Here is a 114,218-nt window from a genome sequence, read left to right as displayed (position 1 = left end):
GCTAACGTATTGAGATCGAGGGGCTCAGACATGATGGACCATACAATGACAAAAAACCCTGTCAGTATACCACACTTCATTTGGCCTGCAGATGCGCTGCGACGCGCAGAAAAAGCGGCGGCGGACAGCCTCGGCCTGACGCTGTTTGAACTGATGCAGCGCGCCGGCGAGGCTGCCTATCAACATGCCCGAGCCCACTATCCTGCCAGCCAGCATTGGCTGATTCTCTGTGGCCACGGTAATAACGGCGGTGACGGCTATGTGGTGGCGCGTCTGGCGCAGGCCGACGGCATCCGTGTGACGCTGCTGGCGCTGGAAAACGACAAGCCGTTGCCGGAAGAGGCCGCTACCGCCCGTGAAGCGTGGCTGGATGCCGGCGGGACCATTCATGCGGCGGAGATCCCCTGGCCGCAGGATATTGCTCTGATTATCGACGGGCTTCTCGGCACCGGGTTACAGAGTGCGCCACGGGAAAACGTCGCCACGCTGATCCAGCGTGCGAACGCCCATCCTGCCCCGATAGTGGCGCTGGATATCCCCTCCGGACTCCACGCGCAAACGGGGACGACTCCCGGAGCGGTGATAGACGCAGCCTGTACGATCACGTTCATTGGTCTCAAGCCCGGACTACTGACCGGGAAAGCCCGGGATGTGGTTGGCCGGCTTTATTATCACGCCCTGGGGCTGGAAACCTGGTTGGCGGAGCAGACGGTGCCGCTACGGCGTTTCGATGCGTCACAACTGGCCCACTGGCTCCCGCCAAGACGCCCGACATCGCACAAAGGCGATCACGGTAAGTTGGTCATTATCGGCGGTGATTGTGGCACCGGGGGCGCGATTCGCATGGCCGGTGAAGCGGCGCTACGGGCTGGTGCCGGTCTGGTGCGAGTGCTTACTCACAAAGACAATATTATTCCCATTGTTGCGGCCCGGCCTGAACTGATGGTCCATGAACTAACAACTCAGAGTCTCGATGAGAGCCTGCAATGGGCCGATGTGGTAGCAATAGGCCCCGGGCTTGGGCAGCGCGAATGGGGGGCCCAGGCGCTGCGTCAGGTGGCGCACTTTAGTAAACCGATGGTCTGGGATGCGGATGCGTTGAACCTGCTGGCAATCACTCCCGATAAACGTCACAATCGTGTGCTGACGCCGCACCCCGGTGAAGCCGCCCGTTTGTTGAACTGCAGCGTGGCAGAAATTGAAAGCGATCGCTTACTTTCTGCACAGCGTCTGGTAAAACAGTACGGGGGCGTGGTCGTGCTGAAAGGCGCGGGTACGGTGGTGGCCAGCGAAGCAGGCGAGATGGGTATTATCGATGCGGGCAACGCAGGCATGGCCAGCGGCGGCATGGGCGATGTGCTGACCGGCATTATCGCCGCGCTATCAGGACAACGACTGACGCCGTATGATGCTGCCTGCGCCGGATGTGTCGCGCATGGCGAAGCCGCTGACCGACTGGCTGCCCGTGATGGCAGCCGCGGGATGCTGGCGACCGATCTCTTTTCCACGCTCAGGCGTGTTGTTAACCCGGATGTGATTGACCTGGACCATGATGAACCGAGTGATTCCTTTAGCTGACGAGCAGGCAACTTTAGACTTGGGTGACCGTATTGCGCAGGCTTGTTCCGGCGCCACGGTCATCTACCTGTATGGTGATTTAGGCGCCGGTAAAACGACCTTTAGTCGCGGTTTTCTCCACGCCCTCGGCCATCGCGGCAATGTTAAAAGCCCAACGTATACGCTGGTCGAGCCCTACACCCTCGAAAATCTGATGGTGTACCACTTTGACCTCTATCGTCTGGCGGATCCCGAAGAGCTCGAATTTATGGGGATCCGCGATTATTTTGCAAATGATGCCATCTGCCTGGTGGAATGGCCTCAACAAGGTGCGGGTGTTCTGCCTGAGCCGGATGTCGAAATCCATCTTGAGTATCAGGCACAAGGGCGTGAGGCGCGCGTGAAGGCGGTCTCCTCATTAGGTGAGTCTGTATTGACGCGTTTAGCCTGAGGGATAGCGGGATGATTCATCGTATAACCAGTTGGCTGGCCGCTGCGCTGATGCTGTTAAGCATTCAGGCCACTGCGGCAAGTCTGTCCGATATCCAGGTCTCCAATGGCGATCAACAGGCCCGTATTACTATCAGCTTTATTGGCGATCCCGAATACTCGTTTAGCGCACAGGGTAAGCGTACCGTGGCGCTGGATATTAAGCAGAGCGGCGCGCTTCAGGGGTTACCACTGCTGTTTAGCGGTAACAATCTGGTGAAGAGCATTCGTTCGGGGACGGCGACGGATCCCCAGACGCTGCGCCTGTTGGTCGATCTGACCGAAAATGGCAAAACACGTGCCGTGAAACAGCAAAATGGTTCGAACTACACCGTCGTCTTCACCATTAACGCCGACGCACCGCCACCACCACCGCCGGTAGTCGCTAAGCGGGTGGAAACCCCGATAGTGCCTGCACGTCCTGCTGCGCCGGCACGCAACCCATTCAGTGCATCGGGGAGCGATCGCCCCACCGCGATGACCAACAACCAAAGCACGACGCGCCCGGTAACACGCGCTGTGGCTACGGATGAAAAAGTCATTATTGCGATAGATGCCGGCCACGGTGGCCAGGATCCTGGCGCCATCGGACCTAATGGCACCAAAGAGAAGAATGTCACCATCGCGATTGCCCGCAAACTGCGCACGCTGCTCAATGCCGACCCGCTGTTTAAGCCGGTGCTGACCCGCGATGGCGACTATTTTATTTCGGTGATGGGCCGTTCAGACGTAGCGCGTAAGCAGAATGCGAACTTCCTGGTGTCGATTCACGCCGATGCGGCGCCGAATCGCGATGCCACCGGTGCATCGGTGTGGGTGCTGTCCAACCGCCGTGCGAACAGCGAAATGGCGGGCTGGCTTGAACAGCACGAGAAGCAGTCGGAGCTGCTCGGTGGGGCGGGTGATGTGCTGGCAAACAGCCAGTCAGATCCTTACCTCAGCCAGGCGGTACTGGATTTACAGTTCGGCCATTCTCAGCGCGTCGGGTATGATGTCGCGACAAACGTATTAAGCCAGCTGCAGCGGGTGGGCGATTTGCATAAACGTCGTCCGGAACACGCCAGCCTGGGCGTACTGCGCTCGCCGGATATCCCGTCGATCCTCGTGGAAACCGGCTTTATCAGTAACAACGGGGAAGAGCGTCTGTTGGGCAGCGATAATTATCAGCAGCAGATTGCCGAAGCCATTTATAACGGTCTGCGTAACTACTTTATGCAGCACCCGCTACAATCGGCACCCCACGGTGAGCCAGCGCAAACCGCCAGCGCCACGTCGCCTGGCAGGACGTTGATCAATTAAGGAGTCAGTCATGCCGATTCAGGTTCTACCGCCGCAGCTCGCCAACCAGATTGCCGCAGGTGAGGTGGTGGAACGTCCGGCGTCGGTAGTGAAGGAGCTGGTAGAAAACAGTCTCGATGCTGGCGCTACGCGGATTGATATTGATATCGAACGCGGCGGCGCAAAACTTATCCGCATTCGTGATAACGGCTGCGGTATCAAAAAGGATGAGCTGGCGTTGGCGCTGGCTCGTCACGCCACCAGTAAAATTACCACCCTTGACGATCTGGAAGCCATTATCAGCCTCGGTTTCCGCGGTGAAGCGCTGGCCAGTATCAGCTCGGTTGCCCGGCTGACGCTCACCTCCCGTACCGCGGAGCAGCAGGAAGCGTGGCAGGCGTATGCTGAAGGTCGCGATCAGGAGGTGACGGTCAAACCGGCGGCACACCCGGTTGGCACCACTCTCGAAGTGCTGGATCTGTTCTATAACACCCCGGCGCGACGTAAGTTTATGCGCACCGAAAAGACCGAGTTTGGCCATATTGATGAGATCGTCAGACGCATCGCGCTGGCGCGCTTCGACGTCACGATTAATCTCAGCCACAACGGCAAAGCGGTACGTCAGTATCGTGCTGTGCCCGAAGGTGGGCAGCGCGAGCGGCGGCTAGGTGCGATCTGCGGCATGCCGTTTCTGGAGCATGCTCTGGCGATTGAGTGGCAGCATGGCGATCTGACGCTGCGCGGCTGGGTGGCCGATCCGCTGCATACCAACCCGGCACTGGCGGAAATTCAGTACTGTTATGTGAATGGCCGCATGATGCGCGATCGGTTAATTAATCACGCGATTCGCCAGGCCTGCGAAGATAAGCTTGGGGCGGATCAGCAACCGGCGTTTGTCCTCTATCTCGAGATCGACCCACACCAGGTGGATGTGAACGTCCATCCGGCGAAGCATGAAGTCCGCTTTCATCAGTCGCGCCTGGTCCATGATTTTATCTACCAGGGCGTATTGAGCGTGCTCCAGCAGCAGCTTCAGGCGCCGCTGGTGGAGGACGATGACGAGATGGCACCGTCGCGGCCATCGATTCCGGAAAACCGGGTGGCGGCGGGAGGCAACCACTTTGCACAACCCGCGGTGGCTCGTGAGCCTGCCGCGCCTCGTTTTTCCAGCGATACGCCACGCGCGCCTACCAGCCCTGCCGCCGCGGGGGCTGCCAGCTGGCCGCATGCGCAGCCGGGCTACCAGAAACAGCAGGGCGCGCTCTATCGCCAGTTGCTGGATACTCCGGCTGCTGAGCGTAAAAACACTGTACCGACGCCGGCGGCGGAAGGGCTATCTGGCCACAGCCAGAGCTTTGGCCGTGTGCTGACTATTGTCGGGGGCGACTGTGCCTTGCTGGAGCGCGACGGTAAGCTGGCGCTGTTGTCGTTGCCGGTTGCGGAACGCTGGTTACGGCAGGCGCAGCTGACGCCAGCGGTCGAGCCGGTTTGCGCGCAGCCTCTGTTGATCCCCCTGCGTCTGAAAGCTTCCGCAGCGGAAAAAGAGGCGCTGGGTAAAGCCCAATCGGCATTGGCAGTGCTGGGTATCGATGTGCAATCGGACGCGCAACATTTAACGGTGCGCGCCGTGCCTTTACCCTTAAGACAACAAAATTTACAAATCTTGATTCCTGAACTGATAGGCTACCTGGCGCAGCAAAAGGCATTCGACGTCGGCAACATCGCGCAGTGGATCGCGCGTAATCTGGCGAGCGAACATGCGCAGTGGAATATGGCGCAGGCGATTACCGTTCTGGCAGACGTTGAACGTTTGTGCCCGCAACTGGTAAAAGCGCCGCCGGGTGGTCTGTTACAACCTGTTGATTTACATTCGGCGATGAATGCCCTGAAAGATGAGTGATGTCACGACGGCGAGCCTGCCTAAGGCAATATTTTTAATGGGCCCAACGGCCTCCGGTAAAACCGCATTAGCGATTGCATTGCGTAAAATTTTACCGATAGAGTTGATTAGTGTTGATTCCGCCCTTATCTATCGAGGAATGGATATCGGCACTGCGAAGCCGGATGCCATGGAGCAGAGTGCAGCACCGCATCGGTTGCTGGACATTCGCGATCCGGCAGAGGCTTATTCCGCGGCTGATTTTCGCCGTGATGCGCTGGCAGAAATGGCGGATATCGTCGCTGCCGGGCGCATTCCGCTACTGGTTGGCGGAACCATGTTGTATTTCAAAGCGTTGTTGGAAGGTTTATCGCCGCTACCGTCGGCGGACCCTCAGGTCAGGGCCAACATTGAGCAGCAGGCAGCAGAGCAGGGGTGGCACGCATTGCATCGGCAGCTACAGGAGATCGATCCCGTTGCGGCCGCGCGTATTCATCCAAATGATCCGCAAAGACTTTCCCGAGCACTGGAAGTTTTTTTCATTTCGGGTAAAACTTTAACGGAACTGACGCAAACGTCAGGAGACGCTCTGCCTTACCAGGTGCATCAGTTCGCCATCGCCCCGGCGAGCCGTGAACTGCTCCATCAGCGCATTGAACAGCGTTTTCATCAGATGTTGGCTTCGGGTTTTGAAGCAGAAGTACGGGCGCTTTTTGCCCGCGGAGATTTGCATACGGACATGCCTTCCATTCGTTGTGTCGGATACCGCCAGATGTGGTCATACCTTGAAGGCGAGATCTCGTATGATGAAATGGTTTATCGAGGTGTTTGCGCGACGAGACAGTTAGCTAAACGTCAGATCACCTGGTTGCGTGGCTGGGAAGATATTCACTGGTTAGATAGTGAACACCCTGAACAGGCGCTCAACAAAGTATTACAGGTAGTTGGTGCGAGCCAGGACTGAACGTGTACAATTAAACGGTATCGTGCGTAATTTTTTTTAAGAATCGTAAGGTTCTGAGTACAAAACAAGCATACATATAAGGAAAAGAGAGAATGGCTAAGGGGCAATCTTTACAAGATCCGTTCCTGAACGCTTTGCGTCGGGAACGTGTTCCGGTTTCTATTTATTTGGTGAATGGTATTAAGCTGCAAGGGCAAATTGAGTCTTTCGATCAGTTCGTGATCCTGTTGAAAAACACGGTCAGCCAGATGGTCTACAAGCACGCAATTTCTACTGTTGTCCCGTCTCGCCCGGTGTCTCACCACAGCAATAATGCTGGCGGCGGTACAAGCAACTATCACCATGGTGGTAGCGCGCAGGGTTCTTCTGCGCCGCAGCAAGACAGCGAAGACACCGAGTAAGGTTTAGCTGTTTTTCCATGCCGGGGAGCCAGGTTTTACCGATGCATTTCAGGTTTCAGGAAAGCGGCATGTAGTGACTCCCCAGTCATTTACGTTAGTGAATGACTGGGTACAACACATTTGTCAGACGCATATTGAAAGAGGTGTTTGGTGACCCGCATGGGTCAGAGCACCAACGCATGCGACCTGAAAGACGACGGGTAACTGGGTTCTCCGCTGGTATTTGATAAGGGGTTTATGCTTGTTTGACCGTTATGATGCCGGTGAGCAGGCGGTGCTGGTACACATCTATTTTTCGCAAGACAAAGATATGGAAGACCTTCAGGAGTTTGAATCCCTGGTCTCCTCTGCCGGTGTCGAAGCAATGCAGGTGATTACCGGTAGCCGTAAAGCACCGCACCCAAAATATTTTGTTGGTGAAGGTAAGGCTGTCGAAATTGCGGAAGCCGTAAAAGCGACCGGCGCGTCAGTCGTGCTGTTCGATCATGCTCTGAGCCCGGCTCAGGAACGAAACCTGGAACGCTTATGCGAATGCCGGGTTATCGATCGCACAGGTCTTATTTTAGATATTTTTGCCCAGCGCGCACGTACCCATGAAGGGAAACTGCAGGTTGAGCTGGCACAGTTACGCCATATGGCCACGCGCCTGGTTCGTGGCTGGACCCACCTTGAAAGACAAAAAGGCGGGATTGGTTTGCGCGGCCCGGGTGAAACCCAGCTCGAAACTGACCGTCGACTGCTGCGTAACCGGATCATGCAGATCCTGGGGCGGCTGGAAAAGGTGTCAAAACAGCGTGAACAAGGACGGCGGTCGCGAGCCAAAGCCGATATTCCAACCGTCTCGCTGGTGGGTTACACCAACGCCGGAAAATCAACGCTGTTCAATCAGATAACCGAAGCCGAGGTCTATGCTGCGAACCAGTTGTTCGCAACGCTGGATCCGACGCTACGTCGCATTGATGTCGCCGATGTTGGCGAGACTGTGCTGGCGGACACCGTCGGCTTTATTCGCCATCTGCCACACGATCTGGTTGCCGCGTTTAAAGCCACCCTGCAGGAGACGCGTCAGGCGACCCTGTTGCTGCATGTGATTGATGCAGCCGATGTCCGTGTACAGGAAAACATTGATGCAGTTAATACGGTACTCGCTGAAATCGAGGCCGATGAGATCCCGATGCTGCTGGTGATGAACAAAATCGACATGCTGGATGATTTTGAACCGCGTATCGATCGGGATGAAGAGAATAAACCAATTCGGGTCTGGCTCTCCGCCCAGACCGGGGTTGGCGTACCACTGCTTTTTCAGGCTTTGACGGAACGGCTTTCCGGTGAAGTGGCACAGCACACGCTGCGCCTACCGCCACAGGAAGGGCGGCTGAGAAGTCGGTTCTATCAGCTTCAGGCGATAGAAAAAGAGTGGATGGAGGATGACGGCAGCGTGAGTCTGCAGGTGCGCATGCCGATCGTTGACTGGCGTCGCCTCTGTAAACAAGAGCCAGCGCTGGTTGATTACGTGATTTGACCTTGCAGCTTGCCTGAAGATATTAACCCCTGTGGGGATATCAAAAACAAATATGGAGCATATACATGGCGTGGAATCAGCCCGGTAATAACGGACAGGACCGCGACCCGTGGGGGAGCAGCAATAACCAAGGCGGCAACTCCGGGGGAAATGGCAATAAAGGTGGTCGCGAGCAGGGGCCGCCCGATCTGGATGATATCTTCCGCAAGTTAAGTAAAAAACTTGGCGGTCTCGGTGGCGGCAAAGGGGGCCAGGGGGGCGGTAGCAGCTCTCAAGGACCACGCGGCCCGATGGGCGGACGCATTGTCGGCATCGTTGCCGCCGCTGCGGTAATTATCTGGGCAGCCAGCGGTTTCTATACCATCAAGGAAGCGGAACGTGGTGTGGTAACACGCTTTGGTAAATTCAGTCATCTGGTTGAGCCTGGTCTTAACTGGAAACCGACCTTTATCGATAACGTGCAGGCCGTTAACGTTGAATCGGTACGTGAACTGGCGGCTTCTGGCGTCATGTTGACGTCTGATGAAAACGTCGTACGCGTTGAGATGAACGTGCAGTATCGTGTGACCGATCCTGAGCGCTACCTGTTTAGCGTAGCCAGCGCAGACGACAGCCTGCGTCAGGCGACCGACAGCGCCCTGCGCGGTGTTATTGGTAAGTACACGATGGACCGCATTCTGACCGAAGGTCGTACCGTTATTCGTAGCGATACCCAGCGTGAACTGGAAGAGACAATTCGTCCGTACAACATGGGTATTACTCTGCTGGACGTCAACTTCCAGACGGCTCGTCCGCCTGAAGAAGTGAAAGCCGCGTTTGATGATGCTATTGCCGCTCGTGAGAACGAACAGCAGTACATCCGTGAAGCTGAAGCGTACACCAACGAAGTGCAGCCGCGAGCCAATGGTCAGGCACAGCGTATCCTCGAAGAGGCGCGTGCGTATAAGACTCAGACCGTCCTCGAAGCTCAGGGTGAAGTGGCTCGCTTTGCGAAAATCCTGCCAGAGTATAAAGCTGCGCCGGAAATTACCCGTGAACGTCTGTATATCGAAAGCATGGAAAAAGTGCTGAGCCACACTCGCAAAGTGCTGGTTAACGATAAAGGCGGCAACCTGATGGTTCTGCCTCTGGACCAGATGCTGAAAGGCGCTGGTACCCCAGCGGCAAAGAACAGTAGCAGTGGTGCCAGCGATCTGCTGCGCCTGCCGCCTGCATCAAGCTCAAGCAGTGCCAGTACGACGTCGACTACTACGGACGGCAATATCATGGACCAGCGCCGCGCTAACGCGCAGCGTAACGACTACCAGCGTCAGGGGGAATAACGATGCGTAAACCTGTTATTGCGATAGTGGTTATCGTGCTGGTAGTGCTTTACATGTCTGTCTTTGTTGTCAAAGAAGGCGAGCGTGGCATTACGCTGCGCTTTGGTAAAGTCCTGCGCGATAGTGAAAACAAACCGCTGGTCTATGCGCCGGGTCTGCACTTCAAGATCCCGTTCATTGAATCAGTGAAAACGCTGGATGCGCGTATTCAGACCATGGACAACCAGGCCGATCGCTTTGTCACCAAAGAGAAGAAAGACCTGATCGTTGACTCCTACATTAAATGGCGTATCAGCGACTTCAGCCGCTATTACCTGGCAACCGGCGGCGGCGACGTCTCCCAGGCCGAGGTTCTGCTGAAGCGTAAGTTCTCTGACCGTCTGCGCTCTGAAATTGGTCGCCTGGACGTGAAAGATATCGTGACCGATTCCCGTGGTCGTCTGACCCTGGAAGTCCGCGATGCACTGAACTCCGGTTCTGCGGGGACTGAAGATGAAGTCAGCACTCCGGCTGCCGACGATGCTATCGCCAAAGCGGCGGAGCGCGTGGCGACAGAAACCAACGGTAAAGTCCCGGTGATTAACCCGAACAGTATGGCGGCACTGGGTATTGAAGTCGTTGACGTTCGTATCAAGCAGATCAACCTGCCGGCGGAAGTGTCGGAAGCGATTTACAACCGTATGCGCGCCGAGCGTGAAGCGGTTGCTCGTCGCCACCGTTCACAGGGTCAGGAAGAGGCTGAGAAGCTGCGCGCTACCGCGGACTATGAAGTCACCAAGACGCTGGCTGAGTCAGAACGTCAGGGCCGTATTATGCGTGGTGAAGGCGATGCAGAGGCCGCCAAGCTGTTTGCGGATGCATTCAGCCAGGATCCGGGCTTCTATGCCTTTATCCGTAGCCTGCGGGCCTATGAGAACAGCTTCCAGAGCAATCAGGACGTGATGGTTCTTAGCCCGGATAGCGATTTCTTCCGCTATATGAAATCACCTGCGGCGACCACTCGCTAATAAGATGATGTCAGCAAAAAGGCGCCCTAACAGGCGCCTTTTTTATAACGCGACAACGGGGTTTAGTTACCGAGTAGTTTATTCAGCAGACCGCCGATAACCGGCACACCTGCCAGTGTGCTTTCAATCGCGCCACCAACTACCGATCCTGCAGTGTGGCCGACGTTTTTCCCAAGATCAGGTGCAATATCTGCAATATTTATTGAGCCAATAATCGGCAGGTCAACGGTCAGTACGTTGCCGCCGAGCGACCATAATGCCGCCCCTGCTTGCTCGCCCAGAGCGGCAAGTCCATCTTGCAGCCAGCCAGCGCCGCTGACGGCATCGAATTCAATTGTGGTTAATTCTCTCATGCTAATCATCCTAATTAGTTATGTTGTCCGCGTACCCCCATGGATACGTGATGGCATAGTTACAATTTTGAAAATAACCTTCAATACAACGAGTTATGAATTTTGTTTCATAAAAGCGGTTCATAAAACAGAGGAAATACCAGACAATATGAAATGAGGGTGAACACAACATGGGTATGCAGCGGGGCTTCTTCATCGCAGCGGGTTTGTTTTACAAATAAGGGTCAATAATGAATTCAACAATCTGGCTGGCACTGGCGCTGGTTTTAGTTCTGGAAGGGCTCGGGCCACTGCTTTATCCACGTGCCTGGCGGCGAATGATTGCGACGATGAGCCAGCTTCCGGATAATTTATTACGCCGTTTTGGCGGTGGTCTTGTGGTCGCCGGGTTTGTCATCTACTACATGTTGACGAAATCGTTAAACTGATCAAAAAGTGGTCAGACTTGCCTGATATTGACTGCAAAAAGTGCTGTAACTCTGAAAAAGCGATGGTAGAATCCATTTTTAAGCAAACGGTGATTTTGAAAAATGGGTAACAACGTCGTCGTACTGGGCACCCAATGGGGTGACGAAGGTAAAGGGAAGATCGTCGATCTCCTGACTGAACGGGCTAAATATGTTGTGCGCTACCAGGGTGGTCACAACGCTGGCCATACTCTCGTAATCAACGGTGAAAAAACCGTCCTCCATCTTATTCCATCAGGTATTCTCCGCGAAAACGTTACCAGCATCATCGGTAATGGCGTTGTGCTGTCTCCAGCTGCGCTGATGAAAGAGATGAAAGGTCTGGAAGACCGTGGTATCCCTGTTCGTGAGCGTCTGCTGCTGTCTGAAGCTTGCCCGCTTATCCTCGATTATCACGTCGCACTCGATGTTGCTCGTGAGAAAGCACGTGGTTCGAAAGCAATTGGTACCACCGGTCGCGGTATCGGCCCAGCCTACGAAGATAAAGTCGCACGCCGCGGTCTGCGCGTGGGCGATCTGTTTGATAAAGCCACCTTTGCTGACAAACTGAAAGAAGTGATGGAATATCACAACTTCCAGCTGGTGAATTTCTACAAAGCAGAAGCGGTTGACTATCAGAAAGTGCTGGATGATGTGATGGCGATTGCCGACATCCTGACTGCGATGGTTGTTGATGTGTCCGATCTGCTGGACCAGGCGCGCAAGCGTGGCGACTTCGTGATGTTCGAAGGCGCACAGGGTACTCTGCTGGATATCGACCACGGTACCTATCCGTACGTAACCTCGTCCAACACCACTGCAGGTGGCGTGGCAACAGGTTCCGGTCTGGGTCCGCGTTATGTTGATTATGTTCTGGGGATCATCAAAGCGTACTCAACTCGCGTTGGTGCAGGTCCGTTCCCGACAGAGCTGTTTGATGAAACCGGCGAGTTCCTGTGCAAGCAGGGTAACGAGTTCGGTGCCACCACTGGCCGTCGTCGTCGTACCGGCTGGCTGGATATCGTAGCGATCCGTCGCGCGGTGCAGATCAACTCCCTGTCTGGCTTCTGTCTGACCAAGCTGGACGTGCTGGACGGCCTGAAAGAAGTGAAAATCTGCGTCGGTTACCGTATGCCAGATGGCCGCGAAGTGACCACCACGCCGCTGGCTGCTGATAACTGGGAAGGCATTGAGCCGATCTATGAAATCATGCCGGGCTGGTCTGAAACCACCTTCGGTGTGAAAACACGTAGCGGTCTGCCGCAGACGGCGCTGAACTATATCGCTCGTATTGAAGAGCTGACCGGTGTACCGGTTGATATCATCTCTACCGGTCCTGACCGTACTGAGACGATGATTCTGCGCGATCCGTTCGACGCATAATTAATGACCTGGGGCGCCGTTCAGGCGCCCTTGTTTTTGCTGTTCACCCGCCCCATTTCAAATAAATTAGCGGCCTGAGCGCTGGCTGGTTTATCATCAATACAGTATCAATATCGTTTTTACCCGAGGATCAATGCTCTAAAGCATTCAGGATGCGCCTGTTCGCGCAGCAACCTGAAGCCCGAGTGCTGACCGTTCCCCCTTACCCTGAGGTTGATGTGCAGTTAACGAGTTTTACGGATTACGGATTACGTGCGCTGATCTACATGGCGTCGTTGCCGGATGGAAGAATGACGAGTATCTCCGAAGTGACGGAGGTTTACGGCGTTTCCCGTAATCATATGGTTAAAATAATCAATCAGTTAAGCCGTGCTGGTTACGTCATGGCCGTGCGGGGAAAAAACGGGGGGATTCGCCTGGGTAAACCAGCGCAAGCTATTCGTGTTGGTGATGTTGTCCGCGATCTGGAGCCGCTATCGCTGGTCAATTGCAGCAGCGAATTTTGCCACATTACTCCCGCCTGCCGCCTGAAAAAGGCGCTTGCTGAAGCTGCGCAAAGTTTTCTTAAGGAACTAGATAACTACACGCTGGCTGATTTGGTTGAAGAAAATCAACCGCTTTATAAATTATTACTGGTGGAGTGACGTAAACTCACATCAGAGATGACAACGGAGGAACCGACATGTCACAAGATCCTTTCCAGGACCGCGAAGCTGAAAAGTATGCGAATCCAATCCCAAGCCGGGAATTTATCCTCGATCATTTAACAAAACGTGAAAAACCGGCCAGCCGTGAAGAGCTGGCGATAGAACTGAATATCGAAGGAGAAGAGCAGCTCGAAGGGCTGCGTCGTCGTTTGCGCGCGATGGAGCGTGACGGACAGCTGGTCTTTACCCGCCGCCAGTGCTACGCGCTGCCGGAGCGTCTTGACCTGCTTAAAGGCACCGTTATCGGCCATCGCGATGGCTATGGCTTCCTGCGCGTCGAAGGACGCAAAGACGACCTTTATCTCTCTTCTGAGCAGATGAAAATGTGTATTCATGGCGATCAGATCCTGGCGCAGCCGCTGGGTGCCGATCGTAAAGGCCGCCGCGAAGCGCGCGTGGTGCGCATTCTGGTACCGAAAACCAGCCAGATTGTCGGCCGCTACTTCACTGACGCCGGCGTCGGTTTCGTCGTGCCGGACGACAGCCGTCTGAGCTTTGATATCTTAATTCCGCCGGAAGAGGTCATGGGCGCGCGGATGGGCTTTGTGGTGGTGGTTGAACTGACCCAACGCCCGACCCGTCGTACCAAAGCCATCGGCAAAATTGTTGAAGTGCTGGGCGATAACATGGGCACCGGCATGGCGGTCGATATGGCGCTGCGCACCCACGAAATCCCTTACACCTGGCCGCCGGCGGTGGAAAAACAGGTTTCGGTGCTGAAAGAGCAGGTACCGGAAGAGGCGAAAGTGGGTCGCGTGGACTTACGTGACCTGCCGCTGGTAACGATCGACGGCGAAGATGCCCGCGATTTCGATGATGCAGTCTACTGCGAGAAAAAACGCGGTGGCGGCTGGCGCCTGTGGGTTGCCATTGCCGATGTCAGCTACTATGTTCGCCCCGGCACGCCGCTGGATGCGGAAGCTCGTAGCCGCGGAACATCGGTCTACTTCCCGTCTCAGGTTGTCCCGATGCTGCCGGAAGTGCTTTCCAACGGCCTTTGCTCTCTGAACCCGCAGGTCGATCGCCTGTGCATGGTGTGTGAGATGACTATCTCCTCCAAAGGGCGCCTGACCGGATATAAATTCTATGAAGCGGTGATGAGTTCACACGCGCGCCTGACCTATACCAAAGTGTGGCATATGCTACAGGGCGATCAGGAACTGCGTGAGCACTATGCGCCGCTGGTGAAGCATATTGAAGAGCTTCACACTCTCTATAAAGTGCTGGATAGCGCCCGTGAAGAACGCGGTGGGATCTCATTTGAGAGTGAAGAAGCGAAGTTCATCTTCAACGCTGAACGTCGTATCGAACGCATTGAGCAGACGCAGCGTAACGATGCGCACAAGCTGATTGAAGAGTGCATGATTCTGGCGAACATCTCCGCCGCGCGCTTCGTTGAGAAGGCGCTGGAGCCTGCGCTGTTCCGTATTCACGATAAGCCGAGCACCGAAGCGATTACCGCGTTCCGCTCCGTGCTGGCGGAACTGGGGCTGGAGCTGCCTGGTGGGAATAAGCCAGAGCCGCGAGACTATGCTGAGCTGCTGATTTCGATTGCTGACCGTCCGGATCATGAAATGCTGCAGACGATGCTGCTGCGTTCCATGAAGCAGGCGGTGTACGATCCGGAAAACCGCGGTCACTTTGGCCTGGCGCTGCAATCCTATGCGCACTTCACTTCACCGATTCGTCGTTACCCGGATCTGTCGCTGCACCGGGCGATCAAGTATCTGCTGGCGAAAGAGCAGGGTCATAAAGGCAACAGCACTGAAACCGGCGGCTGGCACTACAGCATGGACGAAATGCTGCAGCTTGGCGCGCACTGCTCGATGACCGAGCGCCGTGCCGACGAGGCCACCCGTGAAGTGTCTGACTGGCTGAAGTGTGATTTCATGCTGGATCAGGTGGGCAACGTCTTTAAAGGCGTTATTGCCAGCGTAACCGGTTTTGGTTTCTTCGTGCGCCTTGATGAACTGTTTATCGATGGTCTGGTTCATGTTTCTTCCCTCGATAATGACTACTATCGTTTCGACCAGGTCGGGCAACGCTTGATCGGCGAATCCGGTGGCCAGACTTACCGTCTGGGCGATCGCGTGGAAGTCCGCGTGGAAGCGGTCAATATGGATGAGCGCAAGATCGACTTCTCGCTGATCTCCAGCGAGCGCGGTCCGCGCAACGTTGGCAAGACCGCGCGGGAGAAGACCAAGAAGGCGAACACCGCGGGTAAACCTTCCGGCCGTCGTCGTCAGGCGGGCAAGCAGGTGAACTTCGAGCCAGACAGCGCTTTCCGTGGTGATAAGGGTAAACCGAAGCCGGCGAAAGCGAAGAAAGACAAGGCCGCTAAAAAGCCGTCAGCCAAGACGCAGAAAATCGCGGCGGCGACCAAGGCGAAACGCGCGGCAAAGAAAAAAGTCGCTGAATAAGCATCGATCAATGTTGCAGACCGGGGCGCCCGGTCTGCAAAGCCGCAACGGCAATACCAACACGTAACGAGTACATCAATGAGTGAAATGATTTACGGCATCCACGCGGTGCAGGCCCTGCTTGAACGCGCTCCAGAGCGTTTTCAGGAAGTTTATATTCTGAAAGGCCGTGAAGATAAACGTCTGCTGCCGTTGATTCACGCCCTGGAAGCGCAGGGTGTGGTGATTCAGGTCGCTAACCGTCAGTTCCTTGACGAGAAAAGCGAAGGTGCAGTACATCAGGGGATCATCGCCCGCGTGAAACCGGGACGGCAGTATCAGGAGAACGATCTGCCTGACCTGCTGGCCTCCCTCGATCAGCCGTTCCTGCTGATTCTGGATGGCGTCACCGACCCGCACAACCTGGGCGCCTGCCTGCGTAGCGCGGATGCCGCCGGCGTTCATGCGGTGATTGTGCCGAGAGACCGCTCTGCACAGCTCAACGCGACGGCGAAAAAAGTTGCCTGTGGCGCGGCAGAGAATGTTCCGCTTATCCGTGTGACAAACCTGGCACGTACCATGCGTTTGTTGCAGGAAGAGAACGTCTGGATCGTCGGGACCGCCGGTGAAGCTGACCACACGCTGTTCCAGAGCAAAATGACCGGCCCAATGGCGTTGGTGATGGGTGCGGAAGGCGAAGGCATGCGTCGTCTGACTCGCGAACATTGCGATGAGCTGATCAGCATCCCGATGGCGGGCAGCGTTTCTTCATTGAACGTCTCGGTAGCGACCGGTATTTGCCTGTTTGAAGCGGTGCGTCAACGTAGCTAAACACATTGATCTGCTAACAGCAAAACGCAAAGCCATCCCTCGGGATGGCTTTTTTGTGACTGCTTTCGCGGGCGAGGTTGGTCCAGGGTGACCATACTTAATGGCAACGCCATTGAGGGAGGGATACACCATGCACTGGCAGACACATACCGTCTTTAACCAACCCACGCCGCTGTGCAATAGCAACCTGTTTCTGTCGGATACCGCCCTGCGCGAAGCGGTAGGACGCGAAGGGGCGGGATGGGATAGCGATTTACTGGCCAGCATCGGTCAGCAACTTGGAACTGCGGAATCGCTGGAGCTGGGGAGGCTGGCGAACAGCAACCCGCCGGAGTTGCTCCGCTACGATGCCTGCGGCAACCGGCTGGATGATGTCCGCTTTCACCCCGCCTGGCACCTGCTGATGCAGGGGCTGTGTGCCAACCAGGTACATAACCTTGCCTGGCAGGACGAGGCCCGTACCGGGGCGTTTGTCGCGCGTGCCGCCCGCTTTTTGCTCCACGCTCAGGTGGAAGCGGGAACGCTGTGCCCGATAACCATGACGTTCGCCGCCACGCCGCTGTTGCAGAGGGCCGTGCCCGAACCGTTCAGCGACTGGTTGTCACCACTGTTAAGCGATCGCTACGATCCGCATCTTGCCCCAGGCCCGCAGAAACGTGGGGTGTTGATTGGCATGGGAATGACGGAAAAGCAGGGGGGATCTGATGTTCTGGTTAACACCACCCGGGCAGAAAAAACGGCGGAAGGTTTTTATCTTCTGACCGGACATAAGTGGTTTTTCTCGGTTCCGCAAAGCGATGCGCATCTGGTGCTGGCTCAGGCGCCGGAAGGCCTCTCCTGCTTTTTCGTGCCCCGCCTGCTTCCCGATGGGCAGCGTAATGCGCTACACCTTGAACGGCTAAAAGATAAGTTGGGAAATCGTTCTAATGCCAGCAGCGAAGTGGAGCTTTTTGAGGCTCATGGCTGGCTGGTTGGCGACGAAGGCGATGGTGTGCGGCAGATCCTGAAAATGGGCGGTCTGACCCGTTTTGACTGTGCGCTGGGTAGCCATGCCTTAATGCGCCGGGCGTACTCGGTGGCGCTGTATCATGCGCTGCAACGTCAGGCCTTCGGGAAACATCTGGTCGATCAGCCGATGATGCGTCAGGTGCTGGGTCAAATGGCGCTGCGTCTGGAGGGGCAAACCGCCTTTCTGTTCCGTCTGGCACGGGCGTGGGATCGTCGTGATGACGCTAATGAGGTGCTGTGGGCCCGGTTATGGACGCCGGCGGCGAAGTTTGCCATCTGTAAAGCCGGGATGCCGTTCGTTGCGGAGGCGATGGAAGTGCTGGGCGGTATTGGCTATTGCGAAGAGAGTGAGCTACCGCGTCTGTATCGTGAGATGCCGGTCAACAGCATCTGGGAAGGCTCCGGCAATATTATGTGCCTGGACGTGATGCGGGTGTTGAGTAAGCACCCCGCGGCGCAGGAGCTGCTGGCGGCAGAGTGTGCGGAAGTGAAAGGGCGGAATCGTCATTTTGACCGCGCCTGGCGGCAGCTGCAACAGCTGTTACGGCGGCCCGCCGAAGAGCAAGGCAGAGAAATTACCCGTCTGGTTTATATGCTCGGTGTCGGGGCGCAGATGCTGCGTTACGCCTCACCGCCGCTGGCGGAAGCCTGGTGCCGTATGATGCTCGACACGCGCGGCGGTATGCGTCTGGATGCGCCGACGCTGGACGATTTATTGCTCCGTGCGATGGGACGAGGGCGCCAGGCACCTCAGGCGTAGAGAATCGCCTGTACCCGCCAGTTATCCGGCTGCTGCTCTTCGTACATCTGCACGATGCGGTACCACGACGCGCCTTGTTCATCGGCCTTCACGGCGATGGCGTGTTCAACGTCCTGCTGGCTGCCGGCAATGTTGTTCACGGAAATCAGGCCAATTTCATTTAGGCCAGTGACGCAATCCGCACTGGCGAATTCCGCTGATTGTGCCGTGGTATTGGCAGTTGCTGCGCTCAGCAGCAGACTGGGTAGGGTAAAAGATCGTTTCATCGTCAGCTCCATTTCACGTAGTCCTGAGGGCAGTCCGTTGCTAACGTTCTGCCAGGGTATGGCTGGCTGAACGTTATTATGCACAGGAGAACGTGAATGGATGCAAAGCAGTGTAAATCAGGGTTAAATTTCAACCGTTACTTACGGTATAAAATCGCCTGCGAATACCACTGGCCGGGAACCATGGTGTCATCAATCATAATGATGACATAGTAATCCGCTTTCGCTGTCTCTGCTTTGACTTTTAGCGCAGCTTCTACATCCATCGGTGAGCCATACAGTAATACGCTCACTGTCCCTATCTTCTGTAGACCCTGCGTCTGATTACGCTGGATCTCTTGCGGATGGTCGGTTGCGGGTGGCGGCGCTTCTGGCGTTCCCTGTAGGGCACTACAGCCAGTTAAGGCGAGAACCAGCAACCACGGTGTAAACCTACGCATAACCATATCTCGTTTCCTGATATTCATAGTGTAGTGGTAGCCTGAATGTCATTTCCGGGGAATGTTCCCGAAGTGTTATCTCGGACGCGAATTTCGAATGAAAATATCGTGAAAGCGTAATCTGGTTCTCAACATTATGAATCATCGTGAACCTGGTTTCCTGGTGAATATACCTGTCCTGGGTATATCGCCCCTTAGTGAAAGGAGATGGTCAATGATTGCTCTCGAAATACGCCACCTCGCGGGGGGAGAAGTGCTGCACGCCTGCCCGCAGGACGCACTGGATAAACCGTTGCCCTGCATCATATTTTATCATGGTTTTACCTCCTCGAAGTGGGTATATAGCTACTTTGCCGTAGCGCTGGCGGAAGCTGGTTTTCGGGTTATCATGCCCGATGCCGCAGATCATGGTGCGCGTTACGACGGGGATGAACGCGGGCGGATGCAGCGTTTCTGGCCGATTCTGCTGCAAAGCTTTAGCGAGTTTCCGGCGCTGCGCGAGGCGGTTTTCGAACAAGGCTGGGTCGAGGGCGAGCGGCTGGGAGTGGGTGGGGCGTCGATGGGGGGCATGGCCGCACTGGGGATCATGACTCATCATCGGGAGCTGAAAAGCGTGGCCTGCCTGATGGGCTCTGGCTATTTTACGTCTCTCTCGCAAAGCCTGTTTCCATCTCCGGAATTTGATGTTGGGCAGTTAGGGGAATGGGACGTTGACCACGATCTTAGCGCGGTGGCTGACAGGCCGCTGCTGCTGTGGCACGGTGAGGAGGATGAAATTGTGCCCCCAGACGGGACGTTCCGTTTGCAGCAGGCGCTGCAGCACAGTGCGGATCTGACCTGCGTCTGGCAGAAAGGCGTGGGCCACAGAATCACACCGGAGGCGTTAACGGCAACGGTGGCGTTTTTCCAGCGTCATCTGTAAACGCCAATCAGCTGAAAGCCGATCCTCAAACCGCTTGAGGATCGCTTTCTGTCCTGGCTTCCGGCTTAATGTTGCTGGTAAGCGGATGGCATACAGCGCATGCCAATCAGCGTCAGGACACAGATTATCGCGCCGGCGTAAAACGTCGAGGCGGCGCCAAAAACTTCCCACAGCACCCCGGCCCCGGCGCTCGCCAGCAGCAGCGCGATGCCGCTCATCAGGTTGAACATTCCGAAGGCGGTGCCGCGCAGCGCCGGCGGAGCAGTATGTGCCACCATCGCCGCCAGCAGACCCTGCGTCATCCCCATATGAATGCCCCACAGCGCGACGCCCGCAAGAAGCGTGCTCCAGTGGCCGCTGAGCGCCAGGACGATATCGGCGGCGATCAGCACCAGCAGGCCCCATTGCAGCATTTTACTGTGGCTCATGCTGTCCGATAACTTACCGAATGGATAGGCGGTCAGGCTGTAAACCAGATTCATCGCGACCATCACCAACGGGATGGCGAACAACGGGATTTCCATCTGCTGGGCGCGCAGAACCAGAAAGGCTTCGCTGAAGCGGGCGAGGGTAAAGATTGAGCCTATCGCTACCACCCACCAGTAGGCGGCAGACAACTTTTTTAGATTCTCGCGGCGCAGGGGATTCGTGCGTTTTTGGGCGACCGGCGTTTTTGGCTCTTTTAACCCAAAGCCCAGTAATGCGATAGAGAGCGCGGCGGGGATCACCGCGACCCAGAAAACAGACTGGAAATCGTTATCCCACAGGAACATCAGCGCGACGGCAAGCAGCGGCCCCAGAAACGCGCCAATGGTATCCAGCGCCTGACGCAGTCCGTAGGCGGCGCCGCGGATTTCCGGCGGCGTGACGTCGGCGACCAGCGCATCCCTTGGCGCTCCACGGATGCCTTTGCCGACACGGTCGATCATCCTGGCGCTAAACACCACGCCGGAGGTGGGAGCGATGGCGAAAAGTGGCTTGCTCAGGGCCCCCAGGCCGTAGCCGAGTAGCGCCAGCCCTTTGCGTTTACCTACATAATCGCTGATGACGCCGGAAAAGACTTTCAGCATCAGCGCGGTGGCTTCGGCAACGCCTTCGATAATCCCGATAATAATGACGCTGGCTCCCAGCGTGGTGGCCATAAACAGCGGGAGCAGGCTGTGGATCATCTCTGATGACACATCCATCAGCAGGCTAACGCCACCAAGAACCCACACGCCTTTGGGGATACGACTTAGCGTGGCAAAACGCGAAACCATGAATGACTCCGGATAATCATGCGATTAAAAGGGGATTAAATCAGGTTACGGTGATGCTGATAAGTCATAAATAAAATAATTATCAATCGCATTAAGACTTCGCCCCTGTGGCGAGGCGAAGCCAAAGATTCAGAGGGTTAGCGGTAAATTGCCGCTTCTGCATGTATCAGACCGTTGCTTTCCGGTTCGTGAATCAGGATTGGCTGGAAGTATTTTGCGCCTCGCGCATCGCTCAACTGATTCAGTGCCTGATCGGCCTCTTGTTCAGTCGCCATGTTATGGTTGATATAGATAACGCCAAGGCTCTGCACATCGTCCATATTCCGTGCCTGGCGCCCATCGATCTTGATGGCTGCCTGCGCGCTCGCGCTCAGTAATACGGCAGCCAATGCAGCAATGATGATGTTTTTCATACTCTACGCTCCTGACGTTCTGTCGGCCATGCTGGCGCTAATCTGGGGTCCTCTTGGGTTATCGATGGCTTTGACTTAAGTGTAATCTCTGGCTGTCGGGGCATCGCGACCATTTCTGATGGAGTTGTTCAAAAAAACGCCGCTACCGTTGTTGATTAATTTTAAATCACTGACTTAATACGGCTTTGCGGATAGTGCGAATTATTTGCGCAATTTGCTTGTCTTAATTGGCTTTCGTACGTATTATGACGCGTCAATTTTTCAGCCGCCCTTTAACCACGTTCCTTGCCTCCATGGGCCGCGGCTGACCCAGACAGGAGGCTGAATAATCCGTAAGGAGCAATTCGATGCGTCATTACGAAATCGTTTTTATGGTCCATCCTGACCAGAGCGAACAGGTTCCGGGTATGATCGAACGTTACACTGGTGCAATCACTGCAGCAGAAGGTACGATCCACCGTCTGGAAGACTGGGGCCGCCGTCAGCTGGCTTACCCGATCAACAAACTGCACAAAGCTCACTACGTTCTGCTGAACGTTGAAGCCCCGCAGGAAGCGATCGATGAGCTGGAAACAAACTTCCGCTTCAACGACGCCGTTATCCGCAGCATGGTAATGCGTACTAAGCACGCTGTTACCGAAGCATCTCCGATGGTTAAAGCGAAAGACGAGCGCCGTGAGCGTCGCGAAGATTTCGCAAACGAAACCGCAGATGATTCCGAAGCTGGGGATTCTGAAGAGTAATCCTGATGACCAATCGTCTGGAGCTGTCTGGCATAATATGCAGGACGCCAATTCGTAAGGTCAGCCCGTCAGGAATTCCACACTGCCAGTTCGTGCTTGAGCATCGTTCAGTGCAGGAGGAAGCCGGTTTTCACCGGCAGGCATGGTGCCAAATGCCCGTTATTATTAGCGGACACCAAAACCAGGCCATTACTCACAGTATAACGGTCGGTAGTGCAGTCATCGTTCGGGGGTTCATTTCTTGCCACAAGGCAAAGAACGGCCTGAGCAAAATGGTTCTGCATGCCGAGCAGATTGAATTGATAGATTCTGGAGACTAGCCAAATGGCACGTTATTTCCGTCGTCGCAAGTTCTGCCGTTTCACCGCGGAAGGCGTTGTAGAGATTGATTACAAAGACATCGCTACGCTGAAAAACTACATTACCGAAAGCGGTAAAATTGTCCCGAGCCGTATCACCGGTACTCGTGCAAAATACCAGCGTCAGCTGGCTCGCTGCATCAAGCGCGCTCGCTACTTGTCCCTGCTGCCATACACTGATCGTCATCAGTAATCGGCCGCTGTCTATTAACGACTTTAAGAGGATAAGGTAATGCAAGTTATTCTGCTTGATAAAGTAGCAAACCTGGGTAGCCTGGGTGATCAGGTTAACGTTAAAGCGGGTTATGCTCGTAACTTCCTGGTACCGCAGGGTAAAGCTGTTCCTGCTACCAAGAAAAACGTTGAATTCTTCGAAGCGCGCCGCGCAGAACTGGAAGCCAAACTGGCTGACGTTCTGGCAGCTGCTAACGCACGTGCTGAAGCAATCAATGCACTGGGCAACGTTACCATCGCGTCTAAATCAGGCGACGAAGGTAAACTGTTCGGTTCCATCGGTACCCGCGACATCGCTGACGCTGTAACTGCAGCTGGCGTTGCCGTCGCTAAGAGCGAAGTTCGTCTGCCGAACGGCGTTCTGCGCACCACCGGTGAGCACGAAGTGGACTTCCAGGTTCACAGCGAAGTATTCGCGAAACTGGTTGTTAACGTTGTAGCTGAGTAATTTATTACTGAGTTCGCGTCGAGACGCCGGCCTTGTGCCGGCGTTTTGCTTTTCTACATCACGACTTTGAACAATCTTTTCCTTGTATGGTAGCTATTCTGCGCGCTTTCTGGATAATAAAATAAAACGCTATTTTATTATTGGTGATGCGAATGGATGCCCCCTCAGTTTTTTCCCGTAAAAAAGTGGCTTACGCCTGTGCAACCTTATGTTGCTTATTGTGGGGAAGCTCTTATCCGGCAATAAAAAGCGGCTATGAACTTTTTCATATCGCCACCGATGATGTGCCGTCAAAACTCGTCTTTGCGGGCTACCGTTTCCTGTTTGCCGGGCTACTGTTATTGCTCTTTGCCATGGCACAACGAAAACCGGTTGCGCGCCTGAATCCCCGGCAATGCGCACAGCTGGCGATACTTGGCGTAACGCAAACCTCCGTGCAGTACATTTTCTTCTACATCGGGCTGGCGTTTACCACCGGCGTGAAGGGTTCGATTATGAACGCCACCGGGACCTTCTTTAGCGTCTTGCTGGCGCACTTTATTTATCAGAACGACAAACTGAGCTACAACAAGGCCATCGGCTGTATTCTCGGCTTTACCGGCGTGATGCTGGTGAACTTTAGCCATTCGCTGAGCGATTTTAGCTTTGTCTGGCAGGGTGATGGCTTTGTGGTGCTGGCGGCGTTTATTCTGTCGGCGGCGACGCTGTACGGGAAGCGTATTTCGCAAACGGTCGATCCTACGGTGATGACCGGCTGGCAGCTGGCATTTGGCGGTCTGGTGTTGCTGGCAGGGGGTTACTTTACCGGTGGTGAGCTGGTGATTCACAGCACCACGGCACTGCTGGTGCTCGCCTATCTGACGCTACTCTCTTCCGTGGCTTTTGCGGTGTGGAGCGTATTACTCAAGCACAATCGCGTCAGTATGATTGCACCGTTTAACTTTGTGATCCCGGTTGCCGGAACCGTGCTGTCAGCGATATTTCTCGGTGAGAACATTTTTGAGATGAAATATGTGATTGCTCTGGTGCTGGTTTGTGTCGGGATTCGGTGGGTGAACAGAGAAGGGACGCCACGCGCCAAAAAATCACAGCAGGCCGGGTGACACACCCGGCTATACCACGTGCTTTATCTCGCGTTATCGTGCGCGGATAAAGCTGCCATTCGCCTGGCGGGTGAATAGCACCTGCTGCCCGCTGCCGGTATCAATCGTCAGACCCGTCACTACGCCGTTCGCATTCTGGCGAATCTGTACCGTCTGCCCGGTTTGCAGCGAACTTAATGGTTTACCAGCGCCTTCGACCTGGGCCATCGCGTAGACGTCAGTCGGCGGAAGGTTATGGTCGCGGAACAGCTGAGCCAGCGTTTTACCCGCTTCGATGCGGTAGGTGCGCCACTGTTGCTCAATCCCCGGAGCGGATTGTTGTTGTTGTTGTTGTTGTTGTTGTTGCTGCTGTTGTGGCTGAGAGTAGGCCTGGCTTTGGCTTTGGCTTTGGCTTTGGTCCATCGGCTCATCCTGAACAGGCTCAGGCGCCACCGGGGCCATTTGGTCGGCATCACTGACCGTCGGCGTATTGGTTATCGGCGGCAGCGGCATGCCCTGCTGGGTCGACTGCGGTTGGGACTGTGATTGCAGGTCGATGCTGGCTTCACGGCCGTTTTGCATTGGGCTGCTGTTATCCTCTGAAGGCAGCAGTATGCCGATAATCACCAGCAACGCGCCGGCAATAATCCCCCGACGATGCATTGGCGGCAGCGGATCCATGATGCGAATATGATCCGGGGCGTGCCAGATCTTCGCCAGGGTAGGTGTGATATCAAAGCGCCCGGGCATGGCTTTCCTCCTGCTCCGCATATTTTTATCCTGCTCCGTAGAGTATAGATGGCTAACTTCCTGAAGGCCGAGACAAAGATATGTTTCGTGAGGTTAACCTGATATCTCCTATTGTTTCTGTTTCCCTTAGATTTGTCATCATCTCCGCGACAAAGTTTTACCCGTCGTGCTATGGCTGATATGCTTCCCACCACTTTATACCCGTCATACTTCAGGTTGCAGGCGCGTTGGCTGCATTCGAATTATCCAGGGTATCCATTCCGGCTTTTTCCGCTGCTGTCGCATGAAGCCGTGGAGTATGAAACTCTCACCCAACAAAGGAACAAAGATGGCAACCCCGACTTTTGACACGATTGAAGCGCAGGCAAGTTATGGTATCGGCTTGCAGGTTGGACAACAGCTGAGCGAATCTGGCCTGCAGGGGCTGCTGCCGGAAGCACTGGTTGCCGGCATTGCTGATGCGCTGGAAGGCAATCAGCCGCAGGTGCCGGTGGAAGCCGTTCACCGCGCGCTGCGTGAAATCCACGAACGTGCCGATGCCGTGCGTCGCGAACGTTTCCAGGAAATGGCGGCTGATGGCCAGAAATACCTGGACGAAAACCGCGAGCGTGAAGGTGTGAACAGCACCGAATCTGGCCTGCAGTTCCGCGTTCTGACCCAGGGCGAAGGCGCGATCCCGGCACGTACCGACCGCGTACGCGTGCATTACACCGGTAAACTGATCGACGGTACCGTGTTTGACAGTTCTGTCGCGCGCGGCGAGCCGGCTGAATTCCCGGTAACCGGCGTTATCGGTGGCTGGATTGAAGCGCTGACCCTGATGCCGGTCGGTTCCAAGTGGGAACTGACTATTCCGCACAACCTGGCCTATGGAGAGCGCGGTGCTGGTGCTTCTATTCCTCCGTTCAGCACCCTGATTTTTGAAGTTGAACTGCTGGATATTATCTAAACAGCAGGGGCTTCCTCTCCCGACAGGGGGAGGAAGCGACTAAAAATAGCGTAAAAAACTTAAGTTGAGAGTTTGTTGGTGTTTTATATCGCTTAGTCGTGCTTTGGTCGCGTTTTTGTGAGCTGTTTCGCGCGACAGGAGTGATATAACACTCACTTTAAACATATATTTAACATTATATCTAAATCATAGTATTCATCCCTCCGATTCTTACCTAATATCGATAAGCCCATTTTCAGGGCAATAGCGAATGACGGGCCATCAGAGCCTGAACAACACAGACAGGTACAACAGGAAGAAAATCACATGGTAGATCAGGTTAAAGTCGCTGCCGCAGAGCAGGCTCCGACTGAACAATCGCTACGGCGAAATCTTACGAATCGACATATTCAGCTTATTGCTATCGGTGGTGCCATTGGTACCGGGCTGTTTATGGGCTCCGGCAAAACCATCAGTCTTGCCGGTCCATCCATCATTTTTGTTTATATGATCATCGGCTTTATGCTGTTTTTCGTCATGCGCGCCATGGGCGAATTGCTGCTGTCGAACCTCGAATATAAATCGTTCAGCGATTTCGCCGCCGACCTTCTGGGACCGTGGGCAGGGTATTTTACCGGCTGGACCTATTGGTTCTGTTGGGTCGTAACCGGGATGGCCGACGTGGTGGCCATTACCGCCTACGCCCAGTTCTGGTTCCCTGGTCTGTCCGATTGGGTGGCTTCGCTGGCGGTTATCCTGCTGCTGCTGAGCCTTAACCTGGCCACCGTGAAAATGTTCGGTGAAATGGAGTTCTGGTTCGCGATGATCAAAATCGTCGCTATCGTGGGGCTGATTGTTGTCGGCCTGGTGATGGTGATGATGCATTTCAAATCGCCGACCGGTGTCGAAGCCTCGTTTGCCCATCTGTGGAATGACGGCGGCTGGTTCCCGAAAGGCCTCAGCGGGTTCTTTGCCGGCTTCCAGATCGCGGTCTTTGCGTTCGTGGGTATTGAGCTGGTGGGCACCACCGCTGCGGAAACCAAAGATCCGGAGAAATCCCTGCCGCGCGCGATTAACTCTATCCCGCTGCGTATCATTATGTTCTACGTCTTCGCGCTGATTGTGATTATGTCGGTGACGCCGTGGAGCTCCGTGGTACCGAGCAAGAGCCCGTTCGTTGAGCTGTTTGTGCTGGTGGGCCTGCCGGCTGCTGCCAGCCTGATTAACTTTGTGGTACTGACATCTGCCGCCTCTTCTGCCAACAGCGGCGTGTTCTCGACCAGCCGTATGTTGTTCGGTCTGGCGCAGGATGGTCAGGCGCCGTCGATGTTTGCCAAACTGTCGAAGCGTGCAGTACCGGCGAAAGGGTTGACCTTCTCCTGCATGTGCCTGCTGGGCGGTGTGGTGATGCTGATGGTTAACCCGAGCGTGATTGCGGCGTTCACCATGATTACCACGGTGTCGGCGATCCTGTTTATGTTTGTCTGGACCATTATCCTGTGCTCTTACCTGGTCTATCGCAAAAAGCGTCCGCAGCTGCATGAGCAGTCGAAATACAAGATGCCGCTGGGCAAACTGATGTGCTGGGTTTGTATGGCCTTCTTCGTCTTCGTTCTGGTGTTGCTGACGCTGGAAACTGACACTCGCGAAGCGCTGATTGTGACGCCGCTGTGGTTCATTCTGCTGGCGGTGGGTTGGTTCTTTGCCGGTAAGAAGCGCCTGGCGAAATAAAAAATCGTCGGGAGAGATTTTTAACGTTGCTTGCAACGGTCCGTCATAAAAAAAGGCCACTGCGGTGGCCAATAAGACTGACACTGTCGAGGGCGCCTGCGGGCGCCTTTTTTGTTAGTTTCCGGCAAGGGCGCGCGGGAACAACACATTGTTCTCCAGGCTGATGTGCTCCATCAGATCGTCGATCAGTTCATTGATGCCGTTGTACATCGCTTTCCAGGTAGTGCAGGCTTCCGGCGGCGGCGTCACATTGTTGGTGACGTGCTTAATCACCTCCAGCAGTTCGCCTGCCTCGTCGTGTTCGCTTTCCATGACGCTGACAGGCCCGGCGGCTTGCGTCCCCATGCCCTGTTTAATCATCGGAAACAGGATTTGCTCCTCTTTCATCATGTGGCTGGAGAGCTCCTGGTGCAGCATGGTCAGATATTTTGTCAGGCCGACGGGCACGTTGGGCTTGTCAGCATGCACGCGCTCAACTTTGGTGGCCTGCAGGATCAGCTCCGGCAGTTGCTCGCGGTGGCGGTCGTGGTAACGCACGATAATATGGTCGATGATTTCCGCGTACGGCACGACACGCCAGTCGCGCTCTACCGGCGTTTCCGCCAGTTGCGCCAGCTCGGCTTCAATCACCGCGACGTCCAGCTCTTTGCGCGTTGCCGCGCGATCCAGCGTCTGCTTGCCGCCGCAGCAATAGTCCATGTCATATTTACGGAATAACGCGGAGGCGCGTGGGATAGTCAGCGCCAGTTCGCCTAAAGGTTGGTCACGAAAAGCCATAGCGGATACCTCGTCTTTAAAAATATAAGATGCATATTAAATGCATCTTATAGATAAAGGAATACCCCTTTGGGATACCAGACTATTTTTTATGTCCGCAGACCGGCTCCAGCACCTGCAATTTTTGTGGTCGGGAGCGCACCGCGTAGACCACGCCGATCACCAGCAGCAGAATGCCGCTCAGGGTCAGCAGCGGTGGCATGCTTTGCCGCAGCAGGAAGGTATACAGCAGGCCGGCCAGCGTTTCGAAGACGATCAGCGGCCCGAGGATCACCGTGGGGAGCTTCTGGCTGGCGATGTTCCAGCACAAGGCGCCCACCCACGAGCAGAGTACGGCAATGGCCAGCATCAGCGTCACGAAAAGCACCGGTCGCGGGCCGAAGGGCAGCGGGAAGTCAGCCTGTTGAGCCTGCAGCCACCCGCAGGCAACCAGATAGCCCGCCAGTGACACAGGTAAGGTCACCAACGCCTGCGCCGTTGCCCACATCATCGGGTGCTTGTCCGGGTTTTCCCGCAGCCAGCGGGCGTTGCGTAAGGCGTACCACGCCCAGCAGGCTACGGAGATCAACGCCAGACCAATGCCGGAGCCATAGCGCCAGATGCTGAAATTGGGCAGGCCCTGGCGAAGTTCGGCGATGTTGACGCACACCAGGCCAATGGCAATGCAGGAGAGCGCCGGGAACAGGCGTCGCCACGGCAGTTTGCCATCACGCTGGCTGTAGAGCAGGTTTGCCATCACCGGCAGTACCACCGGCAGCGTGCCGATAATCATGGTCGATACCGGCGCGCCGGTGCGCTGGATGGCGCTGGCAAGGCAGACGTAATAGATAAGATTGCCCATCATGGTCAGGCCCAACGCCGTCCACCAGTCTCGTCCTGACAGCTGACGCAGTCGTGCACGACCCAGCCAGGCCAGCGGCAGCGCAATCAGCCCCAGCGCCAGATAACGTCCCATTGATTGAAGGACTGCCGGATATTCCGGTATCAGCACCGGGCCAACAAAGATCAGTCCCCACATCAGCCCTGCCAACAGGGCATACAACACACCGCTAATCATCACATCATCCGCACTCGTTTCAGTTGGCGTAAAGTGTAGAAGAGGGCGGGGCGGAAATATTGTATGAGGTTGCGCATTAGCGCCGGGCGACCTGCTTTTGATAGCGAACCGGGGTGATGCCGTAGCGACGGGTAAAGGCGCGGGTCAGATGCGACTGATCGGTCAGGCCAGCGGCGGCGGCGACTTCGGCGGCGGGCATACCGTGAGTGAGGAATGCTTTGGCTCGCCACAGGCGGATGGCCATCAGCATCTGATGCGGTGTGACGTGGAAGTGGGCTTTAAACTGGCGCTGAAAATGGTACGGGCTCAGGGCGGCAACCTGTGCCAGCTCATCCAGCGAGACGGCGTGCATATAGTTGTCGTGCAGATAGTCGCGCACCCGCTCGAAGCGGTGAGCTGCTTCAGCCAGCACCGGCGCATGATGGGCCAGCGGGCGGAAGGTATCGATCAGGTCCAGCAACAGTCCCTGCTGGGCCAGCGGGTCATCGGTGTGCCATAAGCCATAAATCAGCTGGCACAGCTGCTGCGAGCGCCGGGGATCCTGGCGTACCACCTCGCTAAACCACCAGTGGCGTACCCCGGTTATCTCTTCCAGCTTTTCAGGCTCCAGATAGACCATTCTGTAGCGCCAGCCGTCGGCGGTCGCCGCTTCACCGGTGTGCAGCTCATCGGGGTTCATGGTGACGATGGAGTTTACCGGGGCGACGTACTGGCTGCCGCGATAGCGAAAGCGTTCGGCACCCAGCTCTATCGCGCCAATACCGAAGGCTTCGTGGGTATGCGGTTCGAAGGCGTAGCGGGAAATATGGGCATGATACAGCTCAACGCCGGGCACCTGCGCCAGATGGCGAAAGCGCGCGCTGTCTCTCTCATCGTTGAACTGTTCCGGTACGCCCTGCATTGAGTCACTCCCGACGGATCTCCAGTTATTATTGGGGATGACCCGCCGGGATGCTACAAAAATTAACCTTTTTGCAACGGTTACAGAATGCCGCTGATGCTTTCTGCCAGCGATGTGGTCGGGCGGCCGATCAGCCTGCTCAGGGTACGGCTGTCGTCAAACAGGCCGCCTTTTTCGGCGCCGCTGTCTGAATCGGCGAGCATCTCTGCCAGTCCAGCCGGCAGGCCAACACCCTTAAGCGCCGCTGCAAAATCGGCTTCACTCAGGTTCTGATAGACCACGTTTTTACCGCTTTGCTTGCTTAGCTCTGCGGCCAGCTCGCTCAGGGTCCAGGCGCTATCACCGGCCAGCTCATACACTTTCCCGGCGTGGCCCTCTTCGGCGATCACGCGCGCTGCCGCTAAGGCATAATCGGCGCGGGTTGCTGCGGCGATTTTTCCTTCACCAGCGGCACCGATAAAGACGCCGTGCTCCAGTGCCGGCGGGGCGCTGGCAAGATAGTTCTCGGTGTACCAGCCGTTGCGCAGCAGTGCGTAAGGGATGCCGGAGTCGGCGAGTAATTTCTCGGTCTCCACATGCTCTACGTGCAGGCCCAGCGGAGAGGTATCCGCGTGCAGCAGGCTGGTATAGGCGATGAATTTCACGCCGGCCGCTTTCGCGGCGTTAATGACGTTACGGTGCTGCGGCGTACGCTGGCCGATTTCATTGGAAGAGATCAGCAGCAGCTTCTCCACGCCCTGCAGGGCAGCGGTAAATGCGGCTTCGTCGGTGTAGTCGGCCTGGCGAACCACCACGCCCTGCTGGCTCAGGGAATCGGCTTTCGCCGGGTTACGCACAATGGCCACAATCTGGCTGGCCGCGGTGGTCTGTAACAGATTCTGTAGTACCAGGTGGCCAAGCTGGCCGGTAGCGCCGGTAATTGCGATCATGGGTCTTCTCCTTCGTGTTCAGTGGCAGTTGTGGTAAGCTAACACCTTAGCTAACTTTTAGTAAGTACGTACAAAAAGGTAAGTATGAAGAACGTGAATCCCACCCTGAGCGAACAGATGCGCGACGGTAACCTGTTTGCCGAGCAGTGTCCGTCACGCGATGTGCTCAAACATGTGACCAGCCGCTGGGGAGTACTCATTCTGGTGGCGTTACGCGGCGGCACCCATCGTTTCAGCGAGCTGCGTCGCAAGATGGGCGGCGTGAGTGAAAAAATGCTGGCGCAGTCGCTGCAGGCGCTGGAGCAGGATGGCTTTATCAATCGGCTCTCCAGACCGGTGGTGCCGCCACACGTCGAGTATAGCCTGACACCGCTTGGTGAGCAGGTGAGCGAGAAAGTGGCGGCGCTGGCCGACTGGATCGAGCTGAACCTGCCCGCGGTTCTGGCAAACCACGAGCAGGTGGCTGAGGCTTAAGGTTTCGGCTGACCCAGATCCAGCTGGTAAATGGCAAAGCCGATATCGTCGGTGGCAACCTGGTGCATCGGATACTGCGCCTTCTCTTTGATAAACGCCGCCGCTTTCTCACCCGGCGAGGTCTCAAAGCGAATATCCAACGGCACCGTGCCGTGAAGCGGCGCCAGGCGCCAGTTGTTATCGGCAGACGGGTGAATGGCACCGGCTTTTTTCGATTCGGCGCCGATCCAGGCCGCCAGTACCGCGCGGTTTTCGTCAGGGGAAGCAAACGCAATATGGCTATCGCCGGTGCCGGCAAACTTGCCGCCGTAGGCGCGGTAGTTATTGGTAGCCACGAGGAAGGTGGCGGCCGGGTCAATCGGTTTACCGTTAAAGGTCAGATCCTTAATGCGTTCCGCCTGCGGGTTAACCATCTGGCATTCGCCGTCGTAGCGTGCCGGCTGGCTGACATCAATCTGGTAGTTCACGCCATCAATCACATCAAAATTGTAGGTGCGGAAACCGTCCCAGTTGATTAATGACTGCGGTTTGCTGCTGCTCAGGTCGATGCGATTGAACTGTCCGGCAGAACATTCCAGCCACTCTTTGACCTCTTTGCCGCTGACTTTCATCACCACCAGCGTATTGGGGTAGAGGTACAGGTCGGCGGCGTTACGGAAGGTGAGCTGGCCCTTTTCGACTTCGACGAAGCTGGCCGGGTCGTTCTTACGGCCGCCGACTTTAAACGGTGCGGCAGCGGAGAGCACCGGCAGTTTCGCCAGATCCGGATCGCCCTGAATATAGTGTTCGACATAGGCTTTCTGCGCCATGTTCACCACCTGCACGGTGGGGTCGTCCTGTACCAGCGCCAGGTAGCTGTACATGTTATCGGCAGACTGGCCGATGGGTTTGCTGACGAACTCGCGGGTCGCATCGTGATCGGCTTTGAGTACCTGCACCAGCTTCGCATCTTCTGCCGCCAGCGATTTCTTCGCCACCGCGTCATAGATCGGCCGCGCTTCGGCTTTGGCCTGCGCGACCCGCCAGTGGCCGGTATCGTTGTTCAGCACCAAATCCACGATACCCAGGTGGTCGCCCCACATGCCGGGCATTACGGCGGGAATACCGTTCAGCGTGCCTTTTTCGATATCCGCGCCCTTAATGCTGGCGAAATCTTTCCCCGGGAATACCGCATGCGCGTGGCCGAACATAATGGCGTCCACGCCGGGCACCTGGCTTAAGTAGTACACCGAGTTTTCCGCCATTGCCTGGTACGGATCGGCGGAGAGCCCCGAGTGGGCAATGACCACCACCACATCGGCGCCTTTTTCACGCATTTCCGGCACGTATTTCCGCGCGGTTTCGGTGATGTCGTTGACGCTGACTTTGCCGCTGAGATTCGCTTTATCCCAGGTCATAATTTGCGGCGGCACGAAACCGATATAGCCGATGCGTAGCGTCTGGGTTTTGCCATCGCTGTCCTGAACCTGGGTCTCTTTTATCAGGTATGGCGTAAACATCGGCTGGCCGGTTTTGCTATCGATAATATTGGCGTTCACGTAGGGGAATTTCGCCCCGGCCAGCGCTTTGTGCAGGAAATTGAGGCCGTAGTTGAATTCGTGATTGCCGAGGTTGCCCACCGTGTAATCCAGGGTATTCATTGCCTTATAGACCGGGTGAACGTCGCCTTTGTTGAGTCCTTTTGCCGCCATATAGTCACCCAGCGGGCTACCCTGGATAACGTCGCCGTTATCAACCAGCACGCTGTTTTTCGCCTCCTGGCGGGCTTTTTCGATAAGCGTGGCGGTGCGAACCAGACCAAACTTTTCGCTGGCGGCGTCTTTGTAATAATCGAAATCCATCATATTGCTGTGCAGATCGGTGGTTTCCATGATCCGCAGATCGACGGTGGCGGCGTTCACGCTGGCCGCGACCAGCGTGGCCAGTAACGTTACGCTAAACTTCATCATCAGAGGCATCCTTTTCATGAGCAATGGCACAGTAGAAAATGTATGTACATTCTGTTGCTTACAGAAGTGTGAATCATGCCGAAATTTGCACTATGAAACCGCCATTACTATCACAGATAGCGGAACTCGCACCGATGCGATATAACTAAAACAACGAGTTAACGCCACTGTAACCAGACGAGGTGGAGAATGTTAGAACAAGTATGTGAGCTTGCACGGCGTGCAGGTGATGCCATCATGGATGTCTATGATGGGAAGCAACCGATGGACGTAGCCAGCAAGAAAGATGATTCTCCGGTTACCGCGGCGGATCTCGCGGCTCACAGCGTGATTATGAGCGGTCTGCTGGCGCTGACGCCGGACATCCCTGTGCTGTCTGAGGAAGACCCGCCAGGCTGGGATGTGCGTCAACACTGGCAGCGTTACTGGCTGGTGGATCCGCTGGATGGCACCAAAGAATTTATCAAACGTAACGGTGAGTTCACCGTCAATATCGCGTTGATTGAAAACGGCAAACCGGTGCTTGGCGTGGTCTATGCCCCGGTCATGAAGGTGCTGTACTGTGCGGAAAACGGCAAAGCCTGGAAAGATGAGTGCGGACGGCGCAAGCAAATTCAGGTGCGTGATGGCCGACCGCCGCTGGTGGTCATCAGCCGCTCTCACGGTAACGACCCTGAGCTGCAGGAGTATCTGGAGCAGCTCGGCGAACATCAAACGACTTCCATCGGCTCATCGCTGAAGTTTTGCCTGGTGGCGGAAGGTCAGGCCCAGCTTTATCCGCGCTTCGGGCCGACCAGCACCTGGGATACCGCTGCCGGCCATGCGGTTGCGGTTGCTGCCGGGGCGCACGTTCACGACTGGCAAGGGCGTACTCTGGACTACACGCCGCGTGAATCGTTCCTCAACCCCGGCTTCCGGGTCTCTATTTACTAAGCAGTTTGTGCAGCAGCGCGACCACCTGCTGCACTTCTTCCTGAGTGAGTGCACCATCTTTGGCCCACTGCACGCGGCCCTCACTATCCAGCACCACGATGGCTGAGCTCTCTTCCTGCAGCTGCCAGGCTTTGCGGGCCAGGCCGTTGCTGTCGACAATAAACTGCGACCAGGGGTAGAGCTGTTTGTTGCTCTCAATGCTGCTACGCACGAACATACCGGAGCCTGGGATGGCGTCATCGGTGTTGACGATGGTGGTGGTCTGGTAGCGGTCGTGCGGGAATTTCGCCGCCTTTATCGCCTCGATCAATGTGGCATTTTTCTCTTTCGCCGAGGTGCGACCGGCGATGTGTTGCACCACGCGAACTTTTCCTGCCAGCTGCGAGCTATTCCAGTTTTTGTAGCTAAACTTATCATTATCCAGCATTAATTCTCCCCGGTCGGCAATGCCAACCGGCGCGACGCGCTGGCCATCAACAAAGTTATGCGCTGATGCTATCAGCGGGAACAGGAGGCAGGAAGCCGCCAGAAATGTACGTAGGGTCATGATGGGTCCTTATTATATGCAGGTGATCCGACCACTTGGTCTGGCTTAAGCATAAGTGCGATTTATCGGTGTGACACGCAATCAGAAGGCCAGTTTGCGTGTTAACGCACATATTCGAAGAAAATCGGCCACTTATACTCATTTCTACGTATGTTTGAAACGATAGTTCTTAATTATTGTCATCAAAAGGTAAATAAACTTATGCATGCTGGGTATTACAGAGGTTCTGAACTATAGTTTTAGGGCATTAAATTTGCGCTCCAGAATCGTGGGCTAAGTGTGGCACCACAAGAGCGTAACCCTGGCAGGAGACAACAATGAAAATTTTCCAACGCTACAATCCGCTGCAAGTGGCGAAGTACGTGAAGATCCTGTTCCGCGGACGGTTATACATCAAGGATGTTGGCGCTTTTGAGTTTGATAAGGGAAAAATCCTTATCCCGAAGGTCAAGGACAAGCAGCATTTGTCTGTGATGTCTGAGGTTAATCGTCAGGTTCTGCGTTTGCAAACCGAGCTGGCGTAACCTGAAAAACGATGTAGCTATGCGGTAAAAAAAGACGGCTCCCCACGGGAGCCGTTGATGTTTCTAGTCCTTCATCATTGCATAACGTTTACGGTACTCGCCCGGCGGGATGTCGTTATGTTTGCGGAAAATCCGGGTGAAATAGACCGGGTCTGCGTAACCGACCGACAGCGCAATTTTGTTCAACGGCAGTGATGTGCTCTGAATCAGCCATTTTGCCCGGTTGATGCGCTGCGCCTCGCGCCAGGCGTACACCGTCTGCCCGAGTTCATTTTTGAACAGGTGGGCCAGCCTTGACGGTGAGATGAAAACCATCGCTGCCAGAGTTTCAATTTTAACTTCCTGGGCAATGTGCTCGTTGAGATACGCACAGACGGCGTTAATCCGCGGGTCGTGAGCGTGGCGATTGCTGATGGGCTGAAGCTGAAAACAGTTAAGGATCAGGCGTTCCAGCGCATTCATGGCCAGCGCTTCCGACAGCGGGGCGCTGGCAGAATGGTGGCGAATGACCTCATAGAACAGATCGCGCAGATTTTGCTGTTGTTCGGGGTCGGTAATCGTGGTTTTGCCAATATTATGGGTCGTCTGGTCCCATTTCAGCCAGTCTATCCAGTAGGGGCGAGGAATAAAGTAGATCCACAGATGGTCCCAGTGATCGCTGTGTTCATCCCGCCCGTAATGATGCGGAACGCCGGGCGGAAAGAGCAGCATATCGTTTTCGCGACACAGCAGGGAGCCGTCACCGGCTTTGGCGCGGGCCTGGCCGCGCAGGGTGAAATTAATAATGTAGCCTTTCATCCCCTGCGGGCGGTTAATGTAATAATCCAGCGTTGAACCGCGGGTGATGGGCGTAAAGCCCGCGACAACCCAGGCGTTGAAGGTAAAGGTCTTCATCAACGGCGAGAAATTCAATAGCTCATTGATATCCAGTTCCATTGTTTCCTCGTCTGAGCGCCGCGATACAGTTAACTTTCGATGATACTAAATTCCCAGGCCTTGAGACGCAACGGCTGGCCGACGTGGACGCTTTCGCCGCTCAGTAAATTTTCCCCGGCGCTCTCGCTGATGAGATCCAGCGGGTCAGCGGAGTAGTTGAACAGAAAATTCACCAGGTTGCCGTCGCGATTGCGCATCTTTTTGACCACCAACGGATAGCGGTATGCCGACGTGCGCGAACGCAGTGTCTGGTCGGTGGTGAGTAAATCAAACAGTTGGCTGATGAGCCTCTTGTGCGGCAGGAAGCCCACATAGATGGCGCGGCCCTGGCCATAGTCTGCATCAGTGGCGGCGGCATATTCACCCCAGGCAGGGTGCTGATAGCGCAGCAGCGTGCGGGTGTTGGCCTCTGGGGTCAGAAGCTCCATCCACAGTTCGGCCTGGTTGTGCTCGCTACAATCAAGATGCGGGCAGCACGACGCCACGGTGGTCTCTTCCGGAAGCGAGAACTGGCTGTAGCTGACGCCGCAGGCCTGATGCAAAATCCCCGGTTGCGTGCTGTGACGTACCTTGACGTTTTCATCGCTAAAGCCTGATTTAAAGCCAATCAACGCTCTGCCGCCCTGGGCAATATAGCGATTGATACGGGTCAACAGGCCATCATCGGCAGCATAAAGACCCGGCACAATCAACGTGCGGTAACGCGAGGTCTCCTCGTTGACATCGTGGATGATGTCGAGGCTGATGTTGTGGTCGTACAGCGCATCATGGAAGCGGCGGAAAATATCGTTATAGACATTGCCCTGGGCATCACCTGGACGGAACTGATTCAGGGCGTCCATCGCGTCGTTGCTGACAAGCAGGGCGACGTCGTTTTCCGCCCGCAGCTCGGCCAGTTGCGGGGCCAGCCGGGCAAAGTCGGCGCCGATGGTGGTCGCCTCCTGCCAGGTGGGGTTACGCGAAAAATCGTGGCTTAACAACCCTTTCCAGTAGGTCTCAAACGAATTGTGGATCGAATGCCAGTGCCAGTAGGAGACCATCGTCGCGCCGGAGGCAATATGGCTGAAGGCCTGTAGCCGGAGCTGGCCCGGGAACGGCGTCCACTGGGCAAACCCTTGAGCCTGCGTCTCCAGCACGAAGTAGTTCTGTCCTTGCTTCAGCGAACGGGTGATGGCGCCACCAAAGGCGATTTCCCGCCCGGTAAGGTGTTGCTGGCTGGGGTGATAGATATCGACCCCGGCAATATCCAGCGCCTGCGCGGCGGCAGCGTGATCGACCCGCGGCTGAACGCCATAAGAGTAGCCCCGCCATTCAAAATCGAAGTTATGGGTGACAAACTGCTGCGGCTGCGCATACTCGCGCACGATCTCCGCCTGCCAGGCCAGATACTCCGTCACCTGTTGACGCTGATAACGCGAAAACGCGCAGGCGAGGCTGGCGTTGATGGTGTTTTCAACCGGCGGGAAATCCTGCCAGTTGTCGATGCGGTTGCTCCAGTAGTTCAGACCAAAATCGTGATTAAGCTGGTCGAGGTCCGGATACCGTTCCCGCAGGCTACGCACGAACCCTTCCTGCATATAGCGGCCAATATTATCGTAGTGCTTGGTTTCGTTATCCAACTGCCAGCCGATTATCGCCGGGTGATGCTGAACGTGCGCCATCAGGGTACGGATAATGTTCTCGGCATAGCGCCGAAAGGTCGGGTTGACGATATCCATAATTTGCCGCGGGCCATATTTCTGCTGCCCTTCGACGGTGGTGACCATAATGTCCGGGTGTTTCGCCGCCAGCCAGGCCGGGACGGCATAGGTGGGCGTGCCGATAATCACCGCAATGCCGGCTTCGTGCATTGCGTCCAGCACCCGGTCAATATGGTAGAAGTTGTAGACGCCCTCCCGAGGCTCCAGGGTACTCCAGGTGGACTCGGCAATGCGCACGACGTTAATTCCCGTTTCACGCATTAAGGCGATATCTTTCGCCAGACGATCCTCCGGCATATATTCGTCGTAATAAGCCACGCCATAAAATAATGTCGACATGCAGGTTACCTCCTTGAATTAATGAGCGGGCGCCGGTTGCGGAGCAAAAATGCGCGCGTTGTTCAGCGTAATGGCCGAGATCAGGGTGAAGCACAAGGCGATACTGCCCAGCACGATATAGCTGCTGGTAAAACCCATGCTCTGGTACATATGGCCGATACCGGTGGAAAGGAAAATAGAGCTAAAGCTTTTTGAAAACTGGAAGCCGATTAAATAAACGGTGGCGGAAAGTAGTGGATTGAAGTTGGCGGTGATATATTTCAATGCAGCAACCAGTAATACCGAACTTTCAAAGCCGTGAAGCAGTTTAATCAGGCTGATAGAGACCGGGCCAACGGCCCAGGCCGAACCAATGATGCGCAGGCTCATGATCATCCCGCAGTACAGCAGGGCGTTTTTTGGGCCGATTTTATTCACAAACCACGGGGCAAAAAACATCACCACGGCATCGAGGAAAATCTGCCCGGTGGTTAAATAGCCAAAGACTTCCGCGCCGCGCGCTTTACTTTCAAAGAAATGGCTGTAGTAGATGGCGAACTGCTGGTCGTAGGTTTCATACACTGCACCCACCCCGATCATGTAGATGGCGAAGAACCAGAATTTCTTCATCTTCAGCAACGAGGTAGCGTCCTGCAGGGTCACCGGCGTGGCTTTTCCTGATGACATTGCCCCTTGCGCGCGAGGGCTAATCTGCATTTTCCAGACAATCACCAGCAGGCAAACCCCGGCGCAGCTCGCCAGCCAGAAGATCATGTTCTGATCGATACCGTAGAGCTTGCCGGCGGCAAAGGTGCCGATCGCGGCGCCAATGCCGCCAAACATTCTGGCACGACCGAATTCAAACCCGGAGGCGCGACTGACTTTATCAATATAGGCTTCGCAAATGCCGCAGCCGGCACCATAGGCCATGCCGATATAGATGCCGCCGGCCAGCGCCCCGAGAAAGACGTTAATTTTTAATAATGGCGCGAAGACGTAAATCCAGTAGGGGGCGAATAAGGTAATAATAATGGCCAGCATCCACATCAGGTTTTTACGATAAACTAATTTATCGGAGACAAACCCAAATAACGGCTGAACGCAGACGGCAATAATAGCGGTAAAGGAATATACCAGACCAACGTCGGTGTAATTGATACCGATGGTTTCGGTCAGCCATAATGACAAATAGGGGTAGCAGCATCCCCAGCCTATAAAGAAAAAGAGAAAGAACAGACAGCTGATATAGTAATTTTTATTTGCTTCTATCATGATAACCCTCGTTTCCTGAGAATCGGAATATGATTGTAGAGACGCGAGCAAAGTTACCCTTTTGCGCAAAAGGGAGTCATGAACGTTTCGCTATGGAGCAGTAAAAATCTGCTATCGGCTGAGTGGCGTGAGCAGCTTCACATTCGGCAAATAAAAAAGGCAGAGAGAATCTCTGCCTTTCGTTTCAGGGAAGGGGGTTATGCGGGTTCTTTTTCGCTATCCGTGGATTCGGCCTGCTTTGGGACCAGCACCGTCGGTTTGTTGTCGATCCGCGTCACCAGCAGCTGGTCGATGCGGTAGTTGTCGATATCCACCACCTCGAACTTATAGCCGGAGAACTTCACCGCATCGGTGCGTTTTGGGATCTTACGCAGCATAAACATCATAAAGCCGCCGATGGTTTCATAATTACCGGACTGCGGGAACTCGTCGATATCCAGCACGCGCATCACGTCGTCGATCGGCGTGCCGCCGTCAATCAGCCATGAGTTCTCATCGCGCGCCACGATCTGCTCTTCCAGCCCCTGGCCGACCAGATCGCCCATCAGGGTCGTCATGACGTCATTAAGGGTGATAATTCCCACCACCAACGCGTATTCGTTCATGATCACCGCGAAGTCTTCACCCGCCGTTTTAAAGCTTTCCAGCGCCTCTGACAGCGTCAGGGTATCCGGAACAATCAGCGTATTGCGGATCTGCACGCCACCGGTCAGCACCAGGCTCTGGTTTGCCAGCACGCGGTTGAGCAGGTCTTTTGAATCAACGTAGCCGATGATATGGTCGATATCTTCGTTACAGACCAGAAACTTGGAGTGCGGATGTTCCGCCACCTTGCTCTTCAGGCTCTGCTCATCTTCGTGCAGATCGAACCAGATAATATTTTCACGCGAGGTCATGGAGGACGGAACGGTACGGGATTCCAGCTCAAACACGTTCTCAATCAGCTCATGCTCCTGCTTACGCAGCACCCCCGCCAGCGCGCCGGCCTCGACCACCGCGTAAATATCATCGGAAGTAATATCGTCTTTGCGCACCATCGGTATTTTAAACAGGCGGAAGATATTGTTGGCCATGCCGTTGAACATCCACACCAGCGGGCGGAACACCATCAGGCAGAAGCGCATCGGGTTGATGATGCGCAAAGCTACCGCTTCTGGCGCAATCATACCGATGCGTTTCGGAGTCAGGTCAGCAAACAGGATGAACAGGCTGGTGACCAGGGTAAAGGAGATAATAAAGCTGAGCTGATCGGACAGTTCCGCTGACATATAGCGGCTTAACAGGCTGTTGAAAGCCGGTGAAAATGCAGCATCGCCGACGATACCGCCGAGAATGGCCACCGCGTTCAGGCCGATTTGCACGACGGTGAAAAACATCCCAGGGTTTTCCTGCATTTTGAGAACGCGCTGCGCGTTCACATTGCCATCATCGGCCAGCAGTTTGAGTTTGATTTTACGTGAGGCTGCCAGTGAGATTTCCGATATCGAAAAAAATGCACTGACGGCAATCAGACAAAGTATTACTAAAATACTGTTTAACATAGTTTATCTAGCCATGTGGCCAGATCCTCGGAAGGGAAGTTGATAACGCTAATGTGGAATACATAAAAAACCGGTCCGAAGGCACTGGACCGGCTATAACACAGGGTAGTATAGCGTAAGCTACTGTAAAGCCGCCAGAGCGTTAATTACTCACTTCAGCGATTCACCATTTCAGGCCTGCGGAGGCAGACAGACGCCAATCCCGCCAAGGCCGCAGTAGCCGTGCGGATTTTTGTGCAGATACTGCTGATGATCGTCCTCGGCATAGTAAAACGGTTTCGCTGAGGCAATTTCTGTGGTGATGGTACGGGTATCGTTGGCGTCGCGCATCGCCGCCTGGAAGCTGGCCAGACTGGCCCTGGCCGCCTGATCCTGCTCCGGGGTCAGCGTATAGATCGCCGAGCGGTACTGGGTGCCATGGTCGTTCCCCTGCTGCATCCCTTGTGCCGGGTCATGATTTTCCCAGAACACCTGTAACAGCTGTGCGTAGCTGATGACCTGCGGATCGTAAACGATACGTACCGCTTCGGCATGACCGGTTTCACCCGAACAGACTTCGCGGTAGGTTGGGTTCGGCGTGTAGCCGCCGGTATAGCCTGCAGCGGTGCTATAAACGCCAGGCTGCTGCCAGAACAAGCGTTCGACGCCCCAGAAACAGCCCATCGCGAACAGCGCAACGTCCATCCCGTCTGGGACATTGGTCATGGAGTGGCCATTGACTGCGTGAAGTGTTGCCACCGGCATGGGCGTGTTGCGTCCTGGTAGCGCATCCGCCTGGGCGACAAGATGCGTTTTATCAAATAGACTCACGGTTGGCCTCTCAAAAACATAAGTTGTGGTTAAGGTTGTAACGAAGCGTGTCTTTTTACACAATAAACGCGCTCGATACGTCTAGATTTATATATAAGAATTATTTGGGTTCGCGTCACTTTTTCAACCCTAAGTTGTTGGGGTTTTGTTAAGCCGTGGAACGGCGCTTTCGTTTCCTGCGGGGGGAAACAAGGATATTCAGGAGAAAATGTGCTACAAATCCGCCAGTTATGTGTCACCAGCCTTTTGCTGGTCAGCGGGGTCGCTAGCGCCGCAAACGTGCGTTTGCAGGTTGAGGGGTTGTCCGGAGAGCTGGAAAAAAACGTCCGGGCTCAACTTTCTACGATCCAGAGCGATGAAGTTACGCCGGATCGTCGATTTCGTGCGCGTGTGGATGATGCCATTCGCGTAGGGTTGAAAGCCCTGGGCTACTACGAGCCGACGATCGACTTCGATCTCCGCCCGCCACCGAAAAAAGGCCGACAGGTGCTGATTGCGAAGGTCACGCCCGGTGAACCCGTGCGCATTGGCGGCACGGAGGTGATTCTGCGCGGTGGGGCACGGACTGACCGTGACTATCTGGATTTACTCAAAAAACGCCCGGCCATCGGCACCGTGCTTAATCAAGGCGATTATGACGGTTTCAAAAGCTCCCTGACCCATGTTGCGCTGCGCAAAGGTTATTTCGACGGCGAATTCAATAAAAGCCAGCTTGGCATCGCGCTTGGTCGTCACCAGGCGTTCTGGGATATCGACTACAACAGCGGTGAGCGCTATCGTTTTGGTGATGTGACGTTCAGCGGGTCGCAAATTCGCGACGAATATCTGCAAAACCTGGTGCCCTTTAAACAAGGGGATTACTACACCTCTGAGGATCTGGCTGAGCTTAACCGCCGTCTGGCGGCTACCGGCTGGTTTAGCTCGGTGGTGGTGGCGCCGGAGTTTGATAAATCACGTAAGACCAAAGTGCTGCCGTTGCACGGCGTGGTCTCGCCTCGCAAAGAGAACACCGTTGAAACCGGGGTTGGTTATTCGACTGACGTCGGTCCGCGGGTCAAAGCAACCTGGAAAAAGCCATGGATGAACTCCTATGGCCATAGCCTGACCTCCAGCCTCAGCCTCTCCGCACCGGAACAGCAGCTCGATTTTAGCTACAAAGTCCCACTGTTAAAAAACCCGCTTGAACAGTATTACCTGATGCAGGGGGGCTTTAAGCGCACGGACCTCAACGACACCAAAGCTGACTCCTCAACGCTGGCGGTATCGCGTTACTGGGAGCTCTCCAGCGGCTGGCAGCGCGCCATCAACCTGCGCTGGAGTCTCGACCACTTTACCCAGGCCAACGTGACCAACACCACGATGCTTATCTATCCTGGCGTGTCGGTTAACCGTACCCGCTCGCGCGGCGGTCTGATGCCGACCTGGGGCGATTCTCAGCGCTATTCGGTGGACTACTCCAACACCATGTGGGGCTCGGATATTAACTTCATTGTCGCGCAGGCGCAGGATGTGTGGATCCGTACGCTCTACGACCGCCACCGTTTTGTGGTGCGTGGCAATCTCGGCTGGATTGAAGCCGATGACTTCAACAAAGTTCCGCCGGACCTGCGCTTCTTCGCCGGGGGCGATCGCAGCATCCGCGGCTATAAATACAAATCGATCTCGCCAAAAGATGACGATGGCAAGTTAATCGGTGCCTCCAAGCTGGCCACCGGCTCGCTGGAGTATCAATACAACGTCAGCGGAAAATGGTGGGGCGCCGTGTTCGTCGACAGCGGCGAAGCGGTGAGCGATATCCGTAAGAGTGATTTTAAAACCGGTGCCGGGGTCGGCGTGCGCTGGCAGTCGCCGGTTGGCCCAATCAAGCTGGATATTGCCGCGCCGGTCGGCGATAAAGACGAGCATGGTTTACAGTTTTACATCGGTCTGGGGCCTGAATTATGAGTTTATGGAAGAAAATAAGCCTCGGAGTACTGATCTTTGTGGTCCTGCTGCTGGGGACCGTGGCGTTCCTGGTCGGTACGACCAGCGGTTTGCATCTGGTGCTGAAGGCGGCGGACCGCTGGGTTCCCGGCCTGGAGATCGGCAAGGTCACCGGCGGCTGGCGTGATTTGACGCTGCAAAACGTGCGCTTTGAACAACCGGGCGTGGCGGTCACGGCCGGGCAGTTCCACCTGGCGGTCAAAGTCCGGTGCCTGTGGGATAGCAGCCTGTGTGTGAATGACCTGTCGCTGCGCGATATCTATGTGGCGATCGATACCAGCAAAATGCCGCCTTCTGCGCCAGTGGAAGAAGAAGACACGGGGCCGCTGAATCTCTCGACGCCGTATCCCATCACCCTGAGCCGTATTGCGCTGCAAAACGTGAACGTCAAGATTGATAACACCGCCGTGTCGGTGCGGGACTTCTCGACCGGCCTGAACTGGCAGGAGAAGAACCTGACCCTGACCCCGACCTCGTTGCAGGGGCTGCTGATTGCGCTGCCGAAGGTGGCGAAAGTGGCGCAGGAGCAGGTGGTTGAGCCGAAGATTGACAACCCGCAGCCGCAAGAAAAACCGCTCGGCGAGACGATGAAAGATCTCTTCTCGAAGCCGGTGCTGCCGGAAATGGCCGACGTGCATCTGCCGCTGAATCTGAATATTCAGGAGTTCCGTGGCGAGCAGCTGCGGGTCACCGGCGATACCGACATGACCGTCTACAGCCTGCTGCTGAAAGTCAGCAGCATCGACGGACATATGAAGCTGGACGCGCTGGATGTCGATTCCGATCAGGGCAAAGTCAACGCCTCGGGTAGCGCGCAGCTGCAGGATAACTGGCCGGTCGATATCACCCTCAACAGCACGCTGAACATCGATCCGCTGAAAGGCGAGAAGGTGACGCTGAAAGTCGGCGGCGAGGTGCGTAAAAAGCTGGACGTTGCCGTAGATTTAGCCGGCTCCGTCGCTATGACACTGCGTGCCGACGCACAGCTGGCGGAAGCCGGGCTGCCGTTGAATATGGAGCTGAAGAGCAAGCAGCTGTACTGGCCATTTAGCGGCGAAAAACAGTTCCAGGCCGACGACGTACTGCTGAAATTTAACGGCAAGATGACCGACTACACCATGGCGTTCAGTACCGCGGTGAAGGGGCAGTCGCTGCCGCCGGCGAAGATCACCCTCAACGCCAAAGGGAACGAACAGCAGCTTAACCTCGATAAGCTGACGGTGGCGGCGCTGGAAGGGAAAACCGAGCTGAAGGCGCTGCTGGACTGGCAGCAGGCGATCAGCTGGCGCGGTGAGCTGAAGCTCGACGGCATTAACACAGCCAAAGAGGTGCCGGACTGGCCGTCAAAACTGAACGGGTTGATCAAAACCCAGGGTAGCCTGTACGGCGGGAGCTGGCAGATGTCGGTTCCGGAGCTGAAAATCACCGGTAACGTGAAACAGAATAAGGTCGACGTCAGCGGCTCCCTGCAGGGCAACAGCTACATGCAGTGGAAAATCCCCGGCCTGCATCTGGCACTCGGTAAGAACAGCGCCGACGTGAAGGGTGAGCTGGGGGTCAAAGATCTGAACCTCGACGCCACCATTGATGCACCGAATCTGGATAATGCGCTGCCGGGCCTTGGCGGCACGGCGAAAGGGCTGTTGAAAGTCCGCGGTACCGTCGACGCGCCGCAGCTGCTGGCTGATATCACCGCCCGTGCGCTGCGCTGGCAGGAACTGACGGTAGCGCAGGTCAATGTGAAGGGTGATGTGAAGTCCAGCGACCAGATTGGTGGCAATCTGGATGTGCGGGTAGACCGTATCAGCCAGCCAGGGGTCAATATCAGCCTGGTGCAGCTGAACGCCAAAGGTAACGAGAAGCAACATGACCTGCAGCTGAAAGTCCAGGGCGAGCCGGTTTCCGGGCAGCTGTCGCTGGCGGGAAGCTTCGACCGCAAAGAGGAGCGCTGGAAGGGGACGCTGAGTAATACCCGCTTCCAGACTCCGGTCGGGCCGGTCTCCCTGACGCGCAACATCGCGCTGGATTATCGCAACCTTGAGCAAAAAATCAGTATCGGGCCGCACTGCTGGAGCAACCCGAATGCGGAGCTGTGCGTGCCGCAAACTATTGATGCGGGAGCCAGCGGGCGGGCGGTTGTGAATCTGAACCGCTTTGACCTGGCGATGCTGAAACCGTTTATGCCGGAGGCGACTCAGGCCAGCGGCGTGTTTAGCGGCAATGCCGATGTCAGCTGGGACACCACCAAAGAGGGGCTGCCGCAGGGCAAGGTAACGCTTAACGGCCGCAACGTAAAAGTGACGCAGGTGGTCAACGACGCGCCGCTGCCGGTGGCCTTTGATACCCTGAACCTTACCGCCGACCTGCATAACAACCGCGCCGAGCTCGGCTGGCTGATTCGCCTGACCAACAACGGTCAGCTGGATGGCCAGGTCCAGATCAGCGATCCGCAGGGGCGGCGTAACCTCGGCGGGAATGTGAATATCAACAACTTCTCGCTGGCGATGATTAACCCTATCTTCTCGCGGGGAGAGAAGGCGGATGGGAAGCTTAACGCGCACCTGCGTCTTGGTGGCAATCTGCAAAGCCCGCAGCTGTTCGGTCAGATGCAACTGGGCGGTATCGATATTGACGGTAACTTTATGCCGTTTGATATGCAGCCGAGCCAGCTGGCGATGAACTTCAACGGCACCCGTTCCACGCTGCAGGGCACGGTAAATACCAAACAGGGCCAGATTAGCCTGAGCGGTAATGCCGACTGGACCCAGATTGACAACTGGCGGGCACAGATTGCGGCGAAGGGCAGCCGGGTCCGTATTACCGTGCCGCCGATGGTGCGCCTCGACGTATCGCCTGACGTGGTCTTTACCGCCACGCCAAGCTTGTTTAGTCTGGATGGCAGCGTGGATGTACCGTGGGCGCGTATCGTCGTCAATGAGGTGCCGGAAAGCGCTGTTGGGGTCTCTTCGGACGAGGTGATGCTGAATAACGATCTGCAGCCGGTCAAGCCGCAGAGCGCCGGGATCCCGATCAACAGCAATCTGACCATTCATGTTGGCAACAACGTGCGCCTGGATGCCTTTGGTCTGAAGGCCCGTCTGACCGGCGATCTGAAAGTTGCCCAGGATAAACAAGGTCTGGGTCTGAACGGGCAGATTAATATTCCGGAAGGTCGTTTCCACGCTTACGGCCAGGATCTGATCGTGCGTAAAGGGGAGCTGTTGTTCTCCGGGCCACCGGATCAGCCGCTGCTGAACATCGAAGCGATTCGTAACCCGGATGCGACAGAAGATGACGTTGTGGCCGGGGTGCGGGTAACCGGTCTGGCCGATCAGCCGAAGGCAGAAATCTTCTCTGACCCGGCCATGTCGCAACAAGAAGCACTTTCTTACCTGCTGCGTGGCCAGGGATTGAGTAGCGAACAGGGTGATGGAGCAGCGATGACATCAATGCTTGTTGGCCTGGGGGTTGCACAAAGTGGTCAGGTTGTGGGTAAAATCGGCGAGACGTTTGGCGTAAGCAATTTGGCGTTGGATACCCAGGGGGTAGGTGACTCCTCCCAGGTCGTAGTCAGCGGCTATGTACTGCCAGGTCTGCAGGTAAAATATGGGGTCGGTATCTTTGACTCCCTGGCGACGTTGACTCTACGTTATCGTCTGATGCCTAAGCTATATATGGAAGCGGTGTCTGGCGTAGACCAGGCTCTCGATTTGCTCTATCAGTTTGAGTTTTAGCAATGCGAATATTTGTTTACGGCAGTTTACGACGCAAACAAGGCAACAGCCACTGGATGACTAACGCTCAGTGGCTGGGCGATCATAGTGTCAACGATTATCAGCTGTACAGTCTGGGCCACTATCCAGGCGCGGTGCCGGGCAATGGCACAGTACATGGTGAAGTGTATCGTATTGACGCATCAACGCTGGCCGAACTGGATGCGCTGCGCACCAAAGGCGGTGAATACGCACGTCACTTGATCCAGACGCCTTATGGCAGTGCGTGGATGTATGTCTATCAGCGGCCCGTAGAGGGCTTTACGTTGATAGAGAGCGGTAACTGGTTAGACAGAGACCAGTATTAATAACGACAACGCCACCTTCGGGTGGCGTTGTTTTTTTTAGCCCGGATAAGACGTTAGCCGCCACCCGGGAAAGAGGCCCGTGGCAGAAACAAAAACACCGCCCTGAGGCGGTGTTTTTCGCTAACCTGAGTGCGGCAGAATTACTTCTTAGCGCGCTCGAAGGAAGCAACGATTTCAGCTTTAGCCGCTTCAGCGTTGTCCCAACCGTCAACTTTAACCCATTTGCCCGCTTCGAGGTCTTTGTAGTGCTCGAAGAAGTGGGTGATCTGGGCTTTCAGCAGTTCTGGCAGGTCGTTCACATCTTTGATGTGATCGTACTCTTTGCTCAGCTTGGTGTGCGGTACGGCAACCAGTTTCGCATCTTCACCAGATTCGTCGGTCATCTTCAGAACGCCAACCGGACGGCAGCGGATCACAGAGCCTGGCTCCAGCGGGTACGGCGTCGGGACCAGCACGTCTACCGGGTCACCGTCCAGGGACAGGGTGTGGTTGATGTAACCGTAGTTGCACGGATAGAACATCGCGGTGGACATGAAACGGTCAACGAACAGTGCACCGCTCTCTTTGTCGACTTCGTATTTGATAGGATCTGCATTCGCCGGGATTTCGATCACGACGTAGATGTCTTCCGGCAGATCTTTACCCGCAGGTACGTTGAGTAAGCTCATGTCTGTTTCCTTTAAAATGTATGGCAAACAAGTGCCGGGTATTATAGCCAACTCACATCGAATGTCTTCGCTTCTTTTTGTTCCGCACAGCGTCCGGTTGTCTGAATTTTCCCGCAAAAAACGACCTGAAAATCCATAAACATAGCCGCATCCTGAATAAATTAATGTAACCGTTTACATTGTATCTGTTTGATTTCTCAAGATGGGTAAAATTTCACCGCGTACGTCGGTGGCCGCGCCCTGCGCGAAGCCTTATCCGCTCTCAACTGCCATAAACCCCGCTCTTTAACATTTAATTTACTTTTTCGAAGTGTGATGTAACGCATTCAGTTACATCACGGGTTGTCTATAGTTTGTCCGCAGATGACGATTTCACTCAACGTTACCCTACGAGGATCTTTTTATGTGGAAGCGCTTACTCCTTGTCACAGCAGTTTCCGCAGCTATGTCGTCTATGGCAATGGCTGCCCCTCTGACCGTAGGATTTTCACAGGTCGGGTCTGAATCCGGCTGGCGTGCCGCTGAAACCAACGTGGCGAAAGAGGAAGCCGCGAAACGCGGTATCACTCTGAAGATTGCCGACGGCCAGCAAAAACAGGAAAACCAGATTAAAGCCGTCCGCTCCTTTATTGCTCAGGGCGTCGATGCCATCTTTATCGCTCCGGTGGTTGCGACCGGCTGGGAGCCGGTGTTGAAAGAAGCCAAACAGGCCAAAATCCCGGTATTCCTGCTCGACCGCTCGATTGATGTTAAAGACAAAGATCTCTACATGACCACCGTCACCGCTAATAACGTGCTGGAAGGTCAGCTGATTGGCGACTGGCTGGTGAAAACAGTCGACGGCAAGCCGTGTAACGTCGTTGAGCTGCAGGGCACCGTGGGCGCGAGCGTGGCGATTGACCGTAAGAAAGGCTTTGCCGAAGCGATAGCGAAGGCGTCGAACATCAAGATTATCCGCTCGCAGTCCGGCGACTTTACCCGCAGCAAAGGTAAAGAGGTTATGGAGAGCTTTATTAAAGCGGAGAACAACGGCAAGAACATCTGCATGGTTTACGCGCACAACGATGACATGGTGATTGGCGCCATCCAGGCCATTAAAGAGGCGGGTCTGAAACCGGGCAAAGATATTCTGACCGGCTCTATCGACGGCGTACCGGATATTTATAAAGCGATGATGGCCGGCGAAGCGAATGCCAGCGTCGAGCTGACGCCAAATATGGCCGGGCCAGCGTTTGACGCGCTGGAGAAATATAAGAAAGACGGCACGCTGCCTGAGAAGCTGACCATTACCAAATCGACGCTGTATCTGCCGGACACGGCGAAAGAAGAGTTAGAGAAGAAGAAAGATATGGGCTACTGAGTAGCTCAAACAGGCCATGTTCCCGGTGGCGCTCTGCTTACCGGGATCCAGGTTTACCGCCGTCTACGGACCGGGTAGCCCGGACAGGCGCGCAGTGCCGCCTCCGGGATTTTCCCGATAGCGACAGTACGGCTGAGCCCCCTCTCCTCCCATCAGGAGAGGGTAAAGGTGAGGGGAGATCATGAACGGCGAATCACATCAGGAAATCCTTCGCACGGAAGGGCTCAGCAAGTTTTTCCCAGGCGTCAAAGCGCTGGATAACGTCAATTTTAACCTGCGACGCGGTGAAATCATGGCCCTGCTCGGTGAAAACGGGGCCGGTAAGTCGACGTTGATTAAAGCCCTCACCGGCGTCTATCACGCCGATCGTGGGGCGATCTGGCTGGAAGGGCAGGAAATATCGCCGAAAAATACCGCACATGCCCAGCAGCTGGGGATCGGCACGGTCTATCAGGAAGTTAACCTGCTACCGAACATGTCGGTGGCGGATAACCTGTTTATCGGCCGTGAACCGCGTCGTTTTGGCCTGCTGCGGCGCAAAGAGATGGAAAGGCGCGCCACCGCGCTGATGGAGTCCTACGGTTTCTCCCTCGACGTGCGCGAACCCCTGAACCGATTTTCGGTCGCGATGCAGCAGATTGTTGCCATCTGTCGGGCGATTGACCTGTCGGCGAAAGTGCTGATCCTCGATGAGCCTACCGCCAGTCTGGATACCCAGGAGGTGGAGATGCTCTTCACCCTGATGCGCCAGCTGCGCGATGACGGCGTCAGCCTGATTTTCGTCACCCATTTCCTCGACCAGGTGTATGCCGTCAGTGACCGGATCACCGTCCTGCGCAACGGCGGGTTTGTCGGCTGTCGGGAAACCCGCGAGCTGCCGCAGATTGAGCTGGTGAAGATGATGCTTGGCCGCGAGCTGGAGCATGATGCGTTGCACCGCGCGGGCCGTACTCTGCTTAGTGACAAGCCGGTTGCTGCCTTTGCCGGCTACGGCAAGAAGGGCGTTATTACGCCGTTTGACCTCGAAGTCCGCCCCGGCGAAATCGTCGGCCTGGCGGGGCTGCTGGGGTCCGGGCGCACCGAAACTGCCGAAGTGATCTTCGGGATTAAACCGGCGGACAGCGGAACGGCGTGGATCAAAGGTAAACCGCAGGGGCTGCGATCGCCGCATCAGGCTTCCTGTCTGGGGATTGGTTTTTGCCCCGAAGATCGTAAAACCGACGGCATTATTGCTGCGGCATCGGTGCGGGAAAATATCGTGCTGGCGCTGCAGGCTCAGCGCGGCTGGTTACGACCGATTCCACGGCGCGAACAAAATGACATTGCCGAACGCTTTATCCGCCAGTTGGGGATCCGCACGCCCAGCGCGGAACAGCCGATCGAGTTTCTCTCCGGCGGCAACCAGCAGAAGGTGCTGCTTTCCCGCTGGCTGCTGACCAAACCGCAGTTCCTGATCCTCGATGAGCCGACGCGCGGTATTGATGTCGGCGCGCATGCGGAGATTATTCGCCTGATTGAAACCCTGTGCGCCGATGGTCTGGCGCTGCTGGTGATCTCCTCGGAGCTGGAAGAACTGGTGGGTTACGCCGACCGGGTGATTATTATGCGCGATCGCAAGCAGGTCGCGGAGATCCCGCTGGCGGAGCTTTCCGTCCCGGCGATCATGAACGCTATTGCGGCATAAGGAGTAACCCATGATGCCAGGATCTCTTCCCCAAACCGGTCAACCAAAACGGCGCTTCAACTGGCCGAAAGGCATGCCACAAATTATCGCCCTGGTGCTGGTACTGGTGGTGGATAGCCTTGTGGCCCCGCACTTCTTCCAGATTGTGCTGCAGGACGGGCGCCTGTTCGGCAGCCCTATTGATATTCTCAACCGCGCGGCGCCGGTGGCGCTGCTGGCGATCGGCATGACGCTGGTTATCGCGACCGGCGGGATTGACCTGTCGGTGGGGGCGGTGATGGCCATTGCGGGTGCCACGGCGGCCTCGATGACCGTCGCCGGGCACGCCCTGCCGGTGGTGCTGCTGACCGCGCTGGCGGCAGGGGCGCTGGCGGGGCTGTGGAACGGCATTCTGGTGGCGATCCTCAAGATCCAACCCTTTGTGGCGACGCTGATCCTGATGGTGGCCGGGCGCGGCGTCGCGCAGTTGATCACCGCCGGGCAGATCGTCACCTTTGATTCACCGCACCTGGCGTGGCTCGGCAGCGGTTCGTTGCTGCTCTTGCCAACGCCAGTCCTGATTGCCGCCGCGACGTTATTGCTGTTCTGGCTGTTCACCCGCAAAACGGCGCTGGGCATGTTTATCGAAGCGGTGGGGATCAACATTCGGGCCGCGAAAAACGCCGGGGTGAATACCCGGATCGTCGTGATGCTGGCCTATGTGCTGAGCGGCATCTGTGCGGCGATCGCCGGGGTGATCGTGGCGGCGGATATTCGTGGCGCCGATGCCAATAACGCCGGACTGTGGCTGGAGCTGGACGCGATCCTGGCGGTAGTGATCGGCGGCGGTTCACTGATGGGCGGGCGCTTTAACCTGCTGCTGTCGGTGGTGGGCGCGTTGATCATCCAGGGGATGAATACCGGGATCCTGCTGTCGGGCTTCCCGCCGGAGATGAATCAGGTCGTAAAAGCGGTGGTGGTACTGTGCGTGCTGATCGTCCAGTCACCGCGCTTTATTGGTTTACTTAAAGGGGTGCGCGGCCATGATAAAACGTAATTTACCGTTGATGATCACCCTGGCCGTGTTTGTGCTGGGCTACCTTTATTGCCTGACCCAGTTTCCCGGGTTTGCCTCGACGCGGGTTATCTGCAACATCCTGACTGATAATGCCTTTCTTGGCATCATTGCCGTCGGGATGACCTTTGTGATCCTCTCTGGTGGAATCGATCTCTCGGTCGGGTCGGTGATCGCCTTCACCGGCGTGTTTCTGGCAAAAGCCATTGGCAGCTGGGGGATCAACCCGCTGCTGGCCTTTCCGCTGGTGCTGTTGATGGGCTGTGCGTTTGGTGCCTTTATGGGGCTGCTGATCGACGCGCTGAAAATTCCGGCCTTTATCATTACCCTCGCCGGCATGTTCTTTCTGCGTGGCGTCAGCTATCTGGTGTCTGAGGAGTCGATCCCGATTAACCATCCGGTCTACGACACGCTGTCCGACCTGGCGTGGATGATCCCCGGCGGTGGACGTCTGAGCGCGATGGGGCTGCTGATGCTGCTGGTGGTGGTGGCGGGGATATTTATGGCGCACCGTACTCGCTTCGGCAATGAGGTTTATGCCATTGGCGGCAGCGCCACCTCGGCCAATCTAATGGGCATTTCGACCCGCAGCACCACCATTCGTATTTATATGCTCTCCACCGGGCTGGCGACGCTGGCGGGGATCGTGTTCTCGGTCTACACCCAGGCCGGTTATGCGCTCGCCGGGGTCGGCGTGGAGCTGGATGCTATTGCCTCGGTGGTGATTGGCGGTACGCTGCTAAGCGGCGGCGTGGGAACGGTGCTGGGGACGTTGTTCGGCGTGGCGATTCAGGGGTTGATTCAGACCTACATTAACTTCGACGGCACGCTGAGCTCGTGGTGGACGAAAATTGCCATCGGCATTCTGCTGTTTATTTTTATCGCGCTGCAGCGTGGTTTGACGGTGCTGTGGGAAAACCGCCAGAACTCACCGGTCACGCGGGTGAGCGGTTCGGCACATCGCTAGCGGATATCCCCTCCCGGACGGGAGGGGAAGGGAATGCTTAGGCGTCCGGGAACGCTTTGATGAGGTTCTCGACGTCTTCAACCATATGGTCGTTACCGACGAAGAAAGAACGGCGCTGGTGCAGGCTGGTCGGGACGATATCCAGAATGCGCTCTTTACCGTCGCTGGCTTTACCGCCCGCTTGCTCCGCGAGGAACGCCATCGGGTTGCATTCGTACAGCAGACGCAGCTTGCCTTCCGGGTGGCTGGCGGTGCTCGGGTACAGGTAGATACCGCCTTTCAGCAGGTTGCGGTGGAAATCCGCCACCAGTGAACCAATATAGCGCGAGGTGTACGGGCGCTGGGTTCCGCTGTCTTCTTCCTGGCAGAACTTGATGTACTTCTTCACGCCCATCGGGAACTTGATGTAGTTCCCTTCGTTAATGGAGTAAGTATTGCCTTTTTCCGGGAAGCGCATGCGCTCCTGGGAGAGGCAGAACACGCCAAGCGAAGGGTCATAGGTGAAGGCGTGAACGCCGCAGCCGGTCGTATAGACCAGCATGGTCGAGGAGCCGTACACCACATAGCCGGCAGCGACTTGCTGGCTGCCCGGCTGCAGGAAATCTTCAACGGTGACCGGTGTTCCAACCGGGGTTATGCGGCGATAGATGGAGAAGATCGTCCCCACAGAGACGTTAACGTCGATGTTAGAGGAGCCATCCAGAGGGTCCATGAGCACCACGTATTTCGCGTGTTCACAGCCTTCAAAAACAACGATTTCATCTTCTTCTTCGGAGGCGATCCCCGCCACGATATCGCGTGCTCGCAGTGCAGCTTTTAATTTTTCATTGGCGAACAGGTCGAGTTTTTGCTGAACCTCACCCTGGACGTTTTCAGCACCGCTGGCACCCAGGATATCGACCAGACCGGCCTTGTTGATATCGCGGTGGATGATCTTGGCGCCTAACTTTATCGCCGACAACAAAGCAGTAAGCTCGCCGGTTGCGTGGGAGAACTCGTGTTGCTTTTCGACAATAAATTCACCTAACGTTTTCATAACCCGTTCCCTGCATGTTTATGTGAAGTAAAACGAACGCAACAATCTTAACAAAGAATAAAAAAAATACGCACAGGTGAATCGCGCCAGCAAAAAACGGAATCGCCTGAAATGCATTTCTCTGATGCCGTACATATGGGTAAAATGTGCGCCAGATTAAAAAGGGAAACGACGAATGCGCATTCATATTTTAGGTATCTGTGGCACGTTTATGGGGGGACTGGCCATGCTGGCTCGCTCCCTCGGTCATGAGGTAACGGGGTCGGATGCTAACGTCTATCCGCCAATGAGCACCCTGCTGGAAAACCAGGGAATCAATTTAATTCAAGGATATGATGCCAGCCAGCTGGAGCCCCGGCCGGATCTGGTGATCATTGGTAACGCGATGACGCGCGGAAACCCGTGCGTGGAAGCGGTGCTGGAAAACAACATTCCGTACATGTCTGGCCCGCAGTGGCTGCATGATTTCGTCCTGCGCGATCGCTGGGTTCTGGCGGTTGCGGGCACCCACGGTAAAACCACCACCGCCGGAATGGCAACGTGGATCCTTGAAGCCTGCGGCTATAAGCCGGGCTTTGTCATCGGTGGCGTGCCGGGTAACTTTGAGGTCTCCGCGCGTCTGGGCGACAGCCCGTTCTTCGTTATTGAAGCGGATGAGTACGACTGCGCCTTCTTCGATAAGCGTTCCAAATTTGTTCACTATTGCCCGCGCACGCTGATCCTCAATAACCTTGAGTTCGATCACGCGGACATCTTTGACGACCTGAAAGCTATTCAGAAGCAGTTCCACCATCTGGTGCGTATCGTGCCGGGCCAGGGAAAAATTATCCTGCCGGAAAACGACATCAATCTGAAACAGACCATGGCGATGGGCTGCTGGAGCGAGCAGGAGCTGGTGGGCGAGCAGGGCCGCTGGCAGGCGAAGAAGCTGAACGCCGATGCTTCGCAGTGGGAAGTATGGCTTGATGGCGAGAAAGCCGGGGAAGTGAAGTGGGATCTGGTGGGCGAACACAACATGCATAACGGTCTGATGGCGATTGCCGCGGCCCGTCATGTTGGCGTGTTGCCGGCCGATGCCGCCAATGCCCTGGGCGGCTTTATCAACGCCCGCCGCCGCCTTGAGCTGCGTGGTGAAGCCAACGGCGTCACCGTGTACGACGATTTTGCCCATCACCCGACGGCGATTCTGGCCACCCTGCAAGCGCTGCGCGGTAAAGTCGGTGGTACCGCCCGTATTCTGGCGGTGCTGGAACCACGCTCCAACACCATGAAAATGGGCGTCTGCAAAGACGATCTGGCGCCGTCCCTGGGGCGCGCCGACGAAGTGTTCCTGCTACAGCCCCAGCATATTCCATGGCAGGTGGCGGAAGTGGCGGAAGCCTGCGTCCAGCCGGCGCACTGGAGCGCCGATGTCGATGTGCTGGCCGATATGGTGGTCAAAACCGCACATCCGGGCGACCACATTCTGGTGATGAGCAACGGCGGCTTCGGCGGCATTCATCAGAAGCTGCTCGATAAACTGGCAAGCAAGGCCGCGGCGGCAGAATAACCGCCACATGCGCCTCTCTCTGCTCTCCCTGTGAGGGCAGATTTCTTTTTGTCCCTCAGGAATGGATGCCGTTATGCTCATATCGCGACACATCACCGCGACCGACGCGCCGCACTTTCCTGCCGTTGATGCCCTGTACGCCAATGCGTTTCCGTGGCATGAGCAGCGGGAGCCAGCGGCAAAGCAGCAGGCGCTGCGCGATCCGCACTATGCGCTGGAAGCATGGTTCGATGGAGAGTTGTTTATCGGTCTGAGCGGCTGCTGGCAGTTTGCCGGCTACTGCTACATTGAACATCTGGCGATTGACGCAACCTTGCGCTCCCGCGGCTATGGCAAACGCCTGCTGGCCGGGATCCTCGAGCGTGCGCCGTTAACTATTCTGGAAATCGATCCGTTAACGACGGAGATTGCCCGTAAGCGTCTGCGTTTTTATGAAACGATGGGTTTTCATGCCAACCGCTGGCCGCATTGTCATCCGACCTATCATGCGGGGCTGGCCGATCATGAATTGCTGGTGCTGAGCTATCCTCAGGCGATTGATGCCGGGCAATATCAGCGTTTTGCTCGGGATTTATGCGAGCGGGTGATGGCCGGGGTGGGCATACAGAAACCGTAGCCCGGATAAGGCGCAGAACGCCGCCATCCGGGACATTCCCCGGTCGCGCGAGGCTGACCGGGCTACAGGTATGGTACGGGATGGTAGCCCGGATAAGGCGCAGAACGCCGCCATCCGGGACATTCCCCCGGTGGCGCTACGCTGACCGGGCTACAGGCATGGTACGGGATGGTTGCCTGGATAAGGCGCAGAACGCCGCCATCCGGGACATTCCCCGGTCGCGCTACGCTGACCGGGCTACAGGTATGGTACGGGATGGTAGCCCGGATAAGGCGCAGGGCGCCGCCATCCGGGACATTCCCCGGTCGCGCGGGGCTGACCGGGGTGGCGGAAAGGGATTAGCTTTCGCCTTCGGCCAGCTCGCGTAGATACTGGAAGATCAGGCGCGCGGATTTTGGCGGCTTGTTGCCTTCTTTCTCTTTCTTGGCGTTACGGATCAGCGAGCGCAGCTGCTGACGGTCGGCGTCAGGCCACAGGTTCAATACTTCCGGTACCGCGTCATCGCCTTCGGCAATCAGACGGTCGCGAATCATCTCCAGCTTATGGAACAGCGCAACCTGCTGGTTGTGGCGGTTCTTCAGCTTATCTAACGCCTGGCGAATCGGATCGACATCGCGGCTGCGCAGCATTTTACCAATCAGCTGCATCTGGCGGCGGCGGCCTTCTTTCTTGATACGTTGGGCGAGTTCAATGGCGTCACGCAGGTCGGTATCGAGCGGGATCTTATCCAGCGCGTTTTTCCCAAGCTCTACCATTTCGGCGCCAAGACGCTTCAGTTCTTCAGCGTCGCGTTTAATTTCACTTTTACTGACCCAGATAATTTCATCGTCTTCATCTTCAACGTCATCACCGGGCACGTCGTCGAGCCAGTCATCGGGCTGCTTTGTCATCTCAGGCTCCTTAAAAAAAGAGGCTAATGTTACCAGTTAAGGCGCGCACTGAAAAACGGTTCTCTGTTAGACTTCAATTAACTCCTTCCTACATTATGGCATTAGCGATGAAAGTCATCTCTCAAGTTGCACAACAGCGTAAGGCGCTGGAAGAGGCCGTGACCACGGCGCTGGAACTGGCGGCAGGCAAATCAGACGGTGCGGAAGTCTCCGTCAGCAAAACCACCGGCATCAGTGTCAGCACCCGCTACGGCGAGGTGGAGAACGTTGAATTTAACAGCGATGGTGCGTTAGGCATCACCGTTTATCACCAGAACCGCAAGGGCAGCGCCTCCTCCACCGACCTCAGCCCGCAGGCTATTGCCCGCACGGTGCAGGCGGCACTGGACATCGCCCGCTACACTTCACCGGATCCGTTTGCAGGCGTGGCAGATAAATCCCTGCTGGCCTTTGATGCCCCGGATCTCGACCTGTTCCACCCGGCGGAAGTGACCCCGGATCAGGCGATTGAGCTGGCCTCACGTGCTGAACAGGTGGCGCTCCAGGCCGACAAACGTATCACCAATACCGAAGGCGGCAGCTTCAACAGCCACTACGGTATTAAGGTCTTTGGTAACAGCCACGGCATGTTGCAGAGCTACTGCTCAACCCGTCATTCGCTATCCAGCTGCGTGATCGCCGAAGAGAACGGTGACATGGAGCGCGATTACGCCTACACCATCGGCCGGGCGATTGAAGATTTACAGACCCCGGAGTGGGTCGGTGACGAGTGCGCCCGCCGGACGCTGTCGCGCCTGGCACCGCGCAAGCTTTCGACCATGAAAGCACCGGTGATTTTTGCCAATGAAGTGGCTACCGGGCTGTTTGGCCACCTCGTCGGCGCGATTGCCGGCGGCGCGGTCTATCGCAAATCGACCTTCCTGCTGGATTCTCTCGGCCAGCAGATCCTGCCGGAGTGGCTGACCATTGAAGAGCACCCGCATCTGCTGAAAGGCCTGGCCTCCACACCGTTTGATAGCGAAGGCGTGCGGACTGAACGCCGCGACATTATTAAAGATGGCGTGTTGACGCAGTGGCTGCTGACCAACTATTCGGCGCGTAAGCTGGGGATGACCAGCACCGGGCACGCGGGCGGCATCCACAACTGGCGGATCAACGGCCGCGGCCTGAGTTTTGAAAAGTTGCTTAAAGAGATGGGTACCGGGCTTGTCGTCACCGAATTGATGGGGCAGGGTGTCAGTGGTGTGACCGGTGATTATTCACGTGGTGCATCCGGTTTCTGGGTTGAGAACGGTGAAATTCAGTATCCGGTCAGTGAAATCACCATTGCAGGAAATCTGAAAGATATGTGGCGTAATATCGTGACCGTCGGTGACGATATCGAGACCCGCAGCAATATTCAGTGCGGTTCCGTGCTGCTGCCAGAGATGAAAATCGCCGGGCAGTAACGGCGTGATATACCGGATCATTCGAGATGCAGATTGAACAATCCGGTGTAGAGGGGCGCCCATGAGGCGCCTTTTCCTTGTGCTTAAATAATAAAAAAGGAAGTGAGCAATGCGTAAAAAACTGTTAGCAATGCTGGCTGTCTCAGCGCTGGCGATGAGCTCCGTGTCGGCGTTCGCGGCGGACCTGGGCGAAGATATGGATACCCTTGCAGAAAACCTGCAGGTGGTGCAGAAAACCTCCGATGCGGGCGAACTGAAAGCGGCGCTAACTAAGATGCGCACTGCTGCCGTAGATGCGCAGCAAGACACCCCGCCAAAGCTGGAAGGTAAAGCAGCGGACAGCGCCGAAATGAAAGATTACCGCCATGGTCTGGATATTCTGATCGGCCAGATTGACGGTGCGCTTAAGCTGGCGAACGAAGGGAAGGTGAAAGAGGCGCAGGCCGCCGCGGAAGAGTTTAAAACGACCCGCAACACCTACCATAAGAAGTACCGCTAAGTTCTGTTTCAGGAGGCATCCATCGATGCCTCCTGCGCCTTTCTCGCGATAAAACCCCATCGACATCACACTTTTCCCTTTTTCTTTCATGGTTATCCCAGCCGCCGCGACCCGCTATGCAGGCATTTTCTTGTGATAGCTATCACGTGATTTCGCTGAAAACGCCTCGATCAGCGCAATTTTGTGCAATCGATCACGCCCTCCGTGCGCCTTTCCACTTCGAAGTGGAAAACAACTCGCTACAAACTCCTGCCCCCCGGCGCTAGTTTTATCCCCAGAGACATCAACGGGGTAACACAAGTGAATAACGGAGCGGTAATAAACGACGTAGGGGAGCAGGCGACGCAAACTGAACAGCTGGCTGAGAAGATGCTGCAGCAGGTTTATGCACTGTTAAGTCGTCGCAATATCATCCCCAACGCCGTCCAGGAGCAGATGCTGACTTCCCACGTCCGGGCCATGGCCCACCGGTCGATTAGCGGCGAGCCGCTGCCGGAAGTGGATGCCAGCCTGTTTGAAGAGATTTCAGAAGATTCAATGATGCTTGCTCGCGAAGTGGTCGCGGAATTTGGCAACCTGCCAGAAGAAGAGTCCTGGCTGCTGTCAGTCCACTTCGAAGTCGCAAAAGACAACCTGTAAGGAGTAAAAAATGGAACAAATTACTATCGTAATCGGCGATCGTCTGGGAAAAGGCCAAAAAGTCGCTGCAGGTGCAGAGAAAGCCGGCGCGCGTGCCGTGGTGGTTCCGGGCGTTGCCGCGGATATGAAGCTGGGTGACGTGATGAAAGCCGAGAATGCCACCTTTGGCATCTCCTTCTGCGGCAGCGGTGGTGCAGGGGCGATTACCGCGCAAAACAAGCATGGCTATAAAGCGAAATATGGCATGCGTTCCGTGGATGAAGGCGTGACCGCCATCAACGAAGGCTACAACGTACTGGGTTTCGGCTTTATGGATAAAGAAGAGCTGGGCGAGCGCCTGGTAGAAGCCTGGAAAAAGAAATACGGCGCGTGAGTATGAAACAACAATTCACCACCACGGTGAGCGTCAAGGGCAAAGGCGAAAGCAAAACGCGCGCCTTTGCCGATGCCCTGAACCATGTACAGGCAGCGGTGATGGGTACTTCACCGCAGATCTTACTGCGTATTGAGCCACAGGATGTGAAGGTTGTTCATGCGCGTGAAGCGGTGCGTAAAGAAGCATTTCTGTTCTTCTTTCTGCGCCGTGAACGACGGACCTACAGCGTGGAGCTGGATGTCACCGTCACCGTGACGGCCATCAATGTCGATCAAGTGGATTTTGTCACGCAAACCTGAATCTCATCATAGGGTTAAACTATGTTCCTGATAATTTTAATAAAATCGCTCATTATCGGCGGCCTGGTCGGCGTCGGTGTGGGCGCCGGAGCGGCACGCATGTTTCATGCGCCTACCACCCAGGGGATGGGGGCGTTTCGTACCTTGGGCGAGCTGAATTCCTGTGAGGGCGATCCGGCTTCCCATTTCTCCTTTGGTCTGGGCTTCTTCTTTAACGCCTGGGCATCGTCCGTTGCAGCGGGGGCTTTCACCCAGGACGTCGACCACCGCATTATCCCGCACTGGGGCACCTCAGCCCTGATGCTCAAAAATCGTAACGTGGCAGAAACGCTACACGATCCGAAGAAAATGGCCATTGCCTGCGGCTTCATCGGCATGGTGGTGGTGGCATTCCTTAACTCTACGGCCTCCGCAGTACCGGAAGCGCTACAGGTCACGGCGGTGAAAGTGCTGGTGCCTGCGGCTAACCTGCTGGTGAACATCATCATGCCGGTTATCTTCTGGTTAGCCGCTATCGATGCCGGTAAGAAATCAGGCTTCTGGGCGACTATTTTCGGCGGCGCTGCGCAGCTGATTATGGGCAACGCCGTACCGGGTCTGGTCCTGGGCATTCTGATCGGTAAAGGCGTTGAAGACGCCGGCTGGAACCGCGTCACCAAAATCATGATGACGGCCATTATCGCCCTGTTCGTGCTGAGCGGCTTCTTCCGTGGATTCGACATGAAGATGATTGAGTCCTTCCACATGACCGTGCCGAACTGGCTGGATCTGCTGCATAGCGCGCTGAGCGGTAAATAAGGGGATAACGCATGGAACAGAATAAAGGTTTTTGGTACGCGGACTGGTCATTCCCGATCTTTGTCGGCCTGCTCTCTTCCGGGGTATTCGCCGGGACACACATGTACTACCTCTACGGCATCGGCGCGTTTAACGAAGTCGCCTTCGTCGCGATGCTGAAATCCGGGATCGACACCGGCGTGTACGGTGCGGTGGCGGCGTTTGGCGCGAGCTTCCTGTTTGCCCGCATCATCGAAGGTTCGCTGGTCGGTATTCTTGATATCGGCGGGGCGATTCAGACCGGGGTTGGCCTCGGGGTGCCGGCGCTGCTGCTGGGCGCGGGCATCATCTTCCCGGTGGCGAATTTTGCCGCTTCCCTGGCAACCGGCCTGATTATCGGCGTGGCCATTGGCTACATCATTATCCTGGCGCGTAAATTCACGGTTAACCAGAGTAACTCGACCTACGGCGCCGACGTCATGATGGGCGCGGGTAACGCCTCCGGTCGCTTCCTTGGGCCGTTGATTATCCTCAGCGCGATGACCGCCTCTATTCCTATCGGCATCGGTTCTCTGCTCGGGGCGCTGCTGTTTTACATCTGGCAGAAGCCGATCACCGGCGGCGCGATCCTCGGGGCGATGATTTTAGGTTCCATCTTCCCGGTTGCGCTTTGATACTCACGGGCGCTCAGGCGCCCGCCTTAACAGGAGATACGTATGTTTGATTTACTCCTGCGCCGTGCGCGCCTCGTCGACGATACCCTGACCGATATTGCCATCCAGGACGGAAAAATTGCCGCGCTGGGCGAGATTAACGCGCCATCGCACAAAACCGTCGAGCTGCAGGGTCATTATTATGTCAGCGCCGGCTGGATTGACTCCCACGTCCACTGCTACCCGAGCTCACCGATTTATCACGACCAGCCGGATAGCGTTGGCATAGCCTGCGGCGTCACCACCGTGATCGATGCCGGCAGCACCGGCGCAGACGATGTGGATGATTTTTATCAACTGACCCGTGAGGCGGCGACCGAGGTCTACGCGCTGCTCAATATCTCCCGCGTCGGGCTGATTGCCCAGAACGAACTGGCCAATATGGCCAATATCGATGCTGATGCGGTGCGGCAGGCGGTCAAACGCCACCCGGATTTTATCGTTGGCCTGAAAGCGCGCATGAGCAGCAGCGTGGTCGGCGAAAACGGCATTACCCCGCTGGAGCGGGCGAAAACTATTCAGCAGGAAAACGGCGATCTGCCGCTGATGGTGCATATCGGTAATAACCCGCCGAACCTCGATGAGATTGCCGATCTGCTGAGCGCAGGCGACATCATCACCCACTGCTATAACGGCAAACCGAACCGCATCCTGGCCCCTTCCGGCGAGCTGCGCGCGTCGATCACCCGCGCGCTGCAACGCGGCGTACGTCTTGATGTCGGCCACGGCACCGCCAGCTTCAGCTTTGAGGTGGCGCGTCGGGCCATTGCGATGGGGATCCTGCCGCACACCATCAGCTCCGATATTTACTGCCGTAACCGTATCGACGGTCCGGTCCGCTCGCTGGCGCTGGTGATGTCGAAGTTTCTCGCCATCGGTATGTCGCTGCCACAGGTGATTGACTGCGTGACCGCCGGGGCCGCAGAGGGTCTGCGCCTGAAGCACAAAGGGCGGCTGGCGGTCGGGTTCGATGCCGATTTAACGCTGTTTACCGTCGAGCATGCGCCAACCCTGCTGGTCGACGCGGAAAAAGAGAGCCTGCAGGCTGACAATATTCTGGTGCCGCTTGCCGCGATTCGCGCAGGCAAGGGCTATCTGACCGAACAAGGGAGCGCGGAAAATGCCTTCAATTTTTGAGAAATACAATCTAAAACAAGTCATTAATACATCCGGTCGCATGACGGCGCTGGGCGTTTCCACGCCGCGTCCTGAAGTGGTGGATGCGGTGATGAGCGGCATGAATCACTACTTCGAAATGAAAGATCTGGTGAACAAGACCGGCGAATATATTGCGAATCTGCTGGAAGTGGAAGGGGCTACCGTTGTCTCCTGCGCCTCGGCGGGAATTGCCCAGTCGGTCGCGGCGGTGCTGGTGAAAGACAGCGCCTGGCTGCTGGAAAACCTGCACGTCACGCCGATTGAAAACAATGAAATCGTCCTGCCGAAAGGCCACAACGTTAACTTCGGCGCGCCGGTGGGCTCGATGGTGGCGCTGGGGGGCGGCAAGCTGGTGGAAGCGGGCTACGCCAACGAATGTTCTGCCGACCAGCTGGCGGCGGCAATTACTCCACGCACGGCGGCGATTCTGTACATTAAATCGCACCACTGCGTACAGAAAAGCATGCTCAGCGTCGAGCAGGCGGTCGTGGTGGCGCGCAAGCATAACCTGCCGCTAATCGTTGATGCGGCTGCGGAAGAAGATCTGCAGTGCTACTACCGCGCCGGCGCTGACCTGGTGATTTACAGCGGCGCGAAGGCGATCGAAGGGCCGACCAGCGGTCTGGTGGTGGGTAAAACCCAGTATATTGAGTGGGTAAAACGTCAGTCGGCGGGCATTGGCCGGGCGATGAAAGTGGGCAAAGAGGGGATCCTCGGCCTGACCTGCGCCATCGAACACTATCTGACGGCGCGTAAAGAGAGCGGTGATGAGATGGTGGCCAAAATGACGCCGTTCATTAACCAACTGAATACCCTTGAGGGCGTGACCGGCCGCGTGGTCTGGGACAGCGCCGGGCGTGACATCGCTCGTGCCGAAATTAAATTTGATGAGGCCGTCACCGGCATCGCCACCGGCGAGCTGGTGGAGGCATTAAAGCAGGGTGAATACGCTATCTACTTCCGTGGCTACAAAGCTAACGAAGGGATTATTGAAGCCGATGTCCGCAGCGTGAACGCGCAGCAGCTGGAGATTGTCGCTCGTCGCATCGCCGAGGTTCTGAACAAGGAGAAAAAAGCATGAAACTGACCCCAAATTTTTACCGTGACCGCGTCTGCCTGAACGTCCTGGCGGGCAGCAAAGAGAACGCCCGTGAGATTTACGAGGCGGCAGAAGGTCACGTCCTGGTGGGTGTGCTCTCTAAGAACTATCCTGACGTGGCGAGTGCGGTGGCGGATATGCGTGAATATGCGCAGCTCATCGATAACGCGCTGTCGGTCGGTCTGGGAGCGGGAGACCCGAACCAGTCGGCGATGGTCAGTGAAATTTCTCGTCAGGTGCAGCCGCAGCACGTTAACCAGGTCTTTACCGGGGTGGCGACCAGCCGTGCGCTGCTGGGGCAGAATGACACCGTGGTGAACGGTCTGGTCTCGCCGACCGGCACGCCGGGTATGGTTAAAATTTCAACCGGCCCGCTGAGCAGCGCGGCGCCAGAGGGCATCGTGCCGCTGGAAACCGCCATCGCGCTGTTGAAAGATATGGGCGGCAGCTCGATCAAATACTTCCCGATGGGCGGCCTGAAGCACCGTGACGAGTTTCTGGCAGTGGCGCAGGCCTGTGCCCGCCATGATTTCTGGCTGGAGCCGACCGGCGGGATCGACCTGGAAAACTACAGTGAGATCCTGCAGATTGCGTTGGATGCCGGGGTCAGTAAAATTATCCCGCACATTTATAGCTCTATTATTGATAAAGAAAGCGGTCATACCCGCCCGGCGGACGTTCGCCAGCTGCTGGAGATGACTAAAGCGCTCGTTAAGTAGGATTGTCATCCTCGCCGCGCGCACGTACCGATCGCTAAACGTGCGCGTGGAAACACCTCATTGCACCCTCAAGGAGTCGCTATGCCAACCGCTCGTCACCTGCTTGCTGCATCACTTTCCCTGCTGGCTACCACCGCCTGTGCGCAAACCCATTATGCCTGGGTCGGTACCTATAATCCCAACGGGGAGGGGCTGTACCGGTTTACCGTCGACGCGAAAACCGGCGCGCTCCGTGATAAAGCGCTGGTCAGTTCGTTGCAGAACGTCGCGCAGTTGACCGTGTCGCGGGATGGTAAAACCCTGTATGCCGCTAGCGAAGTCGAAAAGGGCGTGGTACAGGCGTGGCGGATTGAATCCAATGGTGAGCTGACCGATCTCAATCAGGTCTCTTCGGCGGGGGCCGGGCCGGTGTATTTGTCGCTGACGCCGGACGGTCGTCATCTGCTGGTGGCGAACTACGTTAGCGGGTCGGTTGCGGTGTTGCCGGTGAAAGACGATGGCAGCCTGGGTGAGGCGGTGGATAGCCACCAGGACGAAGGCCCGGCCGGTGCGGAAAGCCCGGCGGCGGCCGTTGAGGGCAGCTTCGCCATCAGCGATCATAACGGCCCTCATGCCCATATGATCGCCGCCGATCCGAGCGGGCAATATGTGTTTTCCACCGATCTGGGGCTGGATCGTATCTATCAGTACCGGTTCGATAACCGCAACGGTACCCTGACGCCGAACGACCCGCCGTTTATTGCCGCGTCGTCGGAAGGGGCCGGGCCACGTCACTTTGTCTTTACGCCGAAGGGCGACGGCCTGTGGCTGATTAACGAAGAAGCCTCGACGCTGACCTTCTATCATCTGGATAAGAAAAGCGGGCTGCTGCGCGAGGGCAAAACGATCTCCGCGCTGCCGAAGGAGTACAAAGGCACCAGTTTCGCCGCAGGCCTGGTACTCAGCCCCGACGGGAAGCAGCTGTATGTCGCCAACCGTCTGCATAACAGCATTGCGCATTTTAGCGTGCTGGCCGACGGCAGCCTGAGCCATCAGGAAGATATCTGGACCCGTGGCGACTACCCCCGCACGTTGACCCTGGATAATCAGGGGCAATGGCTGTACGTCATGAACCAACGCAGTGATAATATTACCCGTTTTAGCGTTGCGGCCAGGAGCGGCAAACTGACTTTTGCTCCGGAATACACCCCGGTAGGCAGCCCATCACAGATGGTGATATCCGCTCAACCGTGAGCCGTAAAGAGAAGGAACTGACATGCGATTTCCCAACCAACGTTTAGCGCAACTGTTTACCTTGCTGCAAAACGAAACGCTGCCCCAGGATGAACTGGCGCAGCGGCTGTCGGTTTCTACCCGTACCGTTCGCGCCGATATCACCGCACTTAACGCGCTGTTAGAGCATTACGGCGCGCAATTTATTCTGACCCGCGGCAGCGGCTATCAACTGAAAATCGACGATCCGTCGCGCTATCAGACCCTGGAGGCCAGCGCGCCGAAACCGCAGCATATTCCGCGCACTGCCCAGGACCGCATCAACTTTCTACTGGTGCGCTTTTTGACCTCGGCGTTCTCTATCAAGCTTGAAGACCTGGCGGACGAGTGGTTCGTCAGCCGCGCAACTCTGCAAAATGACATGGCCGAGGTGCGCGAGCGTTTTCAGCGCTATCAGCTGGCCCTGGAGACGCGTCCGCGTCACGGTATGCGCTTGTTCGGCAGCGAAGTATCGATTCGCGCCTGCCTGACCGATCTGCTGTGGCAGCAGGTGCAGCAGGGCGGGCTGAACCCGTTGATGGATGAAAAAGCGTTAAATTCGGATGTCCAGGAACAGCTTGGGGGCGTGTTGCAGGAGATCCTGACCCGCCACCATGTTCGCCTGACCGATGAAGGGGAGCGTTTTATCCGACTGTACAGCGCCGTGGTGGTCCATCGCGTTAGCCAGGGCTATCCGCTGGCCGAATTTAGCGCTGAAGATGTGGCGCAAAACGTACGGGATGCCGCTCGGGATCTGGCCGCTGTACTGCAGCAGCAGGCGGGGAAAACCCTCTCGCTGGCGGAAGAAGAGTGGCTGTGCGTCCACCTTGCCGCCCGTCAGGTTCAGGACGTCGATCCGGGCACCATCAGCGCCGACGATGGCGAAGCGCTGGTGAACTACATCCTGAACTACATCAACAGCCAGTATAACTACAACCTGCTGGACGACGCCCAACTGCATGCCGACCTGCTGACCCACATTAAGACCATGATCACCCGGGTTCGCTATCAGATAATGATCCCCAACCCGCTGCTCGATAATATTAAGCAGCACTATCCGATGTCGTGGGATATGACCCTCGCCGCGGTGAGCAGTTGGGGTAAATATACCCCCTATACCATTAGTGAAAACGAAATTGGTTTCCTGGTGCTGCATGTCGGCGTCGGGCTGGAGCGTCATTACAACATCGGCTATCAGCGCCAGCCGCGGGTGCTGCTGGTGTGCGACACCAGTAACGCGATGGTGCGGATGATCGAGGCGATTTTGCAGCGCAAGTATCCGCAGCTTGAGATTGCCGCCACGCTATCGCAGCGGGAATATGAACAGCTGGAGAGCATCGCGGAAGATTTTGTGGTGTCCACCGTGTGGATTGGCGAAAAAGATAAGCCGGTCGTGACCATTGCGCCATTCCCGACGGATTATCAACTGGACCAAATTGGCAAGCTGGTGCTGGTGGACCGGACTCGCCCCTGGGTGCTGAATAAGTATTTCGATGAGGCCCATTTCCGGGTGATCGACGCACCTGTCGACCAGCAGACGCTGTTTGCCGAACTGTGCCAGCAGTTACAGCAGGAAGGTTTTGTCGATGCCGGGTTCCATGATTCGGTGGTGGAGCGTGAAGCGATCGTCAGCACCATGCTGGGGGACGGCATTGCGCTGCCTCACGCCCTCGGTCTGCTGGCGCAAAAAACCGTGGTCTATACCGTCATTGCGCCCAACGGTATCGTCTGGGGCGACGAAACCGCGCACATCGTCTTTTTGCTGGCGATCAGCAAGAGCGAGTATGAAGAGGCGATGGCGATCTATGATATTTTCGTGACCTTCCTGCGCGAACGCGCCATGGCCCGGCTTGCCACCACCCGCAGTTTTGACGAGTTTAAAACGGTGGCGATGGAGTGCGTCAGCCGCTTTTAACTCAACGCAGGTGGTGAACCACCTGATTGCTGCTGCCGCGCCAGATCAGCGCCGGATCTTTTAAATCCTGCACAAATTTGCCGTCGATCAGCACGTTAATCAAATCCACTACCGCCATCTGTGCGTCGTTCAGCTCCGCCAGTTTGTAGCCGGTCCAGACCCAGATATCTTTCCCTTTGCATTCCGCGTGAATGCGCTTCACCAACCGCAGAATGTGCGGCACGTTCTGCGGGTGCAGCGGATCGCCGCCGGAGAGCGACAGGCCCTGGCGGGTGATGCGGGTGTCGTTGAGGTCGGCGATGATCCGGTCTTCCATTTCCTGAGTGAAAGGCTGGCCGGAGTTCAGCCGCCAGGTGCTTTTGTTGTAGCAGCCGGGGCATTCGTGGACGCAGCCGGAGACAAACAGGGTGCAGCGTGTTCCAGGGCCGTTGACGATATCGACGGGGTAGTATTGGTGATAATTCATTGTTTCCTCTTCTCATTTGACGCCGCAGCAGCGTTGGCTGCGCTCGCTCGCCCGGGTCACTTACTCCAGTAAGCTCCCCGGGACTGACTCGTTTGCCGCTTTGCTACAACGCCAACTGATTTGAGGAAACCTACGCTGGTGCGTTGTAGCCCGGACAGGCCGCTGGCGGCGCTATCCGGGGTGACGGTGGCGAGATTAGCCGAGTTGACCGTTGCCGAGGTGTTTGACGCGGCGTTTCACCTCTTCCTGCTTCCCGGCGTTGAACGGACGGGCGTCCGGGCTGCCTAAATAGCCGCACACGCGACGGGTCACCGACACGCGGGCGGCATCGTGGTTACCGCATTTCGGGCAGGTAAAGCCTTTACTGGTGCATTCGAACTCACCGGTAAAGCCGCACTCGTAGCACTCGTCGATCGGCGTGTTGGTGCCGTAATACGGCACGTGCTGATAGCTGTAATCCCAGACATCTTCCAGCGCTTTCAGGTTGTGCTGGATGTTCGGGTACTCGCCGTAGCAGATGAAGCCGCCGTTGGCGATTGGCGGATAGGCCGCTTCGAAGTCGATCTTATCGTACGGGTTGACCTTCTTCTCGACGTCGAGGTGGAAGCTGTTGGTGTAATAGCCCTTGTCCGTTACGCCCGGGATCACGCCAAATTCGGCGGTATCCAGACGACAGAAGCGATCGCAGAGGTTTTCGCTCGGCGTGCTGTAGAGGCTGAAACCATACCCGGTTTCGTCTTTCCATTGGTCCACGGCATCGCGCAGACGCTGCACGATAGCGACGCCTTTAGCGCGCAGCGCTTCGCTGTCGTACATGTGGGTGTCGCCCGCCAGCGCGTTAATGGTTTCGTGAATACCGATGTAGCCCAGGGAGATCGACGCGCGACCGTTTTTGAAGATTTCAGAAACGTCGTCATCGGCCTTCAGGCGCACGCCGCAGGCCCCTTCCATATACAGAATCGGTGCCACGCGTGCTTTGACCCCTTCGAGGCGCGCAATACGCGTCATCAGCGCTTTACGCGCCAGCTGCAGGCGCTCGTCCAGCAGCGTCCAGAATACCGCTTCGTCGCCTTTGGCTTCCAGGGCAATGCGCGGCAGGTTCAGGCTGATTACCCCGATGTTGTTACGCCCATCGTGAACTTCTTCGCCGTTTTCATTTTCCCACACCCCGAGGAAGCTGCGGCAGCCCATTGGCGTTTTAAACGAACCGGTCACCTTCACCACCTGATCGTAGTTGAGGATATCCGGGTACATGCGCTTGCTTGCGCACTCCAGCGCCAGCTGCTTGATGTCATAGTTGGCATCGCCAAACTTGTGGTTCAGGCCATCGCGAATCGCAAAGACCAGTTTCGGGAACACCGCCGTTTTGCGGTTTTTACCGAGGCCAGCGATACGATTACGTAGAATCGACTGCTGAATCAGGCGGGATTCCCAGGTGGTGCCGAGGCCAAAGCCAAAGGTGACGAAAGGCGTCTGTCCATTGGCGGTATGCAGGGTATTCACTTCGTATTCCAGCGACTGGAAGGCGTCGTAACACTCTTTTTCGGTGCGAGAATGGGCGTAACCTTCGGCATCCGGGATCTGCCACTCTTCGGCAATTTTACGATGCTTATTGAAGCTCTCGGTGACGAACGGCGCGAGCACTTCATCAATACGGTTAATGGTCGTACCGCCATAAATATGGCTGGCGACCTGCGCAATAATCTGTGCCGTGACGGCGGTGGCGGTAGAGATAGACTTCGGCGGTTCGATCTCGGCGTTACCCATCTTAAAGCCGTGGGTCAGCATGCCTTTCAGATCGATCAGCATACAGTTGAACATCGGGAAGAACGGCGAATAGTCGAGATCGTGATAGTGAATCACGCCACGTTCGTGAGCCATGACTACGTCGTGCGGCAGCAGATGCTGACGGGCGTAATGTTTGGCGACGATACCGGCCAGCAGGTCGCGCTGGGTCGGGATGACTTTACTGTCTTTGTTGGCGTTCTCGTTGAGTAACGCCGAGTTGGTCTGCTCAACCAGTCCACGAATCTCCTGGTTCAGCCGGCCGCGCTTTTCACGTTGGCTATCGCGGTCATGGCGATATTCAATGTAGGCGCGCGCCAGTTGCTTGTACGGACCGGCCATCAGCTGGTTCTCAACGGCGGTCTGGATCTCGTTGATATCAACCTGAGTGCGGCCTTGCATTTGCTGGCTAACGACTTCTGCGACGGTGGCGCAATAGTCTGCGTCATCGACTCCCGCTGCTTTAGCTGCACGCAGAATTGCTTCATTAATGCGCTCTGACTTGAACGGCACTTTACAGCCATCGCGTTTCATCACATGCGGTGTCATGATCACTCCATACTTTATAGAACAGGTTATCCACAGAGGCGGAAAGCTTGCCGAAGTCACTGGGGCTATACCTGCCGCCGTGTTGCTCCGGTTTTGGCCCTTTTTATCCACATCCCACCACCGCCAGAGTACGATGGGTTATGGTGACATAATAGACGATTGATACCATATGTAGGGCCGGGACGCATTTTAAGTTCTATATGTAGTGATTTGCATCAAAGATGTTTGCTATTTTATTGATGCAGGACAAAGTAAAAAGTCGAGAGTACGCAGGCTGGGCACCCGCGCGGAATGTAAATTTATCTGACTAAAAAACAAGCGGAAATTGGCAAGGAGAAGGCAAAAACGCTGGCACTGGCCAGCGTCACGTGATTCGCCCTTGTCCAGGCTGCGGGAACGGCACCCGCAGCCTGGTTAAGCGCAGCACTGGCCGGGGAAAGGTTACGCCTGCAGCCACCAGATGGCTTCAAACGGACGCAGCGTCATGGCCGCAGGGCGGTTCGCTGCCTCCGGGTAGTTGCTCATCAGTACCTGCCAGTCGCCGTCCATCTCGCGGTGATGCCAGCTCTGGAATTCGCGACTCAGGTTAGCCGCGACGACCAGGGTTTTGCCCTGCCACTGGCGGCGGTAGCACCACAGCGCAGGATGTTCCGGCAGTAGATCCTGATAATCGCCCCAGATCAGCACCGGCGTGGTCTTGCGTAGCGCAATCAGTTGCTGATAGGTGTAAAACACGGAATCCGGGTCAGCCAGCGCCGCTTCGGCATTGATGGTCTGATAGTTATCGCACAGGGAAATCCACGGTTCACCGGTGGTAAAACCGCCCTGGGCGCGGCGATCCCACTGCATCGGCGTGCGGCTGTTATCGCGCGACTTACTGGCGAGGATCGCCAGCAGCTCATCCGGCGCCTGTCCCTGCGCCGAGCGTTCAATAAACATGTTGTGGCTTTCCACGTCGCGATACGCGTTGATGTCCGAGAAATGCGGGTTGGTCATGCCAATCTCTTCACCCTGATAGATATACGGGGTGCCCTGCATGCCGTGCAGTACCATCGCCAGCATTTTCGCCGCCGGAACCCGGTATTCACCTTCATCACCGAAGCGCGACACAATGCGCGGCTGATCGTGGTTACACCAGAACAACGCATTCCATGCCCGGTTGTGCATCCCCTGCTGCCAGTGGCTGAACAGCGCTTTGAGCGCCACGTAGTCAGGGCGTGCCAGGGACCACTTTTCTCCGCCGGGATAATCGACCTTCAGGTGGTGGAAGTTAAAGGTCATCGACAGCTCGCGGCCGTCCTGCGCGGCATACTGCTGACAATGTTCCAGCGACGTGGAGGACATCTCGCCCACCGTCATCAACTGGCGCGGGGTGAAGACGTCGCGGCTCATCTCCTGCAGGAATTCATGAACCCGCGGGCCATCGGTATAAAAACGGCGTCCGTCGCCCTGGTCATCTGCCGGGAAGGTCTGATCTTTCGAAATCAGGTTAACCACGTCAAGGCGCAGGCCGTCGACGCCGCGGTCGGCCCAGAATTCGCACACCTTTTTGAGTTCTTCCCGTACCGTCGGGTTTTCCCAGTTGAGATCGGCCTGTTCCGTGGCGAACAGATGCAGATAGTACTGCCCGCTCTCGGCGTGCCACTGCCAGGCGTTGCCGCCAAATTTTGAGCGCCAGTTGTTTGGCGGCGTGGTGGGCTCGCCATCGCGCCAGATGTAAAACTGGCGGTAGGGACTCTCTTTGTTTAACGACTCGCGAAACCAGGCGTGTGCGGTCGAGGTATGGTTTAACACCATATCCAGCACGATGCGGATCCCGCGCGCTTTGGCCTCGGCCACTAGTTCGTCGAAATCATCCAGGGTGCCGTAGGTGGGATCGATGGCGGTATAGTTCGCGACATCGTAGCCGTTATCCACCTGCGGTGAGACGTAGAACGGGGTCAACCAGATAGCGTCCACGCCGAGAGTTTGCAGATAGTCGAGGCGTGAGGTGACTCCACGCAGATCGCCGGTGCCGCTGCCGGTCGTATCCTGGAAACTCTTCGGATAAATTTGGTAAATAACGCCGTTTTGCCACCAGTGGGGAAGGGTATTCATATCGCTTTCCTGCTACAACGAAGGGGCGCTATCGCGCCCCGAAAGATAAGATCAGACAATCTGTAAGGTGCCCTGACGGAATTTGCGCTGGTATACGATCGTGGTGAGCGTAATCGGCACGACCACTGCGATGACCATCGCTAACCCGAAGACCTGCCAGTAGGTTGGCTGGATGGAGAGGATCCCCGGCAGCCCGCCAACGCCGATACCGTTCGCCATCACGCCGTTCAGGCCACACAGCAGCCCGGCAAGGCCGGAGCCGATCATCGCGCAGAGCATCGGGAAACGGTATTTCAGGTTGATCCCGTACATGGCCGGTTCCGTGACCCCAAGGTAGGCCGAAATAGCGGCCGGAACCGAAATTTCACGCTCGTTCTGTTTGCGGCTGGCGATGATAATGCCGACGACCGCTGACGCCTGGGCGATGTTGGACAGGGCAATCAACGGCCACACCGGGGTGCCGCCCATGCTCTGAATCATCTGCATATCGATAGCCAGCGTCGTCTGGTGGACCCCGGTAATCACCAGCGGGGCATACAGGAAGCCGAACAGGGCGGCGCCAATCGGCGCAAAGCTGCCGGTCATCAGGTGACGTACTGCGAAGGCCACGCCGTCGCCGATCATGCGGCCAAACGGGCCGATAAAGGCGTGGGCAAGGAATACTGCCAGAATCAGCGAGCATACCGGCACCACCACCAGATAGAGGTAGTCAGGGACGATGCGTTTGAGGCGGGTTTCGATGAAGCCGAGCGCCAGGCCTGCCAGCAGCGCCGGGATAACCTGTGCCTGGTAACCGACCTTAGCGATGGTAAACAGACCGAAGTTCCACACTTCCGGCACCTGCTGACCCAGCATATAGGCGTTCATCAGTTGCGGAGAGACGAGGGTCACGCCGAGCACGATGCCGAGGATCGGCGTGCCGCCCATTTTCTTTACCGCTGACCAGCAGATACCGACCGGCAGGTAGAAGAAGATGGCCTCGCCAATCAGCCACAGGAAATCATAAATGGTTTGCAGCGACGGGTGCATTTGCGCCAGCGTCTGCCCGTTGCTCATCGGCAGATCGCCGATCACGTTACGGAAGCCAAGGATCAGGCCGCCGCTGATCAGCGCCGGCAGCAGCGGGAAGAAGATCTCGGCAAAATGCGAGATCAGCTGCTCGTGCCACTTCATATTTTGCCGCGCAGCCTGTTTAGCCTGCTCTTTATCAGCAGATGCCTGGCCGGTGGTTGCCAGCAGCGCCTTGTAGTAATCGTCCACTTCCGTGCCAATCACCACCTGGAACTGCCCGGCGTTGGTGAAGCAGCCCTTCACCATGCGCAGCTGTTCGATTTCTTTGGGTTTGGCAATGGCCGGATTGTTCAGCACAAAGCGCAGACGGGTAATGCAGTGGCTGACGGTAGCAATGTTATCGCGCCCGCCCACCAGTTCGATCAATTTATCGATGTCCTGCTGATTCACTTTACTCATGTTGAGGCCTCAAAACAGAGGGAAGAGATTGCGTAATGACCTGAGACGAATCCTAACGGGTTCGTGGGCATTTCAAAATGGGAACGTTCCCGAAACGCAGCGAGGATCACATAAATCCACCATCAGGGCTTAAATAAGCGCGGCGGGAATCACGATCTGGCGGGGTTCTGTCTGGCCGGCGATCTGCGCGATCAGCTGCTGAGCAGCCTGACGCCCGGCCTCGGCGTAGCCTGGGTTGACGGTGACAATCTCCGGGTGGAGAAACTTCATCAGCGGCGTACTGCCGACGCTGGCAACCTGCAGATGGGCAATCTGCTGCTCCTGCAAATACTTGCTGGCGCCAAGGGCGAGGGTATCGGTGGCGCACAGCAGCGCGCTGGTTTCCGGCGTCAGCACGCTGGCGACATTGTCGTAGCCCTGTTTCATCGCCAGGCCCGGCAGGGCGGCGGACGGGGTGAGCTGGTGCTGCGCGCAGAAATCGAGATAGGCCTGATGGCGGCGCTGCCCGGTGGTGACGTCGCTATGGGGCACCCCGAGAAAACTGATGTGGCGATGCCCGCTGTCGTACAGGCGCTGCATCAGCAGGTTGACCGCGCCGTTGTCGTCGTAGCAGACCGAGGCGAAGCCCGGCGCATCGCGCGCCAGCAGCACCATCGATGCGCGCCAGGGCGTCAGCATCTCTTCGGTGATGCCGGTAAAGCCAAACAGCACCACGCCATCGATATTGCGGCGGGCGAGGATCCGCAGATGCTCCCCGACCAGCGTCGGAGAGAACTGGCTCTCCATCATAATGGGATCGAAACCCTGCTCGTAGAAGGCCGGCAGCATGGTCTGTACGGCCAGGTTTTCCGACAGCGAATCAAGACGGGTAACGATAATCGCCACCACTTTGTCGCTTTGACCACGCATCGCCCGCGCGGAGCGGGAGGGCGAAAAACCGTGCTGCTGCATCACCGCTTCGACTCGTTCACGGGTGCGTTCATTCACGCCGCTTTCATTGTTGAGCACGCGGGACACCGTCGATTTCCCGACGCCGCTTAAGCGCGCGATATCTTTAATGGTCAGCCGGTTTTGCATGCAAGGTTCTCGTGGTCATCCGATGTAGTGAGCCTAATGCTACTCAACCAAACCGCAATGAGCAAAGTCTGGTTTACGTCTGGTTTAGTTACGCGGGGTTATCATTGGCGACAGCGGCTTCAACTTGCCCGCTGGTTGCGCTATAGTTTGCGCCGTTTTTCCTCACTTACCGGAGATTTTATGGACCCCGATCCCACTCCTCATCCTCGATGGAGTAACTCTCTTTTCCGGTAAGCCTGCTTAGCACTGCTTTACCGGAAGCGTAAAGCAGTGACGTCCTTGATGTCCCTGCCATAAAAAAATAATACCTGACAGGTAGAGTTTTGTTGCGCCTGTCAGTTGTGCTGCGTTCGCCCTGGCGAGCGCGGAGGGACTGTTTATGCTGAAAAATATGACCCGGCAGCTGTTTGCACAGCTCAGCCGCCATTTGCCGCGCCGACTGGTTCAGCGCGACCCGTTACCGGATGCCCGCCATCTGGCCAGTACGCCGATTCCAGAATCGTTAGGCAAACACTGCCTGAACGTAGCGGCAATGGACGACAATGAACTCTGGCGCGCCTTCGACAGCCACCCGGAAGGGCTGAACGATAGCGAAGTCGCAGAGAAAATCGCCCGCTTCGGCGACAATCAAATTCCGGCGCAGAAGCCATCACCATGGTGGGTGCATCTGTGGACTTGCTACCGCAACCCCTTCAACCTGCTGCTCACCGTGTTGGGGATCGTCTCCTATGCAACGGAAGATCTGTTTGCCGCCGGCGTGATTGCGCTGATGGTGGGGATCTCCACGCTGCTCAACTTTATTCAGGAAGCCCGCTCGACCAAAGCGGCGGATGCCCTGAAGGCGATGGTCAGCAATACCGCGACGGTGCTGCGGGTGGTCAACGAGCAGGGAGAAAGCCGCTGGTGCGAGCTGCCTATCGACCAGCTGGTGCCGGGCGATATCGTCAAGCTGTCGGCGGGCGATATGATCCCCGCGGACCTGCGTATCCTCCAGGCGCGGGATCTGTTCGTTGCCCAGGCCTCGTTAACCGGTGAATCGCTGCCGGTTGAAAAAGTGGTTCACAGCCGTGACCCACAGCAAAGTAACCCGCTGGAGTGCGACACCCTGTGCTTTATGGGCACCAACGTGGTGAGCGGTACGGCACAGGCAATCGTCTTTGCGACCGGCGGCAACACCTGGTTTGGTCAGCTGGCCGGACGGGTCAGCGAGCAGGAGAGCGAACCGAATGCCTTCCAGAAAGGCATCAGCCGCGTCAGCATGCTGCTGATCCGCTTTATGCTGGTGATGGCGCCGGTGGTGCTGCTGATTAACGGCTACACCAAAGGCGACTGGTGGGAAGCGGCGCTGTTCGCGCTGTCGGTGGCGGTTGGCCTGACGCCGGAAATGCTGCCGATGATTGTCACCTCGACCCTGGCGCGCGGGGCGGTGAAGCTCTCGAAACAGAAAGTCATCGTCAAGCATCTCGATGCTATCCAGAATTTCGGCGCGATGGATATTCTGTGTACCGATAAAACCGGTACCCTGACGCAGGACAAAATCGTGCTGGAGAACCACACCGACGTCTCCGGCAAGGTCAGCGAACGGGTACTGCACAGTGCCTGGCTGAATAGCCACTATCAGACCGGGTTGAAAAATCTGCTTGATACAGCGGTGCTGGAAGGGGTTGAACTCGACGCGGCGCGTCAGCTGTCCGAACGCTGGCAGAAAGTGGATGAGATCCCGTTCGACTTTGAGCGCCGCCGGATGTCGGTGGTCGTGAGCGAGCAGGAAGGGGTGCATCAGCTGATCTGCAAAGGTGCGCTGCAGGAGATCCTCAATGTATCGACTCAGGTGCGCTACAACGGCGATATCGTGCCGCTGGACGACACCATGCTGCGCCGCATCAAACGCGTGACCGATACGCTTAATCGCCAGGGACTGCGGGTGGTGGCGGTGGCGACCCGCTATCTGCCCGCCCGCGAAGGCGACTACCAGCGGGCCGATGAGTCTGACCTGATTCTCGAAGGCTATATTGCCTTCCTCGATCCGCCGAAAGAGACCACCGCGCCGGCCCTGAAGGCGCTGAAAGCCAGCGGGATTACCGTCAAAATCCTGACCGGCGATAGCGAACTGGTCGCGGCGAAGGTGTGCCATGAAGTGGGGCTGGATGCCGGCGAGGTGGTCATCGGTAGCCAGATTGAAGCGCTGAGCGATGACCAACTGGCCCAGTTGGCAAAACGCACCACGCTGTTCGCCCGCCTTGCGCCCTTGCATAAAGAGCGCATCGTGACGCTGCTGAAACGCGAAGGGCATGTGGTCGGCTTTATGGGCGATGGCATCAACGATGCTCCGGCGCTACGCGCGGCGGATATCGGCATCTCCGTGGATGGCGCGGTGGACATTGCCCGGGAAGCGGCGGATATCATTCTGCTGGAAAAAAGCCTGATGGTGTTGGAGGAGGGGGTAATCGAAGGCCGCCGTACTTTCGCCAACATGCTGAAATACATCAAAATGACCGCCAGTTCTAACTTCGGTAACGTCTTCAGCGTGCTGGTGGCGAGCGCCTTTCTGCCGTTCCTGCCGATGCTGCCGTTGCACTTACTGATCCAGAACCTGCTGTACGATGTATCCCAGGTCGCGATCCCGTTTGATAACGTCGACGATGAGCAGATCCGCAAACCGCAGCGCTGGAACCCTGCGGAACTGGGGCGCTTTATGGTCTTCTTTGGCCCGATCAGCTCGATTTTCGATATTCTGACCTTCTGCCTGATGTGGTGGGTATTCCATGCCAACGTGCCGGAAGCCCAGACGCTGTTCCAGTCCGGCTGGTTTATTGAAGGGCTGCTGTCGCAAACGCTGATTGTGCATATGATCCGTACGCGGCGGATTCCGTTTATCCAGAGCCGTGCCGCGTGGCCGCTGTTTGCCATGACCCTGGTGGTGATGGTGGTGGGCATCGCGCTGCCGTTCTCACCGCTGGCGGGCTATTTGCAGCTGCAGGCGCTGCCGCTGAGCTACTTCCCATGGCTGATTGCTATTCTGGTTGGCTATATGACGCTGACCCAAATGGTGAAAGGTTTCTATAGCCGACGCTACGGCTGGCAATAATCTCAAATAATGGCTGCTGCGGCAGCCATTTCTCTTTTTGCGCCCGCCAAAATAATCTCTCTGTCATTCTTTGTTTTATTTTTTTTGAAATGATAAAGGTGTGAGAGATCACAACTATGGTTCTCTTTCAGACATTATTTTTTCCGTAAAATGACCTTCGTTGCAAAAATGAAACAGCGTGCTGAAAATCTCTCGGCTATTCCTTCTTTTGTGAACATAATCATCGTAATAATTTGTTACAGAGGCTAACCTGCCCTGGCGTCATCAATAACAACATTCTTCCTGCTGCTTTTCATTAAGACCGTCATTGTTCCTGCAAACCGTTTGTTATTCGCGTTTATATGTCTCTGGAGAAGGTAAATGAAACTGAGAAAAACTCTTTTAAGTCTGGGCGTGGGGTGTGGACTCCTGCTTACCACGCAGATAACCGCGGCACAAACGCTGCGTGCGGCCGACGTTCATCCTGCTGATTATCCTAACGTAGTAGCGGTAAAACACATGGGAGAAAAACTCAGTGCCGCAACCGACGGACGGCTGGATATTAAAACCTTCCCCGGCGGCGTGCTGGGCGATGAAAAGCAGATGATTGAGCAGGCGCAGCTTGGCGCGATCGATATTATTCGTGTGTCGATGGCGCCGGTGGCGGCAATCTTACCGGAGATTAACGTCTTCACCTTGCCATATATCTTTCGCGATGAAGACCATATGCACCACGTGCTGGACGGCATGATCGGCCAGGAAATTGGTGACCGGCTGACCGCGAACAGCAAGTCCCGGCTGGTGTTCCTTGGCTGGATGGACGCCGGGACGCGCAACCTGATTACCAAAGATCCGGTCGCCAAACCGGAGGATTTAAAGGGGATGAAAATCCGCGTACAGACCAGCCCGGTGGCGCTTGATACCTTAAAAGCGATGGGAGCCAACGCGGTGGCAATGGGGACCAGCGAGGTCTTCAGCGGCATGCAAACCGGGGTGATTGACGGCACGGAAAATAACCCGCCAACCTTCGTGGCGCATAACTACCTGCCGGTAGCCAAGAATTATACCTGGAGTAAGCATTTTATTATTCCTGAGCTTTTTCTGTTCTCTAAACCAAAGTGGGACAAGCTGAAGAAAGAGGATCAGCAATTAATTATCAAACTGGCGAAAGAAGCCCAGGCCGAGCAACGTAAGCTCTGGGAAGCCTATAACACCAAATCGCTGGAAACCATGAAACAGCAGGGCGTTAAGTTTTATGACATTGACACCGATTATTTCTATAAAGCAACACAATCAGTGCGGGATAAATACGGTAAAGACCATCAGGATTTGATCAAGCAAATTCAGGATGTGAAGTAATTCATCAGGCGGATGGATTATTCCATCCGCCCTGAACTGATTATTCAGTCGAGGTAATGATGATGGGTGAATATTATTCATCGGTAATGGACATACTTTATCGAATTTCTATGTGGATTGCCGGGCTGGCGCTGCTGGTGATGGTGGCGGTGATCCCGGTTGGCATATTTGCGCGCTACGTGATGAACAGCGCGCTGTCATGGCCTGAGCCGATAGCCATATTGTGCATGGTGACATTCACCTTTATCGGGGCGGCGGTGAGCTACCGCGCCGGTTCACATATCGCCGTCAGCATGGTGACCGACCGTCTGGGCGATAGCGCGCGTCGTTTCTGCTCTGTCGTTGCCGATCTTATCCTGATGGCCATCTGTATTTTCATCCTCTGGTACGGCTCTTCACTGTGTATCGAACTGTGGGAACAACCGGTTGCGGAATTCCCACTGCTTACCGCCGGAGAAAACTACCTGCCGCTCCCGATTGGCTCGGCGATCACGCTGCTGTTCATCATCGAAAAGATCTGCCGTGGCGACCAGTATCAGCGTCCCATCGTCATGCTGGGTTCAACCAGTTGATCGTCGATCTGATTGCATAGAGGAAAACTGATGGATGCCTTTATTCTCGTTTTTACGCTGGCCATTATGCTGGCGATTGGGGTGCCGGTAGCGTACGCCGTGGGGATCAGCGCGATCGTTGGCGCCTGGTATATTGATATCCCGCTGGAGGCGGTGATGATCCAGCTGACCAACGGCGTGAACAAGTTCTCGCTGCTGGCGATCCCGTTCTTTATCCTTGCCGGGGCGATCATGGCCGAAGGGGGGATTGCGCGGCGGCTGGTGAACTTTGCCTATATTTTTGTCGGGTTTATTCGCGGCGGCCTGTCGTTGGTGAATATCGTCGCCTCGACCTTTTTTGGCGCAATTTCCGGGTCATCGGTGGCGGATACCGCCTCTATTGGTTCGGTGATGATCCCGGAGATGGATAAAAAAGGCTACCCGCGCGACTTTGCGGCGGCGGTGACCGCCAGCGGCTCGGTTCAGGCGATCCTGACGCCGCCGAGCCATAACTCGGTGATTTACTCGCTGGCCACCGGGGGAACGGTGTCGATTGCCGCGCTGTTTATCGCCGGGATCCTGCCGGGGCTGCTGCTCAGTTTTGCTTTGATGGTGATGTGCGTCGGCTTTGCCCACAAGCGCGGCTACCCGAAAGGGGAGCGGGTGCCGTTTCGCCAGGCGTTGACGATCTTTGTCGATACGCTGTGGGGGCTGATGACGGTGGTGATCATCATGGGCGGGATCCTCTCCGGCATTTTCACCGCCACGGAATCGGCGGCGATCGCCTGTCTGTGGGCCTTCTTTGTCACCATGTTTATCTACCGTGACTACAAATGGTCCGAGCTGCCAAAGCTGATGTATCGCACGGTGAAGACCGTCACGATCGTGATGATCCTGATCGGTTTTGCCGCCGCCTTTGGCGCCATCATGACCTACATGCAGTTGCCGATGCGCATCACCGAAGCCTTTACCAGCATCTCGGATAACAAGTACGTCATTTTAATGTGCATCAACATTATGCTGTTGCTGGTCGGCACGTTGATGGACATGGCCCCGCTGATTCTGATCCTGACGCCGGTGCTGCTGCCGGTGACCAACGCGCTGGGTATCGATCCGGTTCACTTCGGGATGATCATGCTGGTTAACCTCGGGATTGGCCTGATTACGCCGCCGGTCGGTTCGGTGCTGTTTGTGGCCAGTGCGGTGAGTAAGCAGAAGATAGAGCAGGTGGTGAAGGCGATGCTGCCGTTTTATGCGGTGTTGTTCCTGGTGCTGCTGCTGGTGACTTATATTCCGGCGATCTCGCTGTTCCTGCCGAAACTGTTTGGCGTGATGTAATGCGTGAGAAGTGGTGAATTTATCCGGCCTGAGCGAACAATGCAGGCCGGATAAGCCATCAGGCTATCCGGCTGTGACGCAGAGATTAGCGGCGAATAGCGATCGCTTCGATCTCGATTTTCACGTCTTTCGGCAGACGAGCAACTTCAACGCAGGAACGGGCCGGGAAGGTGGCCTGATGTTCGGTGAAGAACGCTTCATACGCGGCATTCACGGTGGCAAAGTCGTTCAGATCTTTAACGAAGACGGTGGTTTTCACAATATCGCCCACTTTCAGGCCCGCAGCTTCAACGATAGCCTTCACGTTGTCCAGAGACTGACGCGCCTGAGCGGCGACATCTTCCGGCACGCTACCGGTTTTCGGGTCGACGGGGATCTGGCCGGAAGTGATGATCATGCTACCCAGATCAACACCCTGAACGTATGGGCCGATTGCTGCTGGTGCATTTTCCGTCGCGATAGTTTTAGACATGAGTTCTCCTTAAAAACAGCATTATATACCCTTCATCCTGCGAGTTGCCTCGTCGCGGCAGGGGGCGAATGGTCCGTGCTGCCGGCAAAGACGCAGCTTGCAGCATTGCGCGTATGGAACCCGGCCATTATAGGGAGCCGGGTAGCCAATACCAACCTCAATTAATTGGCCAGAACCACATAATGTGAAAACTCTTTTTCACAATATTTGCACTTCAGCGCGATATCATTTTCACGTTTTTTGACCGCGAAGCTTGAGGAGACCGGCTCGGCGTGGCTGATGCAGTTGCTGTTCGGGCAGACCAGCACGTTGTTGATCCGATCCGGCAGGTTAGGGCGTAATTTGCCTACCACTTCATAATCATCGATACGGTTAACCGTAGCATGCGGGGCATACAGCGCCAGCTGGTTTACCTGCTCTTCGGTCAGGAAGGTATTCTCGATTTTCACCAGGTCTTTGCGGCCCATTTCGCCTGACGGCAGGTTCAAGCCGATGGTGATGCGCTGATCCGTTTCGGTCAGCTTAAACAGCGTCAGCAGCTTAAAACCAACCTGCGCAGGGATGTGGTCGATAACGGTGCCACGTTTGATGGCTTCTACCTGCAGTTTATTATCGTGTGTCATGGTCGTTTCCCCTTACAGAGCCAGCTCGCTATTGAGTACCAGTGCCAGTAATGCCTGGCGGGCGAAGATGCCATTCCCGGCCTGCTGGAAGTACCAGGCGTGCGGCGTTTTATCAACATCGGTGGTGATTTCATCAATGCGCGGCAGCGGGTGCAGCACTTTCATATTTTCGCGGGCGCCTTCGAGGTCGGCGGCGCGCAGGACAAACTGCGCCTTCACGTTGGCGTATTCGGACGGGTCGAGACGCTCTTTCTGCACGCGGGTCATGTAGAGAATATCCACCTCCTCCATCACTTCATCAATGGCGCTATGCACGCTCCAGGCGATACCTTTCTCATCCAGCATATCAAGGATGTACTGCGGCATGGCTAATGCGTCCGGGGCGATAAAGTAGAAGCGGTTGCCGTTAAACTTCGCCAGCGCCTGGGTCAGGGAGTGGACGGTGCGGCCATACTTGAGGTCGCCAACCATCGCGACGTTGAGGTTTTCCAGGCGGCCCTGGGTTTCCTGAATAGTGAACAGATCCAGCAGGGTTTGCGTCGGGTGCTGGTTGGCACCATCGCCAGCGTTGAGGACCGGAATGCCGCCGGAAAACTCGGTTGCCAGTCGTGAGGCCCCTTCCTGCGGATGACGCATCACGATGGCATCGACATAGGTGCTGATGACCGAAATGGTGTCGGCCAGGGTTTCCCCTTTTTTGCCCAGCGAGGTGTTGCTGCTGTCAGAGAACCCTACCACGCTGGCGCCAAGGCGGTGCATCGAGGTTTCAAACGACAGGCGGGTACGGGTGGAGGCTTCAAAGAAGCAGCTGGCGATAACCTTATGCTTCAGCAGTTCTGGCTGTGGGTTGGCTTTGAGTTTTGCAGCGGTCGCCAGCACCAGTTCGAGGTCTTCTCGGCTGAGATCGTTTATGGAAATGATATGTTTTTGATATAGCGGGTTAGCCATGTTTATCTCCTGACGCCTGGGCAAAAAAAAAGCCCCTTAAATAAGGGGCTTCGAGAATTCATTGAGCAACGGAAAGAAAAACGCTACGCCAGCGCCTGTGTTCAGACGCGGTAAGACAGAATGTCGTACGCAGTAGACCATGCTTCCTCCCGGCAAATCGACCGGCATTATACGCAGCTCAAATTTCGGATCAAGTGATTAGTCCACAAACAAGAAAACGATTGCTTCAGGAAGCCTGCGTCAGCGCAAAAAACCATAAAAAAGAAGTGGTATGGCAGTGCGAAGGGGCGTATAAAAACAAAAATGAAAAGCTGTTTTATATTTGAGGATTATTATGATCGTAGGTCACATTCATCATTTGCAAACCTGGCTGCCGGACGCGCTGCGTCAGGCGATTGAGCATGTTAAAGCGCATGTCACCGAGGAGACGCTGCCGGGAAAATACGATATTGACGGCAACAATGTGTTTTACCTGGTCTCGGAAGACACCACCGAGCCATTTGCTGCCCGTCGCGCCGAGTACCATGCGCGCTACCTGGATATCCAGATTGTCCTGCGCGGTCAGGAGGCGATGACCTTCAGTACGCAGCCTGCTGGCACGCCGGACACCGACTGGCTGGAGGGGAAAGACATTGCGTTTCTCGCCGCCGGCGAGCAGGAAAAAACCGTGATTCTTAGCGAAGGTGACTTTGTGGTGTTTTACCCGGGCGAAGTTCACAAACCGCTGTGCGCCGCGGGCGAGCCGGCCAAAGTGCGTAAAGTAGTGGTGAAGGTGCGGATGGCGTAACGGCGTTAACCCCGGTGGCGTTACGCCATCCGGGGATAGGCCACGTTATTTACTCAGCGTTGCGACCATCACCGCTTTGATGGTGTGCATGCGGTTTTCCGCCTGATCGAAGACGATGCTGGCGGGCGACTCAAAGACCTCGTCAGTCACTTCCATGCCGCCGTGCAGGCCGTACTCTTCGGCCATCTGTTGGCCCAGGGTGGTTTGGTCGTCATGGAATGCCGGCAGACAATGCAGGAACTTAACCTGCGGGTTGCCGGTCAGCGCCATCATCTCGCTATTCACCTGATAGGCACGCAGCAGCGCGATGCGCTCCGCCCACTTCTCTTTGGCTTCACCCATAGAAACCCAGACGTCGGTATAAATAAAGTCCGCGCCCTTGACGCCAGCGGCGATATCTTCGGTCAGGGTGATGTTGCCGCCGTGCTTCTGCGCCAGCGCCGTGCACTCGGCCACCAGACTCTCTTCCGGCCAGCAGTCCGCCGGGGCGACCAGACGCAGATCCAGCCCGGTCAGCGCAGCGGCTTCAAGCATAGAGTTACCCATATTGTTGCGGGCATCACCGGCATACACCAGCGTCATTTCGTTGAAGGCTTTGCCCGGCAGATGCTCCTGCATGGTCAGCAAATCGGCCAGCAGCTGGGTAGGGTGAAACTCGTTAGTCAGGCCGTTCCATACCGGGACACCGGCATAGCTGGCGAGCGTCTCGACGATCTCCTGGCCATGACCGCGATACTGAATACCGTCGTACATCCGCCCCAGCACGCGAGCCGTATCTTTAATCGATTCTTTATGGCCAATCTGGCTGCCGCTTGGCCCGAGATAGGTCACGCGGGCGCCCTGGTCAAATGCGGCAACTTCGAAAGAGCATCGTGTACGGGTAGAGTCTTTTTCGAAGATGAGCGCGATGTTTTTTCCAGCAAGGTGTTGGATTTCAATGCCGTTTTTTTTGTCGGTTTTCAGTCTGGCGGCCAGCGCCAACAGGGCAGTGATTTCTGCAGGGGTAAAATCAAGCAACTTTAAAAAATGTTTCTGATAAAACGCGGACATGGTTCCCTCGCTGGCTTAAGCCACTCATTGAATTAAAATTCAATTTATATGTATGAATATTCATTTGCAACCCCGTTTCACAAATCTTTTGCACAAAGGTGGAGGCAATCACGGCGGTATGTGACAATAGAAGTATCTGTCGCACATTATGAGGAACGAGCCATGGCAAACCCGGAACTACTGGAAGAACAGCGTGAAGAAACGCGTCTGATTATCGAAGAACTGCTCGAAGACGGCAGCGACCCTGACGCGCTGTACACCATCGAGCATCATCTCTCCGCCGATGACTTTGAAACTCTGGAGAAAGTGGCAGTAGAAGCTTTCAAAATGGGCTACGAAGTGACCGAGCCGGAAGAGCTGGAAGTCGAAGAAGGCGAAGTGGTTATCTGCTGCGATATCCTGAGCGAAAGTGCGTTGAAAGTGGAACTGATTGATGCCCAGGTGGAGCAGCTGCTGAACCTGGCTGAGAAATTCGGCGTTGAATATGACGGTTGGGGAACCTACTACGAAGACCCTAACGGCGAAGACGGTGACGAAGAAGACGACGAAGATCTCGTCGATGAAGATGACGACGGCGTTCGTCACTAAGCAAGCCTGCACGTCATCCATCAGGCACTTCTCTGTTGGCGATACTCAGAAACCCCGGCGACATAGCGACTATGCCGTCGGGGTTTTTCGCCTTAATGTACCTGAACGATCCTGCGTATCGTTGGCGTAGAGCAAGGAACTTTAATGGACTACCCGCAAATACTCGCCCCTGTACTCGATTTTCTCCACTGCCCGACGCCACAGGCATGGATTGATGAAGCCCGTAAGCCAGAAAATCTGCCGCTGCTGCTGACCGACCACATGGTCTGCGAGCTTAAAGCGGCGCAGAACGCATTGCTGCTGGTGCGCAAATATGTCGCCGATAAGAGCGGAGCCGACGAGCTGCTGGCCTGCCTGAAGCCGTATGAAGACTTTACCTATCGTTGGGGGCCTGAGCCGGATTTCGTCGCGCTGCATAAACAAATCAACAAAAGCACAATGCCGCAGACCGACGACCCCTGGGGGCGTCAGCTGGTGGACAATATGGTGCTGCTGATTAAAGAAGAGCTGCATCACTTCTGGCAGGTGCGGGAGATGATGCTGGCGCACGATATCCCTTACGTCAAAATGACTGCCAGCAACTACGCGCGCGGATTACGCAGAGAGGTGCGTTCTCACGAACCGGTGATGCTTATCGATAAACTGATTTGCGGGGCTTACATCGAGGCGCGTTCCTGTGAGCGTTTTGCAGCGCTGGCGCCGTGGCTGAACGACGATCTGCAGAAGTTCTATCTGTCGCTGTTGCGCTCCGAGGCGCGGCATTATCAGGATTACCTGGATTTGGCGCAGCAGATTGCCGACGAGGATATCAGCGAGCGTATCCGCCAGCTTGGCGAAGCGGAGGCGGCGCTGATTCTTGCGCCAGAAGCCGAGCTTCGCTTCCACAGCGGCGTGCCGGTCAGCGCCTGAGAGAGGATAATCCCGGAGGCGGTGCTCCGCACCTGTCCGGACTACCAAACCGCACGAACCTGTAGCCCGGTCTGCAAAGCGCCACCGGGGAGGATCACGGCGCTGAGAAGCTACAGCGCTTTGAGCATCCGGACTTCGCAGTCCACATGGCCGGTACGGCCCAGCGGCGCATCAATATGCAGGAAGCCGAGGTGTTCATATAACCCGACGGCTTCTTTCAAAAAGGCGGTAGTTTCCAGATAGCAGCGTTTGAACCCCTGCTCGCGGGCATGCTCCAGCGCCAGCAGCGCCAGCTTTTTAGCCAGCCCCTGGCCGCGGGCGGAGGTCATAAAATACATTTTCTGCAGCTCGCAGATATCCGCTTCACTATGGGCCAGCGGCGCCACGCCGCCACCGCCAACCACCCGGCCATCCAGTTCAACCACCCAATAGGCCGAGCCCGGTTGGCTGTAAAGCTCAAACAGCTCGTCCAGATTAGGATCGGCTACCGTATAGCCTTTATCTGCCGTCAGCCCATACTCCGCAGAAACCTGGCGGATAACCTGAGCAATAGCGGCATTATCTTCAGCGGTGATGCGGCGCAGCGACAATGTAGTGGTCGCGATCGTATTCATACGATGACTCATAGCAAATAAATAGCGGATGGTGTTGTTAATAACACCCTGTACGGGGGAAGCGCAAGCGGGGAACGCGGATAAAAAACGCCCCTTGCCGGATTGCGCAAGGGGCGGATGGGTTACAGCGCGGCGATGACCGCCTGCTGTTCAATCAGTTTGCTTTTCGCTTCCGCGTAGCCTTCCAGTTTCTCGCGCTCTTTGGCGATAACCGCTTCCGGGGCACGGGCCACGAAACCTTCGTTGGAGAGCTTGCTTTCGATGCGGCTGATTTCACCTTCGATTTTTGCCACTTCCTTCGCCAGACGCGCCAGCTCATCTTCTTTATTGATGAGACCCGCCATCGGGATCAGCAGCTCGGCGCCGTCGATAATCTTAGTGACCGAAACCGGGCCTTTATCATCGGCAGACAGCACGGTGATGCTTTCCAGACGCGCCATCGACTGCAGGAAGCTCTGGTTGTCGGTCACGCGACGCTGTGCGTCAGCGCTACAGCCGCGCAGCAGCAGTTCCAGCGGTTTACCCGGAGCGATGTTCATTTCCGCACGGATATTACGTACGGCGACGATCGCCTGCTTCAGCCATTCGGTATCGGCCAGCGCCGCTTCATCAACCTGAGACGCATCGTACTGCGGGAACGGCTGCAGCATGATGGTGTCCGCGGTCACGCCGCAAATCACCTTCACGCGCTGCCAGATGGTTTCGGTGATGAACGGAATGATCGGGTGTGCCAGACGCAGCAGACCTTCCAGTACGGTCACCAGCGTGTTACGGGTGCCGCGCAGCTCAGCGTCAGAACCACCGGTCATGACCGGCTTGGTCAGCTCCAGGTACCAGTCACAGAACTGGTTCCAGGTGAATTCATACAGAATGCCCGCGGCGATATCGAAGCGGTAGCTGTCCAGCGCATCGCGGTAGTTCTTGATGGTCTGGTTGAATTCCGCAAGGATCCAGCGATCGGCCAGAGACAGCACCATTTCGCCGCCGTTAAAGCCGCAATCCTGATCTTCGGTGTTCATCAGCACGAAGCGGCTGGCGTTCCACAGCTTGTTACAGAAGTTGCGGTAACCTTCCAGGCGTTTCATGTCCCAGTTGATATCGCGGCCGGTAGAGGCCAGCGCCGCCAGGGTGAAACGCAGGGCGTCGGTGCCGTGCGGCTCAATGCCGTTCGGGAACTGTTTCTCGGTGCGTTTGGCGATTTTCTCTGCCAGCTGCGGCTGCATCATGTTGCCGGTACGTTTTTCCAGCAGATCCGGCAGGGAGATGCCGTCGACCATATCCAGCGGGTCAATGACGTTGCCCTTGGATTTGGACATCTTCTGGCCTTCGTCGTCACGAATCAGACCGGTCATGTAGACGGTATGGAACGGAACCTGCGGCTTGCCGTTTTCATCTTTGATGAAGTGCATGGTCATCATGATCATGCGGGCAATCCAGAAGAAGATGATGTCAAAGCCAGAGACCATTACGCTGGTCGGGTGGAACTGACGCAGGGCGTCGGTGTTCTCCGGCCAGCCGAGGGTTGAGAAGGTCCACAGGGCAGAGGAGAACCAGGTGTCGAGCACGTCTTCGTCCTGGCGCAGCGCGACGTCAGCGGACAGGTTGTTTTCCTGACGCACTTCTTCTTCGGTACGGCCGACGTAGACGTTGCCTTCGTTGTCATACCACGCCGGGATACGGTGACCCCACCACAGCTGACGGGAGATACACCAGTCCTGAATATCGCGCATCCAGGAGAAATACATGTTTTCGTACTGCTTCGGCACGAACTGGATATCGCCGTTCTCAACTGCTTCCACAGCCGGTTTTGCCAGCACGTCGGCACGCACGTACCACTGGTCGGTGAGCATCGGTTCGATAACCACGCCGCCACGGTCGCCGTACGGTACGGTCAGGTCGTGCGGTTTAATCTCTTCCAGCAGGCCCAGCGCGTCGATAGCGGCAACGACGGCTTTACGCGCGGCAAAGCGTTCCATTTTCTGGAATTCTGCCGGGATCGCGTTCGAATAAACGTCGGATTCTTCGCCTTTGGTGTCATACACTTCCGCGCTTTCACGGATATCGCCGTCAAAGGTCAGAATGTTGATCATCGGCAGCTGATGGCGACGACCTACTTCGTAGTCGTTAAAGTCGTGCGCCGGGGTGATTTTCACGCAGCCGGTGCCTTTTTCCATATCGGCGTGTTCGTCGCCGACGATCGGAATGCGGCGGTCAACCAGCGGCAGCACGATGAATTTGCCAATCAGGTCTTTGTAACGTGGGTCTTCCGGGTTAACGGCCACGCCGGTATCACCCAGCAGGGTTTCCGGACGAGTGGTGGCCACCACCAGGTAATCTTTACCGTCTGCGGTTTTTGCGCCGTCGGCCAGCGGGTAGCGGATGTGCCACATCGAGCCTTTGGACTCACGGTTTTCCACTTCGAGGTCGGAAATCGCGGTGCGCAGTTTCGGGTCCCAGTTGACCAGACGCTTGCCACGGTAAATCAGATCTTCTTTGTACAGGCGGACAAAGACTTCTTTCACCGCATTGGAGAGGCCTTCGTCCATGGTGAAGCGCTCACGCTCCCAGTCCACGGAGTTGCCAAGGCGACGCATCTGACGGGTAATGGTGCCGCCGGATTCTGCTTTCCACTGCCAGATTTTATCGATAAAGGCATCGCGACCGTAGTCGTGACGGGTTTTACCTTCTTCAGCGGCAATCTTACGCTCCACCACCATTTGGGTCGCGATACCCGCGTGGTCGGTACCCGCCTGCCACAGGGTATTTTTACCCTGCATGCGCTGGTAGCGAATCATGGTATCCATGATGGTTTGCTGGAAAGCATGACCCATATGCAAACTGCCGGTGACGTTCGGCGGCGGGATCATGATGCAGAAGCTTTCCTGGCTTTCATTACCATTCGGTTTGAAATAGCCCTGCTTTTCCCAATGCTCGTAAAGCGGCTGTTCGATATCTTGTGGGTTGTATGTCTTTTCCATTATTTCCAGGTTGCCGTATTCAGGTTGAAACCAGCCATGCGGTACGCTTTGTAGCGTTCGCGCGCCAGTTGTTTCAGAGAATCTTCGTAAGGGACAAAGTCTACCACTTCTGTGAAAGCGGTGGCAAAATCTGCAAAATTAACCCGCAGACTGATCAGAATATCCCGTGGGCTGCTGTTGCGCTTTTGCGGCCAGGCGATTTCCACCGGGGCGCCGCCTCTGGGGCCTTCTCCCGCCAGATTGTGCGGGACGAAGCTTTCCGGTGGGCGCTCCCACAGCGCTTCATCAAGGCGAATGGCCTGTTGTTCATCTTCGCAGGCAATCAGCACACGTTTGCCGCTGCGCCAACGTTCTGCGGCAACGTCACACACCAGCTGTTCAACGGCGCTTAAGCCATCCTGTTGCGTATCATTGTCGAGCAGATAGAACGTTGCATTCTTCATAATCTATACCCATTGTCTTTCTGGCGGCCTCTTTGTTGGCTGCCCTCGCTCATCCCAGTCACCCCAGTGACATCGTTATCTATGATCCTGGGGATTCGTGCGTTTACCGCCGCGATGCAACCCGAAATCCAGAGGGTATAGAATGTAATGGGGGCACTGAACCCGGCAAGCAAGGCCTGCCGGGTACGCTTGATTTTACTCTTCGCCAGTAAACCCGGCGCGGTTGAGCAGGAACTGCGACAGCAGGGCGACCGGACGACCGGTGGCGCCTTTGGCTTTACCGGAGCGCCATGCGGTACCGGCGATATCCAGGTGCGCCCAGTTGTACTTACGGGCAAAGCGTGACAGGAAGCAGCCCGCGGTAATTGCACCGCCAGGACGCCCGCCGATGTTCGCCATATCCGCAAAGTTCGATTCCAGCTGATCGTGGAACTCGTCGCTCAGCGGCAGGCGCCACGCGCGGTCACCCGCCAGTTCAGAAGCACCAATCAGCTCGTGGGCCAGAGGATTATGGTTCGACATCAGGCCGGTGATGTGATGGCCCAGCGCAATCACGCAGGCGCCGGTCAGCGTCGCTACGTCGACTACCGCTTCCGGTTCGAAACGTTCAACGTAGGTCAGCACGTCGCACAGCACCAGGCGGCCTTCCGCATCGGTGTTTAACACTTCAACCGTCTGGCCGGACATGGTGGTCAGGACGTCGCCCGGACGATAGGCGCGCCCGCCAGGCATGTTTTCACAGCCGGCCAGCACCCCAATCACGTTCAGCGGCAGCTGCAGCTCAGCGACCATACGCATCACGCCGTAAACCGCCGCGGCGCCGCACATGTCGTACTTCATCTCATCCATGCCTTCGGCAGGCTTGATGGAGATACCGCCGGAGTCAAAGGTCAGCCCTTTGCCGACCAGCACGATCGGCCGCGCGTCTTCCGACGGGTTGCCTTTGTATTCGATTACCGACATCAGCGACTCGTTCTGCGAACCGTTACCGACCGCCAGATAAGAGTTCATGCCCAGCTCGCGCATCTGCTGCTCGCCAATCACGCGGGTGACGACATTTTTACTGTAGGTATCGGCCAGTTGACGAGCCTGAGAAGCCAGGTAAGCCGCGTTACAGATGTTCGGCGGCATATTGCCGAGATCTTTCGCCGCTTTGATGCCCGCAGCAATTGCCAGTCCGTGCTGGATAGCGCGCTCGCCGCTGGTCAGCTCGCGACGGGTCGGAACGTTGAAGACCATTTTACGCAGCGGGCGACGTGGCTCGCTTTTGTTGGTTTTCAGCTGATCAAAGCTGTACAGCGTCTCTTTGGCGGTCTCAACGGCCTGGCGTACTTTCCAGTAGTTGTTGCGGCCTTTGACGTGCAGCTCGGTGAGGAAACAGACCGCTTCCATTGAACCGGTATCATTCAGCGTATTTATCGTTTTCTGAATGACTTGTTTATACTGACGTTCATCCAGCTCACGTTCTTTGCCACAGCCAATCAACAGAATGCGCTCTGACAGAATGTTGGGCACATGGTGCAGCAGCAGCGTCTGGCCAGGTTTACCCTCCAGTTCACCGCGACGCAGCAGCGCGCTGATATAACCGTCACTGATTTTATCGAGTTGTTCGGCAATCGGGGAGAGGCGACGCGGCTCAAAAACGCCGACTACGATACAGGCACTCCGCTGTTTCTCCGGGCTACCGCTTTTTACACTGAACTCCATGCACTACGCTCCTGAATCTTAAAGACAACGACGGTGGCTACGGATAGAATTGAAAGCTTTCGTAACTCATGTCCGCTGTTGCGGTGACTTCGTGTTAATCTTAACGTTATTACGGCTTTGGTTCGTCAGAAAAAAAAACTGATACGCGGAACCAATGAGTCATTTAATCTTAGCGATGATTTCGAAGACCAAAGAGAATAAATGACGTTTAAGCCATGAAACAAGCAATTTTCCTGCAATAAGACGGGTTTTTACGGGCGTATTTATAGTGATAATCATAAGATATCTGGTTCGTGAGACGCTGAAAAGCCAGTTGGCGATCCTGTTCATCCTGCTACTCATTTTCTTTTGCCAGAAACTGGTCAGGATCCTCGGCGCGGCGGTAGATGGCGATATCCCGACAAACCTGGTGCTCTCGCTGTTAGGGCTGGGCGTGCCGGAAATGGCGCAGCTTATTCTGCCCCTGAGTCTGTTCCTCGGGCTGCTGATGACGCTGGGCAAACTGTATACCGAAAGTGAAATCACGGTGATGCACGCCTGCGGCCTGAGTAAGGCCGTGCTGGTTAAAGCGGCGATGATCCTCGCGCTGTTTACCGGTGCCGTGGCGGCCGTCAACGTGATGTGGGCCGGCCCCTGGTCGTCCCGCCATCAGGACGAAGTACTGGCAGAAGCCAAAGCCAACCCCGGTATGGCTGCGCTGGCCCAGGGCCAGTTCCAGCAGGCCAGCGATGGCAGTGCCGTCCTGTTTATTGAGAACGTCAACGGCAATCGCTTCCAGGATGTGTTCCTGGCACAGCTGAAGCCAAAAGGTAATGCGCGCCCCTCCGTCGTCGTGGCGGACTCCGGCGAACTGTCGCAGAAGAAAGATGGCTCGCAGGTGGTGACCATGAATCAGGGCACCCGCTTTGAAGGTACGGCGATGCTGCGTGATTTCCGCATCACCGACTTCAAAAATTACCAGGCAATTATCGGCCATCAGGCGGTCTCCTCGGACCCTGACGACACCGAACAAATGGACATGCTCACGCTGTGGAAAACCGATACTGACCGCGCCCGCGCGGAGCTGCACTGGCGCTTCACGCTGGTGGCGACGGTGTTCATTATGGCGCTGATGGTGGTCCCGCTGAGCGTGGTGAACCCGCGTCAGGGACGGGTGCTGTCAATGCTGCCGGCGATGCTGCTGTACCTGGTCTTCTTCCTGCTGCAAACCTCGATTAAGTCCAATGGCGGTAAAGGTAAAATCGACCCGATGATCTGGATGTGGGGTATCAACCTGCTCTATTTCGCGCTGGCCGTGCTGCTGAACCTGTGGGATACGGTGCCGATGCGCCGCTTCCGTGCCCGTTTTAACAAAGGAGCGGCGTGATGCAGGCGTTTGGCGTACTCGACCGTTATATCGGTAGGACGATTTTCAACACCATCATGATGACGCTGTTCATGCTGGTGTCGCTCTCGGGCATTATCAAATTTGTCGATCAGCTGAAAAAGGCCGGCCAGGGCAGCTATGACGCGCTCGGTGCCGGGCTGTATACCATTCTTAGCATACCGAAAGACGTACAGATATTCTTCCCGATGGCGGCGCTGCTTGGCGCACTGTTGGGGCTCGGGATGCTGGCACAGCGTAGCGAACTGGTGGTCATGCAGGCCTCCGGTTTCACCCGTTTACAGGTGGCGCTGGCGGTGATGAAAACCGCGATTCCGCTGGTATTGCTGACGATGGCGATCGGTGAGTGGGTCGCGCCGCAGGGCGAACAGATGGCGCGTAACTACCGTGCTCAGCAGATGTACGGTGGGTCGTTGCTGTCCACCCAACAGGGGCTGTGGGCGAAAGACGGTCATAACTTCGTTTATATTGAGCGGGTGAAAGGCAACGATGAGCTGGGCGGCGTGAGTATTTACGCGTTTAACGATCAGCGTCGTTTGCAGACCGTCCGCTATGCGGCCTCGGCGAAATTCGATAACGAGAACAAAGTCTGGCGTCTGTCGCAGGTCGATGAGTCAAACCTGACCGACCCGAAACAGATCACCGGGTCGCAGATGGTCAGCGGAACCTGGAAAACCAAGCTAACGCCCGACAAGCTGGGCGTGGTGGCACTGGATCCGGACGCGCTGTCGATCAGCGGCTTGCACAACTACGTGACCTACCTGAAGTCCAGCGGCCAGGACCCGGGGCGTTATCAGCTCAATATGTGGAGCAAAATCTTCCAGCCGTTGTCGGTGGCGGTGATGATGCTGATGGCCCTGTCGTTTATCTTCGGCCCGCTGCGCAGCGTGGCGATGGGGGTGAGGGTGGTCACCGGGATCAGCTTTGGCTTTATCTTCTACGTGCTGGACCAGATTTTTGGCCCGCTGACGCTGGTTTACGGCATCCCGCCGATTATCGGCGCGCTGCTGCCAAGCGCCAGCTTCTTCCTGATCAGCCTCTGGCTGATGATGAAAAAGGGCTAGCACGATGTCCCCCGCGCGACCACCGCGCGGGGGACGATACTAGCGTTTTCGCCCGCCCAGTAAACTTCCCAGCATGCCTCTGACAATCTGATTGGTGATTTGCCGCGTGGCGCTTTTCGCTGCCGTTTGTACCAGACCATCCCGCTTGCCGCCTCGTGGTCCGGTAGTGCCGAACAGAATATCTTTTAGTCCGCCGAGCAGACCGTCGTCATCGCTGACCGTCTGGCCTTTGGCCGGTGGTGACGCCTGCTGATCCACGCTGGCCTGAACCCCTTTTTGCAGCATTTCAAACGCCGATTCGCGGTCGATTTCTTCTTCGTATTTGCCGTACAGCGCGGAGTGGTTAATCAGGCCGTTGCGCTCGTCGTCGGTCACCGGTCCCATCCGTGAGCACGGGGCGATGACCATGGCACGCTCGACCACCGACGGGCTGCCTTTTTCATCAAGGAAGGAGATCAGCGCCTCGCCGGTGCCCAGCTCCTGGATCGCCTGCTCGGTGCTGAAGGCCGGGTTGGCGCGCATGGTCTGCGCCGCGGTTTTCACCGCTTTCTGATCTTTTGGCGTAAAGGCGCGCAGCGCGTGCTGAACGCGGTTGCCCAACTGACCCAGAACCGCATCGGGAATATCCGATGGGTTCTGCGAGACAAAATAGACCCCCACGGCTTTGGAGCGAATCAGGCGGATCACCTGCTCGATTTTATCCAGCAGCACCTGCGGGGCATCGTTAAACAGCAGATGCGCTTCATCGAAGAAAAAGACCAGTTTGGGCTTATCCAGATCGCCGGCTTCCGGCAGACGCTCGTAGAGCTCAGAGAGCATCCACAGCAGGCTGGCGGCGTAGAGCTTCGGCATCTGATACAGCTTCTCGGCGCTGAGGATATTTATCACCCCTTTGCCGTTTTCATCGAGGCGCATCCAGTCCTGGATATCGAGCATCGGCTCACCGAAAAAGTGTTCCGCTCCTTGCTGCTCAAGGGTCAGTAAGCCACGCTGAATGGCGCCGACCGAGGCGCTGCTGATATTGCCATACTGGTTCTGGAAGGTTTTGGCGTTATCGCCGATGTACTGGGTAATGGCGCGTAAATCTTTGAAATCGAGCAGCAGCAGGCCGCGATCGTCGGCGATGCGGAAGATAATATTCAGCACCCCGGACTGAACCTCGTTGAGGTTCAGCAGGCGCGCCAGCAGCAGCGGCCCGAGGTCCGACACCGTGGCCCGCACCGGATGGCCTTTCTCGCCGAAAATATCCCATACCACCACCGGGTTGGCATGCGGCTGCCAGTCGCTGACGCCGATCTTCTCCAGCCGCGCCTGTAACTTCTCCGACGACTGGCCAGCTTCGGCAATCCCGGTCAGGTCGCCTTTAACATCGGCCATAAAGACCGGCACACCGATCTCTGAGAAGGACTCCGCCAGCTTTTGCAACGTGACGGTTTTACCGGTGCCGGTGGCGCCGGTAATCAGGCCGTGACGGTTGGCCATTCCTGGCAACAGGTGTAACTGCGTTTCCCGCGTGCGGGCAATCAGCAGGGGTGAGCTCATGTTCGATTCCTCCATTTATCCTGCGTCGATTATAGGCAACCTGGCCGAAAACCGACGTGAGAAATCTCCCCTCTGACAGAATACGCCGCGCTTTTCCTCAGCCGCAGTGCTGTTGAATCAGGGCGATGCTGCGCTCTGTCTCACGGCGGATATCAGCTTCATTCCATGAGGCCAGCTCCGGTGCAAAAGGCTCGAACGCGTACACGCCCCGGTAGCCGCGCGCTTCCAGTTGCTTGATTTGCTCACAGCTTTGCAGCCTGTCGTGGGCCGTCAGCATGATCCGCTGATCGTCGGTGAGGTTTTCCCGCGGGCGGGAGTCCTCCACGCCGGAGAGATGCACCAGGCCGATTTCCGCGACATCCAGTTGGGCAAATTCAGCCTCCGCCTGTGGGTAAAGATGGTGGTGGAAAGTATCGATCAGCAGCTTAAACGGCACCTGCGCGTCGCGGATTAGCGCCTGCGCCTGGGCGGCGGAACGCAGCGAGCTCTGCGGGAAGCCCAGGGGCTCCACCAGTCCCTGCACACCGTAAAAGGCAAACAGGGGTGATAGCTGGCGCAGCGCGTTCAGCGTCTCGCTGGCGGACACCTCGCGGCCATCATTCAGTGGGCACAGCACCAGCGATTTTGCGCCAATGGCACGGGCCTCTTGCAGCAAGGATTCGGTGAGGCTACGCACCTGTTCCGTGCAGCAGTTGAAAGGGTAGACGGCGTTAATGGTCAGGATCTCGATGTGGTAGCGCTCGGCCAGCTCGCGCACTTGTTGATGGCTCAGATCGTCGGTCACATGACCTGAGGGCAGATCATTACGTAGCTCGACCTTATTCAGCCCAAGACTGTTCACCAGACGGAAAAACGCCTCGATGCTCAGGGAAGGGGCGATCTTACGATTCAGACAAAAACGCTGCAGTGCGATAGCCATGTGGCTCTCCTGGAAACGGTAGGATGGGTTCGTTCGATTGCCTTTAAGTCAAAACATTTATTTCAAAATTATCAATAACTGAAATGGTGATTCTTTGAGCTGCTTCGCAATTAATCGTGCTTTCAGCCCCAGGCGGCCCTCCGGCACAGCTGGCGCGCTGCCTGAAGCGCATCGATCGCGCTTTCCGCTGAAAACTGAAGCCCTGTGGATGGGAAATGCGACAGTCATCACCAAAATAGAATTTCATTTCATATCGTCATTGAAATATACATTTCATTTTACTACGGTTATATCACAGCAAAATCGGAGACGGGCCGCAGCGTTGGCCTACCAACACCATGAGGCAAGAACATGACGATCACAGGAAACTTTATTGGCGGGAAAACCGTCACCAGCAGCAGCAATGAAACGATGCCGGTTTACGATCCGGCGACGGGGAAAGTGGTTCGCGAAGTCACGCTGTCGACCGCGCAGGAAGTCTCTGACGCCATTCAGGTAGCCCGTGAGGCCTTTGAAAGCTGGTCGCGTACCACGCCGCTGCGCCGCGCCCGGGTTTTGTTCAACTTTAAAATGCTGCTGGAACAACATGCGGAAGAGCTGGCGGGGATTATCGTCAGCGAGCACGGTAAAGTGTGGTCGGACGCGCTGGGTGAACTGACGCGCGGCCTGGAAGTGGTTGAGTTTGCCTGCGGGATCCCGCACCTGATTAAGGGCGAGTACTCCTCGGACGTTGGCACCGGAGTCGACAGCTATTCGCTGATGCAGCCGCTGGGCGTGGTGGCGGGCATTACGCCGTTTAACTTCCCGGCGATGGTACCGATGTGGATGTTCCCGCTGGCGCTGGCCTGCGGCAACAGCTTCGTACTGAAGCCCCCGGCGCTGGCGCCAACCGCAGCGGTGCGCATGGCGGAACTGCTGAAAGAGGCCGGCCTGCCGGACGGTGTCTTTAACGTGGTGCACTGCAGCAACGAGGACGCCGAACAGCTGTATACCGATCCGCGCATTGCGGCGGTGAGCTTTGTCGGCTCTTCCGGCGTTGCTGAATATATCTACAAAACCGCCAGCGCGCATGGCAAACGGGTACAGGCGTTTGGTGCGGCGAAAAACCACGCCATCGTGATGCCGGATGCGGACCTCGATGCCACGGTCAATGCGATTATGGGCGGTGCGTTTGGTTCTGCGGGCGAGCGCTGCATGGCGCTGCCGGTCGTGGTCGCGGTGGGCGATGAAACGGCAGACAAACTGATTGCGCGCCTGAAACCGCTGGTGGAAGCGCTGAAGGTCGGGCCGGGCTGCCTGCGCGGCAAAGACGAAAACGAAATGGGGCCGGTGGTTTCCGATACCCATCAGAAAAAAGTGCTGGGCTATATCGATAAAGGCGCCAGTGAAGGGGCTAAACTGGTGGTCGACGGGCGTAAGCTACGGGTGGCCGGTCATGAAGATGGTTACTATGTTGGCGGGACGCTGTTTGATAACGTCACGCCGGAAATGACCATCTGGCGCGAAGAGATCTTCGGGCCGGTGCTGGGGATTGTCCGGGTCGCGGACTACCACAGCGCGCTGGCGCTGGTGAACAGCCACGAATTTGGCAACGGCAGCGCCGTTTTCACCAGCAACGGCCATACCGCACGGGAATTCGTGCATGATGTGCAGGCCGGGATGGTCGGCGTCAACGTGCCGGTGCCGGTACCAATGGCGTTCCACAGCTTTGGCGGCTGGAAACGCTCGGTATTTGGTGCCCTCAACGTCCACGGGCCTGACGGCGTGCGCTTCTACACCCGTATGAAAACCGCCACCGTGCGCTGGCCGGAAGGGCAGCAGACCGTATCTGAATTCAGCATGCCGACATTAGGCTAATCGGCGAAGGAGAGCGCCATGTCGTTACTGGCTAAATCACGCAAAGAGGGGCAGATCCAGCACATTACGCCGCAAAGCGCCGGCTGGCGCTATATCGGGTTTGATGTGTGGATGCTGAAAAAAGGGGAAACCATCCAGCTGGAGAGCGGCGACCGCGAACTGTGCCTGGTGCTGGTGGCCGGGCTGGCCTCGGTCAAAACCACGCAGGCTGATTTCCCTAACCTGGGACAGCGAATGTCGCCGTTTGAACGCACGCCGCCGTGGTCGGTGTATGTGCCGCCACAGGACAAGGTTGAGGTGACGGCAGACTCCGATCTCGAGCTGGCGGTCTGCAGCGCCCCGGGCAAAGGGACGCTGCCGGCACGGGTGATTCGCCCGCAGGATGTTGGCGTCGAGCATCGTGGTAAAGGCCGCAACCAGCGCCGGGTGCACAATATCCTGCCGGATAATGCGCAGGCCGATTGTCTGCTGGTGGTGGAAGTCTATACCGATGAGGGGGCCACCAGTTCGTGGCCGTCCCATAAGCACGATACCGCGCAGCCGGGCAAAGAGACGCAGCTGGAAGAGACCTATTACCACCGTTTCGATCCGCCGCAGGGCTTTGCATTCCAGCGGGTGTACACCGACGATCGTAGCCTGGACGCCTGCATGGCGCCGTCTAACCACGATGTGGTGATGGTGCCACGCGGCTATCATCCGGTTGCCGCGATTGCCGGGTATGACAGCTATTACCTTAACGTGATGGCCGGGCCGGAACGCAAATGGCTGTTCACCTGGGAAGAGGATCACGCGTGGATTAACAGTCCTGATTATCCCCGCCACGACTGACGCAACATAGAAGTAAACATAGATGTAAACATGGATGTAAAAAGGTCGCTAAACCTGGTTTAGCGACCTTTTTTGTCTGGGGCAACCGGATGTGCTGTAGCCCGGATAAGGCGCGTGCGCCGCCATCCGGGAGGGCCGGTCAGGCGAGGTTCTGCTGAGCCTGAGGCTCTTTGCTGCTGTTCAACGCCAGCGAAACGGCGAGGGTCTGGGCCAGGCACAGGGAAGCGACCTGCGAGCGGAAACCGTCCACCTGCGCTTCACGCACTACGAAACAGACATCGCTGAAGGCCGCCAGCGGGCTGACCTGGCTGTCGGTAATGGCAATTTGCCGCGCTTTACGCTGGGCGCCCAGTTCTACGAGCTCAACCACTTCACGTGCATAAGGCGAGAAGCTGACGGCAATCACCACGTCTTTCGGTCCCACCAGGCTCAGCTGTTCGGTGAACATTCCGCCGAGGCCGTCGATCAGGAACGCCTTACGATCAAGGTGGCGCAGCGCATAGGTCAGATAGGAGGCGACGCTAAACGAGCGGCGCAGGCCAATTACATAGATGTTCTCGGCTTCCGCCAGCAGGCCCACCGCCCGCTCAAGATCGTCCCCGGAGGTCTGCATCGCCAGCTGCTGCAGCGCCTGGGTGTTCACCATGGTAAACATATTGAGGATTTCCGTCGGCGTTTCCGGCGGGGAGGTTTCATCGTTGGTGGTCTGACGGAACAGACGAGCACGCTCGGTATAGTTGGCGGTCTCTTCCATCAGATGCTGGCGGAACATTTGCTTCATTTCGTTAAAGCCGCTGAAACCGAACGCATTAGCGAATCGGATCAGCGTTGACGGCGGGACATCCGCCTGTTGAGCAATGGACGCGACGGTATCGAACGCGACGCTATTGCTGTTATCCAGAATATAACGTGCCACCTGCTTTAAGCGTTTGCTTAAGGTATCGTAGCGACGCCGAATTTCATCCTGCAGGATGGTCAGTTGGGTCGGATTATTAGCCATAGATTGCGCTCTGATAAAATGAAAGGAATATAACTTCCAGTGTACCAAATGAAGCGAATTTTTCATTTATTGCGATGAAATACGCGATTCATTTCACGAACAAACAGCAAAAAGCCCGCCCGAAGTGGGCGGGCCGCTGGGATCGGCGTTAGCCGCGGGCTTCGCGCCAGTAGCCGATAAGCGTCAGATAGTTACGTTTCACTTCGTCGATCAGCGCCTCATCGCTCAGCTCACCCTGCATCCAGCGACGCGACGGCTGACCAAAGATGGTGCGTCCGACGGCAAAACCTTTGATGATGGGGTGATTGGCGGCCTCGGCAAAACCGGCGCGCAGGCGGTCCGGCGGCGCATCCAGGCCGAGCAGCAGGATCCCACGACACCAGCTATCTTCCCGGGCGATCAGCGCGCTGATCTGCTGCCAGCAGGTGCTGGAAAGCGGCGGCAGCTTCCACCAGTCCGGCTGAATACCGAGCTGATAAAAGTGTTCCAGCATGGTGTAGTAGTGACGTTCGTCTTTTTCCGGGCCGTTTTCCGGGAGGATCACTTCCAGCAGCAGTTCGTGCCCGGATTTGTTGCAGGCCTGCCAGACCTCCAGCAGCAGCGCATCCTGTTCCGCCCGCAGCGAGGCCGGGTCCGCCGGGTGATAGAACACCAGGCATTTCACCACCTGCTCCAGCGGCCAGTCGATCAGCTGCGACCCGATACTGCCGTGTTCAAGGCGCAGCGGGCGAGAGCCCGGCAGTTCGATAGGACGGCCAATCCACCACCCTTTACCGGTAATGGCGTTCAGCGCCCGCTGACCGTAGGTGCCGTCAGCGAGGATCCCGCTGCGCTGGTCGAGCCCGGCTTCCTGCGCGGCGGCTTCTGCGGCGGACAGCAGCAGGAGTTTGAGCGGAGGAATACAGGACTCATCTCGTCCGGTTTCCCGGGCCAGATCCGCCAGCTGCTTACGATGATCAAAGGCAAAAATACACAGCTCCGGCCACGCCTGACGGCGGCTGGTGACCCGATGCAGGTGGTTCAGACGCGCATCGGTGTCCGGACGCGGGACCGACTCCGCACGTTGCAGATAGTCATCCAGCTCAACTTTAGTCGGCATCGCCGGCGCGCAACCGTGGCGTGAAACCACCAACGCGCCGCAGGCGTTGGCGTAGCGGCAGGCCTGAACCCAGCCTTCATCATTCAGCCAGCCGCGCAGCAGACCGGACATAAACGCATCCCCGGCGCCCAGCACGTTGAGCACCTCAACCCGCACGCCCTGCTGGAGCGGCACGCTGTCCCAGCTATCGGGAATATCACCTTCCAGCACCACGCAGCCCATCGGACCGCGTTTGCACACCAGGGTCGCCCTGGTGGAGTGGCGGACGTTTTTCAGCGCCGTCAGGGTATCAGTGCTGCCCCCGGCAATATGAAACTCTTCTTCTGTACCGACTACTAAATCGAACAGATGTAACACTTCCTGGAGCTGGCTGGTGACCGGATCGGATTCAATGAAACGCGTTTCACCGTCCCCCAGCGAGGTCAGCCCCCACAGTACCGGGCGATAATCGATATCCAGCGCGGTACGCAGGCCGTGGCGGCGGGCGTATTCCAGCGCTTTCAGCACGGCGGCACGGGTATTGGCGTGCGAAAGATGGGTGCCGGTCACCGCCAGCGCGCGGGAAGAGGCAATGTACTTCTCGTGAATATCCTCAGGCGCCAGCGCCATGTCGGCGCAATTATCACGGTAAAAAATGAGCGGGAAAGTCTCCTGGTCTTTAATTCCCAGCATCACCAGTGCGGTAAGACGCTGTTTATCGGTGATCAGGTATTCGGTATCAACCCCGGCCCGGCTGAGCGTTTCACGCAAAAAACGGCCATTGTGCTCATCACCTACGCGCGCCAGCATGGCGGATTTTAACCCCTGAATGGCGGTGCCATAGGCGACATTACCGGAAGACCCGCCCAGATATTTAGAGAAACTGGCCACATCTTCTAGCCTTGCACCAATCTGCTGGGCATAGAGGTCGACAGCCACCCGGCCAATACAGATGACGTCGAGCCGCTTTACTGCTGCATTCATAGCGAGGATTTCCTTTTGCATATCTGCTGTACGGAAGGGTCGGGATTCCGACAAGGTCTCCACAAACAGCCTGAAGGTGAACGGTTGTTCTTAGTGTGAGAAATAAATATTTCATTTGCAAACTTGTTCGAAATTAAAAAACCAAAAGTGTGAAGGATCTACCACTCTGCCGCGCCAGCCCGCATTCAGCAACGGATCGCCGGTGGTGACGGCTTTGGGGAGTGGGTGGTCTGATGAGCGAATGCTTTGTATATGATTTTTAACAGGATAGTGCCACGGTAAACCGCATGGCAAGTGCGCTGAAGGGGGGACGACGGGCGGTGAAATGGCTGAAACGAAGAGAGAGTTTGATCCCTCTCGCAAAATGAAATGTTTTTTCTGTATTCCTATTTAATGAAAAAAATGTTTGCCTATAATCCAAAAGTATTCCAGTGGACGTTAACGACATCCCAACCACCGTGCAAGCCGTACGGTGCGGGAAACGCGGCGAACCCACAGACAAAAGCTGAACAATAAGGATTGTGCAAGATGGGCAAACTGAGGCTGACAATGGCGCAGGCGCTGGTGAAGTTCCTTGATAACCAGTATCTGGAAGTGGATGGCGTAGAGCATAAATTTGTTAAAGGGATTTTTGCCATCTTTGGTCACGGCAATGTGCTGGGGTTAGGCCAGGCACTGGAACAAGACAGCGGCGAAATGCGGGTTTTCCAGGGGCGTAACGAACAAGGCATGGCGCACGCCGCCACCGGTTTTGCCCGCCAGTCTCTGCGTCGCCAGATTATCGCCTGTACCGCGTCCGTTGGGCCTGGCGCTGCAAACATGCTCACCGCGGCCGCGACGGCAACCGCCAACCGGATCCCGCTGCTGCTGCTGCCCGGTGATGTCTTTGCCACCCGCCAGCCGGACCCGGTCCTGCAACAGGTTGAGCAGAGCTACGACCTGAGTATCAGTACCAATGACGCCTTCCGGGCGGTCAGCAAATACTGGGACCGCATTACGCGCCCGGAACAGCTGATGAGCGCCTGCATTAACGCCATGCGCGTCCTCACCGACCCGGCGGAAACCGGCGCGGTGACGCTGTGCCTGCCGCAGGACGTGCAGGGCGAAGCCTGGGATTACCCGGACACCTTCTTCGCGCGACGCGTACACCGGCTCGATCGTCGCCCGGTCAGCGCGGCGCATCTGGCAGATGCCATTGCCGCCATCAAAGCCAGCCGCAAGCCGTTGATTATCTGCGGCGGCGGGGTGAAATATGCTGGTGCAGGTGAAGCGCTGTCCCGCTTTGCCGAGCATTACCAGATTCCGTTTGCCGAAACCCAGGCCGGGAAAGGCACGGTGGTGTCATCCCATCCGCTGAACGTCGGCGGCGTCGGGGAGACCGGCTGCCTGGCCGCCAACCTGCTGGCGAAAGAGGCCGATTTAGTCATCGGTATCGGCACCCGCTTTAGTGATTTCACTACCTCTTCAAAATGGCTTTTCCAGCACCCCGGCGTGCGTTATCTGAACGTCAACGTCAGCAACTTCGATGCCTGGAAGCTCGACGGTATTCCGCTGCTGGCTGATGCCCGTGAAGCGCTCACCGCGCTGGACGACGCGCTGGCTGACGCCGGCTGGCAGGCTGGCTGGGGCGCGCAGATCGCCAGCGTTCAGAGCAGCCAGTTAAAAGAGACGCAGCGCGTCTATCAGGCGCAGTGGCAGGAGAGTGGCTTTGTGCCTGAAGTTGACGATCGCCTCGATCGCGACGCGGTCTATCGCGAATTTCGCCAGATTACCGATTCCACGCTGACTCAGAGCAGCGTGCTGGGCGTGCTCAATGAGACGCTGCCGGCAGAGGCCGTGATTGTGGCGGCGGCGGGCAGCCTGCCCGGCGATTTACAACGGGTATGGCGCAACCGGGCCACCAACACCTATCACGTAGAGTACGGCTACTCGTGCATGGGTTATGAGGTGAACGCCGCGCTCGGCGTCAAGCTGGCGCAACCGCAAACGGAAGTTTACTCGCTGGTCGGCGATGGCTCTTTCATGATGCTGCACTCCGAGCTGGTCACCTCCTTACAGGAAGGGGCGAAGATCAACGTGGTGCTGCTCGATAACATGGCCAACGGCTGCATCAATAACCTGCAGATCGGCCACGGTATGGGCAGCTTCGGCACCGAATTCCGCTATCGCTCGGCGCAGACCGGGCAGCTACAGGGCGGGCTGATCCCGATCGATTTCGCCACCATCGCGGCAGGCTACGGCTGCAAAACCTGGCGCGTCACCACCCTGGATGAGCTGCGCCACGCGCTGGATGCCGCGCGCCGCGAAACGGTCAGTACCCTGATTGATATTAAAGTGCTGCCGAAAACCATGGTGCACTCGTACGGCAGCTGGTGGAACGTTGGCATCGCCCAGACGGCATTGTCCGAACGTATTCGCAAAGTGGCTGAAATAATTAATGAAAAACGCGCCCAGGCGCGGGATTACTAACCTATAACGCTTACCTTGAACCCTACAGAATCACGGAGAAAACCACTATGTCACTCAAATTAGGTGTCATCGGCGCTGGCGCCATCGGTAAAGAACATATCCGTCGTTGCACCCAGGTCTTACAGGGTGCCACCGTGGTGGCGGTGTCGGACATTAATGCAGAAAGCGCGCGTGCGGCAGTGGCGTTACCAGGAGTACAGGCGGAGATCTACACCGACGGTCATGACGTGATTAAGGCCAGCGATGTCGATGCGATCCTGGTGACCTCCTGGGACCCGACGCACGAAGAGTATACCCTCGCGGCGATCGCCGCCGGCAAGCCGGTGTTCTGTGAAAAGCCGCTGGCGATGAGCGCGGAAGGTTGCCGCCGCATCGTTGACGCTGAAATGAAAGCGGGCCGCCGTCTGGTGCAGGTTGGCTTTATGCGTCCTTATGATGAAGGTTATCTGGCGCTGAAAAAAGTCATCGATGATGGCGATATCGGCGCACCGCTGATGCTGCGTTGCGCGCACCGTAACCAGTCGGTGGGCGAGAATTACACCACCGATATGGCGATCACCAACACCCTGATCCACGAACTGGACGTGCTGCGCTGGCTGCTGGATGACGACTATCTGTCGGTGCAGGTGCGCTTCCCGCGCTCCACTTCCCATACCCATCCGCGCCTGAGAGACCCGCAGATTGTCTCGTTCGAAACGCGCAAAGGCACCCTGATCGATGTTGAAGTGTTTGTGAACTGCCAGTACGGCTACGACATCCAGTGTGAAGTTGTCGGCGAAACGGGCATTGCCCGTCTGCCGGAGCCGTCTGCGGTACAGATGCGCAAGAGCGCCAGCCTGTCGACCGCCATTCTCGTCGACTGGAAAGACCGCTTTATTAAAGCCTACGACGTGGAACTGCAGGCCTTTATCAATGACGTGAAGGCCGGCCAGCTGCAGGGGCCTTCGGCGTGGGATGGCTATGCGGCCTCGGTGGCGGCCGATGCCTGCATGCAGGCCCAGGAGAACAGCGGGCCGGTCGCGGTCGCGTTGCCTGAGTGCCCGGCGTTCTACCAACGCTAATCCCTTTCTCGCTTTCGGAACGTCTTTGAACAGGTAACGACGATGAAAATTGCTTTCGACGTTGATGTGATTCGGGATCTCGGGATTACCCGCATGGTCCAGCAGGTCGCGGAGTGGGGCTATCAGTACATTGAGCAGTCGCCCCATCCGCAGATTAACCCGTTCTACAAGCATCCGCGCGCCAGCCGGGAAATTATCGCCGAATATAAACAGGCGCTGCGCGATAACGGCGTGGAGATCTCTTCGTTTATCTGCGTTTACCGCTGGTCCGGTCCGGACGAACTGCGCCGTCAGGCGGCGGTAAAAAACTGGAAACGGCTGATTGAAGTGGCGGTGGAAATGGGTGTGCAGGTGATCAACACCGAATTTTCCGGCGATCCGAATCAGCCGGAAATCTGTGAAGAGATGTTCTATCGCTCGATGGAAGAGCTGTTGCCTGTGATTGAGCGCGAAGGCATCCGGCTGGAAATCCAGGCCCACCCGTGGGACTTCTGTGAAGAGCACAATGAAACCGTCGATATTGTGAAGTCGTTCCGCAGCGAGAATGTGAAGTACGTCTACAGCGTTCCGCACACTTTCTTTTATGACAAAGGGAAGGGAGAGGTGGAGAAAATGCTGCGTTATGCCGGCAACGATCTCTCCCACGTGCTGATTGCTGATACCCGAAATCATACCCGGCACTGCCGCTATATCGTCAATCCACCGGGCGTGGATGCTGCAGTTCATCAACATGTTGGCGTGGGTGAGGGCGACGTTGATTTTGACGCGCTGTTCCGCACCCTGCGCGAGATGAACTTTGCTGAACAGACCTTCAAGGTCGGCGGCCCGCCGATTGTTGCCGCGTCGCTGTTTGGCTACCCGGAGAAGATGAAATACCAGGCGGTGGAAACCCGTGAACTCATCGAACGTGAATTGCTGCGTCGCTAAGGTGCAGCAGCAGGAGCATTAACATGAACAAAGATAATGTGAAACTGGCGATTGCCCCGATTGGCTGGACCAACGACGATATGCCCGAACTGGGCAGCGAAAACACCTTCCAGCAGACGGTCAGTGAAATGGCGCTGGCCGGGTTTAGCGGAAGTGAAGTGGGCAGCAAATACCCGCGCGATCCGGCGGTCCTGAAGCCGATGCTCGATCTGCGCGGTATCCAGATCTGCAACGCCTGGTTCAGCACCTTTTTTGCCAACGGGCAGCGGGAAAAGACCATCGACGAGTTTGTGAATCACATGAACTTCCTCCATGCGATGGGGGCGAAGGTGATTGGCTGCTCCGAGCAAAGCGGCAGCATCCAGGGGCTGGAAAAGCCGATTCTGGGAGAGGTCAAACCTTGCTTCAGCGAAGAAGAGTGGCAGCGGGTTGCCGAGGGCTACAACACCCTGGGGCGTCTGGCCGCTGAAAAAGGGATGCAGGTCTGTCTGCACCACCATATGGGAACCGGTATTCAGACTACGGAAGAGATCGACAAATTTATGTCGCTGGTGGATGACAAGGTGTTCCTGCTGTACGACACCGGCCATGCCTGGTATTCCGAAGGTGGCGAAGCGCCGATGCTGGCGATCCTCGAAAAATACCTGCCGCGCATCAATCACGTGCACCTGAAAGATGTGCGCCCGGCAGTGATTGAGCAGGTGCGTCGTGAAGGGCTGTCATTCCTTGATGGGGTGAAAAAAGGCACCTTCACCGTGCCCGGCGATGGGGTGATCGACTTCCGTCCGGTATTTAAACTGCTGGATGATTTTGGCTACCGCGGCTGGATGGTGGTGGAAGCCGAGCAGGATCCGGCGCTGGCAAACCCGTTCGAATATGCGCTGAAGGCACGACAGTACATTCGTGAAACCGCAGGAATCTAATCGTTGATCCATTTTCAGGCCACGCCCCGGTGTGGCCTGCTTTTTTTCCCCTTCACGCTTATCACCACAATACTCGCTAATCAGACCGAACCGATTTTCCCCGGTGGCGTTGCGCTGACCGGGCTACCGGCTCACCGCCGTCTGGGGGCCTGTAGCCCGGACAGGCGCTACGCGCCGCCTCCGGGGCGTTTCTGATGGCTATAAATCATCTACGTTGCAGCATTTTGTGATCCAGCCTGAAAAATACACACTTCCGGCTTTCAGCCCATTTACCTTCCCTTTGTCGGCGGCATAGTATGAATCTTATATAAAAGAACACTGTTCTATAATGTAGAACAAAATGATTTAGCAAGGAGATCTCATGCAGCAAACCGCGCAGTTCTCGGGGATTATTCCTCCTGTCTCCACTATTTTTAGCGCCGATGGCCAGTTCGATCCTCAGGGCACCGCCGCGCTGATCGACGATATGATCTCCGCGGGCGTGGACGGCCTGTTCTTTCTGGGCAGCGGCGGGGAGTTCTCGCAGCTCAACGCCGAAGAGCGTAAAACCATTGCGGCATTTGCGGTCGCCCACGTGGATCGCCGGGTGCCGGTGCTCATCGGGACCGGCGGCACCAACGCCCGGGAGACGATTGAGCTCAGCCAGCACGCGCAGCAGGTGGGGGCCGACGGCATTGTGGTGATTAACCCCTATTACTGGAAAGTCTCGGAACAGAACCTGATCCACTACTTCCAGCAGGTAGCCGACAGCGTCACCTTGCCGGTGATCCTCTATAACTTCCCGGCGCTGAGCGGCCAGGATCTGACGCCGGCGCTGGTCAAAACCCTCGCCGATTCGCGGCGCAATATCGTCGGTATCAAAGACACCATCGACTCCGTGGCGCATCTGCGCAGCATGGTCCAGACGGTGAAAGCCGCGCATCCACACTTCTCGGTACTGTGCGGTTACGACGACCACCTGTTCAATACCCTGCTGCTTGGTGGCGACGGCGCTATCTCCGCCAGCGGCAACTTTGCCCCGCAGGTATCGGTGAAGCTGCTGCAGGCGTTCCGTGATGGCGACCTGGCGCAGGCGGCACAGTATCATCAGACGCTGCTGCAGATCCCCCAGATGTACCAGCTGGATACGCCGTTCGTGAACGTAATTAAAGAGGCGGTCGTGCTGTGCGGACGTCCGGTCTCGACGCATGTACTGCCGCCGGCCTCGGCGCTGGACGAAAGCAAAAAAAGGCAGCTTAAAACCTTGCTGCAACAGCTCAGACTCTGCTGAACCGGAAAAATAAGATGGCGATTGAGACGATATTCACGGCCCAGGACGATGCTTTTTACGCGGTTATCACCCATGCCGCCGGCCCACAGGGGGCGCTGCCGCTGACCCCGCAAATGCTGATGGAGTCGCCGAGCGGTAATCTGTTCGGCATGACGCAAAACGCCGGGATGGGCTGGGACGCCAACAAGCTTACCGGCAAAGAGGTGCTGATCATCGGCACTCAGGGCGGTATTCGCGCCGGAGACGGGCGCCCGGTGGCGCTGGGTTACCACACCGGGCACTGGGAGATTGGCCTGCAAATGCAGGCGGCAGCAAAAGAGATCACCCGCAACGGTGGGATCCCGTTCGCCGCCTTCGTCAGCGACCCGTGCGATGGCCGCTCCCAGGGCACCCATGGCATGTTTGACTCGCTGCCGTACCGCAACGACGCGGCCATTGTGTTCCGCCGCCTGATCCGCTCGCTGCCAACGCGCCGGGCGGTGATTGGCGTGGCGACCTGCGACAAGGGTCTGCCGGCGACGATGATTGCCCTGGCGGCGATGCACGATCTGCCGACCATTCTGGTTCCCGGCGGTGCGACGCTGCCGCCAACCTTCGGGGAAGATGCCGGGAAAGTACAAACCATTGGCGCACGCTACGCCAACCACGAACTGTCGTTGCAGGAGGCCGCCGAGCTGGGCTGTCGGGCCTGCGCTTCACCGGGGGGCGGCTGCCAGTTCTTAGGAACGGCGGGCACCTCGCAGGTGGTGGCAGAAGCCCTCGGGCTGGCGCTGCCGCACTCGGCGCTGGCGCCGTCGGGACAAGATGTATGGCTGGAAATATCCCGTCAGTCGGCCAGAGCGGTGAGTGAACTGGATAACCGGGGCATCACCACCCGCGATATTCTGACCGACAAAGCGATTGAAAACGCCATGGTTATCCACGCGGCGTTTGGCGGCTCCACCAACCTGTTGCTGCATATTCCTGCTATCGCCCACGCGGCGGGCTGTACTATTCCGGACGTTGAGCACTGGACGCGCATCAACCGTAAGGTCCCGCGGCTGGTCAGCGTGCTGCCGAACGGCCCGGACTACCACCCGACGGTGCGCGCTTTCCTCGCCGGCGGGGTGCCGGAAGTGATGCTGCATCTGCGCGATCTGGGGCTGCTGCATCTCGATGCAATGACGGTCACCGGGCAGACGGTCGGGGAAAATCTCGACTGGTGGCAGACCTCCGAGCGGCGTGAGAAATTCCGCCAGTGCCTGCGCGAGCAGGATGGCGTCGATCCGGATGATGTGATCCTTCCGCCAGCCCGCGCGCAGGCCAGAGGGCTGACCTCCACGGTGGCTTTCCCGGTGGGCAATATTGCGCCGGAAGGGTCGGTGATCAAAGCCACGGCCATCGACCCGTCGGTGGTGGGCGAAGATGGTGTTTATCGTCATACCGGGCGGGCGCGGGTGTTTGTGTCGGAAGCGCGGGCGATCAAGGCGATTAAAAACGGCGAGATTGAACAGGGCGATATCATGGTGGTGATCGGCGGCGGCCCGTCCGGCACCGGCATGGAAGAGACCTACCAGCTCACCTCGGCGTTAAAGCATGTGTCGTGGGGAAAAACGGTGTCGTTGATTACCGATGCCCGTTTTTCCGGCGTATCGACCGGCGCCTGCTTTGGTCACGTTGCCCCGGAAGCGCTGGCGGGCGGGCCTATCGGTAAACTGCGCGATAACGACGTGATTGAGATTGCGGTCGACAGGCTGGCGTTGACCGGCAGCGTGAACTTTATCGGCACCGCGCAGCAGCGGCTGACGCCGGAAGAAGGGGCGCGGGAACTGGCGGCTCGCGCTGCGCATCCCGAACTGCATGCCCACGATTTTTTACCGGACGATACCCGTTTATGGGCGGCGTTACAGTCGGTCAGCGGCGGTACCTGGAAAGGCTGTATATATGATACCGATAAAATTATTGAGGTGATTAACGCCGGGAAAAAAGCCCTCGGCATTTAAATAAAGTATCGCCCGTTAGTCGTCTGCGGAAATATTCCGCGGGCGGCTTTTCGCTGCCTGAAATAAATATTTTTATGAATTTTTTGTTATTTCATAACTTGTTAAAAATAAAAGCTTAACTATTTTATCGCGGCGTCATTTTTATAACGATGGTAATCACAAAAACCAAAAAACATAATTCATAAATTAAAAATGGTCATTGCCGTAAAAATGCGCATCTTCTTACACTCTGTTAACACGAAAACGTGAACCATAAGCACACGAATGATGGGTGTATTCCTGATGTGGCAACAGAAATTTATTCCTGTTTCAGGACTCTGACGTTTGCTCTATTCCACTCTTTAGGGTTGGGGATAAATATGCAATTAACCATGAAAGATAAAATCGGCTACGGCCTGGGCGATACCGCCTGTGGCTTTGTCTGGCAGGCCACGATGTTCCTGCTGGCCTATTTTTATACCGATGTGTTTGGCCTCTCCGCGGGCATTATGGGCACGCTGTTTTTAGTTTCCCGCGTGCTGGATGCCGTGACCGATCCGCTGATGGGCCTGCTGGTGGACCGCACCCGTACCCGTCACGGCCAGTTCCGACCGTTCCTGTTGTGGGGGGCGATCCCGTTCGGTATCGTCTGCATGCTGACCTTCTACACGCCGGACTTTTCCGCCCAGGGCAAGATTATCTATGCCTGCGTGACCTACATTTTGCTGACGCTGGTGTACACC

At 56.5% G+C, this 114,218-nt stretch carries 106 protein-coding genes (2 of these 106 cut by a window edge); 66 read left to right on the top strand and 40 right to left on the bottom strand.

Annotation, left to right across the window (positions count from 1 at the left end; translation table 11 throughout):
- Positions 1–32: the 5' portion of a tRNA epoxyqueuosine(34) reductase QueG gene (gene queG / locus ACMYSP_RS10380; RefSeq protein ID WP_434586668.1), read on the bottom strand. The gene continues 1,108 nt to the left of window position 1, outside the view; the window shows 32 of its 1,140 coding nt (coding positions 1–32); its start codon is at positions 30–32; the stop codon falls past the left edge of the window.
- Positions 33–45: 13 nt separating this feature from the next.
- Here queG and nnr point away from each other — a divergent pair, with 13 nt between their 5' ends.
- The 9 genes from nnr to hflC all read left to right on the top strand — a co-directional run bounded on the left by nnr (position 46) and on the right by hflC (position 10,419).
- Positions 46–1,578, top strand: coding sequence for a bifunctional ADP-dependent NAD(P)H-hydrate dehydratase/NAD(P)H-hydrate epimerase (gene nnr / locus ACMYSP_RS10375; RefSeq protein ID WP_434586666.1), 1,533 nt, complete (start codon positions 46–48; stop codon positions 1,576–1,578).
- Positions 1,550–2,008, top strand: a complete 459-nt coding sequence (gene tsaE, locus ACMYSP_RS10370) for a tRNA (adenosine(37)-N6)-threonylcarbamoyltransferase complex ATPase subunit type 1 TsaE (protein WP_434586664.1) — start codon at positions 1,550–1,552, stop codon at positions 2,006–2,008. Before nnr ends, tsaE begins: the two co-directional genes overlap by 29 nt.
- 11 nt (positions 2,009–2,019) lie before the next feature.
- The gene (gene amiB, locus ACMYSP_RS10365) at positions 2,020–3,345 is read left to right on the top strand and encodes an N-acetylmuramoyl-L-alanine amidase AmiB (protein WP_434586663.1); all 1,326 of its coding nucleotides are present in this window, start codon (positions 2,020–2,022) and stop codon (positions 3,343–3,345) included.
- A gap of 10 nt (positions 3,346–3,355) precedes the next feature.
- Positions 3,356–5,224 (top strand): DNA mismatch repair endonuclease MutL, encoded by a 1,869-nt coding sequence (gene mutL, locus ACMYSP_RS10360; RefSeq protein WP_434586662.1) that lies wholly within the window; start codon positions 3,356–3,358, stop codon positions 5,222–5,224.
- Positions 5,217–6,167, top strand: coding sequence for a tRNA (adenosine(37)-N6)-dimethylallyltransferase MiaA (gene miaA, locus ACMYSP_RS10355; RefSeq protein WP_434586661.1), 951 nt, complete (start codon positions 5,217–5,219; stop codon positions 6,165–6,167). Before mutL ends, miaA begins: the two co-directional genes overlap by 8 nt.
- 92 nt (positions 6,168–6,259) lie before the next feature.
- Entirely contained in the window at positions 6,260–6,568 is a 309-nt protein-coding gene (gene hfq, locus ACMYSP_RS10350; RefSeq protein WP_004857035.1) for an RNA chaperone Hfq, read from the top strand.
- A gap of 241 nt (positions 6,569–6,809) precedes the next feature.
- The gene (hflX, locus tag ACMYSP_RS10345; RefSeq protein WP_123757847.1) at positions 6,810–8,090 is read left to right on the top strand and encodes a ribosome rescue GTPase HflX; all 1,281 of its coding nucleotides are present in this window, start codon (positions 6,810–6,812) and stop codon (positions 8,088–8,090) included.
- Between the two features lie 65 nt (positions 8,091–8,155).
- Entirely contained in the window at positions 8,156–9,412 is a 1,257-nt protein-coding gene (gene hflK / locus ACMYSP_RS10340; protein WP_123757848.1) for an FtsH protease activity modulator HflK, read from the top strand.
- A gap of 2 nt (positions 9,413–9,414) precedes the next feature.
- Positions 9,415–10,419, top strand: a complete 1,005-nt coding sequence (gene hflC, locus ACMYSP_RS10335) for a protease modulator HflC (protein ID WP_434586658.1) — start codon at positions 9,415–9,417, stop codon at positions 10,417–10,419.
- 62 nt (positions 10,420–10,481) lie between these two features.
- Here hflC and ACMYSP_RS10330 read toward each other — a convergent pair whose 3' ends face one another.
- Complete coding sequence (locus ACMYSP_RS10330) at positions 10,482–10,772, bottom strand: hypothetical protein (protein ID WP_434586657.1); 291 nt, start codon at positions 10,770–10,772, stop codon at positions 10,482–10,484.
- A gap of 230 nt (positions 10,773–11,002) precedes the next feature.
- Between ACMYSP_RS10330 and ACMYSP_RS10325 the strand changes: the two genes are divergently transcribed.
- From ACMYSP_RS10325 to ACMYSP_RS10300, 6 genes are all read left to right on the top strand, one after another.
- On the top strand, positions 11,003–11,200 hold the full coding sequence (locus tag ACMYSP_RS10325; protein WP_434586655.1) for a DUF2065 domain-containing protein: 198 nt from the start codon (positions 11,003–11,005) through the stop codon (positions 11,198–11,200).
- Between the two features lie 102 nt (positions 11,201–11,302).
- Entirely contained in the window at positions 11,303–12,601 is a 1,299-nt protein-coding gene (locus ACMYSP_RS10320) for an adenylosuccinate synthase (RefSeq protein ID WP_434586654.1), read from the top strand.
- A gap of 218 nt (positions 12,602–12,819) precedes the next feature.
- A complete protein-coding gene (gene nsrR / locus ACMYSP_RS10315; RefSeq protein ID WP_123757981.1) occupies positions 12,820–13,245 on the top strand; it encodes a nitric oxide-sensing transcriptional repressor NsrR in 426 nt (141 codons plus the stop codon).
- 38 nt (positions 13,246–13,283) lie between these two features.
- On the top strand, positions 13,284–15,728 hold the full coding sequence (rnr, locus tag ACMYSP_RS10310; protein WP_434586653.1) for a ribonuclease R: 2,445 nt from the start codon (positions 13,284–13,286) through the stop codon (positions 15,726–15,728).
- Between the two features lie 78 nt (positions 15,729–15,806).
- The gene (gene rlmB, locus ACMYSP_RS10305; protein WP_123757853.1) at positions 15,807–16,538 is read left to right on the top strand and encodes a 23S rRNA (guanosine(2251)-2'-O)-methyltransferase RlmB; all 732 of its coding nucleotides are present in this window, start codon (positions 15,807–15,809) and stop codon (positions 16,536–16,538) included.
- Between the two features lie 130 nt (positions 16,539–16,668).
- Positions 16,669–18,306: an isovaleryl-CoA dehydrogenase gene (locus tag ACMYSP_RS10300; RefSeq protein ID WP_434586652.1), complete on the top strand. Its 1,638-nt coding sequence runs from the start codon at positions 16,669–16,671 to the stop codon at positions 18,304–18,306.
- On the opposite strand, the gene yjfN is transcribed toward ACMYSP_RS10300, so the two are convergent.
- A complete protein-coding gene (yjfN, locus tag ACMYSP_RS10295; protein ID WP_174509889.1) occupies positions 18,297–18,572 on the bottom strand; it encodes a DUF1471 family protease activator YjfN in 276 nt (91 codons plus the stop codon). The genes ACMYSP_RS10300 and yjfN overlap by 10 nt on opposite strands.
- A 137-nt stretch (positions 18,573–18,709) precedes the next feature.
- Positions 18,710–19,018 (bottom strand): biofilm peroxide resistance protein BsmA, encoded by a 309-nt coding sequence (gene bsmA / locus ACMYSP_RS10290; RefSeq protein ID WP_222618205.1) that lies wholly within the window; start codon positions 19,016–19,018, stop codon positions 18,710–18,712.
- Positions 19,019–19,226: 208 nt separating this feature from the next.
- On the opposite strand from bsmA, the gene yjfP reads away from it, so the two are divergent.
- Positions 19,227–19,934, top strand: a complete 708-nt coding sequence (gene yjfP, locus ACMYSP_RS10285) for an esterase (RefSeq protein ID WP_434586650.1) — start codon at positions 19,227–19,229, stop codon at positions 19,932–19,934.
- Between the two features lie 65 nt (positions 19,935–19,999).
- Here the strand turns inward: yjfP and ACMYSP_RS10280 are convergent, their stop codons facing one another.
- Together ACMYSP_RS10280 and ACMYSP_RS10275 are read right to left on the bottom strand one after the other, a co-directional pair.
- Positions 20,000–21,193, bottom strand: coding sequence for an MFS transporter (locus tag ACMYSP_RS10280; RefSeq protein WP_434586649.1), 1,194 nt, complete (start codon positions 21,191–21,193; stop codon positions 20,000–20,002).
- Between the two features lie 137 nt (positions 21,194–21,330).
- Positions 21,331–21,606 carry a DUF1471 domain-containing protein gene (locus tag ACMYSP_RS10275; protein ID WP_123757859.1) on the bottom strand — a complete coding sequence of 92 codons (276 nt, stop codon included), beginning with the start codon at positions 21,604–21,606 and terminating at the stop codon, positions 21,331–21,333.
- 347 nt (positions 21,607–21,953) lie between these two features.
- Between ACMYSP_RS10275 and rpsF the strand changes: the two genes are divergently transcribed.
- The 5 genes from rpsF to ACMYSP_RS10250 all read left to right on the top strand — a co-directional run bounded on the left by rpsF (position 21,954) and on the right by ACMYSP_RS10250 (position 24,493).
- A complete protein-coding gene (gene rpsF / locus ACMYSP_RS10270; RefSeq protein ID WP_004098001.1) occupies positions 21,954–22,349 on the top strand; it encodes a 30S ribosomal protein S6 in 396 nt (131 codons plus the stop codon).
- Between the two features lie 5 nt (positions 22,350–22,354).
- Entirely contained in the window at positions 22,355–22,669 is a 315-nt protein-coding gene (priB, locus tag ACMYSP_RS10265) for a primosomal replication protein N (protein WP_041143726.1), read from the top strand.
- Positions 22,670–22,673: 4 nt separating this feature from the next.
- Positions 22,674–22,901, top strand: coding sequence for a 30S ribosomal protein S18 (rpsR, locus tag ACMYSP_RS10260; RefSeq protein WP_002210155.1), 228 nt, complete (start codon positions 22,674–22,676; stop codon positions 22,899–22,901).
- A 39-nt stretch (positions 22,902–22,940) separates the two neighbouring features.
- Positions 22,941–23,390 (top strand): 50S ribosomal protein L9, encoded by a 450-nt coding sequence (gene rplI / locus ACMYSP_RS10255; protein WP_041143727.1) that lies wholly within the window; start codon positions 22,941–22,943, stop codon positions 23,388–23,390.
- A 152-nt stretch (positions 23,391–23,542) separates the two neighbouring features.
- Entirely contained in the window at positions 23,543–24,493 is a 951-nt protein-coding gene (locus tag ACMYSP_RS10250) for a DMT family transporter (RefSeq protein ID WP_434586647.1), read from the top strand.
- A gap of 33 nt (positions 24,494–24,526) precedes the next feature.
- Here the strand turns inward: ACMYSP_RS10250 and ACMYSP_RS10245 are convergent, their stop codons facing one another.
- Positions 24,527–25,222, bottom strand: a complete 696-nt coding sequence (locus tag ACMYSP_RS10245; protein ID WP_434586646.1) for a LysM-like peptidoglycan-binding domain-containing protein — start codon at positions 25,220–25,222, stop codon at positions 24,527–24,529.
- 328 nt (positions 25,223–25,550) lie between these two features.
- Here ACMYSP_RS10245 and fklB point away from each other — a divergent pair, with 328 nt between their 5' ends.
- Both fklB and cycA read left to right on the top strand, forming a co-directional pair.
- Entirely contained in the window at positions 25,551–26,171 is a 621-nt protein-coding gene (gene fklB / locus ACMYSP_RS10240; RefSeq protein ID WP_015585317.1) for an FKBP-type peptidyl-prolyl cis-trans isomerase, read from the top strand.
- A gap of 306 nt (positions 26,172–26,477) precedes the next feature.
- Complete coding sequence (cycA, locus tag ACMYSP_RS10235; RefSeq protein WP_434586644.1) at positions 26,478–27,881, top strand: D-serine/D-alanine/glycine transporter; 1,404 nt, start codon at positions 26,478–26,480, stop codon at positions 27,879–27,881.
- Positions 27,882–27,995: 114 nt separating this feature from the next.
- Here cycA and ytfE read toward each other — a convergent pair whose 3' ends face one another.
- From ytfE to ACMYSP_RS10215, 4 genes are all read right to left on the bottom strand, one after another.
- On the bottom strand, positions 27,996–28,658 hold the full coding sequence (ytfE, locus tag ACMYSP_RS10230; RefSeq protein WP_434586643.1) for an iron-sulfur cluster repair protein YtfE: 663 nt from the start codon (positions 28,656–28,658) through the stop codon (positions 27,996–27,998).
- Positions 28,659–28,740: 82 nt separating this feature from the next.
- Positions 28,741–29,715, bottom strand: coding sequence for a DMT family transporter (locus tag ACMYSP_RS10225; RefSeq protein ID WP_434587059.1), 975 nt, complete (start codon positions 29,713–29,715; stop codon positions 28,741–28,743).
- A 76-nt stretch (positions 29,716–29,791) separates the two neighbouring features.
- Entirely contained in the window at positions 29,792–30,616 is an 825-nt protein-coding gene (locus ACMYSP_RS10220; RefSeq protein ID WP_434586642.1) for an AraC family ligand binding domain-containing protein, read from the bottom strand.
- Positions 30,617–30,696: 80 nt separating this feature from the next.
- Positions 30,697–31,545, bottom strand: coding sequence for an SDR family oxidoreductase (locus ACMYSP_RS10215; RefSeq protein WP_434586640.1), 849 nt, complete (start codon positions 31,543–31,545; stop codon positions 30,697–30,699).
- 84 nt (positions 31,546–31,629) lie between these two features.
- Here ACMYSP_RS10215 and ACMYSP_RS10210 point away from each other — a divergent pair, with 84 nt between their 5' ends.
- The gene (locus ACMYSP_RS10210; RefSeq protein ID WP_434586638.1) at positions 31,630–32,019 is read left to right on the top strand and encodes a winged helix-turn-helix transcriptional regulator; all 390 of its coding nucleotides are present in this window, start codon (positions 31,630–31,632) and stop codon (positions 32,017–32,019) included.
- Here ACMYSP_RS10210 and ACMYSP_RS10205 read toward each other — a convergent pair.
- Complete coding sequence (locus ACMYSP_RS10205) at positions 32,016–33,968, bottom strand: bifunctional 2',3'-cyclic-nucleotide 2'-phosphodiesterase/3'-nucleotidase (RefSeq protein WP_434586636.1); 1,953 nt, start codon at positions 33,966–33,968, stop codon at positions 32,016–32,018. The two genes, ACMYSP_RS10210 and ACMYSP_RS10205, sit on opposite strands and share 4 nt — an antisense overlap.
- A 189-nt stretch (positions 33,969–34,157) precedes the next feature.
- Here ACMYSP_RS10205 and cysQ point away from each other — a divergent pair, with 189 nt between their 5' ends.
- Complete coding sequence (gene cysQ, locus ACMYSP_RS10200; protein ID WP_434586634.1) at positions 34,158–34,901, top strand: 3'(2'),5'-bisphosphate nucleotidase CysQ; 744 nt, start codon at positions 34,158–34,160, stop codon at positions 34,899–34,901.
- Here the strand turns inward: cysQ and ACMYSP_RS10195 are convergent.
- Complete coding sequence (locus ACMYSP_RS10195; protein ID WP_123757871.1) at positions 34,891–35,448, bottom strand: YtfJ family protein; 558 nt, start codon at positions 35,446–35,448, stop codon at positions 34,891–34,893. The two genes, cysQ and ACMYSP_RS10195, sit on opposite strands and share 11 nt — an antisense overlap.
- A 317-nt stretch (positions 35,449–35,765) precedes the next feature.
- On the opposite strand from ACMYSP_RS10195, the gene ACMYSP_RS10190 reads away from it, so the two are divergent.
- Positions 35,766–35,972, top strand: a complete 207-nt coding sequence (locus ACMYSP_RS10190; protein WP_088883510.1) for a DUF1107 domain-containing protein — start codon at positions 35,766–35,768, stop codon at positions 35,970–35,972.
- Positions 35,973–36,035: 63 nt separating this feature from the next.
- On the opposite strand, the gene araC is transcribed toward ACMYSP_RS10190, so the two are convergent.
- The 5 genes from araC to msrA all read right to left on the bottom strand — a co-directional run bounded on the left by araC (position 36,036) and on the right by msrA (position 42,549).
- The gene (araC, locus tag ACMYSP_RS10185; RefSeq protein WP_434586632.1) at positions 36,036–36,908 is read right to left on the bottom strand and encodes an arabinose operon transcriptional regulator AraC; all 873 of its coding nucleotides are present in this window, start codon (positions 36,906–36,908) and stop codon (positions 36,036–36,038) included.
- Between the two features lie 29 nt (positions 36,909–36,937).
- Positions 36,938–38,947, bottom strand: a complete 2,010-nt coding sequence (locus ACMYSP_RS10180) for a beta-galactosidase (protein ID WP_434586631.1) — start codon at positions 38,945–38,947, stop codon at positions 36,938–36,940.
- 18 nt (positions 38,948–38,965) lie between these two features.
- Positions 38,966–40,198 carry an oligosaccharide MFS transporter gene (locus tag ACMYSP_RS10175; protein WP_434586630.1) on the bottom strand — a complete coding sequence of 411 codons (1,233 nt, stop codon included), beginning with the start codon at positions 40,196–40,198 and terminating at the stop codon, positions 38,966–38,968.
- 197 nt (positions 40,199–40,395) lie between these two features.
- The gene (locus tag ACMYSP_RS10170; RefSeq protein ID WP_434586629.1) at positions 40,396–41,739 is read right to left on the bottom strand and encodes a hemolysin family protein; all 1,344 of its coding nucleotides are present in this window, start codon (positions 41,737–41,739) and stop codon (positions 40,396–40,398) included.
- Between the two features lie 171 nt (positions 41,740–41,910).
- The gene (msrA, locus tag ACMYSP_RS10165; RefSeq protein WP_434586627.1) at positions 41,911–42,549 is read right to left on the bottom strand and encodes a peptide-methionine (S)-S-oxide reductase MsrA; all 639 of its coding nucleotides are present in this window, start codon (positions 42,547–42,549) and stop codon (positions 41,911–41,913) included.
- Between the two features lie 210 nt (positions 42,550–42,759).
- Between msrA and tamA the strand changes: the two genes are divergently transcribed.
- The 3 genes from tamA to ACMYSP_RS10150 are packed head-to-tail and all read left to right on the top strand — an operon-like array spanning position 42,760 to position 48,613.
- Positions 42,760–44,493 carry an autotransporter assembly complex protein TamA gene (gene tamA / locus ACMYSP_RS10160; protein ID WP_434586626.1) on the top strand — a complete coding sequence of 578 codons (1,734 nt, stop codon included), beginning with the start codon at positions 42,760–42,762 and terminating at the stop codon, positions 44,491–44,493.
- Positions 44,490–48,266 (top strand): autotransporter assembly complex protein TamB, encoded by a 3,777-nt coding sequence (gene tamB, locus ACMYSP_RS10155; protein ID WP_434586625.1) that lies wholly within the window; start codon positions 44,490–44,492, stop codon positions 48,264–48,266. Before tamA ends, tamB begins: the two co-directional genes overlap by 4 nt.
- A gap of 2 nt (positions 48,267–48,268) precedes the next feature.
- Positions 48,269–48,613 carry a gamma-glutamylcyclotransferase family protein gene (locus ACMYSP_RS10150; protein ID WP_434586624.1) on the top strand — a complete coding sequence of 115 codons (345 nt, stop codon included), beginning with the start codon at positions 48,269–48,271 and terminating at the stop codon, positions 48,611–48,613.
- Between the two features lie 140 nt (positions 48,614–48,753).
- Here ACMYSP_RS10150 and ppa read toward each other — a convergent pair whose 3' ends face one another.
- The gene (ppa, locus tag ACMYSP_RS10145; RefSeq protein ID WP_004098041.1) at positions 48,754–49,281 is read right to left on the bottom strand and encodes an inorganic diphosphatase; all 528 of its coding nucleotides are present in this window, start codon (positions 49,279–49,281) and stop codon (positions 48,754–48,756) included.
- Positions 49,282–49,684: 403 nt separating this feature from the next.
- On the opposite strand from ppa, the gene ytfQ reads away from it, so the two are divergent.
- The 4 genes from ytfQ to yjfF all read left to right on the top strand — a co-directional run bounded on the left by ytfQ (position 49,685) and on the right by yjfF (position 54,346).
- Complete coding sequence (gene ytfQ, locus ACMYSP_RS10140) at positions 49,685–50,641, top strand: galactofuranose ABC transporter, galactofuranose-binding protein YtfQ (protein ID WP_434586622.1); 957 nt, start codon at positions 49,685–49,687, stop codon at positions 50,639–50,641.
- 181 nt (positions 50,642–50,822) lie between these two features.
- Positions 50,823–52,325, top strand: coding sequence for a galactofuranose ABC transporter, ATP-binding protein YtfR (gene ytfR, locus ACMYSP_RS10135; protein ID WP_434586620.1), 1,503 nt, complete (start codon positions 50,823–50,825; stop codon positions 52,323–52,325).
- A 10-nt stretch (positions 52,326–52,335) separates the two neighbouring features.
- The gene (gene ytfT / locus ACMYSP_RS10130; protein WP_434586618.1) at positions 52,336–53,361 is read left to right on the top strand and encodes a galactofuranose ABC transporter, ATP-binding protein YtfT; all 1,026 of its coding nucleotides are present in this window, start codon (positions 52,336–52,338) and stop codon (positions 53,359–53,361) included.
- Positions 53,348–54,346, top strand: a complete 999-nt coding sequence (gene yjfF / locus ACMYSP_RS10125) for a galactofuranose ABC transporter, permease protein YjfF (RefSeq protein ID WP_434586617.1) — start codon at positions 53,348–53,350, stop codon at positions 54,344–54,346. The genes ytfT and yjfF overlap by 14 nt, the downstream gene beginning before the upstream one ends.
- A gap of 37 nt (positions 54,347–54,383) precedes the next feature.
- On the opposite strand, the gene fbp is transcribed toward yjfF, so the two are convergent.
- Entirely contained in the window at positions 54,384–55,382 is a 999-nt protein-coding gene (fbp, locus tag ACMYSP_RS10120) for a class 1 fructose-bisphosphatase (protein ID WP_434586615.1), read from the bottom strand.
- A gap of 175 nt (positions 55,383–55,557) precedes the next feature.
- Between fbp and mpl the strand changes: the two genes are divergently transcribed.
- Together mpl and ACMYSP_RS10110 are read left to right on the top strand one after the other, a co-directional pair.
- The gene (gene mpl / locus ACMYSP_RS10115) at positions 55,558–56,931 is read left to right on the top strand and encodes a UDP-N-acetylmuramate:L-alanyl-gamma-D-glutamyl-meso-diaminopimelate ligase (protein ID WP_434586614.1); all 1,374 of its coding nucleotides are present in this window, start codon (positions 55,558–55,560) and stop codon (positions 56,929–56,931) included.
- 73 nt (positions 56,932–57,004) lie between these two features.
- Positions 57,005–57,547: a GNAT family N-acetyltransferase gene (locus tag ACMYSP_RS10110; protein WP_434586613.1), complete on the top strand. Its 543-nt coding sequence runs from the start codon at positions 57,005–57,007 to the stop codon at positions 57,545–57,547.
- 338 nt (positions 57,548–57,885) lie between these two features.
- Here the strand turns inward: ACMYSP_RS10110 and yjgA are convergent, their stop codons facing one another.
- On the bottom strand, positions 57,886–58,437 hold the full coding sequence (gene yjgA / locus ACMYSP_RS10105; protein ID WP_434586611.1) for a ribosome biogenesis factor YjgA: 552 nt from the start codon (positions 58,435–58,437) through the stop codon (positions 57,886–57,888).
- A gap of 95 nt (positions 58,438–58,532) precedes the next feature.
- Between yjgA and pmbA the strand changes: the two genes are divergently transcribed.
- The 12 genes from pmbA (at position 58,533) to ACMYSP_RS10045 (ending at position 69,330) form a co-directional block, all read left to right on the top strand.
- The gene (pmbA, locus tag ACMYSP_RS10100; RefSeq protein ID WP_434586610.1) at positions 58,533–59,885 is read left to right on the top strand and encodes a metalloprotease PmbA; all 1,353 of its coding nucleotides are present in this window, start codon (positions 58,533–58,535) and stop codon (positions 59,883–59,885) included.
- 109 nt (positions 59,886–59,994) lie between these two features.
- Positions 59,995–60,384 (top strand): cytochrome b562, encoded by a 390-nt coding sequence (gene cybC / locus ACMYSP_RS10095; protein WP_434586609.1) that lies wholly within the window; start codon positions 59,995–59,997, stop codon positions 60,382–60,384.
- A gap of 300 nt (positions 60,385–60,684) precedes the next feature.
- Positions 60,685–61,023, top strand: a complete 339-nt coding sequence (locus ACMYSP_RS10090; protein WP_434586608.1) for a glycine dehydrogenase — start codon at positions 60,685–60,687, stop codon at positions 61,021–61,023.
- Positions 61,024–61,033: 10 nt separating this feature from the next.
- Entirely contained in the window at positions 61,034–61,396 is a 363-nt protein-coding gene (locus ACMYSP_RS10085; RefSeq protein ID WP_123757892.1) for an SFCGS family glycine-rich protein, read from the top strand.
- Between the two features lie 2 nt (positions 61,397–61,398).
- Complete coding sequence (locus ACMYSP_RS10080; RefSeq protein ID WP_434586607.1) at positions 61,399–61,698, top strand: DUF4312 family protein; 300 nt, start codon at positions 61,399–61,401, stop codon at positions 61,696–61,698.
- 21 nt (positions 61,699–61,719) lie between these two features.
- Positions 61,720–62,496: a DUF4311 domain-containing protein gene (locus ACMYSP_RS10075; RefSeq protein WP_434586605.1), complete on the top strand. Its 777-nt coding sequence runs from the start codon at positions 61,720–61,722 to the stop codon at positions 62,494–62,496.
- A gap of 11 nt (positions 62,497–62,507) precedes the next feature.
- A complete protein-coding gene (locus ACMYSP_RS10070) occupies positions 62,508–63,149 on the top strand; it encodes a DUF4310 family protein (protein ID WP_434586603.1) in 642 nt (213 codons plus the stop codon).
- 42 nt (positions 63,150–63,191) lie between these two features.
- Positions 63,192–64,325 carry an amidohydrolase/deacetylase family metallohydrolase gene (locus ACMYSP_RS10065; RefSeq protein WP_434586602.1) on the top strand — a complete coding sequence of 378 codons (1,134 nt, stop codon included), beginning with the start codon at positions 63,192–63,194 and terminating at the stop codon, positions 64,323–64,325.
- Complete coding sequence (locus ACMYSP_RS10060) at positions 64,309–65,427, top strand: DgaE family pyridoxal phosphate-dependent ammonia lyase (RefSeq protein WP_434586600.1); 1,119 nt, start codon at positions 64,309–64,311, stop codon at positions 65,425–65,427. The genes ACMYSP_RS10065 and ACMYSP_RS10060 overlap by 17 nt, the downstream gene beginning before the upstream one ends.
- Entirely contained in the window at positions 65,424–66,164 is a 741-nt protein-coding gene (gene dagF, locus ACMYSP_RS10055; protein ID WP_434586599.1) for a 2-dehydro-3-deoxy-phosphogluconate aldolase, read from the top strand. Before ACMYSP_RS10060 ends, dagF begins: the two co-directional genes overlap by 4 nt.
- An 81-nt stretch (positions 66,165–66,245) precedes the next feature.
- A complete protein-coding gene (locus tag ACMYSP_RS10050; protein WP_434586598.1) occupies positions 66,246–67,397 on the top strand; it encodes a lactonase family protein in 1,152 nt (383 codons plus the stop codon).
- Positions 67,398–67,419: 22 nt separating this feature from the next.
- Positions 67,420–69,330, top strand: a complete 1,911-nt coding sequence (locus tag ACMYSP_RS10045) for a BglG family transcription antiterminator (protein ID WP_434586597.1) — start codon at positions 67,420–67,422, stop codon at positions 69,328–69,330.
- A gap of 1 nt (position 69,331) precedes the next feature.
- On the opposite strand, the gene nrdG is transcribed toward ACMYSP_RS10045, so the two are convergent.
- The 5 genes from nrdG to treR all read right to left on the bottom strand — a co-directional run bounded on the left by nrdG (position 69,332) and on the right by treR (position 76,774).
- Positions 69,332–69,796, bottom strand: coding sequence for an anaerobic ribonucleoside-triphosphate reductase-activating protein (nrdG, locus tag ACMYSP_RS10040; RefSeq protein ID WP_434586595.1), 465 nt, complete (start codon positions 69,794–69,796; stop codon positions 69,332–69,334).
- Positions 69,797–69,991: 195 nt separating this feature from the next.
- Complete coding sequence (nrdD, locus tag ACMYSP_RS10035) at positions 69,992–72,130, bottom strand: anaerobic ribonucleoside-triphosphate reductase (RefSeq protein WP_434586594.1); 2,139 nt, start codon at positions 72,128–72,130, stop codon at positions 69,992–69,994.
- A gap of 441 nt (positions 72,131–72,571) precedes the next feature.
- Positions 72,572–74,227, bottom strand: a complete 1,656-nt coding sequence (gene treC, locus ACMYSP_RS10030) for an alpha,alpha-phosphotrehalase (protein ID WP_434586593.1) — start codon at positions 74,225–74,227, stop codon at positions 72,572–72,574.
- Positions 74,228–74,278: 51 nt separating this feature from the next.
- Complete coding sequence (gene treB / locus ACMYSP_RS10025) at positions 74,279–75,697, bottom strand: PTS trehalose transporter subunit IIBC (protein WP_123757904.1); 1,419 nt, start codon at positions 75,695–75,697, stop codon at positions 74,279–74,281.
- 129 nt (positions 75,698–75,826) lie between these two features.
- Positions 75,827–76,774, bottom strand: coding sequence for a trehalose operon repressor TreR (treR, locus tag ACMYSP_RS10020; RefSeq protein ID WP_434586592.1), 948 nt, complete (start codon positions 76,772–76,774; stop codon positions 75,827–75,829).
- Positions 76,775–76,810: 36 nt separating this feature from the next.
- Here treR and mgtL point away from each other — a divergent pair, with 36 nt between their 5' ends.
- From mgtL to ACMYSP_RS09995, 5 genes are all read left to right on the top strand, one after another.
- The gene (gene mgtL, locus ACMYSP_RS10015) at positions 76,811–77,008 is read left to right on the top strand and encodes a mgtA regulatory leader peptide MgtL (RefSeq protein WP_434586591.1); all 198 of its coding nucleotides are present in this window, start codon (positions 76,811–76,813) and stop codon (positions 77,006–77,008) included.
- Between the two features lie 145 nt (positions 77,009–77,153).
- Entirely contained in the window at positions 77,154–79,862 is a 2,709-nt protein-coding gene (mgtA, locus tag ACMYSP_RS10010; protein ID WP_434586590.1) for a magnesium-translocating P-type ATPase, read from the top strand.
- A 360-nt stretch (positions 79,863–80,222) separates the two neighbouring features.
- Positions 80,223–81,200 carry a TRAP transporter substrate-binding protein gene (locus tag ACMYSP_RS10005; protein WP_434586589.1) on the top strand — a complete coding sequence of 326 codons (978 nt, stop codon included), beginning with the start codon at positions 80,223–80,225 and terminating at the stop codon, positions 81,198–81,200.
- Between the two features lie 62 nt (positions 81,201–81,262).
- Positions 81,263–81,772 carry a TRAP transporter small permease gene (locus tag ACMYSP_RS10000; protein WP_123757908.1) on the top strand — a complete coding sequence of 170 codons (510 nt, stop codon included), beginning with the start codon at positions 81,263–81,265 and terminating at the stop codon, positions 81,770–81,772.
- A gap of 30 nt (positions 81,773–81,802) precedes the next feature.
- A complete protein-coding gene (locus ACMYSP_RS09995; protein ID WP_434586588.1) occupies positions 81,803–83,089 on the top strand; it encodes a TRAP transporter large permease in 1,287 nt (428 codons plus the stop codon).
- Positions 83,090–83,174: 85 nt separating this feature from the next.
- Here the strand turns inward: ACMYSP_RS09995 and ridA are convergent, their stop codons facing one another.
- The 5 genes from ridA to ACMYSP_RS09970 form a co-directional block, all read right to left on the bottom strand.
- Positions 83,175–83,561: a 2-iminobutanoate/2-iminopropanoate deaminase gene (ridA, locus tag ACMYSP_RS09990; RefSeq protein WP_123757910.1), complete on the bottom strand. Its 387-nt coding sequence runs from the start codon at positions 83,559–83,561 to the stop codon at positions 83,175–83,177.
- Between the two features lie 161 nt (positions 83,562–83,722).
- Positions 83,723–84,184: an aspartate carbamoyltransferase regulatory subunit gene (gene pyrI / locus ACMYSP_RS09985; RefSeq protein ID WP_123757911.1), complete on the bottom strand. Its 462-nt coding sequence runs from the start codon at positions 84,182–84,184 to the stop codon at positions 83,723–83,725.
- 12 nt (positions 84,185–84,196) lie between these two features.
- Complete coding sequence (pyrB, locus tag ACMYSP_RS09980) at positions 84,197–85,132, bottom strand: aspartate carbamoyltransferase (RefSeq protein ID WP_434586587.1); 936 nt, start codon at positions 85,130–85,132, stop codon at positions 84,197–84,199.
- 2 nt (positions 85,133–85,134) lie between these two features.
- Positions 85,135–85,194 (bottom strand): pyrBI operon leader peptide, encoded by a 60-nt coding sequence (locus tag ACMYSP_RS09975; protein WP_112150686.1) that lies wholly within the window; start codon positions 85,192–85,194, stop codon positions 85,135–85,137.
- Positions 85,169–85,273, bottom strand: coding sequence for a pyrBI operon leader peptide (locus ACMYSP_RS09970; protein ID WP_015585298.1), 105 nt, complete (start codon positions 85,271–85,273; stop codon positions 85,169–85,171). Before ACMYSP_RS09970 ends, ACMYSP_RS09975 begins: the two co-directional genes overlap by 26 nt.
- 193 nt (positions 85,274–85,466) lie before the next feature.
- On the opposite strand from ACMYSP_RS09970, the gene ACMYSP_RS09965 reads away from it, so the two are divergent.
- Positions 85,467–85,919, top strand: a complete 453-nt coding sequence (locus tag ACMYSP_RS09965; protein ID WP_174509855.1) for a YhcH/YjgK/YiaL family protein — start codon at positions 85,467–85,469, stop codon at positions 85,917–85,919.
- Positions 85,920–85,964: 45 nt separating this feature from the next.
- On the opposite strand, the gene argF is transcribed toward ACMYSP_RS09965, so the two are convergent.
- On the bottom strand, positions 85,965–86,969 hold the full coding sequence (gene argF / locus ACMYSP_RS09960; RefSeq protein WP_434586585.1) for an ornithine carbamoyltransferase: 1,005 nt from the start codon (positions 86,967–86,969) through the stop codon (positions 85,965–85,967).
- Between the two features lie 162 nt (positions 86,970–87,131).
- Between argF and rraB the strand changes: the two genes are divergently transcribed.
- Together rraB and miaE are read left to right on the top strand one after the other, a co-directional pair.
- Positions 87,132–87,557 carry a ribonuclease E inhibitor RraB gene (gene rraB, locus ACMYSP_RS09955; RefSeq protein WP_123757915.1) on the top strand — a complete coding sequence of 142 codons (426 nt, stop codon included), beginning with the start codon at positions 87,132–87,134 and terminating at the stop codon, positions 87,555–87,557.
- 144 nt (positions 87,558–87,701) lie between these two features.
- Entirely contained in the window at positions 87,702–88,466 is a 765-nt protein-coding gene (gene miaE, locus ACMYSP_RS09950; RefSeq protein WP_434586584.1) for a tRNA isopentenyl-2-thiomethyl-A-37 hydroxylase MiaE, read from the top strand.
- A 110-nt stretch (positions 88,467–88,576) separates the two neighbouring features.
- Here the strand turns inward: miaE and ACMYSP_RS09945 are convergent, their stop codons facing one another.
- The 4 genes from ACMYSP_RS09945 to pepA all read right to left on the bottom strand — a co-directional run bounded on the left by ACMYSP_RS09945 (position 88,577) and on the right by pepA (position 94,208).
- A complete protein-coding gene (locus ACMYSP_RS09945) occupies positions 88,577–89,080 on the bottom strand; it encodes a GNAT family N-acetyltransferase (RefSeq protein WP_434586583.1) in 504 nt (167 codons plus the stop codon).
- A 122-nt stretch (positions 89,081–89,202) separates the two neighbouring features.
- Positions 89,203–92,058, bottom strand: a complete 2,856-nt coding sequence (locus ACMYSP_RS09940) for a valine--tRNA ligase (RefSeq protein WP_434586582.1) — start codon at positions 92,056–92,058, stop codon at positions 89,203–89,205.
- A complete protein-coding gene (gene holC / locus ACMYSP_RS09935) occupies positions 92,058–92,501 on the bottom strand; it encodes a DNA polymerase III subunit chi (protein ID WP_434586581.1) in 444 nt (147 codons plus the stop codon). The genes ACMYSP_RS09940 and holC overlap by 1 nt, the downstream gene beginning before the upstream one ends.
- A gap of 195 nt (positions 92,502–92,696) precedes the next feature.
- Positions 92,697–94,208, bottom strand: a complete 1,512-nt coding sequence (gene pepA / locus ACMYSP_RS09930) for a leucyl aminopeptidase (protein ID WP_123757919.1) — start codon at positions 94,206–94,208, stop codon at positions 92,697–92,699.
- Positions 94,209–94,476: 268 nt separating this feature from the next.
- Here pepA and lptF point away from each other — a divergent pair, with 268 nt between their 5' ends.
- Both lptF and lptG read left to right on the top strand, forming a co-directional pair.
- Positions 94,477–95,574, top strand: coding sequence for an LPS export ABC transporter permease LptF (gene lptF, locus ACMYSP_RS09925; protein WP_434586579.1), 1,098 nt, complete (start codon positions 94,477–94,479; stop codon positions 95,572–95,574).
- The gene (lptG, locus tag ACMYSP_RS09920) at positions 95,574–96,656 is read left to right on the top strand and encodes an LPS export ABC transporter permease LptG (RefSeq protein WP_434587058.1); all 1,083 of its coding nucleotides are present in this window, start codon (positions 95,574–95,576) and stop codon (positions 96,654–96,656) included. The genes lptF and lptG overlap by 1 nt, the downstream gene beginning before the upstream one ends.
- A gap of 39 nt (positions 96,657–96,695) precedes the next feature.
- Here lptG and ACMYSP_RS09915 read toward each other — a convergent pair whose 3' ends face one another.
- Both ACMYSP_RS09915 and ACMYSP_RS09910 read right to left on the bottom strand, forming a co-directional pair.
- The gene (locus tag ACMYSP_RS09915) at positions 96,696–98,198 is read right to left on the bottom strand and encodes a helicase HerA-like C-terminal domain-containing protein (protein ID WP_434586577.1); all 1,503 of its coding nucleotides are present in this window, start codon (positions 98,196–98,198) and stop codon (positions 96,696–96,698) included.
- Positions 98,199–98,295: 97 nt separating this feature from the next.
- Positions 98,296–99,117, bottom strand: coding sequence for a TIM barrel protein (locus ACMYSP_RS09910; protein WP_434586576.1), 822 nt, complete (start codon positions 99,115–99,117; stop codon positions 98,296–98,298).
- Positions 99,118–99,468: 351 nt separating this feature from the next.
- On the opposite strand from ACMYSP_RS09910, the gene ACMYSP_RS09905 reads away from it, so the two are divergent.
- Entirely contained in the window at positions 99,469–100,974 is a 1,506-nt protein-coding gene (locus ACMYSP_RS09905) for a CoA-acylating methylmalonate-semialdehyde dehydrogenase (RefSeq protein WP_434586575.1), read from the top strand.
- Between the two features lie 18 nt (positions 100,975–100,992).
- Positions 100,993–101,802, top strand: a complete 810-nt coding sequence (iolB, locus tag ACMYSP_RS09900; RefSeq protein ID WP_434586574.1) for a 5-deoxy-glucuronate isomerase — start codon at positions 100,993–100,995, stop codon at positions 101,800–101,802.
- Positions 101,803–101,941: 139 nt separating this feature from the next.
- Here iolB and ACMYSP_RS09895 read toward each other — a convergent pair whose 3' ends face one another.
- Positions 101,942–102,802 (bottom strand): MurR/RpiR family transcriptional regulator, encoded by an 861-nt coding sequence (locus ACMYSP_RS09895; RefSeq protein ID WP_434586573.1) that lies wholly within the window; start codon positions 102,800–102,802, stop codon positions 101,942–101,944.
- A gap of 148 nt (positions 102,803–102,950) precedes the next feature.
- Entirely contained in the window at positions 102,951–104,864 is a 1,914-nt protein-coding gene (locus ACMYSP_RS09890; protein WP_434586572.1) for a bifunctional 5-dehydro-2-deoxygluconokinase/5-dehydro-2-deoxyphosphogluconate aldolase, read from the bottom strand.
- Between the two features lie 528 nt (positions 104,865–105,392).
- Between ACMYSP_RS09890 and iolD the strand changes: the two genes are divergently transcribed.
- The 7 genes from iolD to ACMYSP_RS09855 form a co-directional block, all read left to right on the top strand.
- Positions 105,393–107,333 carry a 3D-(3,5/4)-trihydroxycyclohexane-1,2-dione acylhydrolase (decyclizing) gene (gene iolD, locus ACMYSP_RS09885; RefSeq protein WP_434586571.1) on the top strand — a complete coding sequence of 647 codons (1,941 nt, stop codon included), beginning with the start codon at positions 105,393–105,395 and terminating at the stop codon, positions 107,331–107,333.
- 47 nt (positions 107,334–107,380) lie between these two features.
- Positions 107,381–108,394, top strand: a complete 1,014-nt coding sequence (locus ACMYSP_RS09880) for a Gfo/Idh/MocA family protein (protein ID WP_434586569.1) — start codon at positions 107,381–107,383, stop codon at positions 108,392–108,394.
- 42 nt (positions 108,395–108,436) lie between these two features.
- Positions 108,437–109,321 (top strand): sugar phosphate isomerase/epimerase family protein, encoded by an 885-nt coding sequence (locus ACMYSP_RS09875; protein ID WP_434586568.1) that lies wholly within the window; start codon positions 108,437–108,439, stop codon positions 109,319–109,321.
- 23 nt (positions 109,322–109,344) lie between these two features.
- On the top strand, positions 109,345–110,244 hold the full coding sequence (iolE, locus tag ACMYSP_RS09870) for a myo-inosose-2 dehydratase (RefSeq protein ID WP_123757931.1): 900 nt from the start codon (positions 109,345–109,347) through the stop codon (positions 110,242–110,244).
- A 361-nt stretch (positions 110,245–110,605) separates the two neighbouring features.
- On the top strand, positions 110,606–111,514 hold the full coding sequence (locus tag ACMYSP_RS09865) for a dihydrodipicolinate synthase family protein (RefSeq protein WP_434586567.1): 909 nt from the start codon (positions 110,606–110,608) through the stop codon (positions 111,512–111,514).
- 14 nt (positions 111,515–111,528) lie between these two features.
- The gene (yagF, locus tag ACMYSP_RS09860; protein WP_434586566.1) at positions 111,529–113,496 is read left to right on the top strand and encodes a xylonate dehydratase YagF; all 1,968 of its coding nucleotides are present in this window, start codon (positions 111,529–111,531) and stop codon (positions 113,494–113,496) included.
- Between the two features lie 359 nt (positions 113,497–113,855).
- Positions 113,856–114,218 carry the 5' end (the start) of a glycoside-pentoside-hexuronide (GPH):cation symporter gene (locus ACMYSP_RS09855; RefSeq protein WP_434586565.1) on the top strand. Its footprint extends 1,020 nt past the window's final position, so 363 of the gene's 1,383 nt are visible here — the first part of the coding sequence; the start codon lies at positions 113,856–113,858; its stop codon lies beyond the right edge, outside the window.

The sequence above is a fragment of the Klebsiella sp. R390 genome (genome assembly GCF_051131745.1).
GTDB lineage: Bacteria > Pseudomonadota > Gammaproteobacteria > Enterobacterales > Enterobacteriaceae > Klebsiella.
This window is presented reverse-complemented; position numbering and strand designations above follow the sequence as displayed.

What these genes read in the sequence shown, in the direction of transcription:
- nnr (WP_434586666.1), top strand. Translation starts at nt 46, where the DNA reads ATGACAAAAAACCCTGTCAGTATACCACACTTCATTTGGCCTGCAGAT.
- tsaE (WP_434586664.1), top strand. Translation starts at nt 1,550, where the DNA reads ATGATGAACCGAGTGATTCCTTTAGCTGACGAGCAGGCAACTTTAGAC.
- amiB (WP_434586663.1), top strand. Translation starts at nt 2,020, where the DNA reads ATGATTCATCGTATAACCAGTTGGCTGGCCGCTGCGCTGATGCTGTTA.
- mutL (WP_434586662.1), top strand. Translation starts at nt 3,356, where the DNA reads ATGCCGATTCAGGTTCTACCGCCGCAGCTCGCCAACCAGATTGCCGCA.
- miaA (WP_434586661.1), top strand. Translation starts at nt 5,217, where the DNA reads ATGAGTGATGTCACGACGGCGAGCCTGCCTAAGGCAATATTTTTAATG.
- hfq (WP_004857035.1), top strand. Translation starts at nt 6,260, where the DNA reads ATGGCTAAGGGGCAATCTTTACAAGATCCGTTCCTGAACGCTTTGCGT.
- hflK (WP_123757848.1), top strand. Translation starts at nt 8,156, where the DNA reads ATGGCGTGGAATCAGCCCGGTAATAACGGACAGGACCGCGACCCGTGG.
- hflC (WP_434586658.1), top strand. Translation starts at nt 9,415, where the DNA reads ATGCGTAAACCTGTTATTGCGATAGTGGTTATCGTGCTGGTAGTGCTT.
- ACMYSP_RS10330 (WP_434586657.1), bottom strand. Translation starts at nt 10,772, where the DNA reads ATGAGAGAATTAACCACAATTGAATTCGATGCCGTCAGCGGCGCTGGC.
- ACMYSP_RS10325 (WP_434586655.1), top strand. Translation starts at nt 11,003, where the DNA reads ATGAATTCAACAATCTGGCTGGCACTGGCGCTGGTTTTAGTTCTGGAA.
- ACMYSP_RS10320 (WP_434586654.1), top strand. Translation starts at nt 11,303, where the DNA reads ATGGGTAACAACGTCGTCGTACTGGGCACCCAATGGGGTGACGAAGGT.
- rnr (WP_434586653.1), top strand. Translation starts at nt 13,284, where the DNA reads ATGTCACAAGATCCTTTCCAGGACCGCGAAGCTGAAAAGTATGCGAAT.
- rlmB (WP_123757853.1), top strand. Translation starts at nt 15,807, where the DNA reads ATGAGTGAAATGATTTACGGCATCCACGCGGTGCAGGCCCTGCTTGAA.
- ACMYSP_RS10300 (WP_434586652.1), top strand. Translation starts at nt 16,669, where the DNA reads ATGCACTGGCAGACACATACCGTCTTTAACCAACCCACGCCGCTGTGC.
- yjfN (WP_174509889.1), bottom strand. Translation starts at nt 18,572, where the DNA reads ATGAAACGATCTTTTACCCTACCCAGTCTGCTGCTGAGCGCAGCAACT.
- bsmA (WP_222618205.1), bottom strand. Translation starts at nt 19,018, where the DNA reads ATGGTTATGCGTAGGTTTACACCGTGGTTGCTGGTTCTCGCCTTAACT.
- yjfP (WP_434586650.1), top strand. Translation starts at nt 19,227, where the DNA reads ATGATTGCTCTCGAAATACGCCACCTCGCGGGGGGAGAAGTGCTGCAC.
- ACMYSP_RS10280 (WP_434586649.1), bottom strand. Translation starts at nt 21,193, where the DNA reads ATGGTTTCGCGTTTTGCCACGCTAAGTCGTATCCCCAAAGGCGTGTGG.
- ACMYSP_RS10275 (WP_123757859.1), bottom strand. Translation starts at nt 21,606, where the DNA reads ATGAAAAACATCATCATTGCTGCATTGGCTGCCGTATTACTGAGCGCG.
- rpsF (WP_004098001.1), top strand. Translation starts at nt 21,954, where the DNA reads ATGCGTCATTACGAAATCGTTTTTATGGTCCATCCTGACCAGAGCGAA.
- priB (WP_041143726.1), top strand. Translation starts at nt 22,355, where the DNA reads ATGACCAATCGTCTGGAGCTGTCTGGCATAATATGCAGGACGCCAATT.
- rpsR (WP_002210155.1), top strand. Translation starts at nt 22,674, where the DNA reads ATGGCACGTTATTTCCGTCGTCGCAAGTTCTGCCGTTTCACCGCGGAA.
- rplI (WP_041143727.1), top strand. Translation starts at nt 22,941, where the DNA reads ATGCAAGTTATTCTGCTTGATAAAGTAGCAAACCTGGGTAGCCTGGGT.
- ACMYSP_RS10250 (WP_434586647.1), top strand. Translation starts at nt 23,543, where the DNA reads ATGGATGCCCCCTCAGTTTTTTCCCGTAAAAAAGTGGCTTACGCCTGT.
- ACMYSP_RS10245 (WP_434586646.1), bottom strand. Translation starts at nt 25,222, where the DNA reads ATGCCCGGGCGCTTTGATATCACACCTACCCTGGCGAAGATCTGGCAC.
- fklB (WP_015585317.1), top strand. Translation starts at nt 25,551, where the DNA reads ATGGCAACCCCGACTTTTGACACGATTGAAGCGCAGGCAAGTTATGGT.
- cycA (WP_434586644.1), top strand. Translation starts at nt 26,478, where the DNA reads ATGGTAGATCAGGTTAAAGTCGCTGCCGCAGAGCAGGCTCCGACTGAA.
- ytfE (WP_434586643.1), bottom strand. Translation starts at nt 28,658, where the DNA reads ATGGCTTTTCGTGACCAACCTTTAGGCGAACTGGCGCTGACTATCCCA.
- ACMYSP_RS10225 (WP_434587059.1), bottom strand. Translation starts at nt 29,715, where the DNA reads ATGATTAGCGGTGTGTTGTATGCCCTGTTGGCAGGGCTGATGTGGGGA.
- ACMYSP_RS10220 (WP_434586642.1), bottom strand. Translation starts at nt 30,616, where the DNA reads ATGCAGGGCGTACCGGAACAGTTCAACGATGAGAGAGACAGCGCGCGC.
- ACMYSP_RS10215 (WP_434586640.1), bottom strand. Translation starts at nt 31,545, where the DNA reads ATGATCGCAATTACCGGCGCTACCGGCCAGCTTGGCCACCTGGTACTA.
- ACMYSP_RS10210 (WP_434586638.1), top strand. Translation starts at nt 31,630, where the DNA reads ATGAAGAACGTGAATCCCACCCTGAGCGAACAGATGCGCGACGGTAAC.
- ACMYSP_RS10205 (WP_434586636.1), bottom strand. Translation starts at nt 33,968, where the DNA reads ATGATGAAGTTTAGCGTAACGTTACTGGCCACGCTGGTCGCGGCCAGC.
- cysQ (WP_434586634.1), top strand. Translation starts at nt 34,158, where the DNA reads ATGTTAGAACAAGTATGTGAGCTTGCACGGCGTGCAGGTGATGCCATC.
- ACMYSP_RS10195 (WP_123757871.1), bottom strand. Translation starts at nt 35,448, where the DNA reads ATGACCCTACGTACATTTCTGGCGGCTTCCTGCCTCCTGTTCCCGCTG.
- ACMYSP_RS10190 (WP_088883510.1), top strand. Translation starts at nt 35,766, where the DNA reads ATGAAAATTTTCCAACGCTACAATCCGCTGCAAGTGGCGAAGTACGTG.
- araC (WP_434586632.1), bottom strand. Translation starts at nt 36,908, where the DNA reads ATGGAACTGGATATCAATGAGCTATTGAATTTCTCGCCGTTGATGAAG.
- ACMYSP_RS10180 (WP_434586631.1), bottom strand. Translation starts at nt 38,947, where the DNA reads ATGTCGACATTATTTTATGGCGTGGCTTATTACGACGAATATATGCCG.
- ACMYSP_RS10175 (WP_434586630.1), bottom strand. Translation starts at nt 40,198, where the DNA reads ATGATAGAAGCAAATAAAAATTACTATATCAGCTGTCTGTTCTTTCTC.
- ACMYSP_RS10170 (WP_434586629.1), bottom strand. Translation starts at nt 41,739, where the DNA reads ATGTTAAACAGTATTTTAGTAATACTTTGTCTGATTGCCGTCAGTGCA.
- tamB (WP_434586625.1), top strand. Translation starts at nt 44,490, where the DNA reads ATGAGTTTATGGAAGAAAATAAGCCTCGGAGTACTGATCTTTGTGGTC.
- ACMYSP_RS10150 (WP_434586624.1), top strand. Translation starts at nt 48,269, where the DNA reads ATGCGAATATTTGTTTACGGCAGTTTACGACGCAAACAAGGCAACAGC.
- ppa (WP_004098041.1), bottom strand. Translation starts at nt 49,281, where the DNA reads ATGAGCTTACTCAACGTACCTGCGGGTAAAGATCTGCCGGAAGACATC.
- ytfQ (WP_434586622.1), top strand. Translation starts at nt 49,685, where the DNA reads ATGTGGAAGCGCTTACTCCTTGTCACAGCAGTTTCCGCAGCTATGTCG.
- ytfR (WP_434586620.1), top strand. Translation starts at nt 50,823, where the DNA reads ATGAACGGCGAATCACATCAGGAAATCCTTCGCACGGAAGGGCTCAGC.
- ytfT (WP_434586618.1), top strand. Translation starts at nt 52,336, where the DNA reads ATGATGCCAGGATCTCTTCCCCAAACCGGTCAACCAAAACGGCGCTTC.
- yjfF (WP_434586617.1), top strand. Translation starts at nt 53,348, where the DNA reads ATGATAAAACGTAATTTACCGTTGATGATCACCCTGGCCGTGTTTGTG.
- fbp (WP_434586615.1), bottom strand. Translation starts at nt 55,382, where the DNA reads ATGAAAACGTTAGGTGAATTTATTGTCGAAAAGCAACACGAGTTCTCC.
- mpl (WP_434586614.1), top strand. Translation starts at nt 55,558, where the DNA reads ATGCGCATTCATATTTTAGGTATCTGTGGCACGTTTATGGGGGGACTG.
- ACMYSP_RS10110 (WP_434586613.1), top strand. Translation starts at nt 57,005, where the DNA reads ATGCTCATATCGCGACACATCACCGCGACCGACGCGCCGCACTTTCCT.
- yjgA (WP_434586611.1), bottom strand. Translation starts at nt 58,437, where the DNA reads ATGACAAAGCAGCCCGATGACTGGCTCGACGACGTGCCCGGTGATGAC.
- pmbA (WP_434586610.1), top strand. Translation starts at nt 58,533, where the DNA reads ATGGCATTAGCGATGAAAGTCATCTCTCAAGTTGCACAACAGCGTAAG.
- cybC (WP_434586609.1), top strand. Translation starts at nt 59,995, where the DNA reads ATGCGTAAAAAACTGTTAGCAATGCTGGCTGTCTCAGCGCTGGCGATG.
- ACMYSP_RS10085 (WP_123757892.1), top strand. Translation starts at nt 61,034, where the DNA reads ATGGAACAAATTACTATCGTAATCGGCGATCGTCTGGGAAAAGGCCAA.
- ACMYSP_RS10080 (WP_434586607.1), top strand. Translation starts at nt 61,399, where the DNA reads ATGAAACAACAATTCACCACCACGGTGAGCGTCAAGGGCAAAGGCGAA.
- ACMYSP_RS10075 (WP_434586605.1), top strand. Translation starts at nt 61,720, where the DNA reads ATGTTCCTGATAATTTTAATAAAATCGCTCATTATCGGCGGCCTGGTC.
- ACMYSP_RS10070 (WP_434586603.1), top strand. Translation starts at nt 62,508, where the DNA reads ATGGAACAGAATAAAGGTTTTTGGTACGCGGACTGGTCATTCCCGATC.
- ACMYSP_RS10065 (WP_434586602.1), top strand. Translation starts at nt 63,192, where the DNA reads ATGTTTGATTTACTCCTGCGCCGTGCGCGCCTCGTCGACGATACCCTG.
- ACMYSP_RS10060 (WP_434586600.1), top strand. Translation starts at nt 64,309, where the DNA reads ATGCCTTCAATTTTTGAGAAATACAATCTAAAACAAGTCATTAATACA.
- dagF (WP_434586599.1), top strand. Translation starts at nt 65,424, where the DNA reads ATGAAACTGACCCCAAATTTTTACCGTGACCGCGTCTGCCTGAACGTC.
- ACMYSP_RS10050 (WP_434586598.1), top strand. Translation starts at nt 66,246, where the DNA reads ATGCCAACCGCTCGTCACCTGCTTGCTGCATCACTTTCCCTGCTGGCT.
- ACMYSP_RS10045 (WP_434586597.1), top strand. Translation starts at nt 67,420, where the DNA reads ATGCGATTTCCCAACCAACGTTTAGCGCAACTGTTTACCTTGCTGCAA.
- nrdG (WP_434586595.1), bottom strand. Translation starts at nt 69,796, where the DNA reads ATGAATTATCACCAATACTACCCCGTCGATATCGTCAACGGCCCTGGA.
- nrdD (WP_434586594.1), bottom strand. Translation starts at nt 72,130, where the DNA reads ATGACACCGCATGTGATGAAACGCGATGGCTGTAAAGTGCCGTTCAAG.
- treC (WP_434586593.1), bottom strand. Translation starts at nt 74,227, where the DNA reads ATGAATACCCTTCCCCACTGGTGGCAAAACGGCGTTATTTACCAAATT.
- treB (WP_123757904.1), bottom strand. Translation starts at nt 75,697, where the DNA reads ATGAGTAAAGTGAATCAGCAGGACATCGATAAATTGATCGAACTGGTG.
- treR (WP_434586592.1), bottom strand. Translation starts at nt 76,774, where the DNA reads ATGCAAAACCGGCTGACCATTAAAGATATCGCGCGCTTAAGCGGCGTC.
- mgtL (WP_434586591.1), top strand. Translation starts at nt 76,811, where the DNA reads ATGCTACTCAACCAAACCGCAATGAGCAAAGTCTGGTTTACGTCTGGT.
- mgtA (WP_434586590.1), top strand. Translation starts at nt 77,154, where the DNA reads ATGCTGAAAAATATGACCCGGCAGCTGTTTGCACAGCTCAGCCGCCAT.
- ACMYSP_RS10005 (WP_434586589.1), top strand. Translation starts at nt 80,223, where the DNA reads ATGAAACTGAGAAAAACTCTTTTAAGTCTGGGCGTGGGGTGTGGACTC.
- ACMYSP_RS10000 (WP_123757908.1), top strand. Translation starts at nt 81,263, where the DNA reads ATGGGTGAATATTATTCATCGGTAATGGACATACTTTATCGAATTTCT.
- ACMYSP_RS09995 (WP_434586588.1), top strand. Translation starts at nt 81,803, where the DNA reads ATGGATGCCTTTATTCTCGTTTTTACGCTGGCCATTATGCTGGCGATT.
- ridA (WP_123757910.1), bottom strand. Translation starts at nt 83,561, where the DNA reads ATGTCTAAAACTATCGCGACGGAAAATGCACCAGCAGCAATCGGCCCA.
- pyrI (WP_123757911.1), bottom strand. Translation starts at nt 84,184, where the DNA reads ATGACACACGATAATAAACTGCAGGTAGAAGCCATCAAACGTGGCACC.
- pyrB (WP_434586587.1), bottom strand. Translation starts at nt 85,132, where the DNA reads ATGGCTAACCCGCTATATCAAAAACATATCATTTCCATAAACGATCTC.
- ACMYSP_RS09970 (WP_015585298.1), bottom strand. Translation starts at nt 85,273, where the DNA reads ATGGTCTACTGCGTACGACATTCTGTCTTACCGCGTCTGAACACAGGC.
- ACMYSP_RS09965 (WP_174509855.1), top strand. Translation starts at nt 85,467, where the DNA reads ATGATCGTAGGTCACATTCATCATTTGCAAACCTGGCTGCCGGACGCG.
- argF (WP_434586585.1), bottom strand. Translation starts at nt 86,969, where the DNA reads ATGTCCGCGTTTTATCAGAAACATTTTTTAAAGTTGCTTGATTTTACC.
- rraB (WP_123757915.1), top strand. Translation starts at nt 87,132, where the DNA reads ATGGCAAACCCGGAACTACTGGAAGAACAGCGTGAAGAAACGCGTCTG.
- miaE (WP_434586584.1), top strand. Translation starts at nt 87,702, where the DNA reads ATGGACTACCCGCAAATACTCGCCCCTGTACTCGATTTTCTCCACTGC.
- ACMYSP_RS09945 (WP_434586583.1), bottom strand. Translation starts at nt 89,080, where the DNA reads ATGAATACGATCGCGACCACTACATTGTCGCTGCGCCGCATCACCGCT.
- ACMYSP_RS09940 (WP_434586582.1), bottom strand. Translation starts at nt 92,058, where the DNA reads ATGGAAAAGACATACAACCCACAAGATATCGAACAGCCGCTTTACGAG.
- holC (WP_434586581.1), bottom strand. Translation starts at nt 92,501, where the DNA reads ATGAAGAATGCAACGTTCTATCTGCTCGACAATGATACGCAACAGGAT.
- pepA (WP_123757919.1), bottom strand. Translation starts at nt 94,208, where the DNA reads ATGGAGTTCAGTGTAAAAAGCGGTAGCCCGGAGAAACAGCGGAGTGCC.
- lptG (WP_434587058.1), top strand. Translation starts at nt 95,574, where the DNA reads ATGCAGGCGTTTGGCGTACTCGACCGTTATATCGGTAGGACGATTTTC.
- ACMYSP_RS09915 (WP_434586577.1), bottom strand. Translation starts at nt 98,198, where the DNA reads ATGAGCTCACCCCTGCTGATTGCCCGCACGCGGGAAACGCAGTTACAC.
- ACMYSP_RS09910 (WP_434586576.1), bottom strand. Translation starts at nt 99,117, where the DNA reads ATGGCTATCGCACTGCAGCGTTTTTGTCTGAATCGTAAGATCGCCCCT.
- ACMYSP_RS09905 (WP_434586575.1), top strand. Translation starts at nt 99,469, where the DNA reads ATGACGATCACAGGAAACTTTATTGGCGGGAAAACCGTCACCAGCAGC.
- iolB (WP_434586574.1), top strand. Translation starts at nt 100,993, where the DNA reads ATGTCGTTACTGGCTAAATCACGCAAAGAGGGGCAGATCCAGCACATT.
- ACMYSP_RS09895 (WP_434586573.1), bottom strand. Translation starts at nt 102,802, where the DNA reads ATGGCTAATAATCCGACCCAACTGACCATCCTGCAGGATGAAATTCGG.
- ACMYSP_RS09890 (WP_434586572.1), bottom strand. Translation starts at nt 104,864, where the DNA reads ATGAATGCAGCAGTAAAGCGGCTCGACGTCATCTGTATTGGCCGGGTG.
- iolD (WP_434586571.1), top strand. Translation starts at nt 105,393, where the DNA reads ATGGGCAAACTGAGGCTGACAATGGCGCAGGCGCTGGTGAAGTTCCTT.
- ACMYSP_RS09880 (WP_434586569.1), top strand. Translation starts at nt 107,381, where the DNA reads ATGTCACTCAAATTAGGTGTCATCGGCGCTGGCGCCATCGGTAAAGAA.
- ACMYSP_RS09875 (WP_434586568.1), top strand. Translation starts at nt 108,437, where the DNA reads ATGAAAATTGCTTTCGACGTTGATGTGATTCGGGATCTCGGGATTACC.
- iolE (WP_123757931.1), top strand. Translation starts at nt 109,345, where the DNA reads ATGAACAAAGATAATGTGAAACTGGCGATTGCCCCGATTGGCTGGACC.
- ACMYSP_RS09865 (WP_434586567.1), top strand. Translation starts at nt 110,606, where the DNA reads ATGCAGCAAACCGCGCAGTTCTCGGGGATTATTCCTCCTGTCTCCACT.
- yagF (WP_434586566.1), top strand. Translation starts at nt 111,529, where the DNA reads ATGGCGATTGAGACGATATTCACGGCCCAGGACGATGCTTTTTACGCG.